This window comes from Actinomadura sp. 1N219 (assembly GCF_044326405.1).
Taxonomy (GTDB): domain Bacteria; phylum Actinomycetota; class Actinomycetes; order Streptosporangiales; family Streptosporangiaceae; genus Spirillospora.
Genome location: NZ_JBIRAY010000006.1, coordinates 285,875 through 398,633, shown reverse-complemented (window position 1 = coordinate 398,633; position 112,759 = coordinate 285,875). Strand labels below are relative to the sequence as shown.

Genomic DNA, 112,759 nt, shown 5'->3' with positions numbered 1-112,759 from the left:
CGCGGCAGGCCGATCTGATGATCGTCGCGGGCCGGGTGAGCCAGAAGATGGCGCCGGTGCTGCGGCAGATCTACGACCAGATGACCGAGCCGAAGTGGGTCATCGCGATGGGCGTGTGCGCGTCGTCCGGCGGGATGTTCAACAACTACGCGATCGTGCAGGGCGTGGACCACATCGTCCCGGTGGACATCTACCTGCCCGGCTGCCCGCCGCGGCCGGAGATGCTGCTGGACTCGATCCTGAAGCTGCACGACAAGATCCAGAACACCAAGCTCGGCCCGCAGCGCGCGAAGCAGATCACGGAGCTGGAAGTGGCGAAGCGCCGCCAGCTCCCGCTGCTGGGACAGGGGGCCTGAGATGAGTTCTGAGCACCCCGAGCAGCAGGCTGAGCAGGGGGCCGACAAGCTCCCGGCGCACACCGAGGAGGAGCGCCGGGAGCAGCCGGTCGTCCGCAAGGGCATGTTCGGCGCGGGGACGACGGGCGACACGTCCGGGTACGGCGGGCTGGTCGTCCGGCAGAGCCCGAAGGTGTCGGCCGCCCGCCCCTACGGCGGGCCCGGCGGCGCCGCCGAACCCGGCGAGTACGACGAGATCGCCGACGAGCTGGAGCGGGCCTACCCAGATTTCGGCGACGCGATCGAAAGGGTCGTCGTCGACCGCGGCGAGATGACGTTCTTCGTCAAGCGCGAGCACCTGCGCGAGGTCGCGAAGACGATGCGGGACGAGCCGTCCCTCCGCTTCGAGCTGTGCTCCGGCGTGTCCGGCGTGCACTACCCGAAGGACGAGGGCGCCGAGCTGCACTCCGTCACGCACCTGCTGTCGATCACGCACAACCGGCGCGTCCGGCTGGAGACGACCTGCCCGGACGCCGACCCGCACCTCCCGTCGCTGGTGCCCGTCTACCCGACGAGCGACTGGCACGAGCGGGAGACCTACGACTTCTTCGGGATCGTCTACGACGGCCATCCCGCGCTCACGCGCATCGAGATGCCCGACGACTGGGTCGGCCATCCGCAGCGCAAGGACTACCCTCTCGGCGGCATCCCCGTCGAGTACCGCGGAGCGGAGATCCCGCCGCCCGACGAGCGGAGGTCGTACACATGAGCTCGGCCAAGTACACCGAGTACGACGCCTACGCGGCCGACGAGGCCGCCGAAGGCAAGGTGTTCGACGTCGGCGGGCAGGACTGGGACAGGGTCGTCGCCGGCGCGGAGGACCTCGGCGACGAGCGGCTCGTCGTCAACATGGGGCCGCAGCACCCGTCCACGCACGGGGTGCTCCGGCTGATCCTCACGCTCGACGGCGAGACGGTGAACGAGGCCCGGGTGGGCATCGGGTACCTGCACACCGGCATCGAGAAGAACATGGAGTTCCGCACCTGGACGCAGGGCACCACGTTCTGCACCCGGATGGACTACCTCGCGCCGATCTTCAACGAGACGGCGTACTGCATGAGCGTGGAGAAGCTGCTCGGCATCACCGACCAGGTCCCCGAGCGCGCCCAGATCATCCGCGTGATGATGATGGAGCTGAACCGGATCTCCTCGCACCTGGTCGCGATCGCCACGTTCGGTCTCGAACTCGGCGCGACGACCGTGATGCTCAACGGGTTCATCGAGCGGGAGTACACCCTCGACCTGTTCGAGGAGATCACGGGCCTGCGGATGAACATGGCCTACGTCCGTCCGGGCGGGGTCGCGCAGGACCTGCCGAGCGGCGCGACCAGTAAGATCCGCGACTACCTGGACCGGATGCCGAAGCGGCTCCAGGCGCTCCGCAAGCTGATGGACGACAACCCCGTCTTCAAGGCGCGGACGCAGAACATCGCCTACCTCGACCTGACCGGCTGCATGGCGCTCGGCATCACCGGCCCCGTCCTGCGCTCGACCGGCCTGCCCTGGGACCTGCGCAAGTCGCAGCCCTACTGCGGCTACGAGACCTACGACTTCGAGGTCGCGACGCAGGACACCTGCGACGTGTACGGCCGCTACCTCGTCCGGATGGACGAGATGGAGGAGTCGCTGAAGATCGTCGAGCAGTGCCTGGACCGGCTGCAGACCGCCAAGGGCCCGGTGATGATCGAGGACAAGAAGATCGGCTGGCCGGCGCAGCTCGCGATCGGCGCGGACGGCATGGGCAACTCGCCCCGGCACATCGCGCACATCATGGGCACCTCGATGGAGGCGCTGATCCACCACTTCAAGCTGGTGACGGAGGGCTTCCGGGTGCCGGCGGGGCAGGCGTACGCGCCGATCGAGTCGCCGCGCGGCGAGCTCGGCGCGCATGTGGTCAGCGACGGCGGCACCCGCCCCTACCGCGTCCACTTCCGCGAGCCGTCCTTCGTCAACTTGCAGGCCACACCGGCGATGTCGGAGGGCGGCATGGTCGCCGACATCATCGCCGCCGTGGCCAGTTTGGACCCGGTCATGGGGGGAGTGGACCGATGACGTACGAACCCGACGTTCGCGAACGCCTGGAGCGGGACGCGAAGGAGATCATCGGCCGGTATCCGCGGCCGAGGTCGGCGCTGCTGCCGATGCTGCACCTGGTGCAGTCGGCGGAGGGGCACGTCACGCAGGACGGCATCGAGTTCTGCGCGGAGCAGCTCGGGATCACGCCGGCGCAGGTGGTCGGCGTGGTGACGTTCTACACGCAGTACAAGCAGAAGCCGGTCGGCGAGTACCACGTCGGCGTGTGCATCAACACGCTGTGCGCGGTGATGGGCGGCGACCAGATCTGGGACGAGCTGAGCGAGCACGCCGGCGTCGGCCACGACGAGGCCACCCCGGACGGCAAGGTCAGCCTGGAGCGGATCGAGTGCAACGCGGCCTGCGACTTCGCCCCGGTGATGATGGTCAACTGGGAGTTCTTCGACAACATGACTCCCGAGAAGGCGAAGCAGCTCGTCGACGACCTGCGCTCGGGCGAGCGCGTCCTTCCCACGCGCGGGGCCGAGGGCCTGGCCACGTGGCAGGAGGCGTCCCGAGTCCTCGCCGGGTTCCCGGACGGGCGCGCGGGCGAGGGCGTCCAGGCCGGTCCGGAGTCGCTCCGCGGCCTGAAGCTGGCGCAGGAGCGCGGCTGGGCCGCTCCGTCCACCGACGTCGACCGGGAGCGCCCGGACGAGCCGGTGCGGCCGGGAGAGATCAGCGAGCCGCCGCACGAGCCGGGCAAGCCCATCCCCGGCGACGCGAAGCCCGGCAGCCAGGAAGGCCGGAACAAGTGACCACGCTCACCCCGATCCTCACCAAGAACTGGGACCAGGCCGACTCGTTCACCCGCGCGGGCTACGAGCGCGACGGCGGCTACGAGGCGCTGCGCAAGGCGTTCCGGATGGAGCCGGACGAGATCGTCCAGGCGGTCAAGGACTCCGGGCTCCGCGGCCGCGGCGGCGCGGGCTTCCCCACCGGCATGAAGTGGGGGTTCCTGCCGCCGAGCAGCCCGAACCCGCGCTACCTCGTCGTCAACGCGGACGAGTCCGAGCCGGGCACGTGCAAGGACATCCCGCTGATGATGGCCAACCCGCACGTGCTCATCGAGGGCGTCGTCATCAGCTCGTACGCGATCAGGTCGAACGTCGCGTTCATCTACGTGCGCGGCGAGGTGCTGCACGTGATCCGGCGGCTGCACCAGGCGGTCGCGGAGGCGTACGAGGCCGGCTACCTCGGCAAGGACATCCTCGGCTCCGGCTACGACCTGGACGTCGTCGTCCACAGCGGCGCGGGCGCCTACATCTGCGGCGAGGAGACTGCGCTGCTGGACTCCCTTGAGGGGTTCCGCGGCCAGCCCCGGCTGAAGCCCCCCTTCCCCGCCGTGGCGGGCCTGTACGGCGGGCCCACTGTCATCAACAACGTCGAGTCGATCGCGTCGGTTCCCTCGATCGTCGGGAACGGGCCGGACTGGTTCGCCTCGATGGGCACGGAGAAGTCGCAGGGCTTCGGGATCTTCTCGCTGTCGGGGCACGTGACGCGTCCCGGCCAGTACGAGGCGCCGCTCGGCATCACGCTGCGGGAACTGCTCGACATGGCGGGCGGGATCCGGGAGGGGCACCGGCTGAAGTTCTGGACGCCCGGCGGCTCGTCCACGCCGATCTTCACCGAGGAGCACCTGGACGTCCCGCTGGACTTCGAGTCCGTCGGCGCCGCCGGGTCGATGCTCGGCACCCGGGCGCTGCAGATCTTCGACGAGACGACGTGCGTCGTCCGGGCGGTGCTGCGCTGGTCGGAGTTCTACGCGCACGAGTCGTGCGGAAAGTGCACGCCGTGCCGCGAGGGCACCTACTGGTACAAGCTCATGCTGAAGCGGCTGGAGTCCGGGCAGGGCACCGAGGAGGACCTGGAGACGCTCCTCGACATCTCCGACAACATCCTCGGCCGCGCGTTCTGCGCCCTCGGCGACGGCGCGACGAGCCCGGTCGTCTCGTCCATCAAGCTGTTCAGGGACGAGTACGTGCGGCACTTCGAGCAGGGCGCCTGCCCGTTCGACCCGGCCAAGTCCACCCTCTGGGGAGGTGCCAAGTGACCGTCACCGACGACAAGTCGGCGGTGGAGAAGACCGAGATGGTCTCGTGCACCATCGACGGCTTCGAGATCGAGGTGCCGAAGGGCACGCTGATCATCCGGGCCGCCGAGCTGCTCGGCATCCAGATCCCCCGGTTCTGCGACCATCCGCTGCTGGACCCGGTCGGGGCGTGCCGGCAGTGCCTGGTGGAGATCCCCGACGCCGGGAACGGCCGCGGGATGCCGAAGCCGCAGGCGTCGTGCACCACCGCCGTGATGCCGGGCATGGTCGTCAAGACCCAGCTCACCTCGCCGGTGGCCGACAAGGCCCAGCACGGCATCATGGAGTTCCTGCTCATCAACCACCCGCTGGACTGCCCGATCTGCGACAAGGGCGGCGAGTGCCCGCTGCAGAACCAGGCGATGTCCAACGGGCGCGGCGAGACCAGGTTCGTCGAGGTCAAGCGGACGTTCCCGAAGCCGATCCCGCTGTCGAGCCAGGTGCTGCTCGACCGCGAGCGCTGCATCCAGTGCGCCCGCTGCACCCGGTTCTCCGACCAGATCGCCGGGGACGCGTTCATCGACCTGTTCGAGCGCGGCGCGAAGGAGCAGGTCGGCGCGGCGGACGGCAAGCCGTTCCAGTCGTACTTCTCCGGCAACACCGTGCAGATCTGCCCGGTCGGCGCGCTGACCGGCACCGCGTACCGGTTCAGGTCGCGGCCGTTCGACCTGGTGTCGGCGCCGAGCGTGTGCGAGCACTGCGCGTCCGGCTGCGCGATGCGGACCGACCACCGGCGCGGGAAGATCACGCGGCGGCTGGCCGGGGACGACCCGCAGGTCAACGAGGAATGGAACTGCGACAAGGGCCGTTGGGCGTTCACCTACGGGACGCAGCCGGAGCGGCTGACGCACCCGCTCGTCCGCAACGAGGACGGCGTGCTGGAGCCGGCGTCGTGGCCGGAGGCGCTGACCATCGCGGCCGAGGGCCTCGCGGCGGCGCGCGGCTCCGCCGGGGTGCTGACCGGCGGCCGCGTCACGCTTGAGGACGCCTACGCCTATGCCAAGTTCGCCCGCATCGCGCTCGGCACCAACGACGTCGACTTCCGGGCCCGCCCGGCGTCGGACGAGGAGGCGCAGTTCCTGGCCTCGTCCGTCGCGGGACGCTCCATCGAGGTGTCGTACGCCGACCTGGAGAAGGCGCCCGCGGTGCTCCTCGCCGGCTTCGAGCCGGAGGAGGAGTCGCCGATCGTGTTCCTGCGGCTCCGCAAGGCCCACCGCAAGACCGCGCTGAAGGTGTTCGGCGTCGCGCCGTTCGCGACGCGCGGGCTGAGCAAGGTCGGCGGGACGCTGCTGGCGACCCCGCCCGGCGCGGAGGCCGAGACGCTCGGCGCCGTCATCGGGGACGCCGCCCGCTCGGACGTTCGGACGCTGTTGGAGACGCCCGGCGCGGTCATCCTCGTCGGCGAGCGGCTCGCGACCAGCCCCGGCGCGCTGACGGCGGCGGTGCGGCTGGCGCAGGTGACCGGCGCGAAGCTGGCGTGGGTGCCGCGCAGGGCCGGGGAGCGCGGCGCGATCGAGGCCGGGGCGCTGCCCGGGCTGCTGCCGATCGGCCGTCCGGTGACCGACCCGGAGGCGCGGGCCGAGGTCGCCCGCCGGTGGGGCGTCGCGGACCTGCCCGCCGCGCCCGGCCAGGCCGCCGACGGCATCATCGCCGCGGCGGCGGACGGACGGCGCGGCGCGCTGCTCGTCGGCGGCGTCGACCCCTACGACCTGCCCGACCCGGACGCGATGCTCCGCGCGCTGGACGCCACCGAGTTCGTGGTGAGCCTGGAGCAGCGGCCGAGCGCGGTCACCGACCGCGCCGATGTCGTGTTCCCGGTCGCGGCCGTCGCGGAGAAGTCCGGGACGTTCGTCGACTGGGAGGGCCGCGGCCGCCAGTTCGACATCGTGCTGAAGGCGGCCGGGCGGATGTCCGACCTGCGGGTCCTGGACGCGCTGGCCGACGAGATGGACGTCCACCTGGGCCTGCCAGGCCCGGACGTGGCGCGCCGCGAGCTGGCCGAACTCGGCGCCTACCGCGGCGAGCGCCCGGCCGCGCCGAACGTCGCGCAGTCGCTGCCGCCGCACCCGGACGCGGGCGAGGCGCTGCTGGCGACCTGGCGGCTGCTGCTCGACCGGGGCCGCCTCCAGGACGGCGAGCCGTTCCTCGCGGGCACCGCCAAGGCCGCGGTCGCCCGGCTGTCGCCCGCGACGGCCGCCGAGATCGGCGCGACCGAAGCGGTGAAGGTGACGGCGGCGCGCGGCGAGGTCGTGCTCCCGCTGGAGATCACCGCCGACCTGCCCGACCGGGTGGTGTGGCTGCCGACGAACTCGGCCGGCTGCGCGGTGCACCGGGATCTGGGCGCGGCCGCCGGCGGCGTCGTGAGGATCGCGAGCGGGACGCTCCCGGGCGCGACCGCCGCGACGGAGATCGCTGGAGGCGTGAAATGAACCCGTCGGCCCCCGCGCAGGCGCCGCTGGAGGGTTTCGGCAACGACCCGTGGTGGCTGATCGGCGGCAAGGCCGTCGTCGTCTTCGCGTTCCTGGTCGTGACCGTGCTGCTGACGATGTGGATCGAGCGGCGCGTCATCGGCCGGATGCAGCTGCGCGTCGGCCCGAACCGCGCCGGGCCCTTCGGCCTGCTGCAGGGCCTCGCGGACGGCGTGAAGCTCGCCCTGAAGGAGGACATCGTCCCCCGCCAGGTCGACAAGGTCGTGTTCGTGCTGGCGCCGGTCATGTCGGCGGTGCCGGCGTTCATCTCGTTCGCGATCATCCCGTTCGGCCCGAACGTGTCGATCTTCGGGCACGAGACCGCGCTGCAGCTCACCGACCTTCCGGTGGCGGTGCTGCTCGTCCTCGCGATGTCGTCGCTGGGGATCTACGGGGTCGTGCTGGCGGGCTGGTCGTCGATGTCGCCGTACTCGCTGCTCGGCGGGCTCCGCTCGTCCGCGCAGATGATCTCCTACGAGATCGCGATGGGGCTGTCGTTCGTCGCGGTGTTCATGTTCGCGGGCTCGATGTCCACGTCGGAGATCGTCGCGGCGCAGCACGACAAGTGGTTCGTGATCCTGCTGCTGCCGTCGTTCATCGTCTACGTGATCACGATGATGGGCGAGTCGAACCGCATCCCGTTCGACCTGCCCGAGGGCGAGGGCGAGCTGGTCGGCGGCTTCCACACCGAGTACTCGTCGCTGAAGTTCGCGATGTTCTTCCTCGCGGAGTACATCAACCTCGCGACGCTGTCCGCGCTCGCCACCACGCTGTTCCTCGGCGGCTGGCGCGCCCCCTTCCCGATCTCCACGGTGTGGGCGGGCGCCAACTCCGGCTGGTGGCCGATCCTGTGGTTCCTGGCCAAGGTCTTCCTGTTCATCTTCTTCTTCATCTGGCTGCGCGGCACGCTCCCGCGCGTCCGCTACGACCAGCTCATGAAGCTCGGCTGGAAGGTGCTGATGCCCTTCTCGCTCGGCTGGATCCTGCTGGTCGCCACCATCCGCGCGCTGCGCAACGACGGCTACGACATGCGGCAGATCGTGGTCTACGCCGCGGTCGCCGCGGCGGTGGTGCTGCTCGCGACGGTGGTCTGGGAGATGATCCGCGGCGGCGAGGACGAGAAGGAGATCGTGCCGGGCGCGGCGGAGCCGGGCGGCGGGCCCGATCCGTCCGCCGGCGGGTTCCCGGTGCCGCCCATGGACGCTCCCCACTACCACGGACGGGGCGCGAAGCCGGCCGGGGCATCCATCGCAACCCCTCCTGAGGAGGTCACCAGTGGGACTCACTGATTTCCTGAACCCGGTCAAGGGGTTCGGGGTCTCGTTCCACCAGATGTTCATGAAGAGCGAGACCGTTCAGTACCCCGAGGTGAAGAAGCCGACCGCCCCGCGCTTCCACGGGCGGCACCAGCTCAACCGGTGGCCGGACGGCCTGGAGAAGTGCATCGGCTGCGAGCTGTGCGCCTGGGCGTGCCCGGCCGACGCGATCTTCGTCGAGGGCGCCGACAACGACCCGGACGAGCGGTACTCGCCCGGCGAGCGCTACGGCCGCATCTACCAGATCAACTATCTGCGCTGCATCCTCTGCGGGCTGTGCATCGAGGCGTGCCCGACCCGGGCGCTGACGATGACGAACGAGTACGAGCTCGCCGACGACAGCCGCGAGAGCCTGATCTACACCAAGGAGATGCTGCTGGCGCCGCTGCGCGAGGGCATGGAGGCGCCGCCGCACGAGATGCGGCTCGGCGACACCGAGGAGGACTACTACCGCCTCGGCCTCCAGCCGGACGAGGGCGGTGAGGGCAAATGACCTCCGCGCACCTGCTGGCGGCCCCCGCGCTCGCCGCGGAGATCGCGGACAAGCAGTCGGGTGAGCCGTTCTTCTTCTGGCTGCTGGCCGTGGTCTCGGTGTGCGGCGCGCTCGGCATGATCCTCGTGCGGAAGGCCGTCCACTCGGCGCTGCTGCTGGCGACCGTGATGCTGTCGCTGGCCGCGCTGTACGCGATCCAGAACGCGCCGTTCCTGGCGTTCGTCCAGGTCATCGTGTACACCGGCGCGGTGCTGATGCTGTTCCTGTTCGTGCTGATGCTCGTCGGGGTCAGCTCCACCGACTCGCTGGTGGAGACGATCAGGGGGCAGCGCTTCTGGGCGGTGATCGCCGCGGTCGGGTTCATCGTCCTGCTGACGATCGGGCTCGGGAACGCGGCGCTGAGCAACGCGGCGGGCCTCGACCAGGCCAACGCGGAGGGCAACGTCGTCGGCCTGGCCCGGCTGCTGTTCTCCAAGTACGTGTTCGCGTTCGAGGTGACCAGCGCCCTGCTGATCACGGCGGCGCTGGGCGCGATGGTGCTGGCGCACCGGGAGCGCGTCGATCCGAAGCCGACGCAGAAAGACCTGTCCAAGGGACGGTTCCTGTCCGGCGACCACCCGGGGCCGCTGCCCGGCCCCGGCACCTACGCCCGGCACAACGCCGTCGACATGCCGGCGCTGCTGCCCGACGGGACGCCGTCCGAGCTGTCGGTCAACCCGGTCATCGCCGCCCGCACCGACACCGCGGAGCGGCACCCCGACCTGTACGGGGGGACCGAGGAAGAGGCCCTGGAGCGGGACGTCCGCGCGGTGCGGGCCGTCACGGAGGAGGCGAAGGACGCCGACGCCGAAGGCCGCGCCGTCAAGTCCGCGTCGCCCGCCGCGGGCGACGCCGGCGGCAGTGAGCGTCAAGGGGAGGCTGGTCAATGAGTCCGGGGCACTACCTGGCGCTCTCGGCGATCCTGTTCACCATCGGAGCGCTCGGCGTCCTCGTGCGCCGCAACGCGATCGTGGTGTTCATGTGCGTCGAGCTCATGCTGAACGCGACGAACCTGGCGTTCGTGTCGTTCTCCCGCATGCACGGCAACCTGGACGGCCAGATCATCGCCTTCTTCGTGATGGTGGTGGCCGCGGCGGAGGTCGTGGTCGGCCTGGCGATCATCATGACCGTCTTCCGGACCCGCAGGTCGTCGTCGGTGGACGACGTGAACCTGCTGAAGTACTGAGAGGCCGGTAATGAAAGCGGAAGGCATCCAGGCCGCGTCCTGGCTCCTCATCGCGCTCCCGCTCGCCGGCGCGGCGATCCTCCTGCTGGGAGGGCGGCGCACCGACAAGTGGGGGCATCTGCTCGGCGTCACCATGTCGGTGGCGTCGTTCGCGGTGGGCGCGGCGATGTTCGTCCAGATGCTCGGGTACGAGGCGGAGGAACGGCGCCGCACCCTGCACCTGTGGGACTTCGTCGACGTCGGCTCGTTCAAGGTCGGCATGGACCTGCTGGTGGACCCGCTGTCCATCAGCTTCGTCCTGCTGATCACCGGCGTCGGCTCCCTGATCCACATCTACTCCATCGGCTACATGGCCGAGGACCCCGAGCGGCGCAAGTTCTTCGCCTACCTGAACCTGTTCGTCGCGGCGATGCTGCTGCTGGTGCTCGGCGACAACTTCCTGATCATGTTCCTGGGCTGGGAGGGCGTCGGCCTCGCCTCGTACCTCCTGATCGGGTTCTGGCAGTACAAGCCGACCGCCGCGACCGCCGCGAAGAAGGCGTTCGTCGTCAACCGCGTCGGCGACATGGGGCTGATCATCGCGATCGCGCTGATGTTCGCCACGTTCGGGACGGTCGGCTACGGCCCGATCCTGGGTGAGGGCGCCGAGCACGCGGGCCTCGCGTCCCAGCTCGGCACCGGCACCGCCACCGCGATCGGGCTGCTGCTCCTGCTCGGCGCGTGCGGCAAGTCGGCGCAGCTCCCGCTGCAGTCCTGGCTGCTGGACGCGATGGAGGGCCCGACCCCCGTGTCGGCCCTCATCCACGCCGCGACGATGGTGACCGCGGGCGTGTACCTGATCGTCCGGGCCGGGCCGATCTTCGAGATGTCCGACACGGCGCAGCTCGTCGTGACGATCGTCGGCGCGGCCACGCTGCTGTTCGGTGCGATCATCGGGTGCGGCAAGGACGACATCAAGAAGGCCCTCGCCGGGTCGACGATGTCGCAGATCGGCTACATGCACCTCGCCGCCGGTCTCGGCAAGGCCGGCTACGTCTTCGCCATCGCGCACCTCATCGCGCACGGCTTCTTCAAGGCGGGGCTGTTCCTCGGCGCTGGATCCGTCATGCACGGCATGAAGGACGACGTGAACATGCGCCACTACGGCGCGCTCCGCTCGGTGATGATCCTCACCTACGCGACGTTCGGGCTCGGCTACCTCGCCATCATCGGCTTCCCTGGCCTGTCCGGCTGGTTCACCAAGGACGCCATCATCGAGGTCGCGTTCGACAAGGGCGGCACGTCCGGGATGATCCTCGGCTCCTGCGCGCTGATCGGCGCGGGGATCACCGCGTACTACATGTCGCGGGTCATGTTCATGACGTTCTTCGGCGAGAAGCGCTGGGCGGACGACGCGCACCCGCACGAGTCGCCGGCCGTCATGACGTGGCCGCTGATCCTGCTGGCGGTCGGCTCGATCGGCGCGGGCGGGTTCCTGGTCCTCGGCGGGTTCGCCGACTTCCTCGAACCGGTCGTCGGGGCGCCCGAGCACCACCACGAGTTCAAGCCGCTCGCCGCGCCCGGCATCGCGACCTTCGTGCTGATGATCGCCGGCGCGGCGATCGCGTGGCGGCAGTATGGCAGCCGGAAGGTGCCGCGCGAGGCGCCGAAGGGGTCGTTCGTCACCGTCGCGGCCCGCAAGGACCTGTACGGCGACGCGCTGAACGAGTCGCTGCTGATGCGTCCCGGCCAGTGGCTGACCCGGCTCGCGGTCTGGTTCGACGGCCGCGGCGTCGACGGCGCCGTCAACGGCACCGCCGCCGGGATCGGCGGGACGTCCGGCCGGTTCCGCCGCGTCCAGACCGGCTTCGCCCGCTCCTACGCCCTCTCAATGTTCTGCGGCGCCGCCCTCGTGGTCGCCGCCCTGCTGGCGGTGAATGTCTCGTGAACGACTTTCCCTGGCTGAGCGTCCTCATCGCGCTGCCACTCGTGGGCGCGGTGCTGCTCAGCGTCATCCCGCGCGAGCGGGAGACGCTGGTCAAGCAGTTCGCGCTCGGCGTCTCCATCGTCGTCGCGGTCCTCGCGGGCGTGATGGCGGCGGGCTTCGACGCGGACGGCGCCCGCTTCCAGTACGACGAGAAGTACTGGTGGATCAAGGAGTTCGGCGTCCACTGGGCGGTCGGCGTCGACGGCGTCGCGCTGGTGCTGATCCTGCTGTCGGTGATCCTCGTCCCGCTGGTCATGCTGGCGTCCTGGACGGAGGCCGACCGTTCGGGCGGCGTGGACGTCCCCGCCAAGCGCTCGGTGAAGACGTACTTCGCGCTGCTGCTGTCCCTCGAAGCGGCCATGATCGGCGTGTTCGCCGCGACCGACGTGTTCATGTTCTACGTCTTCTTCGAGGCGATGCTCATCCCGGTGTACTTCATCATCGGGTACTTCGGCGGCCCGCAGCGCTCCTACGCCGCGGTGAAGTTCCTGCTGTACTCGCTGCTCGGCGGGCTGCTGATGCTCGTCGCGGTGATCTGGCTGTACCCGCTGTCTGCCAAGCCGAAGTCCGAGGGCGGCCTCGGGCAGGGCACGTTCATGTTCGACGAGCTGTCGCAGATGAACGTCGACCCGACGACCGCGAAATGGCTGTTCCTCGGCTTCTTCGTCGCGTTCGCGATCAAGGCGCCGATGGTGCCGGTGCACACCTGGCTCCCGGACGCGGCGCAGCAGTCCCCGCCCGGCGCGCTGGTGCTGATCGTCGGCGTCCTCGACAAGGTCGGCACGTACGGGATGCTGCGGTTCTGCCTGGAGCTGTTCCCCGGCGCGTCCAAGTGGGCGACGCCGGTCGTGCTCGGGTTCGCGGTGCTCAGCATCATCTACGGCGCCGTCCTCGCCATCGGGCAGGTCGACCTGAAGCGGCTGATCGCCTACACGTCGGTGTCGCACTTCGGGTTCATCGTGCTCGGCATCTTCGCGATGACGTCGCAGGGCCAGTCCGGCGCGACGCTGTACATGGTGAACCACGGGTTCTCCACCGGCGCGCTGTTCCTGATCATCGGGTTCATGATCGTCCGGCGGCGGTCGGCGAAGATCTCCGACTACGGCGGGGTGCAGAAGGCGGCGCCCGTCCTCGCCGGGACGTTCCTCGTCGCGGGCCTGTCCGGGCTGTCGCTGCCCGGCCTGTCCACGTTCGTCTCGGAGTTCCTCGTCATCGTCGGGACGTTCGAGCGCTACAAGTGGGCCGGCGCGCTCGCGGTCAGCGGCGTCGTCCTGGCGGCGGTCTACATCCTCTGGATGTACCAGCGGACCATGGGCGGCCCGAAGGCCCCGGCCGTCGAGGGCATGAAGGATCTGAACGCCCGCGAGAAGTGGGCCGTCGCCCCGATCATCGCGATCATCGTCGCGATGGGCGTCTTCCCCCAGCCGGTGCTGAACGTGATCAACCCTTCGGTGAAGGAGACGCTGGTGCGGGTCGACAAGCACGACCCGGCGCCGGACATCACCGGTAACGTCGCCGAGAACGGAGCCCGTCCATGAACACCGGCGGTCACGCGAGCGCTCAGCTGAGCGCAGCCCTCGCGCCGGGGGGTGACATCCCCGCGCCGCACATCGAGTACGGGCAGCTCGCCCCGATGCTGCTGGTCTTCGGCGTCGCGGTGGCGGGCGTGCTGGTCGAGGCGTTCGTCGGCCGCACGTGGCGCTACTACCTCCAGGTGCCGCTGGCGTTCCTCGGCCTCGCCGGAGGCTTCGCCTGGACGGTGGCGCTCGCATGGCGCGACGACCCGCACCACGTCGCCGCCGAAGGCGCCCTCGGCGTGGACGGACCCACCCTGTTCCTGCAGGGCACCATCCTGGTGCTGGCGCTCGTCAGCCTCCTGCTGATCGCCGAGCGCGGCGACGGCCGGGCCGGGGCGGTCGGCGGGCACTTCGCCGCGCAGGCGTCCGCGCTGCCGGGCAGCGAGGCCGAGCAGCGCACCACCCAGGCGGGCGTCATCCAGACCGAGGTCTTCCCGCTGATGATGTTCGCCGTCGGCGGCATGCTGATGTTCCCGGCGTCGAACGACCTGCTCACGATGTTCGTCGCGCTGGAGGTCCTGTCGCTGCCGCTGTACCTGCTGTGCGGGCTCGCCCGCCGCAGGCGCCTTCTCTCCCAGGAAGCGGCGGTCAAGTACTTCCTCCTCGGCGCGTTCTCGTCGGCGTTCTTCCTGTACGGCGCCGCGCTCCTCTACGGCTACGCCGGGTCGGTGCGGCTGTCGGACATCTCCGCGCAGATCGGCAAGGACGCAGGCAACGAGACGCTGCTCCTCGCGGGTGTCGCCCTGCTGTCGGTCGGGCTGCTGTTCAAGCTCGGCGGCGTCCCGTTCCACATGTGGAAGCCGGACGTGTACCAGGGCGCCCCGACGCCGATCACCGCGCTGATGGCGTCCTGCACGGTCGTGTCCGCGTTCGGCGCGATCCTGCGCGTCTACTACGTCGTGTTCGAGACCCTCGAATGGGACTGGCGGCCGTTCATGTGGGGTGTGGCCATTCTCACGATGGCCATCGGGTCGATCATCGCGATCACGCAGACCGACATCAAGCGGATGCTGGCGTACTCGTCCATCGCGCACGCGGGCTTCCTGCTCATGGGCGTCATCGCTTCGTCCCCGGACGGCCTGTCCAGCACCCTGTTCTACCTGCTCGCCTACGGGTTCACGTCCGTCGGCGCGTTCGCCGTCGTCACGATGGTGCGGGACGCGGGCGGCGAGGCCGGCCACCTGTCGCGGTGGGCGGGGCTCGGCAAGCGGTCCCCGGTCGTCGCGGGCGTGTTCGCCTTCTTCCTGCTGGCGTTCGCGGGCATCCCGCTGACCAGCGGCTTCACCGGGAAGTTCGCGGTGTTCAAGGCGGCCGTCGAGGAGGGCGCGACGCCGCTGGTCGTCGTCGCGGTCATCTCGTCCGCCGTCGCCGCGTTCTTCTACGTCCGGGTGATCGTCGTCATGTTCTTCAGTGAGCCGGACGCGGACGGGCCGGTCGTGGTCGCCGGCCCGGCGACCGCGGTCGCGGTCGCGCTCGGCGCGACGGCTACTGTGGTACTCGGCGTGCTCCCACAGCCCATTCTGGACCTTGCGGGACAAGCCACGACCCACATGTTCGTCCGGTAGGGAGTCCTGGGTGAGCAACCCTTCCACTGAGAAGCCCGGCGGGCCGGCCACCGAGACCGGCCCGTTCGGGCTTTCCGTTGACGCGGCTCTCGCGGCCGACGCCAAGGAGCGCCTCGCCGCCGTCGAGGCCCTCCTCCTCGACCGCGTCCGCGGCGAGGACCCGCTGCTCTCCGACGCCTCCAAGCACCTCGTCGAGGCGGGCGGCAAGCGGTTCCGGCCGATGCTGGTGCTGCTCGCCTCCCACTTCGGCGACCCGGACGCGCCGGGCGTCGTCCCCGCCGCGGTCGTCGTCGAGCTGACGCACCTCGGCACCCTCTACCACGACGACGTGATGGACGAGGCGACCGTCCGCCGCGGCCAGCAGTCCGCCAACTCCCGCTGGACGAACACCGTCGCGATCCTCACCGGCGACTACCTGTTCGCCCGCGCGTCCGACCTGCTCGCCGACCTCGGCCCGGACGCCGTCCGGATCCAGGCCCGCGCGTTCGGACGGCTCGTCCGCGGCCAGATCCAGGAGACGGTCGGGCCGCGTCCCGGCGCCGACCAGCTAGAGCACTACCTGCAGGTCGTGGCCGACAAGACCGGTTCCCTCATCGCCGTCTCCGGCCATTTCGGCGCCCTGCTCTCGGGCGCACCCGACAAGGTCGTGCGGACGGTCACGTCCGCGTGCGAGAAGATCGGCGTGGCGTTCCAGCTGTCCGACGACATTCTCGACATCGCGTCCGAGACGGAGGAGTCGGGCAAGACCCCCGGCACCGACCTCCGCGAGGGCATCCGCACCCTGCCGATGCACCACGTCCTCGCCGGGATCGGCTCGGGCGCGGACGACGCCCGCCTCCGCGAGCTCCTCGTCCAGGACCTCACCGACGACGCGCTCCACGCCGAGGCCCTCGCACTGCTGCGCGCGCACCCCGCGATGGACCGGGCCCGCGCCGACCTCCGCCGCCGGGCCGAGGACGCCCGCGCCGAACTCCTCACCCTCCCCGCCATCCCGGCCCGCGACGCCCTCACCCACCTCTGCGACTACGTCGTCTCAAGGACGGGCTGACGCCGCAGAACGGGCTGACGCCGTCACACGTTCTGCGGCTGGGCTTCCTCGGACAGGCCGCGGTACTTCATCGCATGCACGACGAGGTCGACGAGGACCTCCTTGCAGGAGTCGAGCCGGCGGGCGTCGCAGAGCATCACCGGAACCTTCGGGCCCAGGTTGAGGGCCATCTGGATCTCCGCGAGGTCGTACCGCTTGGCGCCCTCGAAGCAGTTGACGGCGACGACGAACGGCGTCTTGCGGCGCTCGAAGTAGTCGACCGACGGGAAGCAGTCGGACAGGCGCCGCGTGTCGGCGAGGACGACCGCGCCGAGCGCGCCGAGCGCGACCTCGTCCCACATGAACCAGAAGCGCTTCTGGCCGGGGGTGCCGAACAGGTAGACGACGTACTCGTCCCGCATCGTGATGCGGCCGAAGTCCATCGCGACCGTGGTGGTGTCCTTGCGTTCGACGCCGGCGACGTCGTCCACGCCGACGCCGCGGTCGGTGAGGAGTTCCTCGGTGCGCAGCGGCCGGGTCTCGGAGACCGTGCCCACCATGGTGGTCTTGCCGACCCCGAAGCCGCCCGCGATCACGATCTTGACCGCGGTGGGGAGCCGGCGGGCGCGCACACCCCCTGCCGGGGCGTCGCGTCTAGAGGGCCCGGAGACCATCGATCACCGCCTTGTAGATCCTGATGTCGTGCATGTCCGCCTCCGGTTCGGGTTCCTGCAGGGAGACGAACCCCTTGTCGAGCAGATCGCCGAGCATCACCCGCACCGTCGCGACGGGAAGGTCGAGGTGGCCGGTGATCTCGGCGACCGACAGCACGTCCTGGCAGAGCCGGACGATGGCCAGATGCTCGGGCCCGAGCCCGATCGTGGTGTCGGGTTCCACGCCGACCGCGACCACCATCGTGATCAGGTCGAACGTGCCGCGGGACGGCTCGATGCGGCCGCTCGTCAGCACGTAGGGGCGCACCATCGGGCCGGCGCTCTCGTCGAGCCAGCGGTCCGGGGCGTCCGCTTCCGGGTCCGGTTCCGGCGGCGCCGGCGGATCCTCCGCCCAGAAATCGGGCGAGGGGTCGTCGGGGGGGATCATGCGGTCTGCCCCTCCGCGCTCTCCGCGCGGGACGGCGACGTGAGATGGTGCCCCATCGCCGTGACCAGCATGGCCATCTCGTAGGCGGTGAGGCCGACGTCGGCGTCCTCCTCGGCCAGGACCGCGAGGCAGGCGCCCTTGCCGGCCACCGTCACCAGCAGGTACGCCGACTGCATCTCGACGATCGTCTGCCGGACGGGCCCGCCGCCGAACCGGGTGCCGGCCCCCTTGGCGAGGCTCTGGATCCCGGCGGCGACGGCGGCGAGATGCTCGCCGTCGTCCTGCGGCAGGCCCTCGGAGGCGGCCATGAGCAGGCCGTCCGCCGACAGGACGACCGCGCTCCTGGCGTGCGGCAGCCGGTGGACCAGGTCGTCCAGCAACCAGCCCAGATCGGATGAGGAACCGGTCTTCTGCGTCACTGATCTTCCTCGCCTTCCGCTGCGTTGGTGCCGAGGATCTTGTCGCTCTGTTCGGTCCGTGCGGCTTCTTCGGTGCGTGCGGCTTCTTCGGTTCGGGCGGCGTCCGTGCGGCCCTTCTCGGTGCCGCGCTGGTAGGAGCCCATGATCCGCTGGATCTCCTCAGGGGAGCGGCCGGGGTCCTCGTGCTCGTCCGGCTCGTCCGCGGCGACCGGTTCGCCGGTGCGGAGGGGCTCGGCGAGGTTCGCCTGCGGAACCCGGACGGGCAGGCCGGACGGTGTGATGGAGACGTCGGGCACTGGCGGCTGGTCCTCCGGCCGGGGATGGGAGACCTCCGCCTCGGGCGGCGGCACCGCCACCAGCGCGGGCTGCGGGCCCGTGCCCCCGCCGCCGGACGCGGCGCCGACCGCGGCGGGCCGGCGCACCTCCAGGCCGTTCTCGGTGGTGGCGGGCGCCGGGCTCTGCTCGACGACGAGGTCCCGGGGGATGACGACGACGGCGGTGGTGCCCCCGTAGGCGGAGCGCTTCAGCGAGACCTGCACGTTGTACCGCTCGGCCAGCCTGCTGACCACGAACAGGCCGAGCTGGACGGAGCTCTGCAGGTTGAAGTCGGGCGGGTCGGCGATCCGCGCGTTGACCTCGGCGAGCCTCTCGTCGGACATGCCGAGCCCGCGGTCCTCGATGTCGATGGCGTAGCCGCTGGCCACGAGATGCCCGCCGACCTGCACGACGGTCTCGGGCGGGGAGAACGACACGGCGTTCTCGATCAGCTCGGCGAGCAGGTGGGTGAGGTCGCCGACGGCGCGTCCGGCCAGCTCGACCGGCCCGAACGGCAGCACGGTCACGCGGGTGTAGTCCTCGACCTCGCCGACCGCGGCGCGGACGACGTCCACCATCGGGACGGAGTTGCGCCACCCGCGGGCGGGCAGCGCGCCGGACAGCACGATGAGGTTCTCGGCGTTGCGCCGCATCCGGGTCGCGAGGTGGTCGAGCCGGAACAGCTCCTCCAGCTCCTTCACCTCGATGTCGCGGCGGCGCTCCATCGTGTCGAGCATGGTCAGCTGCCGGTGCACGAGCGTCTGGGTGCGGCGGGCCAGGCTGAGCAGGACGTCCCGGACGCCGCGCCGCAGCTCGGCCTGCTCGACGGCGGTCCGGATCGCGGTCTCCTGCACGGCGTTGAACGCGTGCCCGACCTGCCCGATCTCGTCGCCGCCGAACTCCAGCGGCGGCGCCTCGACCGCGACGTCCACCTTCTCCCCGTGCCCGAGCCGCTCCACGACCCCGGGCAGCCGCTGCTCCGCCAGCTCCCACGCCGCGCTCCGCAGCCGTTCGAGCTGCCGCACCAGCGCACGCGCGGTGGTGATCGACACGACGACGGACGCGACGACCGCCAGCAACCCGAGCCCCCCGGCCAGCAGCAACCGCACGATCACGCCGGTCGCGACCGGCTTGGCGCGTTCGACGACGTGGTCGCCGCCCGCCTGGACCAGCTCGTCGTGCTTCGTCAGGACGGGCTGCACGGCGGCTTTCCACTCGGCCGCGCTGATCGGAACTCTCGTGGTGTTCTGCGACCTGTTCAGCACCCGCTCTTCGAGCAGCTGGAGGCGCCGGTGCTCGGTTCCGGCCCGGAAGCGCTCGTAGGCCTCCCGGTCGGCGTCGGGCAGCTCGGCGACCGCCTCGTCGAAGAAGAAGTGCTGGGCGCCGACGAGCCTGCCGAACTCGATCGACTCGGGGCCTGTGAGGTGGCCGGTGGCCAGGGCGCCGGCGAGGAGGGCGTCCTCGCGGGAGAGCACCTCGCGGGCCCTGGTCAGGTCGATGAGGGTGCGGCTGTCACGGGCGATGGTCTCGTCGTCCAGGCTCGCGCTGGAGCGGAAGATCCGGAACGTGGAGTCGATGATGGCGTTGAAGGTCTGCGAGGCCTGGGCGCGGTTCGCGCCGGCGTCGATCGTGCGCCGCGCGGCCGGAAGGGCGTCCAGGCGGTTCAGGGTGTCCGTGATCCGCTTCCAGCCGAGGTCGCTCGCCGCGGACTTCACGTCGTCGCCGCTCGCGAGGCGGCGAAAACGCGTCACCACCTGGTTGGTGCGCACGCGTTGCCCGTCCAGCGCGGCCCGCTGCTGCCCGCTCGGACGCCCCAGGAACACCAGGGTGGCGCGGCGCTCGTCCTGCAGCGCGGTGATCAGGTCGGAGCCGGGGCGGCCCGTGTTCTTGTCGAGCGTGTTGAGGGTGAGCAGGTTGAGTCCGTCGCGCAGGGTGACCCATGCGGCGAAGCCCCAGAGCGCCGCGAGCGACAGCAGCAGCGCCGTGATCTTGATTCGCACACGTGAATTGCGCAAGCGCATATGACCTGCCCAGGAGAATAGAAAGCCTCCCAGACTTTCCAGGGGGCTGGAGTCCAGGGCGCCCGACTTGTGAGGGGCATGACGGAAACGGGCTATGTTCCCGGCCAGGGTAGAACTTTAGCAACGCTTTCATATCCACTCAAGGCGAATCCCGACGAACGGGCGTGCCAGGTGTCCGATTTGTGGGCTTCACGCCGTTCCAGGTCGGACGGAATCGCCGGTTCCGGTGGAGAGCCGGCGATCGGCCAGGTAGAGGGCCGCGAGGATTCCGGCCTCGACCACCGCCGTTGGCAGATAGAGATCCTTGTCATGCCACAGCGCCGGGTGCCGTGCCGCCTCCGCGGAGGAGATCAGGCTGCGGCGGCCATTCGTCAACGCGCGTTCCGTGGCGTCATCGGACGGTGCCCCGGCGAGTGACAGTGTCTGGATCGCGTAGGCAGTCTCTTCGGCGGTGCCGCTCCACGCGCCCCACGAGCCGTCCGGGCGCTGCGTGGCCAGCACCCAGCGGACCGCGCGTGCCACCGCCTCCCGCGCGCCGCCGCCGCCGAAGTCGGAAAGCGCCAGCGCGCAGCATGCCGTCGCGTAGTAAGGCGAGGCGTGCCATCTGTCGCGCCAACTGCCGTCCATGTGTTGCCGATCACAAAGCCAGGATGAGATTTTTCGCACGGACGTGGCCGCGCGGTGAACAGTCCGGGGATTGGCGGTGGACGCCTCCCGCGAAACGTCCCGCAGATATTGCCCGAAAGCGTCGAGGATGTGCGCGTTCACGCTGGTCGAATGACCGTCTTCTCCGGGCCAAGTACAAAAATGCGTCTCGGTCTCGTATCGCCATAGCGCGTCCGGCGTTCGCTTGACGCCGAGCAGAGAAAGCGTGTAGAGAGCCACAGCCGTGGTGTCGGCGTCGGCGGGCAGCCCGGCGGCCGCCGGGCTGCCGTGCGGGCCCACGGCGGCGGCCAACTCGGCCGCCAGCCCGGCGGGCACCGCCGGGGAGAGCCCCGCGCGCAGCAGGCTGCTGATCACCCAGGAGCGTTCGAAGACCGTGATGGGGATGCCGCACGGAACCGGACCGCGGTGGCGTTGTCCCACCGCCTCCAGGAAGCGGCGGGCAGGGTGGCCGGGGTCGGCCGGCCCCCGTTCGCCGAGCCATGCGGCGGTGGCGGCCGGCGCCGCGCCGATCGCGCCGGTCGGGGCGGGCGCGGCGCCGGCCGCGCCGGACGCCGCCGGACCCGCCACCTCCAGCGCGTGGAAGAGCTTCATCTGCAGGGGCAGGCCCGCGTCCAGTGCGGCCAGCATGGCGTCCAGGCGCCTGCGGTCGATTCCGGCGGGCAGGGGAGGCGGCGTCCAGTCGGCCACCCGTCCGACGTCCGTGGACGGCGCGTCCCGCAGAACACGCAGGCGCGCCCCGATCGAGCCGACGAGCGAGGCCGTGATCATGTCCACCGCGGGCGTGTCGGGGACGTCGTTCGCGTCGAGACCGGGAATCAGCCGGGCGAGCATGCCCAGCGCACGGTCGGCCGAACGCGCCAGGACCGCGGGGGCGACGCCGTCCGGCCGGCGCACCAGCGCGCTCAGGACGGCGTCGGCCGCGCTCAACGTGGGGACGAGCGCGTACCCTCCGGGCCCGCCCCAACCGCCGTCCGTCCGCTGGTTGGCGAGGAGGTAGGCGACGCGGCTCGCATGCCCGGTGAGCCAGGGCGCGACGGCCACCAGACGCGCGGTCTCGTAGGCCGACGGCGAGACCCGCCCCCAGGGCTCGCGGACGAGTCCGTTGATCAGTTCGTTGGCTTCGGTCTCGTAGCGGCAGGGCTGGACGTCCGAGGACGGAACGTGCACGGTCACAGCGCACCCCAGTAGTCGGTGATCCCGTAGAAGCCGGTGCTGTATCCGATCTGCCGCTCCAGATAGTCGACCTGGGTGGGGCACGCCTCTCGCAGCGGCCGGAGCGACTCGCGGCAGTCCTCGACGATCGAGGTGATGCGCGCGGCCACCGTGGACCGGTCCACACCGAGCATCAGGGAGTTGAGGTCGCCCCAGGTGACGTCTCGCTCGTAGGTGGCCAGATCGTTGAGGAGCCGCAGGACGCACTGGACCTTCTCGCTGACCTTCCTCAGGGAGCCGAGGCGGGCGAGCGTGGGATCGTCGCCGGTGAAGATCCAATGCGCGATGTTGACCAGCGAGGACCCGAAATTGTCGGCATTGGCCAGGTACTGCTCGAACGTGAGCTGATCGGCGCGGCGGTGCCGGCGGTGCGCGCCGTCCGCCTTCCAGTCCCACTCGACGGCCATCGCGGTCAGATAGCGCCGCAGCTGGTCCCGCCACATCCACCGGTGGGCGTCGAACGCCGGCACGGACGTGAGGTCGGCCTGGATGTCGGCCAGGCAGCGCGCGAGTTCGGCGCCCGGCGTTCCGGATTCGGCCGCCTTCTGGCCGGCGACGTCGACGTCGGGCACCGCGAGGCACTCGCGCGTCACGGCGTCGATCTCGTCGCGCGTCTTCGCGACGTAGTCCACGATCCAGTCGGCGGCGAACACCCAGAGCGAGGTGCGGACGGCGATCCGGAGCCGGTCCGCCGACTCCCAGGGCGCGCCGAACGCGTTGGCGAGCGCCACCGTCCCGTACAGCCGGGCGTCGAAAGGGCGGGCGGAGAAGAGGACGGGATAGGACGCCGCCCACTCCTGCAGGTCGCGTTGGCACTCCGCCGCGAGCGCGGCCGTCCTCCCGGCCTCCAGCGCGCGCTGGATCTCGTCCTCGCCGGAAGGGTCCTCCGGTCCGGTCACCGCCGGTCCGCCGGATCCAGGACGATCTCGACCCGTTCTCGCGGGCTCAGCGTCAGCCCCACCTGCGGGCGGACCGGGCTCTCGTTCCGCACGACCGGACGGAATCTCCGCAGCATCGTCGCGGCGATCAACTGGGCCTCGACGGTGAAGAGGAGTGTCCCCAGGCACTGGTGGGGTCCGGCGCCGAACACCATGTAGGCGAACCGATGACGCCCCTTCGACCGGGCGGGGGAGAACCGTTCGGGGTCGAAGACGTCCGGGTCCGGCCACACGTCCGCCAGCCGGTGGGTGAGGTAGGGGCTGATGACGATCGTGCTGCCGCCCTTGATCCTGATCCCGTCGATGACGTCGTCGTCGACGGACGTGCGGGGGAGGATGCAGGCGACGGTGTACACCCGGAGCAGTTCCTGGACGACCATCTTGGTGTAGCGCAGGTGCGGCAGGTGCGTGCGGTCCGGCATGTCCGGCCCCAGCACGGCGTCGATTTCGGCGTAGACCTTGTCCGCGATCGCCGGATGCTCCTTCAGCGCCACCCAGAGCCAGGTGAGGGCCGTGGCGGTGGTCTCCGTCCCCGCCATGAACATCGCCAGGACGCCGTCGCGCACCTGCTGGTCGTTCAGACCCCGGCCCTGCTCGTCCCGGGTCTCGATCAGCATGGAGACGATGTCGCGCTCGGCTGTCTCGCCCCGGCGCGCCCCCTCCACCATCGGGAAGATGACCTCGTCGACCGCCCGGCGCGCCTCGTGGAACGCCCGGTCTCCCGGCAGGCGGACGGAGAGCGGGGCGAACGGCGTCAGCAGCCGGGGGCGCATCGCCTTCATCGCCGTCCTGATCGCGTCGGCCAGGTGGTCCGCCCCGTCGAGGGAGATCCGGTTGCCGAAGAACACGCGGATGATGGCGCGTTGCACGATGCGGGTCATCTCGGCATGGGAGTCCACCGGCCGTCCCGTCGCCCGCCGGGCCAGATCGTCGACGGCCTCCGCGATCGTCCGGGCCATCTCGCCGGTGACCGAGGCGATGTTGGGACCGGTCATCAGGCGCTGGAAGACCCCCCGGTTGAGCGCCCACTTCGGGCCCTCGCCCGCCATGTCGCCGACGAGGCGAGTGAGCGGTTTCCACATCATGCCGCCGCGCGGATAGTTCTCCACGTTGTCGCGCAAGATCCATTGGACATGCTCGGGGCGGGTCACGAGATAGGGCCGGGAAACGCCGAGGTTCACCCTGACGATCTCGCCGCTCGGCTCATTTCCCAGCCCGTCGAATGTCTTCAGCGGCTCTCGCATCAGGGCTGGCAGTTGGCGGAGCGGCAGCGTCCGGGCCCTGCGGGCGGGCCCGGTGTCGACCTCGGCAGTCATTCTCGACCCCTTGTGCCGGTTGACGAGCTCTCGTCGTTTGCGGGGAAGCGGAGGGGCATGAAGGATCGAATGCGCGGTTTGTTGGTGGATGGGCTATCTGGGCGTTTTATGGGGAGTATCACATGATCAATTAACGGATTCAAGTGTCATTGAGGTAGGAAAACACCCATTCGTGAGTGACCTGACTCACTTTGCAAGTAAAATGACACCAAGGTCAACTAAATCTGACACCGACCGCGGTCGGCCGGGGCCGTCGAAACGGTTCTCGCGCCACCTCGTCAGCGGACGTGCTCCGCGGCCGGAAGCAGGCCGGGCCAGGGCCGTCGTTTGGCCACCGTGAACCGGCCTTTCACCGTGTCGTCTCCGCAGCGCGCGACGACCGTGTAGGTGCCGGGCTCAGCCGCCCGCTCGATGGTCGCCGTCCCGTCCTTGGCCGGTTGGTTGAACGCCTCGGACGTCACCTGCTGCCCGCGGTCCACGCAGTGCGGCACCGAGACGTCGACCCGCTGCCCAGGATGGGCGACGTCCGGGTCGATCAGGACGGCGTCGTCGTCCGCCGTCCCGCCCGGCGGCGGTACGAGCATCCCGGCGGCGACGAGTGCCGTTCCCAGGACGATGACGCTGACCAGCCGCAACGAGAGCTCCCTCGGATCCGGGCGCGTGTGACGTCCGGCACTTTAGCCTCCCTAGGCGGTCTCGGGGAGCGCTTCGCGGCGGGCGGCGCGCAGACCGTCCCAGGTGAGCATCACCAGCGCGAGCCACACCAGCAGGAAGCCCGTCCAGCGGCTCGCCGGCATCTCCTCGTGCTGGACGAACACCCCGATGGCGAACTGCAGAACAGGGGCCAGGTACTGCAACATGCCGATCACCGTCAGCGGCAGCCTGATCGCCGCCGCGTTGAAGAACATCATCGGCACAGCCGTGACCACACCCGCCGCGGCCAGCAGAACGGCCTGCCCGACACCGTGGTGGCCGAACGTCCCCTCGCCCTGCCCCTCCAGCATGAGCACGAACCCCATGGCGGGCAGGAACAGCACGGCCGTCTCGACCGCCAGGCCCTCCGCCGACGGCATGTCGACGAACTTCTTGATCAGCCCGTACGTCCCGAAGGCGAACGCCAGCACCAGCGCGATCCAGGGCGGACGCCCGTAATCGACGGTCAGCACGACCACCGCCAGCGTGCCCATCCCGACCGCGCACCACTGCCACGTCCGCAGCCGCTCGCGGAAAACAACGACCCCGAACAGAACACTGATCAGCGGGTTGATGAAGTACCCCAGCGCGGCCTCGATCGTCTGCCCGCTGTTGACGGCGTAGATATAGGTGCCCCAGTTCACCGTGACCACCACCGCCGCCAGCGCCAGCAGCGCGACCTGCCGGACGGTCAGCGTCCTGACCCACCGCAGGCTCCGCCGCGCCGCGAGCACCGCCGCCACCGCGACCAGCGACCACATGATCCGGTGCGCGAGGATCTCGACCGCGCCCGCGGGCTTCAGCAACGGCCAGTACAGCGGGAACAACCCCCACAGTGCGTACGCCGCGACCCCGAACGCGATCCCCCGTCTCGCCACGAAAGCAACCTACCAGGACGTAATCAGCCAAAAGGAGAAACACTCATGACTCCGGCGGCGAGCTAACCTGAAGGCATGTTCGGCTTCGCGAAGACCCAGATGGTCACCCCGGAGAAGGCGCTCCCCGGCAGGGACGAGCCCATCCCGGTCCCACTGCGCCACGAGGTCCTCAACGCCCCGCTCGCCCCGCCCTTCCCGGACGGCGCCGAGATCGCCGAGTTCGCCCTCGGCTGCTTCTGGGGCGCCGAACGAAAGTTCTGGCAGACCCCCGGCGTCATCTCCACCGCCGCCGGCTACGAGGGCGGCTACACCCCGAACCCCACCTACGAAGAGGTCTGCAGCGGCCACACCGGCCACGCGGAGGCCGTCCGCGTCGTCTACGACCCGGCCAAGGTCACCTACGACGACCTGCTCCGCGTCTTCTGGGAGTCCCACGACCCCACCCAGGGCATGCGCCAGGGCAACGACGTGGGCACCCAATACCGCTCGGCCGTCTTCTACCGCAACGCCGACCAGCAAAAGGCCGCCGAAGCCTCCCGAGACGCCTACCAGCCCGTCCTGACAAAGTCCGGCTACGGCGAAATCACCACCGAAATAACCGCCGCCACCGACTTCTACTACGCCGAGGACTACCACCAGCAGTATCTTTCAAGCAATAAAAACCCCAACGGCTACTGCGGCCTAGGCGGCACGGGTCTGAGCTGCCCTGTGGGTGTCGCTCCGGCGGAATGAGCGCCTCGGCTTTCAATGAGATCGCGGTGTTGTGGGCTGAGCACGTCGAGGCGCCGTGGCCTGATGATCTCTACTCGGCAGGCGGCCCTGGCAAAGACGTGGCCGAGATCGATGGCGCCATGGCGGGCTGCATCTCCACCTACCTACAGATACATGGGGTGCTCGACACGGACCGCTCTCGCATCCTCCGCTCCTCTTCCAGTGACTTGGAAGAGATCCTTCCCCGCCTGCAAGGCGAAGCGGCGGCGTACGTACGTCGCCTTATCCGCATGGCCGATCTGATCGCCTTCTGAGTCGATCACTCGGTCACATGGCATGGCGGGCTGGCGGGACGGGCGTGAGCCGCACTGTCGGCGTCGCCGGGGCTGAATAGAGATCGACCTGTTGGAACGGCCGTCATGCGGGTGTGTCGAGCACTTCGCGTACTTCGGGGATGTCGCGGAACGGCTCTAGCTTTGTGAGGACGATGCGGGCTCGCTGGGCCGTGCGGTCGCTCGCGAAGTCGGCCGAGAGGTCGAGCATCTGGCGAGCCGCGCGAGCGGCTTCCTCTGGCTCGTTGGCGTCCACGAGTACGACGGCTAGCCACGAGAGGTAGAGAGCCAGTTCGCGAGTGTGGGTCGAGTCGTAGCGGCTGAGCACCTCTTGCAGGAGTGGGACGGTGCGCAACGGTTTCCGGAGTTCGGTGTAGACGCGGGCGTCCATCACGTCGAGTTCCTCGGGGGGAGACCCAGTAAGCCCAGTCGGGGGACTCCTGCGAGTCCTCGTCGGCCACGGCTTCGTGGGCCTCGGCGAGCGCGCGCATTGCTGGCTGGGCCTGGCCAACTTTGGTGTGCGCCCATGCGACTCGGTCAAGGTAGAGCGCACGGGCCTTGGCCGGGGCGTCCGGCCCTGCCTCTTCCAGCGTTGCCAGGGCAAGGCCCAACCCGTCGTCCTCCCAGCCGGTGTTGGAGAGCTGATAGGCGAGGCTCCCAGCAAGATTGCCGACCAGGGCGAAGTCTCCGGCCTCCCTGGCGGCCGAAACTCCAAGCCGGTAGGCGCGCGTCGCCTGGTTGTGCTCGCCCGCGTCGCTGGCGATCCATCCCGTGATCTGCGCTATCTCTCCGATGCTGCTGAGAAGGGAGCGGCCGGTCTCCTCGGAATGCGTCGTCTCCCGGTAGAGCCGGACGGCTCCGTCCAGTTCTCTGAGCGCGGGGGCGACTAGGTCGCCACCGGCGATGACGTCGTCGGCCAGTCGCAGGCTGTGCGCCCGGTCGGCAAGGGCGGCGGCTGCGGAGGTTCCGACTCGGCGGCCCGTTTCGCTTGCCAGCGGACCAAGTTCCACGTCGTGATCGGGCAGGAAGTAGGCGAGTGCCTCGGCCGGACTGCGCGGCCCGGCGCTGAAGTCCACGCCTCGCGCATGGGCGGCTCCGCGTTCAAGGGTGTCGAGTGGAACGCCCAGAGCCGTCGCAAGAGCGGACAGCCAGACTTCCGGAACGCGCTCGCCTCGTTCCCATCGGCTGACCTCGTGCCGCGTCACAGAGGCGGTCCCGGATATCCGGCACAACGTCTCCGCCAGTTGCCTCTGGCTCTTGTATGCGTCCCTGCGCATCTGTGCGAGGTACGCCCCGAATCGCTTCCGCCTTGTGTCGCCCACGCTGGCCCCTCCCTCACTCAAGTTTGGCCTCCCTGGCTGGTGCCTCCGGGAACCCGGTGAGAAAGACAGGCTCAGAGCCCTGGAACGGCGGCACGTCCCGTCGGTCAACTCCGGTCGGCGGCGGTCGAGCGCGGTGGCGCTGGTGCTCAGGTGCGCACGCTGGTCGAGTTGCGGCTTGCGTCCTGAGGGCTGGGCAGGCTGCGCGACGACGTGGCGCTGATCGCCAGTGAGTTGGTAACCAACGCCGTGAAGTGGGGGACGAGCGGGAGATCCGGGTGAGGCTCACGCGGGAGCCTCGCGGGGTGCTGCTGGCGGTGTGGGACTCCTCGGCTGGCAAGCCAGTACGTAAGCGGGCGTGGGCGTAATGACCGGCGACACGGCTGCGGACGCTGAGGCGCTGAACCCGGGATACGACTCCGGGACAGGCGGCGGGGGCCTGCAGATCGTGGAGGCGCTGACGTCGGAGTACGGAGTGACTCAAACTGCCCCGGCCGGGAAGTGGGTGTGGGCTCGCATGGCCGTTTGACCTGCTCGGACAGCCCAAGGAACGAACAGATCAGCCGAGCGGGGCCGGAGATGGTTGACGGTGTCCGCCGCAGAGTCGGCCGGTGGCAAATGGTGCTGCGCTGGCGGACGCTGCTGGGAGACGACACGGCTGGACCGGCTGTTGAAGTATCGGATGTTCCCCAACGTCGAATGGGCGTGAGGGCCGCGGCTTCCCTTTCGCGCTGGCATGGTCGGGCCGGTCGACGGCCGCCCGAGGTGGACGGCTGTGGAAGATTGACGGCTGCTGGCCACCGACCTTCCGGCGATGATCTTAGTGCGTCGACCGCCGGCTACTGTTCCGAGCCCTCTTCGGTGTCGTCCTCCGAACCGCCCTCTTTAGGGTCGTGCTCCGAACCGCGCCGGGTCCGGGTCGCCTCCTTGCGGCCGACGAACGACAGAATCAGCAAGACCAGGGCGATCAGCGGCCCGAAATAGACGAGAAAGGCCGTGACGGGTTCGTGGTAGAAATCCACTGGCCGTGATCCCGCTTCCTGGGAGGCGCCGAACCAGAGCACAAAGCAGATCACGAGCCCGATGCGTGCCCGTTTGCGGGTCATGGCGATCTCCGTTTCCAATTATGGCCCCGCCCGACGGGGCTAGTCTCCTGGTCAACACCCTCCGAGGACAGGCAGAGGCCGACGTCTACCCCGAAACCTGGTGCCAGACCTTGCGCATCGCGCACCTGACCATGCCTGATCGTGCTCGGGACCCGTCCCGCTGGAGCCGGTCGGCCCGGGGCGGGTCGGCCCGGAGAGGCCGCATGCCCGGCCCCGGAACCGACCCGGCGGCCGCGTAGCGGGCACCCTTGATCTTGATCTATTGGTTGGGTAGTTGTTGGTCGGTGACGCGGCGGTTCGAGCTGCCTGATGCGGAGTGGGAGCGGCTTGCGCCGCTCCTGCCCTGTTCTGGGGGGCGTGGTGGCCGGGGGGCCGATCACCGGCGGGTGGTGTCGGGGATCTTGTAGCGGGTCCGGACAGGGGTGCCGTGGTGGGACTTGCCGGAGCGCGGCATCGGCGCCCGCGTCGGCCACCTGGCCGTCGACCGGCGGTGCCGGCCGATCGCCCGGCTGACCTCACCGGGCCAGCGATTCGACGGCGCGATGCTGCTGCCAGTGCTCGGCCAGGTCCGCATCAAACGCTGCGGCGTCGGTCGCGACCGAGTCCGGCCTGGCCGATAAGGCCTACTCCAGCCAGGCCATCCGCGCCCATCTGCGCCGCCGGGGGATCAAGGCGGTCATCCCGGAGAAGACCGACCGGCAGAAATGGTGTAAGCGCCGTGGCGCGGCGGGCGGTCGCAACCCGCTACGACGAGAGGGCCTTCGTCTACGACGGCACCATCGACGTCGCCTCCATCAAGATCTGGCTCCGCGACCTCACCCAAGATCTACCGGACACGGCCTAGTTGATCAACCGGTGTTGCGACCACCCCTAGGGCTGTTGACCGTACTGCTGCTGCGCGAACGGTTGCTGCACCGGCTGCCTGCCGCCGAGCCCGCGGTCCCGGGTGAGGTGGTGGCCGGCGAGCGCGCCGAGGCCCGCGGTCCAGCCGTAGAGGAGGCCGAAGGAGGTGCCGTCGGCGACATACCCTCCGATCTTGTGGAACTCGGCGCTATCGATCACCAACTCCACGAACAGCCCGGTGATGAAGCCCCCGACGCCCGCGGCGACGACGCAGGCCCACCAGCCGGTGATGACCGCACCCAGAGCTCCGCGGTTCGGGTCGACGGCGCGTATGCCCACCGCGACGAGAGCCGCGAGCAGTGCCAGGGAAAGAATCACGCCGAAGTCCACGGCGATGACCACGCCCCAGCTCATCCCGTTGTCCGCGTAGAGGAACCATCGGAGGGTCTGGAGCCAGTAGACCGGCTGCCAGATGCCCCCGTAGGCCGGCCCGGCCTCGTTCCTGAGCGCCTCGGCCACCCACTGGTTGCCGAAGACCACGGATATGACCGCGACCGGGAGCACCGCGCCTCCCGCTGCCATCACCATTCGCCGCATCGTCATGGCGCGCAGTGTAGTGCCGCCGACTCCGCGCCTGAATGCCCTGCATTACGCGGGGGTGCACGGTTGGCCCCGATTCTGTCAGGCGGGGCAGAATGCGAAAATTCGGGTCCACCTGCTTCTCCAGATCCCTCGCCGACGGCCCAGCCCGCCCAAATGGCGCGGCAACGCCACCCGGTTCGACAAGCTCGCGCGCAACTACCGTGCAGGAATCGTCCTGGTCACAGCCCTGCTCTGGATCAATGCATGATCCACCGGACAGGGCCTAGTTCGCCTTCGGCTGTTCGTCACGCTCTGTGTGCTGGCTGCGGATGGCTTTCGCTTGCTGGATGCGGGCTTGTTCGGCCCAGAAGTGTTCGCCGTGCGTGAGGCCGCTGCCGAGGTACTTCCATGGCGGGTGGTCACGGTGGTGTGGTCGGCTTCGGGCTCCGACCCCCTGGGTGACCGCTCGATGAGCGGATGGTGGTGGGCCGGGATCGCGTCGGCAGAGTGAACCAGCCGCCTGGCACTGAGGTGCTCGAAAATGATTGGCCGATCGGAAACGGTTGGCCTCACCATCGACGCCATGGAAGAACCACGACACAGGATCCGCGCTCTCCATACGACGTCCACGATCACCGTCTACCAGGCGTACGCCCCCCATATCGGGGTGCCGGCTGTGCGCCAGGGTGGTTTCCCGGCAGCATTTAAGCGGGACCGGATGACGTGGATCAAGCCATCGTTCCTGTGGATGATGTACCGCTGCGGTTGGGCCACGAAGGCGGGGCAGGAGACCGTCCTCGCCGTCGAGATCACCCGCGATGGCTTCGAGTGGGCGCTGCGCCACTCGTGCCTCTCGCACTACGTGCCCAGACTGCACTCAGATCGCAAGACCTGGGAGCGTCAGGTCAAGCGCGCGCCGGCCCGCGTCCAGTGGGACCCTGAGCGCGATCTGGATCTAAGGCCCCTGCCGCACCGCTCCCTGCAACTTGGGCTTTCCGGTGAGGCCACACGGTGCTACGCGGACGAGTGGATCGTCTCGATTAGCGACGTGACACTGCTCGCCCATGAAATCCACGCGCTCGTCAAGGCTCGTGACCTGGATTCCGCGACCCGGCTGCTACCGCACGAGCGCCCGTATCCCTCCGAGGACGATCTGCTGGTACACCTAAAGGGATGACCGAGCAACCTCACCCAACTACTCACATGGGAGTGCGGCCTAAGCGGCACTGACCTCTCGTGCGCGGTGGGGGTTGCGCCGACTGATAGGTGAGCCAGGACGCGGAAGTCACTTTGCCTGTCCTGCGGATGTGGTGCTCGTTGATCCAGCGCATGGAGCGGGCTGGCGGCGTTCGGCCACGTAGTCCGATCACTCGGTGGAGGTTGCCGAGGTGGGGACGTCGATCGTTTGTGGTGGGTCAGGCTGCTGTGGTTATCGAGATGAGGATCGCTGCGATGGTTACGGCTAGTACGGCGCTGGCGATTGCGAAGGCGATTCGGTGGGGATGTCGTTCGGCCCACGAGACTAGGCCTGGGTATGTCTTGGTGAATTCCTTGGCGCTGCCGTAGTAGTCGGGTCCGGTGCACGGTACGCCGAGCGTCTGGATCAGGCGGTCGACGTCCTCGCGCTTGTAGTAGTTGACGCCGACTCTGATGAGCAGTTTGCCGTGTGCGTCGAGTAGGAACAGGCTTTCGTTAGCCCCTCTCGGCACCTGGATGGTTGCGCGCACCGCCTTTGTGACGCGCGAGCGTGAGCGGTGCTGCCGAATGAACAGCCCGCGTACGACGATCTCGTGCGAGGTCAGGGTGATGCGGGACGTGAGGAGGGCTGCTGTCCCCAGGGCGATCAGAACGGTCCAGAAGGCGGCCACGATTGGGGCGAACACGGTCGGGGCGTCGCCGATCAGGATCGCGGCGACCGTGGCCGCGCCGCCCAACGCCAGAGCGGCCAGCACGATCAGTCCTGTTCTGGAACCTGGCCGCAATTCTAGGGTCGCCTGAACATCACGCACGCTGACTCGCCCCTTCCGTTCGAGAGCGTGTCACATCGCTGGCAGGCTTCAACACGCGGGGCACGGTCGTTTGTGAGTCAGGCGAAATCGGCCTCTGTCATGCCGGGTGGGTGGCCGGGGGGCCACTGTACGAGTTCGATTCGGTAGCCGTCTGGGTCGGTTAGCCAGGACGTTCTGAATCCCGGGGCCGGTTCCGCCGGTGGTTCGGCCGTGACGCCCTTGTCCGCGAGGTCGGCGATCGTGGCGTCGAGATCGTCCACCTGGACGACGAGGTGGTTGACGGCGCCGGTGTCCTTGACCGGGCGCGCGGGGTCGTGGACGAGTTCGAGGCTGACGAACGGATCGTCGGGCAGTTTGAGCATGGTCAGACTGCCGAAATCCGTCTCGGGGACATGGCCGAGTTCGGCGTAGCCCAACGCGGTGTAGAAGGCGAGCGAGCGTGCCAGGTCGGTGACCCGCAGCCCGAGGTGCAGCATGCGCATGAGTGGCAGGCTAGTGCGGCACGGGCCGCCAGGAGTCAGGTGGGGAATCGGTGGGTGGTGTGGGTGAAGTCGCCTTTGCCGAAGGCTAGGGCCTTTGCCGGACGGACCGTGAAGACCTGCACGTCGTCTGCGCTGTTGTGGGAGAAGCCGGTTTCGGTGACCTGGTATTGCCATTGGCCGTCCCATTTGGCTGCCCAGGCGGTGGCGAGACGTTCGAGGGTGGCGCGGTCGGTGACGCGTTGGGCCGTGCCTTCGACCATCACGTCTAGCCCTTCGTCCCATCGGTTGCAGCCGGTGGTCAGGACGACCTGGGGATTGCCGGCGAGGTTCCGCGTCTTCTGCTCGCCCGGGCCGGTGCAGAAGTGCAGGGCGTCGTCGAGCCAGACGGCCACCAGAGGCGTGACATGGGGGCGTCCGTCCGGGCGGACGGTGGTGATCCAGAACAGTTGTGCGTTTTCCAGGGCTTCGCGTGTGGTCGTCCAGGACGTCGCTTGGGCGCCGGGATCGCTGAACCGTTCGTCCAGACGGGTCACCGGGTCGGTCATGGCCACTCCCGAGGAAGAGAGGTGGTGCGGTCGGATCATGCCGGGGGAGGAGATCCCCGCTGCGAGCCGTGCTGAACCTCGCGGGCGACGCGGTCGGGGGCCCGCGCGCCACTGAGATGTGAATGTACGGTCGGGGCATGACATTCGACGGGGTGCGTCTGGTCCGGTCAGCCGGTATTGGGGCGTGGCCGTGGCTTGGACGGGAGTTGTGACGCGTGGAGCCGGGGCTGCGGGCGGAGACGTCCATTGTGGTCGGGGACGAGGACACCGCGTCCGCGGTGGGGAGCGGCGACGTCCCCGTATTGGCGACGCCGAGGCTGCTCGCGGTGATGGAGGCGGCGACGGTCGAGGCCGTCCGGCCGTCTCTGGACGGGGGCCAGACCTCGGTGGGGACGCGTGTGGAGTTGGAGCATCGGGCGGCCAGTCCCGTGGGCATGCGCGTGACGGTCGAAGCCGAACTGCTGGAGGTCGAGGGGGCGCGGCTCGTCTTCGGCTGTACGGCCACTGACGAGCGCGGCACGGTGGTCGGTGGCGGGCGTATTGAGCGTGTCGTCGTCGACCGGGAACGGTTTCTCTCGCGCCTTTCCCGGTGATCTGAACCTGTCTGTCAGTGGGCGTGGGTAGGGTCGGGGGATGGGGTTTGAGGTCGTTTGTGAAGTCGAGCCGCCGACTCGGCCGGATTTGACGCGGGTGCGGCATCAGATCGGGGTGCTGAGCCCTGTCGCGGATTCGTTTCTGATTCCGGACAACCATATTGGACGGGCCACCGTGTCGAGTGTGGCCGTCGCGCACGAGGTTCAGGCCATGGGGGCGCGGGGGATCGCCTGCTTGAACTCGCGCGACCGTAATCTGCTGGGCTTTCGACGCGATTTGCTGACGGCGGCGGCGTATGGGGTGGAGCGGTTCCTGTTCGTCTACGGGGACAAGCCCTCGGCGGGCGGACGGACGAGCGAGTTGACCGTCCGGGCGATGATGGACGAGACGCGCGCGTCCGGCGAGGATGCGGTGTTCGCGGGCTGCGGGCCGTTCCAGGTCGGGGTGACGTCCGGTCTGCGCAAGGTGCCGGAGTGGAAGAGGGCCGCGGACTTCATGTTCGTCCAGGTGAGTTACTCGATTGAGAATCTGCTGCGGTGGCGGGAGAGCGTCGAGGTGGACGGTCCCGTCTACGCCGGTGTGATGGTCTTGGCGAGTGCGGGAATGGCCCGGAATCTGGCGTCGTCCATTCCGGATATCGACATTCCGGCGGAGCTTGTCGAGGCTGTCGAGCGGGATCGTTCGGCGGGGGTCGCGGCGGCTTGCGAGCAGGTGCTGGCCGTCCGGGAAAGCGGCGCGTTCGACGGGGTGCATCTGGTGCCGGTCAGCCGGTATCGGGAGGTCGCGGCTGTTCTGGAGCGTGAATTGGGTTAGATGAGGTTCTGGTCGCGGGCGTAGAGGGCGGCTTGGGTGCGGTCGCGGAGGCCCAGGCGTTGCAGGATGCGGGAGATGTGGTTCTTGACCGTGCCCTCGCTGAGGTAGAGGCGCTTGGCGATCTCCTTGTTGGTGGCGCCGGCGGCGATCAGGCGCAGCACCTCCGTCTCGCGCGGGGTGAGGAGGCCCGGGTCGGGGAGGGCGGCGGCGAGGCGGCGGGTGATCGTGGCGTCGAGCTGGGCGACGCCGGAGCGGGCCAGCCGGACGGCGGCGGCGAGTTCGGCCGCCGGGAGGTTCTTGAGGAGGTAGCCGGACGCTCCCGCGCGCATGGCCTGGACGACGTACTCGTCGTCGTCGAACGTGGTGAGCATCACGACCTTGCAGGACGGGTGGCGGGCGAGGACCTCGGCGGTGGCGGCGACGCCGTCCATGCCGGGCATGCGGACGTCCATCAGGACGACGTCGGCGGACGCGGCGGCCTCGACGGCGGCGGCCCCGTCTGCGGCGGTGCCGATCACCTCGATGCCGGGCTGGATTCCGAGGAGCGACGCGATCCCCTCGCGGACCAGTTCCTGGTCGTCGACGACGAGGACGCGGACCGGGTTCACCACGGCACCCGGATCGAGATCGCGGTGCCCGCGGGGCTGCTCGCCAGGTCGAGGCTGCCGTCGAGGAGCGCGATGCGGTCGCGCATGCCGCGCAGCCCGAATCCCTCGGCGTCCTCGTGGGCGGGGAAGCCCTGGCCGTCGTCGTCGATGGTGAGGGTCGCGCCTGTGTCCTCGTAGGCGAGGGTCAGGCGGACGTTGGTGGCTCCGGAGTGGCGGCAGGCGTTGGTCAGGGCCTCCTGGGCGGCGCGGTAGAGGGCGGTGAGGGACGTCAGCGGGCGGCCTTCCTCGTCGCCGGTCACGTCGAGGGTGATGGTCGGGCCGTCGAGGTGGTCGATCAGGTCGGTCAGGGCGTCGGTGAGGAGGAAAGGGCGTTGTCCTAGGGCGCGCACCGACTGGCGGACCTCGGTCAGCGCGCGGTCCGCCGACCAGCGGGCGTTGCCTACGGCCTCCCGGGCGCCGGACGGGTCGAGGTCGGCGAACGCGTCGGCCTTCTCCAGCTGGACGGCGATCGCGGTGAGGTGGTGGCCGAGGCTGTCGTGGATCTCGCGGGCGAGGCGGTTGCGCTCCTGGGCGGCGGACAGCGCCTCGACCTCGTGCATGATCCCTTCCAGCCGGACGCGGGCCTCCCGCTCGCGGACGGCGACGGCCGCCATGGTGATCGCGAGGACGATGCCGAGCGCGAACATCACGACGTCGGAGACGTGCTCCGCGCGGGTCTGCCAGCCCGGGACCCGGAGCGTGAACAGCACCGGGAGCGCCGCGACGCAGGCCGTGCCGAGGACGATCGCCGCACGGCGTCCGAGCGTGAAGTACGCGGTGAACGGGACGAGGACGAACAGGGCCCGCGAGATGCCGGAGTCGTCGAGCGCGTTGACGGCGACGTAGAGGCCGGTCTGGGTCAGGAGGAGCACGGCCGCTGGAAGACGGCGTTCTGCGGCGTCGATTCCGATCAGGAGGAGCAGGAGTGCGGAGAAGGCGGCGATCTGGAGGGATGGGCCCGTGTCGACAAGTGCGTAGTACGCGCCTCCGGCCAGTACCGCGAGGCAGAGGAGGGGCGACACCCAGGGCACTGGGCGCGTCGAGGCCATGGACGGAGGCTACGTGGGCGCGGACGCCCCGGCCACCGGCCGGACGGATTCCGGCCAAAGGTCATGTGCCGTTCGGGCCAAGCGGGTCCGGCTGGTTCGCACTTATCCGTGAATGGCGGCGCTCATTACGGTGCGTGATGTCCCTCACGGAAGGTGTTCGACATGATGCGTGCCATAGCGCTCGTTTCCGTCCTGCTGGCTGCGATGGCCGCGCCGGCAGCGGCCGATGCGGCAGCGGCCGGAGCGGCGGCGGTCGGTGCGGCCGCGGCGGCGGATACGGGGTGCGGTGAACGGGAACTGCGGGTTCCGGGCGCCGTGCGGTCTGTCGCGGTGTGCCTGCCCGATCTGACGACGGCGGGGACGGTGCCGGGCGGGCATACCGATCCGGCCGACTGGGCCGGGTTGGAGGCTCCCGGGACGGTGAATCCGTCGGGCGTTCCCGGAATCCAGATCGACGGCCATTTCCCTGACTCGTCCAAGACCAATCCCACGCACGGGTGGAACCAGGATTCGCAGTTCGTCATCCGGCTGCCGCAGCGTTGGAACGGCGGGCTGGTCGTCAGCGGCCCGCCCGGCGTCCGGGAGCAGTACGCGAACGACCGCATCATCGGCGACCACGTCCTGGCCAGGGGGTATGCGTTCGCGGCGACGGACAAGGGCAACACCGGGCCGGCCATCTACACGGACGGTCGCCGCCCGGGTGACGCCATTCAGGAATGGCACCTGCGGATGGCCCAGCTGACGCAGGCGGCCAAGCGCGTCGCATCGCAGAAGTACGGCCGTGAGCCGCGGTACACGTACGTGGCGGGGTTGTCGGCCGGTGGTTACCTCGTCCGCGGGCAGCTCGAACGATTTCCTTGGCTGTACAGCGGCGGGGTCGACTGGAACGCGCTGTTCTTCGCGTCGAAAGGGCCGAGCCTGCTCACGACGTTGCCTCCGGCGCTGCGCGCCTTTCCGCGCTATGCGGCGGGGAAGGCGGGAGCGCATGAGGAGATGCTCGCGGCCGGATATCCGGCCGGTTCGGAGCCGCTCTGGGGCTATCACCACAAGAACCTGTGGGATTTCCTGCAGCGGATCGTCCGGGAGGAACTCGACCCGTCCTATGACGGCGCGCGGGAGGCGGGGACGCCGTTCTGCGCGGAGGGGACGGGCGCGGGATGCGACACCGACTACGAATATGGCTCCCGCCCGCGCGAGGTGCAGGAGGCCGTCCGGCGGGTGTCGTTGACGGGACGGATCCATCGTCCGCTCATCAGCGTTCAGGGGACGCTCGACGTCCTGACGCCGATCAGCAAGTACGGCGACGTGTACGCGCAGATGGTCAAGAAGGCCGGGCGGGGAGGGCTGCACCGCTACTACCGCGTGCCCGGCGGCACCCACACGGATGGGCTGAGCGGCGCGTTTCCCACGCTCGTCCGGCCGATGCAGGCTGATTTCCTGACCGCCTTCGACAGGCTGGTCGACTGGACGCAGCGCGGCGTCCGCCCGGAGTGAACACGTCCGAAAATGCCGCAGGGCCTTCCCGACGTGCGGGAAGGCCCTGCGGAGGAAGCGGTCAGTACGGCAGGAGGCGGCCCGAAGGGGTCCGCAGGTCGGGCTGGCTCGGTTGACGTGGGGGCCTGGGGCGTTTGATGAGCTGCTGCCGTGCCATGTTGATCATCTCCCCCCGCCGGGCTGGATCTAACCCGGCGATCGAGCCGATGTCGCGCTGCACTAAGTAGGACGCCTTCACCCTGCGCGAGGTTCGCCGAGCTTATGCGACAACCTCTGCCCGTTCGACCGATTTTCAGCCGCGCGGACGTCGCGGAATGTGTCCGGACCGTCGGCCACCCCTGGTCAGGACACCCGTCGCGGGGTCAGGACACGATGTCGCGGCTGCGGAAGCGGCGGAACGCGAACGCGAACAGGACGGCGGCGTAGGCGACCGAGACGGCCGCGCCCTTGGCCATGCCCGTCCAGGCGATCTCGGGCTGGAGGGCGTCCATCCACGCGTACATCCAGTGGGTCGGGAGGAAGTCGCGCCAAGCGCCGAGCGCGGTGACGGCGTCCAGGATGTTGCTGACGATGACGAGCCCGACCGCGCCGCCGACCGCGCCGAGCGGCGAGTCGGTGGTGACGGAGAGCAGGAACGCCAGCGCCGCGACGACGAGCTGCGAGACGAGGGCGTACCCGACGATGATCGCCATCCGGTCGAGCGCGGTGCTCACCGGGACGGTGCCGCCGGTCGGGAGCTCGACGTCGCCCCAGCCGAACGCGACCGTCCCGGCGAGCAGCGACATCAGCGGCAGGCTGACGACCGCGATCACCGCGTACGACAGCGCGACGATCAGTTTCTGGCGGAGCAGGCGGCCGCGCGGCACGGGCGCGGCGAGGAGGTAGCGCAGCGACGACCAGCCCGCCTCGCTCGCGACGGTGTCGCCGCAGAACAGCGCCACCGCGACGACGAGCAGGAAGCCGGTCGAGACGAACAACGCGAACAGGGCGAAGTTCAGGGCGCTGGACGTGGCGACGTCGACCAGGCTGGGCACGCCGTCCGTGCCGGGGTCGCCGCCGACCTTGAACGCGACCACCAGCACCCACGGCAGGACGAGCAGGATCCCGAACGCGACCAGCGTGCGGCGGCGGCGGAACTGGCGCACCGCCTCCACCCGCAGCGGAAGCGTCCGCCGCACGTCGTACGCGGTCCCGGGCCTGGCCGTCGTCCCGGTTTCGGGCGGGCTCGTGTGAGCGGTCACGAGGTCTCTCCGATGATCTCCAGGAAGGCGTCCTCCAGGCGGCGGCCGGAGCCGGTGATCTCCGTGACCGGGCCCGCGGCGACGCGCCGGCCGCCCGCCATGACGACCGCGTGCGTGCAGGTCTGCTCGACCTCGGCCAGCAGGTGGCTGGAGACGATGACCGTCCGTCCGGCCGCGGCGTACCGGACGAGCACGCCCCGCATCTCGCGGATCTGCGGCGGGTCGAGGCCGTTGGTCGGCTCGTCCAGGACGAGGAGGTCCGGCAGCCCGAGCATGGCCTGCGCGATGGCGAGGCGCTGGCGCATGCCCTGCGAGTACGTCCGGACGGGACGGTCCAGCGCGGAACCCAGGTCGGCTATCTGCAGCGCCTCGTCCAGGTGGGCTTCGTCCAGGGGGCGACCGGTGGCGCGCCAGTAGAGGTCAAGGTTGTCGCGCCCGGAGAGATGTGGAAGAAAACCAGGCCCTTCAACGAACGAACCCAGTCGCGACAGGACGGGAGCACCGGGATAGACGCGGTGACCGAAGATGCGCATCTCGCCTGAGTCGGGATGGATGAGGCCCATCAACATGCGCAGGGTCGTCGTCTTCCCTGCGCCGTTCGGGCCGAGCAGCCCTAGCACCTGACCCTTCTCCACCCGGAACGACAGGTCGGCGACGGCCAGATGGCCGTTCTTGTACGCCTTCGTCAGGCCCGTTATCTCCAGCGGGACGTCGCTGTCCTGCTCGGGGGCGGGACGGCGCCGTCCGGTCAAGACGATGAGCAGGGCGAGAGCGACGCCCGCGAGCGGGAGGGCCCAGACCCACGCGGGGACGGGCGTCGGCTCGGTCGCCAGCGACGGGACGGTCGGGACCGTCAGCGGCGACACCGCCCGCACCTTGTAGGACGAGGGCTCCGCCGGAGTCGCGAACCCCAGGTCGGTGGTCGCGATGACGAGCCGGAGCCGGTGGCCGCGGTCGAAGCGGTGGTCCATCGCCGGAAGCGTGACGGTGACGTCGCGTCCCCCGGACACCCGGAACGGCGCGGCCAGCCGCCGCGCCAGCGTCGCCGTCCCGCCGCTGGGTGCGACGTCGTACAGCTTGGCGAACAGCGGGCCGTCCCCGTCCACCCGGAGCCGGACGCTCGCGGCCCCCGTCAGTTGAAGCGGTTCCTCCAGCGGACGCGTGTCGAACACGGCGAACTGCCCTGGCCGCTCAGCCGGGAACCCGCCGCCCACCGAACCGAGTGCGCCTAGCGAGCCGGCGGCGCCGCCGGAGCCGAGCGACCCCAGGCCCGGCACCGCGGAGATCGATGCGGGTGACCCGCCCGGCGGGTTGTAGATCGTCTGCTCCCGGCCGCTCAGCGGCAGAGGCACGGGACCGCTCGAAAGGCCCGGATACGTCGGCGTCGTCGCCTCGTCCACGACGACCCTCCGCGTGGACGAGTCGATCCCGCCCGACCGCGTCACCGTGAACCCGCCGTCGGCGGAAGCCCCCTTCAGCCGCGCGTCGAAGAAGTCGACCACCAGGCCCTCGACCCGCTCGGTCTCGGGATCGCCGCCGTCGTGGCCGCCCTGGAACCAGACCACCGACACGGGCGCGCCGTTGCGGGCGATCGCGCGGGCGTTCGCGTCGGCGTGGTCGAGCGGGAACAGCGAGTCGGATTGTCCCTGGACGAGCAGCGTCGGCACCCTGATCCGGTCCGCGACGGAGGACGGGCTCGACCGGCGCAGCCTCTCGATGGCCGTGGCGGTGGGACGGCCCTTCTCCGCGACCTCCTGGTACATCTCGCACAGGGACGGCAGGAAGCGTCCGCATGCCGTCCGGCCCGCGCTGCCGGTGAAGAACAGGCCCGCCCACAGCTTCTTGAAGACGCCGTCCGAAGGGCCCGCGCCCGTGAAGTTCGGGAACAGCGCGTCCGCGAGGCTGTGCCAGGTGATCATCGGCGCGATGGCGTCCACCCGCCGGTCGTACGCGGCGGTCAGCAGCGCGATCGCGCCGCCGTACGACCCGCCCGCCATGCCGAGCCGCGGGTCGCCGGGGCGGTCGAGCCGGACGCCGGGACGCCGCGCCAGCCAGTCGATGAGCTGCCGGGCGTCCTTGACCTCGTAGTCGGGGGAGTTGAGCGCGATCTCGCCGGTGGAGCGCCCGAACCCGCGCGCGGACCAGGTCAGCACCGCGTAACCGGCGCGGGCGAGGCGGCGCGCCTCGGCCGCGACGTCCCGCTTGCTGCCGCCGAAGCCGTGGCCCAGCATGATCGCCGGCACGTCGGCGCGTCCGGCCGGGCGGTAAAGCGTGGTGTCGAGCGTGACGCGCTGGTCGTCGCGCGGGCCGTCGACCACGGCGATGCGCTGGTCGGAGACCTGGACGCGGGACGCACGGTCCGCCGTGACGCCCGCGACGCCCGCGACGCCCGTGAAGCCGACGCCCCAGGCGGCGCACCCGGCGGCGAGCGTGATCGCCGCCCCGGCCGCGGCCCAGCGTGCGGCGCGCCCCGTCCTGCCCCACCACGCGCGGAACGCGCCCCCGACCCTCATGTTCAGCACCCTATGCGCGGGCGGGCCGCCCCTCCTCGTCCGACGTGCGGAGCCTGCCCGGCGCGGCCCGGCCCGTCAGCGTGCGGGGCGAGGCGAGCGCGTCAGCGTGCGGGCGTGTGCGGGGCCAGGGCGGCGGTGAACATGGCGGTGAGGCGGTCGGTGAGCTCGGCCGGGTCGGCGGCGCGCAGGTCGTTGAGGCCGAGGAGGCGCCGGACGGGGCCGCCGCCCATGATGATCGTGGACGCGAGGAGCGCACGGGCGCGGGCGTCCGGGCCGTCCAACTGCGCGACCAGCGGCTCGACGATCACGTCCTCCAGGTGGTGCAGCAGGATCTCCTTGACCTCGGGCTGCCCGGCCGACCGGTCGAGCATCCGCGACATCGGGGTGCCCCCGGGCCGGTCGGTCTGCCGGACGAAGTGCTCGGCGAGGCGGCGCGGCAGGCCCGCGGGCTCCCCGGCGATGACCTCGCGCAGCAGGGACTCGCCGGCCAGGACCTCGCCGAACAGCGCCGCCTTGGACCCGAAGTACCGGTTGACCAGCGCCATGTTCGCCTCGGACCGCGCCGCGATCATGCGGACGGTGACGCCGTCGTAGCCGTGCTCGCCGAACAGGTCGCGGGCGGCGTCCAGGATGCGCCGCCGGGTCGCCTCCCGGTCGCGCTTCGGCCGCCGCGCCGCCCCGTCGCCGGTGCCCGCGCCGCCCGTCGACGCCGCGCGTTCGGTCTCGTCCCTGAGCCGCATCACCACATCCTGTCGATCGGTCACGGCCGGTGTCCAGTGTCCTTCGAGTTGCAAGTAAACAAGCGCCTACATAAGATACATGCAAAGCACAGGTAATTCATCGGCTACGCGCAGCATGGGGGCAGGGGTGGCTCAGGCGAGCGTGGCGTCGCACGGCCCGGCGGCGTCAGAGCAAGCGCGACCGCAGTACACGCACCGCCAGATCCTGGAGATCCTCTCCGGCCTCATGCTGGCGATGCTGACCGCGATGATCTCCAACTCGGTCATCGCGACGGCGCTGCCGACGATCGTCGGCGACCTCGGCGGCCAGGACCAGCTGTCCTGGGTGGCGAGCGCGTCGCTGCTCACCATGACCGCCTCGACCCCGCTGTGGGGCAAGCTGTCGGACATCGCGGGCCGCAAGCTGATGTTCCAGACCGCGCTGGTGATCTTCGTCGTCGCGTCGGTCTGCGCCGGGCTGTCGCAGGGCATCGGCCAGCTCATCGCCGCCCGCGCGGGCCAGGGCCTCGGCGCGGGCGGGCTGTCCGCGCTGGCCCAGGTGATCCTCGGGGACGTCGTCGAGGCGCGGCAGCGCGGCCGCTACGCCGGGTTCATGGGCGCGGTGTTCGGCGTCGCGACCGTCGCCGGGCCGCTGGTCGGCGGGTTCATCGTGGACGCCGACGCGCTCGGCTGGCGCTGGTGCTTCTTCGTGTGCGTCCCGCTCGCGCTGGTCGCGTTCTTCGTCATCCAGCGGGTGCTGAAGCTGCCGAAGGCGCACCGCCACACCAGCATCGACGTCTTCGGCGCGTTCACGATCACCGGCGGCGCGGCCACGCTGATGCTGCTGCTGTCCATGGGCGGCAAGCAGTTCGCGTGGAACTCCGCCTGGACCTACGTCCTGCTCGGCGCCACCGTGGCCCTGATCCTGCTCGCGGTCGTCGCCGAGCGCACCGCCCGCGACCCGATCCTGCCGCCCCGGCTGTTCCGCAACCGGACGTTCGTGCTCTCCTCGATCGTCTCGGTCTGCGTCGGCATGGCGATGTTCGGCGTGATGATCTACATGCCGCAGTACCTGCAGATCGCCAAGGGCATGAGCCCGGCGTCGTCGGGGCTGATGACGCTGCCGCTGGTCATCGGGATGCTGATCACGTCCACCGGCTCCGGCCAGATCGTCACCCGGACCGGACGCTACAAGATCTTCCCGGCCGCCGGGATGCTCTGCGTCACCGCCGCGATGATCCTGCTGTCCCGCCTGCACACCGACTCGCCGAAGCTGGTCATCGGGGCGGACCTCGCCGTCCTCGGCATCGGCATGGGCCTGACCCTGCAGATCCTGATCCTCGCCGCGCAGAACGCCGCCGCGTCCTCCGACCTGGCCTCGACGACGTCCGGCGTCTCGTTCTTCCGCAACCTCGGCGGCGCGATGGGCGTGGCCGCGTTCGGCGCGATCCTCACCAACCGGGTGGCGAGCGAGATCGCGTCCGGGTTCCGCGCGGCGGGCATCCAGCGGTCGCCCGGCGGCGAACTCGGCTCGCCGGACGCCATCCAGATGCTGCCCCCGCCGGTCAGGAGCATCGTGCGGGACGCGTTCACGACCTCGCTCGAAACCGTCTTCCTGGTCGGCATCCCGGTCGCGGTCATCGGCTTCCTGGCCGTCCTCGCGCTGAAGGAGCTGCCGCTGCGCGGATCGAGCGGCCGCGCCAAGGCCCTGAAGGAAGCCACAGACCCCGGCCTCAGCCCCCCTTGAGCCCGTAGCCCCATGCGAACGGCCCCGCCGGGGGCGAGGCCGCACGCCTTCACCGCAGTGACGAGCCGCGGCGGGCCCACTCGGTGAAGGGGCGGGGCGCGCGGCCGAGGACCCGCTCGACGTCCGGACCAGCCGCAGCTCGCCGGCGTGGGAGCGAGGGGAGTAGCGAGTGCCGGCCGCAGGTTGGACGCGATCGGGGGCGGGGGCGGTTAAGCGGGTAGCCGTCCGAGCAGGTTGTTGGCGCGGGCGTTGGGGTTGTCGCTGTAGAAGAATTCGGTGAAGGCCCGGTGGAACTGTTCGCGGGACACGGTGCCCCGCCCTTCCAGGTCCAGGTAGTCGAAGATCTCGGCGCCGTCCTCGGCTCTGTTGTGGGTGGCGGCCTGGTACACCCGGGCGTAGTCGTCTGGGCCGATCGCTCCGTCGCGGTCGGTGTCGACCAGGTCGAAGTAGGCGTCGATGATGGGCTGGAGTTGCTGGGAATAGGAGTCGCGGGTGGTCAGCGTCTGGCGCAGCGTTGCGACCATTTCCTCTTCTTCGACCCGGGAGTCGAAGTTGTGGTCGAACCGTCCGATGACCCGGTCCCAGGCATTGGCGGCGGCCTCGGAGAGTCGCTGCGCTTGCGATGGGCGGCGGGGGTTGGTGAGCCCGGTCAGCCGTTCGGCCAGGAGGTGGGCGTCCTGCCGGGTGATGGCTCCGTCGTTGTCGATGTCGAGGGCGTGGAACCAGCGGCGGTACTTGAGTTCTCGTACTCCTTCCATAAGCAGAAAGTAACAACATCATCGCTGACTGTCATCGGCAGTTAGGCGTTCATATCGACAGGGTGAATGGCATTACACCTGGCCAGACAGCCTTGCAACGCCCGAACTCCCACCACGCCGCTCCCTCCGCCGCCGTCTCAACTCCGCAAGTGATCACCCGCCAGAAACACAAGAACGGCCCCGCCCGAAGGGCGAGGCCGCTACAGGGGTCGTTGGATCAGAAGTTCAGCTTGCCCGCCTTCACAGCGGTGAGGAACTGGGCGAGGCCCTTGGCAGAGAGCGTCAGGTGCCCGGCGTCGGGGGACTTGCTGTCGCGTACGCCAATCACGCCAGCGAGAGCGGCGAGTTCTACGCAGTCCTCGCCGCCCTGGCCACCTGAACCGCTTCGGCTGGACTTCCGCCATACGGGGGGATTCACTTCATGGCCTCCATCAGCTCGCGCAGGAGACTCCTAGTGGAATCTCGGGACAGGGCGTCGTCGCCTATCCGGTCATACCGTAGCCGCTGCTCCCTGAGCTTCGCGGGGTCGGATACGAGCCGACCGCCCCCGACCGCTGAGGACCAGGCGTACTCCGCCTGGCCTATGCGCAGGATGGTGAACGAGCCGTCAACGCCCGCGTGTGTCGCCTTGGCCTTTGCTAGCGCACGGATAACGACCCCGCGGTGCTGACTCATGTCCAACAAGTGCGCCAGTTGGGCACGCATGACCTCCGGTCCCCCCACAGGGTCCTCCAGCACCGTCTGCCGCACGTACAGGCGCACCTCGTCGGGCGGTTCTGGGCGGTTGAAGACCCCTTGTCGGGCCATGCGAGTCGCGACGGCAGCCTCGATGTCATCGACGATCTGAGCGCCCGCGATCAGCGCCCGCGCATAGTCCTCGGTCTGGAAGAGGGCGTGAACCACGAGCGCGGAGTAGGCGCTGATGGTGTCGGAGCGCTCCTCGTACTGCGTGTACTGGTCGAACCAGTTGGGGTCATGGCTGCTCTCCGCGAGCGTGCGAAGTCGGGTGAAATGCCCGCGAGTCTTCCAAACCCGGTCAAGAGTTTCGGCCCGACGCTGCGGCAGCTTAGCGGTGCCCGATTCCCAGTTTGAAACCGTGGAATTATCCACCTCGCAGATCCGGGCCACGTCCGCCTGAGACAGGTTCCGCTCCAAGCGCCAAACCCGCAGGTCAACGGCAAGCCAGTGCCACACGTTGTGGTCAGGGTCTAGCCTGTCCAGCCGCGACATTTCATGATCCTTAATTTAGGGATCGGTGAACGAAACGAGAAAAGTCTAAACGGCAGCGCCAGTCTGTGTCATGAGAAACAGATCCCGAAAGGCCCATCTCATGGACGCCGTCACGCACAAAACGGACCAAATTCATCAATTTGCGGTCAGGGTTACCGCATGTCGCGAAACGGTCTATTTGACCCGCGATCTCGTGCAGAGCAGCCTCATCACCTGGGGGCTCAACGCCTACAGCAGCGACGCGTGCCAGATCATGTCCGAGCTGGCGTCCAATGCGGCCCGGTTCTGCCTGAGCGCGAAGATGCGCGCGTGGATCAGCCGGATCGACGTCGGCATCGAGCTATGCGTCTGGGACGACCACCCCGGCCGCCCGGTGCTGCAGTCGCCCGGACAATTCAGCCAGCACGGCCGGGGTCTGATCCTCGTCCAGGCATTCGCGACGGGCGGTTGCGGGTGGGCCGAACTGGCGGCGGGGAAGATCGTCTGGGCTCGCATCGCCATCGACGAGCGGTCCATGCGGGCCGCCGCCTCGTCCGCGGGATGCCCCATAGTCGGCGACCTCCCGCGCGTGGACAGGCCGCACCGCCTCGCCACGTCCTCCTAGACAGGCTCCGGCCTCTGCGGCCGCACATCCCCCCGCACGTCCTTACGCCCCCCGGACGTGCTACGCCGCCGCAGGGCCGGGGCCGCCGTGTTCGACCGCCGGGCCGTCACTTGCCCTTGAGCTGGCCGACCAGCTTGTTCGCGGCCGTCCGGTCCGGCGGGCCGGTCACCACGACCTTCCCGTCCGTGATCGCCATGTCGACGCGGGGCAGCGTGACCAGCCGGTTCCGCACGACGAACGCGAGGTCGCGTCCGACGGTGGCGCGGGTCAGGCTCGCGAACGCCTCCCGGTCGATCGGACGCAGCGTCACCGCCACGTCGTAGCCGCCCGGCCGCGCCGGCGACTTCTGGACGCGCAGGTCGGCGACCTTGTGGATCGCGATCCCCTGCGCCAGCCGGTAGCACGTCGGCCCCATGCCGGACTGCCCGGTGATGCCCTGCGTCCCGGCCGGGCACTGCCCCGGGTTCACCTGCGTGACCGGATAGATGTGCAGCGGCGCGGCCAGCGTCACCGGCCGCGTCCGCATCGAGGACGCGATCATCCCGCCGGTCACCGCGACGGCCGCGATCAGCAGCCCCAGCGTCAGCACCATGACCAGCAGCGCCGACCGGTGCTGGTCGGCGGCCTTGGCCGGCGCCACCGGCTCCCGGTACGGCCGCGGCTCCCGCCGCGCCGCCCGGCTCCGCTTAGCCTCCGCCGCCGCCCGCCTCCGCTCAGCCGCCCGCGCCCGCCGCCGAGCCGCCGGATCCACAACCCCCGCCCCCGCGGGCATCACGGCCGTAGCCGCCTCCCCACTCGCGCCCACGGCCCCCCGCGACCCTTCCGACCCACGCGCGGCCTCGGCCCCCTGCGGCGTCGCAGCCCCACGCCCGGCCTCCGACCCACGCGCGCTCTCCGACCCACGCGCGCTCTCTGGCCCGCGCGCGCTCTCTGGCCCGCGCGACGCCTGCGGCCCGCGCGCTGGCTGAGCACCCCGTGGTGCTTCGGTACCGCGCGGTGTTCCAGGCCCGCGGGCGACGTCCTGCCCGTGTGCGGTCTCAGAGCCAGGTGATGCCTGCCGCCCATGCGCTGTCTCAGTGCCGCGCAATGCTTCAGTGCCGCGTTGCGTCTCAGGCCCGCGTCCCGCCTCCGGCCCGCGCGCGTTCTCTGGCACGCGTGGCGGCTGCGTCCCGCGCTCTGCCTCCGCGCCGCGTGGTGCTTCGGTACCGCGCGGTGTTTCAGGGCCGCGTGGCGGCTGCGGTCCGCGTGGTGTCTCGGGGGCGCGCGGTGGGGCGGACTCGCGGGTTGGTGGGACGTGTGGTGCCGCAGGGCCGTGGGGTGTGTTGTCGCGGACGGGCTTCTCGGGGAGCGGCCGTGCCGGGTCAACGGGCTGGGCGGGCTGCGGGTAGTAAGGCTGGGCCGCTTCGACCGCCTGGGTGGCGTCCTCGGGGAGCGGGGTCTGGGACGGCGGGGGCGCGGGGTCTCCGCCGCGGGGGGTGGTGGACGGGTCGGGGGGTGCGGAGGTGCGGGCGGGAGCAGTGTCCCGCCGACGACCCTTGCTGCGGCGCGGAATGACCCGCATCGTCACCTCCCCGGCTTCATGATCTCCTCAGTCTTGCAGGACCGGGCACCGTCGCGCATCGGGTCCTGTCCGGAAGACCGTCGCGGGGCGTCCGTTGCTCACCCGCGTGATGAACCGTGCCCCGTTCTCGTGGATTCAATGCGCGAAAAGGCCCGGCCCCGGACGAACCGGGACCGGGCCTGCGAAGATTCCGCGGCTCAGTCGATGCGCCAGGTGTCGCCGCTGCCCAGCAGCGAGGCGAGGTCGCCCTTGCCCTGGTTCTCGACGGCCTCGTCGAGCTGGGCCCGCATCAGCTCGTCGTAGGACGGACGGTCGACGTCGCGGAAGATGCCGATCGGGGTGTGCTCGAACGCCGGTTGGTCGAGCCGCGACAGCGCGAACGCCATCGACGGGTCCGGATTGTGGGCGTCGTGCACGGCGATTTCGGACGGGTCGACGTCCGCGACCTTCACGACCTCGAAGGAACCGGACGGCGAGCGGCGCAGCGCCTTGGAGCGGTCGGCGCCGAAGATGATCGGCTCGCCGTGCTCCAGCCGGACCGTCACATCGTCGCGGACCGAGGCGTCCTTCAAAGGCTCGAACGCGTTGTCGTTGAAGATGTTGCAGTTCTGGTAGATCTCGACCAGCGCGGTGCCGCGGTGCTGCGCCGCGGCCCGCAGCACCGACTGAAGGTGCTTGCGGTCGGAGTCGATGGTGCGGGCGACGAACGTGCCCTCCGCGCCGATCGCCAGCGACAGCGGGTTGAACGGCGCGTCCAGCGACCCCATCGGCGTCGACTTGGTGATCTTGCCGATCTCGGACGTCGGCGAGTACTGGCCCTTCGTCAGCCCGTAGATCCGGTTGTTGAACAGCAGGATCTTGAGGTTGACGTTGCGGCGCAGCGCGTGGATCAGGTGGTTGCCGCCGATGGAGAGGGCGTCGCCGTCGCCCGTCACGACCCAGACGGAGAGGTCGGGACGCGATGTGGCCAGGCCCGTCGCGATCGCGGGCGCGCGGCCGTGGATCGAGTGGAACCCGTAGGTGTTCATGTAGTACGGGAACCGCGACGAGCAGCCGATGCCGGAGATGAACGCGATGTTCTCGCGGCGCAGCCCGAGCTCGGGCAGGAAGGACTGGACGGCCGCGAGGATCGCGTAGTCACCGCACCCGGGGCACCAGCGCACCTCCTGGTCGGTCTTGAAGTCCTTCATGGACTGCTTCACGTCGGTCTTCGGGACCAGCGAGAGCAGAGTCTTCCCGTTCCCGTTGACGGCGCCGTTCCCGCTGGACCCGTTTCCGTTGTCTCCGTTGTCACTCACTGTCGATCACATCCTGGATGACGCCCTGCAGCTCTTCGGCCTTGAAGGGCAGCCCGCGGACCTGGTTGTAGCCGATCACGTCGACGAGGAACCGGCCGCGCAGCAGCAGCGCGAGCTGGCCGAGGTTGATCTCCGGGACGACGACCTTGTCGTAGGAGCGCAGCACTTCGGGCAGGTTGGCGGGGAAGGGGTTGAGGTGGCGGAGGTGGGCCTGCGCGATGTGCTGGCCCTTCCCGCGGACGCGGCGGACGGCGGCGGAGATCGCGCCGTACGTCCCGCCCCAGCCGAGCACGAGGACGCGGGCCGCGCCGGACGGGTCGTCCACCGCGAGCGGGGCGATGTCGCCGGCGATGCCGTCCACCTTGGCCTGCCGGATCCTGGTCATCCGGTCGTGGTTGGCGGGGTCGTAGGAGATGTTGCCGGACCCGTCGGCCTTCTCCAGGCCGCCGATCCGGTGCTCCAGACCCTCGGTGCCGGGGACGGCCCAGGGCCGCGCGAGCGTGTCGGGGTCGCGCCGGAACGGCTGGAACTCCTCGTCCTCCGGCGACGGCGGGGCCGCGAAGTTCGGCTCGATCTTCGGGAGGGACGCGACGTCCGGCAGCCGCCACGGCTCGGAGCCGTTGGCGAGGTAGCCGTCCGACAGCAGGATGACCGGGGTGCGGTACTTCACCGCGATCCGGGCCGCCTCAATCGCGGCGTCGAAGCAGTCGGACGGGGACTGGGGCGCGACCACCGGGACGGGCGCCTCGCCGTTGCGGCCGAACATGGCCTGCAACAGGTCGGCCTGCTCGGTCTTGGTCGGCATCCCGGTCGAAGGACCAGCCCGCTGCACGTCGATGACCAGCAGCGGAAGCTCCGTCGAGACGCCGAGGGCGATCGTCTCGCTCTTCAGCGCGATGCCGGGCCCGGACGTCGTGGTGACGCCGAGGGACCCGCCGAACGAGGCGCCGAGCGCGGAGCCGACCGCGGCGATCTCGTCCTCGGCCTGGAACGTCCGCACGCCGAACTTCTTGTGCTTGGACATCTCGTGCAGGATGTCGGACGCCGGCGTGATCGGGTACGAGCCGAGGAAGATCGGCAGGCCGCTCTGCACGCCCGCGGCGACCAGCCCGTACGCCAGCGCGAGGTTCCCCGTGATGTTGCGGTAGAGGCCCGGCTCGTGCTCGGCCGGCTTGATCTCGTATTGCACCGAGAAAGCCTCGGTGGTCTCGCCGTAGGACCAGCCCGCCTGGAACGCCGCGATGTTCGCCTTCATGATCTCGGGCTTGCTGGCGAACTTCTTCTCCAGGAAGGAGATCGTCCCCTCGGTGGGACGGTGATACAGCCAGGACAGAAGGCCCAGCGCGAACATGTTCTTGGCGCGCTCGGCGTCCTTCTTCGAGATGTCGAAGTCGGTGAGCGCGGTGACGGTCATCGAGGTCAGCGGCAGCGCGTGCACCCGGTACTCGGCGAGCGAGTCGTCCTCGACGGGGCTCGTCTCGTAGCCGACCTTGGCGAGGTTGCGCTTGCTGAACTCGTCGGTGTTGACGATCAGGTCCGCCCCGCGGGGGAGGTCCCCGAGGTTGGCCTTGAGGGCGGCGGGATTCATCGCGACCAGGACGTTGGGCGCGTCGCCCGGGGTGAGGATGTCGTGGTCGGCGAAGTGGAGTTGGAAGCTGGACACGCCGGGGAGGGTCCCGGCGGGGGCGCGGATCTCGGCCGGGAAGTTCGGCAACGTCGACAGGTCGTTGCCGAATGCCGCGGTCTCCTGGGTGAAGCGGTCGCCGGTCAGCTGCATGCCGTCGCCGGAGTCGCCGGCGAAGCGGATGATGACGCGGTCGAGCTGCTGGACCTGTTTGGTCACAGAGGAAGACCTCCTCGACGCGCAGCATCCGTCCAGGGGGAGGCGCCCAGGATCGTGATGCTACTTAGGATTACCTTCATGGTACGTCCGGGATCGGATGGTGTTATCGGGAACGTGCTGCCTACCGGGACGGCGGCGGCTCGATCGGGCCCGCGTCGTCCGGTTCTCGGCGGCCGCCGGTCAGGGGTGGCATCGACCGCGGTCGTCACGCCGCCCGTCATGTGACGCCCCGCTCCCTGGGAGGTCGTGGCCCCGTTATAGAAGACGTATCACTTCGGTGCGGGGTTCACGAGGGACTCCCGGATTCGGGCAGGTCCTATCGGGTGGTACGACCTGGACGGGGCCCCGAGTTCACCCGGAACACAGGCTGCTGCGCTGCCGGCACAGGTCGACGTGGAGCCGTCTGACCAGCCGCCGCGCGGAGTACGTCGAGGAGCCGCGGCTCCCCACGGGCGTGGAGTTCACGACCCGAAGTCTAGACAGCCGCGATGGAGCCCGCCCGAAGCGCCCCCGCCCCGGACGACGTGCGCCTTCGCCTACGGCGTCGCACTCGGCTTCGGCGCCGGTTTCGCGATGGCGCGGCGCTCGCGGTCGACGACGTCGAGCAGCTTCTGGACGCCGTCCGCGCCCACCGCCTCCCCGATCACGTGCGCCGTCGCCGCGTACGGGTACGAGCCGGGGTTGTCGAGCGCGGCGCGCACCCACCTGCGCCACAGCCTGCTCGTCACGGTGCAGCGCAGCTCCAGCGCCCGGTCGGCCGGAACCGGCCCCGACGCCCAGCAGGAGCCGAGCGGCGCGCCCCGGGACGTGATCGACGCCCGCAGCGCCGCCCGCGCGCCGGCCGGCGCCGCACCCTCCGGCGACGTCAGCGTGGCCGGGACGATGACGGTGCAGCCGTTGGTGTTCTGGTCGCAGTTGCTGAACGTCAGCGTCCCCGGACGGAACCGCAGGGACGGGTCGGCGGCGCCGCCGAGCGCGGCGACGCGCGGCCTGAGCTCGGCGAACAGCGTCGCGGGCGCGACGACGGGCGCGGCCGCGAACCACGGCGCGTTCGGGCCGACCGCCCGCACAGAGACGAGCTGGTGCGGCGCCGCCTTCGCCACCAGGTACTCCGCGCCCGGCGTCCTGACCTTGTACGCGGGGACGCCGTTCACGTTCTCCGTCGGCGTCTTCGCCGGTGTCGTGGTGAGCGTCCGGGCGATGGACGCCGGGCCGAGCACGTCCGGCACGTCGAAGCCCGGCACGGACGCGGGCGCCTTGGACCAGCGTCCCGCGTAGTAGTCCGGGTGGCGGGTTTCACCTGCGTAGTCGCGCCAGAACGCCGTCCCGGCCTTGATGTAGGTGACGCCGTCGACTGCGACGACGTCCGCCTTCAGCGCGCCCGCCGTCAGCGTCCCGGAAGCCGAGCCCGCCGGAGTGACCCGCAGGCGCGCCTGGACGGGCTTGCCACCGACCGTCATGGCCCCCTCGTAGCGCAAGCCCTTCCCGGACGTGAGCCACTGCCCCGCCTTCAGCGACCACGCCGGCGGCCCGGCGGGCGCGGTCGGCTTGCCCGGCTTCCCCGGCTCGTCCTCGCCGGCCAGCACGACGGCCAGCACCGTCCCGACGACGATCACGAGCGCCGCCGCGCCCGCCGCGGTGATCAGCCGCCGCTGCTGCCGCAGCCGTGCGGGGTCGGGCGGAAGGGGAGGGGCAGGCGGCGGCATGGTGTTCTGCCCGAACGGCGTGTTCGGTGCGTACGGGGCGTTCGGCGGGAACTGGGTGCCCGGCGGAGGTTGGGAGGCGGTCGTCGATGACGCCTCGTCCTGTTCAGGGCTCACGTGGGGGCTCACTCTGCTCACTTCCGGGGCCCGGTTTCCGGGCCCGACAGTCAGGCCAAAGCAAGGGTCTGGAGGCGTCCTCCGGGGGATGCCGACGTGCGTGCTGCGAGGGAGGGGGCGCGCCGTCGGCCCTGGAGCGGCGTCCTCATGAGCATAAGGGTGCCCGGCGGCGCTTTCCCCGCGATGGGGAGAGCGCCGCCGGGCACCCGTGGCGTCGGATCAGCGCGCGAGGCGCCGCACCTGCCGTCTCACCTGCGGCTCGCCGGTGGCCTCACTCGCTGTCGAGCCCGCTCTGCATCGACTGGACCTCTTCCGCCGTGGCGCCGATCACCTTGTACGACGCGTGCTTGTAGAAGGTCCCGCCGCTGGCCTTGGCCCAGCTCGTCCACGCGCTGCTCGTGACGCGGCAGCTCGCCCACTGCGGGGTGGAGCTGGTGAGCGTGATGCGGGCCGTGCAGTTGCCGAGGTCGCGGCCGGTCAGCGAGCCGGCGGTGATCCGGAACCGGACGTCGACGGTGACGGGCGTCTCCACGTCGTACGGCGGACGGATCTTGGCCTCGACCGTGCAGCCGGAGTCGCCGTTGCAGCCGCCCCGCTTCCACTCGGAGACCCGCGGCTGCGCCGAGGCGTTGAAGGAGTCCTTCAGCTCGCCGATGTTCGTCCGCATCTCCGAGATGATCGACGACGCGTCGCCGGCGCTCTTCGGGGTCACGTCCACGCGGACGCGCGGGGTGGTGGACTCGAAGCGCAGCAGCTCGGCGTCGTCCTCGTCGCTGATGTAGATGGTGGACGAGAACGAGCTGAACTTCAGCGCCTTCTCACCCTGCCAGGTCGTCTCCAGCGGCTTGATCGTCGACGACTTCGCGGAGCGGATCTTGCTCGCCAGCGCCGCCGGCGTCAGTTGCTCCTTGAAGTCGAGGTTGATCTCGTCGGGGTCCAGCCGGCCCCACTGCTCGCCCGAGGTCAGGAAGAACGGGTCGTCGGAGCCGGAGATCTCCCGCTTCCAGTAGGACTGGTCGGCCTTCACGAACAGCTTGCCGTCGGCGGACAGCACGGTGACGCGGCTGCCGTTCCACGTGACCGGCCCCGTCGCGCGGCCGCCCTTGGTGACGCTCAGCTCACCGTCCAGCGTCCCGCCGCTGCCGAAGGTGCCCTTGAGCCCGACGGCGCCGGCCGAGGACATGTTGGCCGCGGCGGCGGTCAGCTTCTCCTCGGGCGTCTTGCCGCCGCTCGCCACCACCACGAACACCACGACGCCGATCAGGACCAGGATGACGAGGCCGCCGCCGAGCAGCGCCGCGATCAGCGCGCCGCCGCCGCTGCGCCGCGGCGGCGGCATGCCGGGGCCCATCGGGCTGCCGGGCGGCGGCGGAAAGAACGGCGGCGGTGTGCCCGGACCGCCGAAGCCGCCGGGCGGCGGCGGTGCTCCCGGGCCGCCCATTCCACCGGGTCCCCCGGGCCCACCTGGGCTTCCGGGTCCGCCCGGACCGGGGCCGCCCGGCCCTGCGGGCGGCGGCGGAGGCGGCCAGGAGCCACCACCCGGGGACTCCCACCCCGGGGGCGGCGGAGGGTTGCTCATCTGGTCACGTCCTTCCAGGTCAACTGACCCCAATGCAAAGCCTAGTCTGCAGTAAAACCATGGCACCGCGCGCCTCGGATGTGGAGGCGCCCGGTCACATTCCCCCGGACCCCGTTGCGAGGGATACTTGCTTCGACGCCGGCGAGGAGGATCTGGTGCATAACTATTTCGACACATATGTCGTCGTGGTCGTACTGCTCGTCGTCGGCGCCGGGATCGTCGTCGGCGGCCTCGCCGCGAACCGGATGCTGCGTCCGAACCGTCCCACGGTCGAGAAGCTGACCACGTACGAATGCGGTGTCGACCCCGTCGGCGAGGGCTGGGCGCACTCCTACGTCCGGTACTACGTGTTCGCGTACCTGTACGTGGTGTTCGCAGTGGACGCCGTGTTCCTCTTCCCCTGGGCGACGGTCTTCTCCGCACCCGGCTACGGCGCGACGACGCTCGGCGAGATGTTCGTCTTCCTGGGCTTCCTCGCCGCCGGGCTCGCGTACGCGGGCAAGAAGGGCGTGCTGTCCTGGGTCTAGGGCGTGCTGTCCTGGGGTTAGGGGCGGGCCGTCCTCGGTCTGGGGCCTGCTCTCCTGGTCTGACGGCCGGGGCGGATTGATCCGCTTGGGCCTCTGGCCAGACGGCGGCGGGCTGTAACAATGCTCCCGTGGGCACTATCGATCTACCTCCGCCGAGCGTCGGACCGCTGTCGCGGCTGGCGCCGAAGCCGGTCAAGTTCGTGCTCAACTGGGGACGCCGCTACTCGCTGTGGGTCTTCAACTTCGGCCTGGCCTGCTGCGCCATCGAGTTCATCGCGACCTCGATGAGCCGGCACGACTTCATCCGGCTCGGCGTGATCCCGTTCGCGCCCGGCCCCCGCCAGGCCGACCTCATGGTCGTGTCCGGCACCGTCAGCGACAAGATGGCGCCCGCCGTCCGCCGCCTGTACGAGCAGATGCCCGAGCCGAAGTACGTCATCTCGTTCGGCGCCTGCTCCAACTGCGGCGGGCCGTACTGGGACTCCTACTGCGTGACGAAGGGCGTCGACCAGATCATCCCGGTGGACGTGTACGTGCCCGGCTGCCCGCCCCGTCCGGAGGCGCTGCTGCACGGGATCGTCCGGCTGCAGGAGAAGATCGCGGGCGAGTCGCTCGGCGACCGCTACGCCGCCAACGGGCTGGGCGGCGAGCCGGTGTCGCCGCCGCCCGCGCCGCGCCCGCTGACGGCGACCGTCCTGCGCCGTCCGATCCAGCCGCCGCCCCCGCCCCCGGCCGGGGACGCGGGCGACACGACGGAGCTGCCGGGAGGCGGCGCTGAGGCGGGCCCGAACGACGAGACCGTGCCCGTCTGGCACCTCGGCGAACCCGAACCCGAATCCGAGGAGACGCCGGCCGATGGCCCCCAGGCACAGACCGCCGAGGTGCCGGTCGTCGAGTCCACCCCGGGCGTGCATCCGGCCGATGACATCACGATGCCCGTCCCGCCCGTGGCCGATGACGGGGACGCCGAGAACGATCACGATCCGTCGATCATCCCGGGGCTGACCGACGACGGGCACGACGACGAGATCGGACGCGACCGGTGAGCGCCGAGGCGCTTGCGGACGCCTGGACGGCCCGCTTCGGCGACGAGATCACCACCGAGGAGACGTTCGGCGGCCTGGCCGTCGGGGTGTCGCCCGAACTCTGGCTGGACGCGCTGATCTTCGCCCGCGACGACCTGTCCTGCGGCTTCTTCGACTGGCTGACCGGAGTGGACGAGCTGGACGAGGGCTTCGCCGTCGTCGTCCACCTGTACTCGCTGGAACGCCGCCACCATCTGCTGGTCAGGACGCGCGTTCCGAAGCGGGCGCCCGTCCTGCCGACGGCGACGGGCGTCTTCCGCGGGGCGGAGTGGCACGAGCGGGAGACGTCGGAGATGTTCGGCGTGCTGTTCGAGGGCCATCCGAACCTCGTCCCGCTGCTGCTGCCGGACGGGTTCGAGGGCCATCCGCTCCGCAAGGACTTCGTGCTCGCCGCCCGCGTCGCCAAGCCGTGGCCGGGCGCCAAGGAACCGGGCGAATCGGGCCACGGCGCGCCGAGCCGCCGCCGCGTCCGTCCACCCGGTGTGCCCGACGAGGGCGCCTGGGGCGAGGCGGCGGAACGCGCAGGACGCGCGGGCCGCCGCGCCGAACCTTCCGCGGGCGCCGAACCTTCCCCGGGCCCGGGAGCCGCGGGCCCGGGAGCTGCGGGCCCGGAAGGGGAGGCGCCCGATGCTTGAGGTCGTCGTCAAGCTGGCGCTGGTCGCCGCCGCGTTCGCGCTGCTGCCGCTGCTCGTCGGGCAGGCCGAGCACAAGGTCATGGCGCACATGCAGGGCCGTCTCGGACCCATGTACGCGGGCGCCTTCCACGGCTGGGCGCAGCTCGTCGCCGACGGCGTGAAGTTCGCGCAGAAGGAGGACGTGGTCCCGCGCGACGCCGACCGGTGGGTGTTCAAGTTGGCCCCTGGCGTGGCGCTCGTCCCGTACCTGCTGGTCCTGCTCGTGATCCCGGTCGGGCCCGGCGGCCAGGTCGCGCTCGACCTCGGCCCCGGGATCTTCTTCGCGCTCGCCGTGATGGGCGTCGGCGTGATCGGCGCGATCATGGCGGGCTGGGCGAGCGCGAACAAGTACTCGCTGCTCGGCGGGATGCGGGTCGCCGCGCAGCTGATGTCCTACGAGCTGCCGATGGTGTTCGCGGCGTCGTCGGTGGCGATGGCCGCCGGGACCCTGTCGCTCCAAGGCGTGGTGGACGAGTGGCGCTGGTACTGGCTGCCCTGGCAGGCGGTCGGGGCCGTCGTGTTCTTCGTCGCCGGGCTCGCCGAGCTGCGCCGCCCGCCGTTCGACATGCCGGTCGCCGACTCCGAGATCATCTTCGGCCCGTACACGGAGTACGGCGGGCTGCGGTTCGCGCTGTTCCTGCTGGCCGAGTACGCCGGGATCGTGGTGCTGTGCGGGCTGACGACGGTGCTGTTCCTCGGCGGCTGGAAGGGCCCGTTCCTGGACACCGAGCTCGGCTGGCTCTGGACGCTGCTCAAGGGCGGCGCGCTGGCGTTCTGCGTGATCTGGCTGCGGGTCAGCTACCCGCGCATGCGCGAGGACCAGCTGCAGAAGCTCGCCTGGGCCTGGCTGGTGCCGCTCTCGCTGGCGCAGCTCGCGCTCACCGGCGTCCTGAAGGTCGCGCTCTGAGCCTGCCTGGCCGGGTTATCTGAGGAAGATGGTGAAGTCGGCCATCTCCGGGAGGACGTCCGGCGGGATGTCGGCGTCCACCGCCATCTCCTCGGCGGACACGAACCCGCCGTGCTCCTCGCGGCGGCGGACGACCCGCTCCGCCAGCTCGGGCGTCATGCCGGGCAGCGCGGTGAGGATCTCCTGCGGCGCGTGGTTGACGTCCACGAGCCCGCCGTCGTCGTAGGTGCGGGGCACGTCCGGGCGGCCGATCCGCAGCTCGCGGGCGAGCGCCGGGTCCTCGGCGGCGAGCGCGCGGGCCTCCTCGCGCAGCGACCTGCGGTACTTGGCGACCTCGATCGCGTGCTCGTTGAGGCGGTTGCGCGGCACCTCGCGGGGGAACACGGACGACCGCACGGCGAACGCGTGGGCGGTGCCCGAGATCCACAGCAGGACGGCCACGAACGTCCCGAGCACGATCAGGATCGGGTTCTCCATCTGCAGGAGCGTGATGACGCCGGCCGTCCCGACGCCGTATCCGGCCGCCGTCGCGCCGAGGTTCCACGACCCCCGCCGGATGGCCGCGTACAGGAACGAGATCGGCGTCCCGTAGCCGAGCGTGATGAACGGCACGAACGCCCACAGGATGCCGCGTGCCGTCTCGCTCGGCGCGATCGGGGCGGGCGGCATCGGCGGAACCGGCGGGACGGGCGGCCCCGGATACGGGGGACGCCAGCCGGGCGGGCCGTACGGCCGCTGTGCGGGCCGGCGCCCAGGGTGGTCTGCGTGATGACTCACATGCCCTCCCTGCCCGCGAACCCCCCGACGACCATGGGGCCTACGCCTGGTTGGACGAACGCGAACCCGAGCGCGTTCCCCCGGAGGCGATCGTGCGCAATCATGGGGCGCGTGGGACGGCTACCAGGAGGCGGGCTGGCCAAGGGGCTGGCGGTCACGTTGCGAACGATGACGCGGCGTTCCATAACGCGTCAATACCCGGAAGTGCAGCCTGATCTGCCTCCGCGCAGCAGGGGCGTCATCGCGCTTTTCGAGGAGAACTGCACCGTCTGCATGCTCTGCGCTCGTGAATGTCCCGACTGGTGCATCTACATCGACTCGCACAAGGAGACGCTCCCGGCCGAGGGCGGCGGACGTCCCCGGACCCGCAACGTCCTCGACCGGTTCGCGATCGACTTCGCGCTGTGCATGTACTGCGGCATCTGCATCGAGGCGTGCCCGTTCGACGCGCTGTTCTGGTCGCCGGAGTTCGAGTACGCCGAGTACGACATCGCCGAGCTGACGCACGAGAAGGACCGGCTGCGGGAATGGATGTGGACGGTCCCGCCGCCGCAGGCGCACGACCCGTCCGCCGAGCCGCCGAAGGAAGTGGCCGCCGCGGAGAAGGCCGCCGCGCGCGGCGCCCGCCCTCCGCGCGAGGAGCGAACATGAGCGAAGCGAACCGGGGGGCGTGGGGGGTCGCCCCCCGCAGGAGGCGGGCATGAGCGGCCAGGAGGTCGTGTTCACGCTGCTCGGCGTCGTCGCCGTCGGGTCCGGGATCCTGGTGGTGACGACGCGGAACCTCGTCCACGCGGCGCTGTGGCTGGTGGTGTCGTTCGGCGCGCTCGCGGGCGGCTACCTGGTCCTGACCGCGGAGTTCGTCGCGTGGGTGCAGGTGCTGATCTACGTCGGCGCGATCGTCGTGCTGCTGCTGTTCGGGATCATGCTGACGCGGGCGCCGATCGGCGAGTCCGCCGACCTCGACTCCGGCAACCGGTGGGCCGCCGCGGCCGTCGCCGTCGCCACCGCCGCCGTCCTGGTGACCGTGATGGTCATGGGGTTCAGGGACGAGCGGATGCCGCTCCGCGAGGGCGCCGGGTCGGCCGAGGCGCTGGGCGCCGCCGTGTTCCGGACGTGGGTGCTGCCGTTCGAGGTGCTGTCGGTGCTGCTGCTCGCGTCGCTGGTCGGCGCCATCGTCCTGTCCCGCTCCGACATCCGCGCCCGTCCCGAAGCCGGCGCCGCGCGTCCTGAATCGGGCGACCGAGCCGACGAGGAAGGCGACGGCTGATGCATCTCGCCTACCCGACCATCGTCGCCGCGCTGCTGTTCTCCGTCGGCGTGTACGGGGTGCTGGCGCGGCGCAACGCGATCCTCGTCCTGATGTCGGTCGAGCTGATGCTGAACGCGGTGAACCTCAACCTCGTCACGTTCGACGTCTGGTACCAGGACCGGCTGCACGGCGGGCAGGTCCTCACGCTGTTCACCATCGTGATCGCGGCGGCGGAGGTCGGGCTGGGGCTGGCGATCGTCCTGCTGGTGTACCGGAACCGGCAGATGGTGGACGTCGACCGCCTGCGCGCCCTGGCGGAGGACTCGACCCGTCCCGCCGAACCTGAACCCGAACCAGCCGAAGCCGCCGAAAATGAACCCGAGGCCGAAGCGGTCGAGGAGGCCGCCCCGTGATCTGGCTCGCCTCGCTGGTGGCGCTGCTGCCGTTCGTCGCCGCGTTCGCCGGGATGCTGCTCGGCCCGTCCCTGACCCGGCTCCTCGGCGGCCGCCCCGGCGGCTCCACGCCCCTTCGCAACGGACCTGCCCCGCTTCGCAACGGACCGGCGCTGATCGCGTGCCTGCCGATCGCGGTGTCGGTCGTCCTCGCCGCGATCGCCGCGTTCGCCGTGTGGCGCGACCCCGGCGAGCGGACGGGCACGCTCACCCTCATCGAGACCGGTTCGGTGCCGATCCGGGTCGGGCTGCAGGTGGACGGCCTTTCCGCCGTCGTCGGCCTCATGGTCTGCTGCGTCGCGCTCGCCGTGCAGGTGTACTCGATCGCGTACATGAGGGACGACGAGCGCTACTCGTCCTACGCCGCGTTCATCTCGCTGTTCACGGCGGCGATGCTGCTGGTCGTCTACGCCGGAGATCTCCTCGTCCTGTACGCGGGCTGGGAGGTCATGGGCATCTGCTCGTACTTCCTGATCGGCCACCACTGGGAGGACCGGGCGAACTCGCGGGCGGCGGTCAAGGCGTTCCTCGTCACCCGGCTCGGCGACGTCGGCTTCCTGATCGGGATCCTGGTCCTCGGCATCGGCGCGGGCACGTTCGAGATCGACGAGGTCCTGCGGAAGGCCGGAACCCTCCCCGACGCGACCGTGACGGCGGCGGCGCTGCTGCTCCTCGCGGGCGTCGCGGGCAAGAGCGCGCAGTTCCCGCTGCACACCTGGCTCCCGGACGCGATGGCGGGCCCGACCCCGATCAGCGCCCTCATCCACGCGGCGACGATGGTCGCGGCGGGCGTCTACGTCGTCGCGCGGCTGTACGAGGTGTTCGTCGCGGCCCCGGCGTCGCTCGCGGTGCTCGGCGTCGTCGCGGTGATCTCCATGGTCGGCTCGGCCCTCGCGGCGCTGGCTCAGGACGATCTGAAACGCGTCCTGGCGTACTCGACGATCAGCCAGCTCGCCGTGATGGCCGCCGGGCTCGCGGTCGGCGCCGACACCGCCGCGATCTTCCACCTGCTGACGCACGGCGCGTTCAAGGCTTTGCTGTTCCTCGCCGCCGGATGCGTGATCGTCGTGGCGGGCTCCAACATGCTGGCGCACTACGGCGGGCTCCGGCGCGGCATGCCCGTCACGTTCTGGTCGATGACGGTCGGCCTGGCGGCGCTCGCGGGCGTCCCGCCGTTCAGCGGCTGGTTCAGCAAGGACTCCGTCATCGAGGCCGCCCAGCACTCCGCCCTCCACGGCGGCGAATCGACCTCCGCCTCCGCGCTCAGCGACTGGCTGGCGCCGCGTGGCGTGGAATGCGTGGGCGATCCGTCATTCCCCTGTGCTGAGCTGAAGGCGCCAGGTACGTATGTCGACTTCGTAGTTGCCTCCGGTCCCCCCATCGTGGACGTGCCGGGCGGGGTGGCGTGGCTGGTGTATCTGGGGTTGTTGCTGACGGTCGCGCTGACGGCGGCGTACGCGATGCGCGCCTGGCTGATGACGTTCTTCGGGGAGCCGCGCGGGACGTACGAGATCCGCGAACCGTCCAGGTTCATGTCGTGGACGGTCGCCGTCCTGGCCGTCCCCGCCGCGATCCTCGGTTTCTTCGGGCTGGGCGCTGAAGAACTGCGTCCGCATGTGGGAGCCGCGCTGCTGAGCCTGCTTCTGGTCGTGCTCGGCGGCGGCGCTGCGTTCCTCGTCTGGAACCGTGACCCCGCACTGGATCCTGCGCGCGCGCTTGGCCGGGCCCGTCCCGTCTTCGCACGGGCCTTCTACGTGGACGAGCTGTACGCGATGGCCATCGTCCGGCCCGTCCAGGCACTGGCGCGCCAGGTCGTGATCTTCGACGGCCGCCGCGTGGACGGCGCCGTCGTCGGGGCCGGGCGCGGCGCGAGACGGCTCGGCGGGATCCTCCGCGTCCCGCAGAACGGCAACGTGCAGAACTACCTGACCGGCCTGCTCGCCGGTGTCGTCGTCATCGTGGCCGGGGTGGTGATCTTCCTGTGATCTTCGTGTTGATGATGGCGATCCCCCTGGTCGGGGCGCTGGCGATGCTCGTCCCGGCGAACCGGTTCCTGCGCACCGACGTCGCGGTCCGGGTGTTCGGGACGGCGGTGTCCGGCGCCACGCTGCTCGTCGCGATCTCGGCCGCGACGGCGTTCGACTTCGGCGCCACGTCCCGCATGCAGCTTGAAGTCGACCGGGAATGGGCGCCCGCGATCGGCCTGCGCTTCCACCTCGGCGTGGACGGGATCTCGCTGCCGCTCGTCGTCCTGACCGCGCTGCTGACGTTCCTCTGCTTCCTCTACACGCTGAAGCACCCGCCGGAGGGCGGCCGGATCCGGCTGCTCACGGCGCTCCTGCTCGTCCTGGAGATCGGGCTGGTCGGCACGTTCGTCGCGCTCGACCTCGTGCTGTTCTTCGTGTTCTTCGAGACCGTCCTGATCCCCATGTACGTGGTGATCATGCTGTGGGGCGGGGGCGGGCGCCGTGCCGCCGCCACCAAGTTCATCCTCTACACGCTCCTCGGCTCCGGGCTGCTCCTCGCCGGGATGCTGCTCGTCGGCGCGAAGGCGGGCACGCTCGACATGACGGAGCTGGCCGCCCGGCACGGGTCGGGCCTGTCGCACGGCCTCCAGGTGACGGCGTTCGCGCTGATGGGCATCGGGTTCGCGGTCAAGGCGCCGATGTGGCCGCTGCACACCTGGCTGCCGGACGCGCACACCGAGGCCCCGACCGTCGGGTCCGTGCTGCTCGCCGGGGTGCTGCTGAAGATGGGGACGTACGGGCTCGTCCGCGTCGCGCTGCCCCTCGCACCCGACGGGGCGGAGTTCTGGGCGCCCTGGCTCGGCCTGCTCGCCGTCATCGGGATCATCTACGGCGCGCTCGCCTGCCTGGCCCAGTCCGACCTGAAACGGATGATCGCCTACTCCTCGGTCGGGCACATGGGCTTCGTCCTGCTCGGCATCGCGACGCTCACCCCGGTCGGCGTCAACGCCGCGCTGTTCGGCAACATCGCGCACGGCCTGATCACCAGCCTGCTGTTCTTCCTCGCCGGGTCGGTGAAGGAGCGCTGGGGCACCGCCGACATGAACGCGCTCGGCGGCGGGATGCTCGGCACGTCCCCGCGCCTCGCGTCGATCCTGACGTTCGCGTCCGTCGCGTCGCTCGGGCTGCCGGGCCTCGCCGGGTTCTGGGGCGAGCTGCTGGCGCTGATCGGCGCGTACCGTCCGCACGCCGACCTGCCGCGCGAGACGTTCGTGACGTTCATGGCGGTCGCGGCGGTCGGCGCGGTGCTCACCGCCGCGTACTTCCTGCGCATGCTCGCCAGGCTCACGCACGGCCCGTCCGACGGCACCGCCCAGGCCCGAACCGGCCCGGCTCCGAGCGGTTCGGCGCTGACCGGCCCGGCGGCCGTCTCCGTGCCGGAGTACGCGGCCTGGGGCCCGCTGATCGCGCTCACGCTGCTCGTCGGCCTGTGGCCGAAGACCCTGCTGGACGTGACCACCGAGCCCGTCCGCGCCCTGTTCGGAGGCGGCTGATGATCCAGAGCATCGACTACGCGGCGATCGCGCCGCCGCTGATCCTCGCCGTCGCCGCGATCGGGCTGCTCCTCGCCGACGCCTTCGAGGCGCCCCGCCGCGTCCTGTCCCTGCTCAGCGGCGGTTCCCTGGCCGTCGCGCTGATCGCCGTCGCCGCCCTGGCCTTCGGCGACCGCCGCGACACCCTCTGCCTCCCGGACGGCCTGCGCGGCAACGGCCCCCGCTCCTGCTCCTACGTCGCGGACGACTTCACGCTCCTCTTCCAGGGCATCGTCCTCGGCGCCGCCGTCGTCGTCGTGCTCCTCTCCCTGCAAGAGATCACCGACTCGAAGATGCCGGTGGGGGAGTACCACTTCCTCCTCCTCGCCGCCGTCATCGGCGCGCTCACCCTCGTCGCCGCCCGCGACCTCGTCCTCCTCCTCGTCGCGCTGGAGACCCTCTCCCTCCCCGTGTTCGCGCTGGTGGCGCTGCGCCGCTACGACGGGACGGCGTCCGAGGCGGCGCTGAAACTCTTCCTCGTCTCCGTTGCGTCCACCGCCGTCATGCTGTTCGGGATCAGCCTCGTGTACGGCGCGACCGGCGCCATGCACCTAGACCGCATCGCCCCGGCGCTTTCCCGGCTCCCCTCGGACCTCGACCCCGTCGCCACCGCCGGGGCCGTGCTCGTCCTGGCCGGGTTCGCGTTCAAGGTCGCCGCCGTCCCGTTCCACTTCTGGGCGCCGGACGTCTACCAGGGCTCCCCGCTGCCCGTAGCGGCGTTCCTGTCCGTCGTGTCGAAGGCCGCCGGCTTCGCGGGCCTGGCGATCGTCCTGGCACTCGGCCTTCCCGCGTACGCGCACGTATGGGGCCCGGTGATCGCGATCCTCGCCGCCCTCACCATGACCATCGGCAACCTCGTCGCGCTCCGCCAGCGGACGGCGATCCGCCTCCTCGCCTGGTCGTCCGTCGCCCAGTCCGGCTACATGCTGGCGCCGCTGTCCGTCGGCGACGACCGGCTGCCGGAGGCCGTCGCCGCCACCACCGCCTACGTCGCGCTGTACGCCGTCATGAACCTCGGCGCGTTCGCCGTGGTGATCGGCTTCCGCCGCCGCACCGCCGAAGGGCTCAGCCCGTCCTGGGACACCCTCGACGACTACCGCGGCCTAGCCCGCCGCAGCCCCGCCGTAGCCACCGCCCTCGCGTTCTTCCTCATCTGCCTCGCCGGACTTCCGCCCGGCGTCATGGGCCTGTTCGCCAAGGTCGTCGTGTTCCGCGCCACCGTCGCGGGCGGCGTCACCTGGCTGGCCGTCGTGATGGCGATCAACACGGCCATCGGCCTGTACTACTACCTCGTCTGGGCCGTCCGCCTGTTCACGCCCGCGCCCGGGGCGGCCGAGCCGTACGACCCGGCGCCCGGAATGCCCGTCCGCGCCGCCATCACCGCAACCGCGACGGCCGCGCTTGTACTCTCAGCCGCCCCTCAAATCGTCCTACAAACGGTGACTCAAGCCACCTAGTGGGAACGTTGACCCAGGTCACACCGTTATTACCCATGCGGGGACCTAGGGGGAGGCAGGCGGAAGTGCAGTTCAACGGCGTCAAGACGGCGGCGCTGATCGGCACGCTGTCGGCATTGATGCTGGCGGCCGGATGGCTGATCGGCGGCGGCGCCGGGCTGACGATCGCGCTGGTCATCGCGCTCGTCACCAACGGCGTCGCGTACGTGTTCAGCGACCGGATCGCCCTCCGCTCCATGCGCGCCCACCAGGTCGGCGAGGTCGAGGCGCCGATGCTGTACCGGCTCGTCCGGGAACTGGCGACGTCCGCGCACCAGCCGATGCCGCGCCTGTTCGTCTCCGAGACCCGGCAGCCCAACGCGTTCGCCACCGGCCGCAACCCGCGCAACGCCGCCGTCTGCTGCACCCGCGGCATCCTGCAGATGCTGGACGAACGCGAACTGCGCGCCGTCCTCGGACACGAGCTGTCCCACGTCTACAACCGCGACATCCTCATCTCGTCCGTCGCCGCCGCCATCGCCACCGTGATCACCTACCTGTCCCACCTGGCGATCTTCATCCCGATCGGCCGCTCCGACGACGATGACGGCCCCGGCATCTTCGGCGCCCTGCTGATGCTCGTCCTGGGCCCGGTCGCCGCCGCCGTCGTCCAGATGGCGATCAGCCGCACCCGCGAGTACTCCGCCGACGCCGCCGGCGCCCGCCTCACCGGCGACCCGCTCGCCCTCGCCTCCGCCCTCCGCAAGATCGAGGCGGGCACCCGCGCGATGCCGCTGCCGCAGGACCCCGAACTCGCCACCACCAGCTCCCTGATGATCGCCAACCCGTTCGCGGGCGCCGGCATCGGAAAACTCTTCTCCACCCACCCCCCGACGGCCGACCGCATAGCCCGCCTGGAACGCATGGCCGGCCACCGCCGCTAGGACCGCCACCGGCCCGCAGCCGCTAGGGGCGGCCACCGGCCCGCGGCCGCTAGGGCGCCGTAAGGATCATCGGCCCATCCGCGGTGATCGCCACCGAATGCTCGAAATGCGCCGCCCGGCCACCATCGACGGTCGCCACCGCCCAGCCGTCCTCCAGAGTCCGCGTCGCGTCCCGCCCGCTCTCGGTGACCAGCGGCTCTATCGCGATCGTCAACCCTTCCCTGATCTTCATCCCGCGCCCCGGCCGCCCCTTGTTGGGCACGGACGGATCCTCGTGCATCTCCGTCCCGATCCCATGCCCGCCGGACCCGTCCGCGATCCCGTACCCGGCCGCCCGCGCCGTGCCCTCGATCGCCGCCGCGACGTCCCCGATCCGGTTCCCGGGCACCGCCGCCGCGATGCCCCTCTCCAGCGCGGCCCGCGTCGTCTCGATGAGCCGCAGACCACCTTCGTCCGCCGCCCCCACCATGAACGAGATCGCCGCGTCCCCGCAGTACCCGCCGAGCCTCGCGCCACCATCGACCGTGACGAGATCCCCGTCCCTCAGCACGGCCCCGTCCGGGATGCCGTGCACCACCACATCGTTCACCGACACACAGATGTTCGCGGGATACGGCATCGGCGCCCAACCAGGCTTGTAGTGCAGAAACGGTGACGTGGCACCATGCTCCTTGAGCACCCTCCCCGCCACTGCGTCCAACTCGGCCAGCGCCACACCGGGCTCCGCCACGTCCCGCGCACTCGCCAGAATCCGGGCGACGACACGCCCCGCGTCCCGCATGCGCTCCCACTCGCGTGGGCTTCGATAGGTCACCATGCAGAATATTTTAATACCAGTATTACAATGCTCGCATGGTCCGTACCCCGCTCACCGACGAACAGCGCGACCGCGGCAAGGCCCTAGGCCAGATCCTCCGCGCCGCCCGAGGCCCCCGCCCCGCCGCGGCCGTCGCCGCCGAGGCCGGCATCTCCCTCGACACCCTCCGCAAGATCGAACGCGGCGCCATCGCCGTCCCCGCGTTCTACACGGTCGCGTCCCTGGCCCGCGTCCTGGACCTCGACCTCACCGACCTCGCCAAGAAACTGGACGAATTCGACCGAACCATCCCGGAGTCAGCGGCGTCATAACACACGAGAGCGCGCCGGCCACTTCTGCGGGGGATGGGGCCGGCGCGCTCCCTACGTCTACCGGTAGTTCACGAACTGCAGGGCCACGCTGAGGTCCTTGCCCTTCAGCAGCGCGATGATCTCCTGCAGGTCGTCCTTCTTCTTCGAACTGACCCGCAGCTCGTCCCCCTGGATCTGCGCCTTGACGCCCTTGGGCCCCTCGTCCCGGATGATCTTGCCGATCTTCTTGGCGTCCTCCTGGGCGATCCCCTCCTTCAGGGTCACGCCCAGCTTGTGCACCTTCCCCGACAGCTTCGGCTCGCCCGCCTCGATCGCCTTCAGCGAGATCCCCCGCTTCACGAGCTTGTCCTTGAGCACGTCCAGCACGGCGCTCGCCCGCTCCTCCGTGTTCGCCTGGATCTCGATCGACTCCCCCGACCACTTGATCCCCGCGTCCACGTTCCTGAAGTCGAACCGGTTCGCCACCTCCTTGGCGGCCTGGTTCACCGCGTTGTCGACCTCCTGCCGGTCGAGCTTGCTGACGATGTCAAAAGAGCTGTCGGCCATCTCGCACACATCCCCTAAGCAGCAACTTTCGCGATCCAGAGAGCCTAGCGCCCGACGATCAAGCCCACGCCCGGCTCGATGTCACACCCGCTCCCACCGTCCGCTATCCTTTCCAGTGCCGTCGCGACAGCGACGCCACGGCGGGTTGCCCGAGTGGCCAATGGGAGCGGACTGTAAATCCGTCGGCTTAGCCTACCCAGGTTCGAATCCTGGACCCGCCACCCTTCGTAAAACAGCCCCTGACCAGGCACGACCCGGTCCGGGGCTGTTCTCATTCTGTCCGGCTGTCTCTGATCGTTAACGGCTCTGTACGGCCGTCCGTGCCGAATACGTGCCGAAGTTCTAAGGCGTCTTTGGCCTGGTCGCTTCGCTGATTCGGCGCTTGGCGTCCTCCTCTTGACCGGCGACGCACTTGGCGTAGACGCGCAGCAGAACGGCCACGCTGTGCCCCGCCCATTCGGCCACCTGCGCCGGAGGCACCCCAGCGCCCAGCCACGTCGACACGGCCGCATGCCGAAGGTCGTACGGCGTCTTGGCCAGCGGCGAGGCAGCTTCCCGTTCGCTCAACGCCTGCTCTCTGGCCTTGTGCCAGGCCCCGAGGTACGTCCGGTCAGTCATGATGCCGCCACGCGGCCCGACGAACAGCCGCCCACCGGCCGGAATGTTGAACTCCTTTACGTGGTGGCGCAGGAGCGTGACGAGCTCCGGATGGATCGGCACGGGCCGGGTCTCCCCGGGCGCCGATGCTTGAGAGGTTGCCGATCCCGAGGCTTGCCGCTGTCCGTCCACCGGGAGCCGCTACGGGGTTCGGCGTGCGTCAGTCGCATCTCGCCCCAGCCGTCATCCGGCAGGCTCACGAGGTGGTCACGGCGCAGGTCTACCGCTTCTTCCGGACGCAGCGCGGCGTAGTACATGACGGCGAAGAACGCGACCATGCGCTCACCGCGCTTGCCCTGACTCCGGACGGCGTCGAGGAGCCGCCGCGCCTGGTCCGGGTTGGCGACGACCCGGAGGTCGAGCGTTTGCGCTACGCGTGGCCGTGTCCACTTGACCAAGGTCAGCGGGTTGATCGGCAGGATGCGCCGCTCGCACGCGTACTCCATGGCGTTGTTGAAGGTCGCCCGCTTGCGGGTCGCCGTACTGCCCGCCGCGGGAGTCCCGTCCTGCCGACGACTCAGCCGGTCAAGGACTTGCCGCGCGAGCTGGGGCCCCTGGCGGTCGGGCGCGAAGTTGGTCATGTCGACCGTGTTCCGCTCCAGCCAGCGAACAGTCGAGGCCAGGTGTTCCGGCGGATCGGTCTCGCCGTTCTGCAAGCGCCCGCTGTACGCCCAGGCGCGCAGAGCCTCCCGCAGCAGAGCGTTCGCAGGAGCGCCCTTGCCCGTGGTCAGCAGAGCCTCTGTCGCGTCCGTGAGCGCTTCAGCTATACCCCGCCGATGGTTGGGAGAGGCGTACGGCCACTTGGCCGCGCAGTAGTCGAGGGAGAACGCGAACCAGGTGATTGCGTTCTCCTCCCGCTCCCAGGAGAGCGGACGCCCGGTCTTCACGGCGAACGCCTCACCCTTGCGGGCCGCCGTGAGAAGGGACGATCGGAAGCTATCGGCCTGCGCCCTGTTGCGGAACGGCTCTTTCCAGGGCTTCCGGGCGACCTTCCACCGCACGGTGTAGGTCGTGACCCTCTTGCCCTTGTAGACCTCGGTCTTGTAGACGCGGACGTCGTAAGTGATGTCGTCCATCAGGCGGCGTCCTCGCAGGCCGAGAGCCAGCGGTCGAGGTCCCGTCGGCGAATGCGGAGACTGCCGTTCGGCAGGACGATGCAGAGCGGCGCGCGTCCCTTCTGACGCCAGTCGTAGAAGGTCGATCGGGAGATCTGAAGTTCGGCGCAGACCTCGGGAACGGTGAGCGTGTCACGAGCGGACGTCGTCACGTGATGCCTCTCCAGGGTTGTCACGATCCGGACGGGTCGATGGGTGGAAGCGGTTTGCCGGTGAGTGCGGCGGTGAGGAGTGCCTCACCGGGCGTCATGCCTTGGCCGAGGTAGCGCCAGTGAGCGATCACGAGGACTTGGTCGTCGTCGAAGGGGAGGCGACCGGTCGAGATGTCGTGTTCGCGGCGGTTGTGTTCGATGCGGTCGGCGCGGAGGCGGCCGAGGGTGACTGAGTAGCGGCGGGATTTGGTGGAGAAGTGGCCGCGGAAGCCGAGCATGTGTGCCCATTCGGCCAGCCGCAGGCCCGCGTATTCGTCGAGCGCGCTCAAGCGGAGGCATTCGGTGATGAGCCGCCGGGCGTGCCCGGACACGGGCAGGTCGGCCGGGTCGTCGGTGGGGCGTATGCGGCGGTCGAGGGTGCCGACGCATTCGGCCGCTTTGGTGGCGTATTTGGCGATGTAGCCCGCCACCGCGGTATCGGTGAGGTCTCCGGTGGTGGTGATCGGCCGGATGTCGATCTGGGAGCCCCACACGTGGTCTTTGGCCGGGACGTCGCCTGCCGCCGGAGTCGACACCGTCACCGCCCCGGCCGCGTGATCCACGGCCGCGTTGAGCAGGTCGAGGGTGGCCCAGGAGGGTGGGGATGCGGTGGGGCCGCCGGGGCCGTCGAAGCGGATGACGGCGTGGAAGTGCACCAGGCCGCGCCGCTGGTATTCGGCGACCTTGGCGAAGGAGACCGTGAGGACCTCGCGCAGGTCGGCGACGCGCAGTCCGGCCGAGCGTGCGAGGTGGCGGCGGAAGGCCAGGGTGAAGCGGCGCCATAGTTCGGGGGCGTGTGCGTTCCACAGCACCGCGCCGGTGTAGTCGAAGCAGTCCGGGCAGATCGGCTGCCCGAGCCGCGTGTCGGCGGCCGAGTGCCGGACGGTGCACGACACCGGCCGCCCGTGCGGGCACGTCCCGCCGCCTCGCCGGGGACGGCATGCCACGATGGCGCCGCTGTTTCCGGTGCGGCGGGTGTGCACTGGGCCGAACGAGGGCGCGGTGAGGGTGACGAACGCGGCCGGGTGTGCGGTGACGGTTTCCGGGACGCCTTTGCCGCCGACCAGTCCGGCGCGGATGAGTTGGTAGGTGTCGGCGCGGTAGGTCTCGGCGCAGGCGGGGCAGCGGGACGCGCGGCGGGTCTTGCACGCCACGCGCAGCGCCCCGCCCGGTTCCTGCGCGGTGGAGTAGTGGTGCAGGATTTCGCCGGTGGCGGGGTCGAGGTGGGTGATGCGGCCGCGCAGGTGGACGGGTTGGGCGCAGCCGCCGGTGGTGTGCGCGCGGCGCGCCCAGGCGCGGAAGTCGGCCCGGTTGTACCGGGCCGCCATGTCACGGGCCGCGATGTCGGTGACGTGCGGTGCGGTGACGGGTGGGGCAGGGTGAGGCACGATGAACGGGTCTCCGTAATCCGTGGATGCGGGTTGCGGGGATGGGCCTGGCGTGGCCGCGTGTGCTTGCCGGCGACTGCGGCCACGCCGGGCGGTCAGAACGCGGTGGTGAATCGGGCGAGCGCGTCAGCGACCAGCGCCAGCCCGCCGAAGAGGGCGCGGGTGGCGTGTGCGGCGCGTTCGGGCTGGCGGACCAGAAACAGGCCCAGGACGATCCAGAGGCAGGCGAAGGCGCAGCGGCGCAGGAACATCAGGTCCATCCCTCGGTCAATAGGTGTGGCCGTGGCCGTTGCAGTCGGGGCAGGTGGAGCCGTCGGAGGCGATACCGCCCCCGCCGCAGGTGGCGCACACCCAACCCACGAGCCCGAGGAGCCGGACTAGCGCGCGTGGCGGGCACAGGTGCTGGCTGGTGGTCATCAGGCCGCCCGCCCGGCGTCGTCGCTGCTGTTCTGCTCGGTGTCGAGGACGATGTTGTGGCGGTAGCTGTCACGGGCGAGGGATTCGCGCTTCTGCCGCTCGGGGATGTGGACGATGGCGTAGGTGATGCGACCGAAGGTCTTCTCGGCCAGGTAGTGGCCGCCGCGCGAGCGGCGGTCGGTGACCTCGGCACCTAGGAGGGCGGCGGTCTGGTCGACCAGCGCCACGGCGGAGGCGTCGTCTTCGGTGCGGGTGAACACGTGGTAGTGCTCGCCGTACTCATCGACGGGAACGGCCGGGTTGGCCTCCAGGAAGTCGGCGAGGGCGCGCAGGCCGGTGATGGTCTGGTGTCGGGCGAACAGGTCACCGGGCACAACCGGGGATGTCTGGCCGGTGGGGTTGTCGTGGGTGGTCATGGCGGTTTCCTTCAGGCGGTCAGGCAGCGGGCGCGGTTGTTTCGGTGCGGATCTGGCGGAGCAGGTCGGAGGCGAGCTGGTTGGACACCCCCAGCCGGGCGCGGAGCGCGTCGCGGGTGATCGGCCGTCCGTGCTCGGTCTGGTGTTCGGTGGCGACACGGCGCGCGAAGTCGACCAGCGGCCCGCCCGCAGCCGACGAAGACGACGCGGGGGGTGGGGAGGGTGCGGCCGGTGTCTGCTGGACGGGGACGGGGATGGAGGTCTGTCCGTCCCGCTCGTCCTCGCCCCGGTCCTGGTCGGTGTCACGCTGCCCGGCTGGAACGGCAGCGGCGACCGTGGGGCGGTCGTCCTCCCACACCACCCAAGGGGACGAGGACGAACCCGACGAAGGCGCAGACGGGGACGGGGACGGTGTCGAGGACGGACGGCCGAAGGAGTCCGGGACCAGCGCGGGATGCGTCGTCGCGGGGGTGACGGTCTTTCGGCGTTCCAGCATGGAGACGGCGACCAGGAACGCGCCCGCCGGGGTTCCGGCCGTGATCCAGCCCCACACCGACGGGTCGGCTTGTGCGAGGTTGGCGGCCAGCGAGAGCAGGATGCCGCCGACCAGGACCAGGGTCGGCCAGGTCAGCCGCCCCGTCTGGCGCCCGGTCTGCTTGTCGCGCTGGCGCTCCCCCGCCGCCATGACGCAGGTCAGGTCGATGCACACGGCGATGGCCCAGGCCATCCAGCCGTGTTGGCCGTGTTCGGTGGCGGTGTCGCGGATGTGGGTGAACGACCCGGCGGCCGCGATCCCGGCGAGGACGACGACCGGCCCGGAGTCGGCCACGGTGGCCAGGATGCGGCGGGTCATGCCGCCCGCCGGTCGGTGACGAGGGCGAGCAGCGCGGCCAGTTCGGCGTCACACCGGTGGGTGTCGGCCCACTCGTCCACCTCGGCGGCGCGGGACGAGGTGAAGGAGTCGGCGCAGCGCTGGCACCGGGCTAGGTGCAGGGACCGGAACTCGTCCCACTCGACGCCGACCGGCCACACGTCCCAGGACGAGACAGGGGACGGCCGGGACGAGCGTGAGGACGGGCCGGACGAGGGGGACGGGACGGCGACGAATCGAGGACGGGGACGAAGAACGTGGACGCGAGTGGCCATCGGGAAGCCTCCAGTGCCGGTTTCGGGTATGGGTCGGGTAGGGACGTGGCGCGATCAGGCTCACGCCGAGCCGGAGATGAGGAAGGTGAGGGAGGAGAGGGGACCCGGTTAGGCGGCCGGGCGAGCGGTCGGGACCGAGCCGATCAGCGCGTCCCAGTCCGGGGTCAGATGGGCGTAGTCGTGGGCGGCTTGCTCGGCGGTGGATTCGGGGACGTAGACCGACCGGGCCCGGTGCCAGGAGCCGTCTTGATCGGCGACCACGCACACCCCCGGAGTCTCGGCCGGGATCGCGCGGGCGGCGTCCTCGGCGGCCGGGTCGAGGTCGCCGAGCGTCATGTTCGCCGTCTCCGGGTCGTTGACCCGGTGGCACACCCGCCCTGACAACTGCGCCCGCAGCGCCGTCACACCGGGGCCCAGGTCGGAGCCAATGCGCTGGCCGCAGACCACCAGGTAGACCGCGAACGCACGGCCGAGCTGGGCGAGCCGCAACAACGCGGTGGCCGTCCGCGCGATTTGGTCTTTCTCGGATTTGTCGGCCATCAGGAACAGTTCGGCGACCTCGTCCACCAGCACCACGACCGGCACCGGCCGCCGAGACTCAGGCAGCGTCCACACGTTGCGGGCACCGTGCGCGCGGCACAGCGCCATGCGGGTCTCGACCTCGCCGACCAGATCGGCCAGCAGGTCAACCGACTCTTGGCGGGTGGTGGCCAGCGCCGACAACCGGGGCGCATAGGGCGTGAACTCCACCCCGCCCTTGAGGTCGAACCCGACGAGCGCGACCGGTTGCGGAGCCAGCCCCTTGATCAGGGCGTTGGCCAGGTTGGACTTGCCCGATTGCGTCGCGCCCGCGTTGATCCAGTGCGGCACCGTGCGGAAGTCGATCACCCAGTCGCGGCCGTTCTCCAGCTTGCCGGGCCGCACCCGCAGCAGCTCCCCGGTCTCGGGCTCGGCGACCACGTCCACCAGCGGGTCACGCAGGGTGGCCCACAGGGTGACGAACCCCGGCCGGACGTCGACCACGCGCACCGAGTGCACCCGCCAGGCGTGCGCGATCCCTTCGGCCGCTTTCTCATAATCGGCCGGGACCTGCCCGTCGTGCAGCCGCAGCCGCATCCGCCAACCGAGGCGGGTCGGCCGCAGCACCCCCAGCCGCGGAGCGCGCTCGACGTCGACCCGCCGCACCCGCCGTTTCTGCTCGACGACGGTCGCGGCCGACCGGGACGCGGACCCGACCACCGGGACGGCGTCCAGGGTGAACCGCAACCGCCGCCGGTTGCGCGTCAGGCGGCAGCCCGAGGCGACATGATGCCAGGTCAGATACACCAGCACCGCCCGAGCCGGGAAGCCCACGCCGTACCAGAACGAGACCGGGCGCCACCGGCGCCAGGCCCAGAGCCCGACCGCCGAAGCGGCCAGGACTCCGAGCACCAGGACGAGATCAGTCATGACCAGGCCGCCGCTCAGGCCACGTCCGCAGACGCGGGACCGGTCGCCGAGACCGGGCCGATCCGGTCGGCGCGGTAGGCCACGCCCCACCGCTTCTCGCCGCCCAAGACGGCCTCCCAGGGGAACGCGACCAGACCGCCCGGGGTCACGACCTCGCCGATCGTCACCGACTGGTCGCCGACCACCGCGACGTTGAGCAGCTCCACCCGCCCCGTGGCGTCGGCCGCCGACAGCCCGACCGTGAACACGGTCTGCCCGTTGCGGTCCACCTTCACCTCCCCCGTGTCCTGGTTGATGACCTTGGGACGCGGCGCGGACACGCACACGAACGTCAACGCCGACACGTCCACCGGGATGTTGCGCATGAACCCCTCCAGGGCTCGAAGTGACTTACCTAGATACAAAGATACCTAGGGAAGTTACTAGGTCAAGCGCCGGACCGATATTTTTCGCAGGTACCTAGAAACCTAGGCGGAGGCGTACACTGCCTGACATGGCGAAAGGCCCGGTAGACCGACGCAAGCCGTACGTGCGCATTGCTGACGACCTGCGCCGTGACATCGGGTCCGGTGTCTACGCGGTGGGGGATACTTTGCCGCCGGGCGCCAAACTGGCGGATCAGTACGGAGTGTCGGGCATGACGGTCAGCAACGCCATCGCCGTGTTGCGCGAGGAGGGCTTGGTCACCACCCGGCAGGGAGCCAGGGGTGCAACCGTCATCGCGACCCCGGACACGCAGGACGCCGGCGAGGCGCCGCCAGAGCGCAGTGAGGAATTCCGACTCCTGTTCGGCCAGCTCCAGGACATCCGAGGACAGCTCCGTCGTCTGGGTGCCAGGCTCGACGATCTAGACGAGCGAACGAAGGATCTTTAACCAGGGCAGCGCGCCAACCAGCTCATTCCCCCGGACACCCCGTCCGTTGTCCAGGCCAGCCCCCCCGCGTACTCCGCGAGGGGCTCAACTCCTTATGGACGATGACCGCGTGGCAGGGGCGGCAGGGGATGCCCACAACCCACCGACTTCCCTGCCACGCGGTCATCAAGGCCATGGCCACCCGTCGGGGGGCGTGATGACCATGGCCAGCTCTCGAACCGACGCCGCCTCCACAAGGCGCCACCCACCGCCGCAGGGCACCAGCACCAAGTGGGGCCGGGTGCACTGCCGGAATCAGCATGAAGCCCCGAAACGCGCGGCTAGCTCATGCAGGACGGCGCCGTCGTCCATCAGCCCGTTCCGTCCGCCCGGACGAACCAGCGGCCAACACCCACGGCAGCAGCCCAGCCGCCACCTTCGACGCAGCCAGATTCACCCGCGAACACGGCGCAAGCAGCTCCCCGGTACTCGACCGGTACCACCACCCACCATCACAACGGACAACAGTGATGCTGTCCCCGATGCAAGGCGTGTCCGGCCGGTAAACCCGCAGCATCAGCGGCGTGTCGCCGTATCGCGGTTCCGCCGTCCATCCGGCGCGCCGTACCGCCCGACCGAGCCGGTTCAGCAGGCGCCGAGCGGTGAACGGTCGAGGCGGCGCGGCGGGTGCATCCAGGGGGCTAGGCACCCACCGCGCCGTCTCAACCTCCCCCGGGGCCGTTCCCTCCCAAGAGACGGCCCCATTCGGTGATGGCGCGGAATTCACGCCACCATCACCAGGCCCTTTTCATGACCGGACGCCCGGCACGCTGCCGCTCCAGGACAAGCGCCTCACGCAACTCCGCCGAGTCCGACCGGATCACCGTTGGCTCAACGCCAGCGGCCGGGTCATGCAACGTCGCAACCCAGTCGCCGGGACGACCGTCCCCGCGCCGAGCCCGCCAGATCCGGTGACCGGTGAACTCGTCCCGGAGCCGACAGAGCACCGGGTCATCAGTCCGCGCACGCATTTCCATCGCAGGGTTCCCCATTCGAGGTCACTCGCCTTATGCCGCGTCTGTCTCGCGAGGCGAAGGGATTGATTTGGTCCCGTGAACCCGAGCCGCGATCTGCTGTGTCCGCGCGTTGAGATCATCGAGTTCCGCCGTGATCTCGGCGAGTTCCGCGAGAAGGATCTGACGCTCTTCCTCAGTCAGCCCGACCGCCTTCTTCCTGGTCATCGAATTCCGCGCCCGAGAAATGCGAGCGATTGAGGCCCGGTGATCACTGGTCATCGCACGTCTCCCCGAGATGTGAACCGGTAGAGCCGCCGACGCAACTCGGCCGCGCTCTGGCCGTACAGGACGCCCCAGCCCGGACGGTCGGCCACCCACCGGCCGGACTCTTCACGCGAGATCAGCCAGCCGGGAAAGTCGGCCTTGAGCCCGTCCCCGAGCCGCTGAATCAGCATCGACGCGGCTACCCCGTTGTGCTCGTTCACGGCGTCACCACCCCGTCCCCACCCGGACGGACCTGTTCGGCGAGCCTCCGTGCCGCGCCGGAGATGTCGTTGACCGGGTGCTGACACTCGGCCCGATCCCAGGAGAAGTACCGCCCCGAGTAGGCGACGAAGACCCAGACGAAGACACCGCGCACGTTGGTGAACACGGCCAGCCCGGCGACGTCCTCACGGACCTCGGACCGAACCTCGTATTCGGTCAGCTCTGCGCGCAGTCCCGCCAGCAACTCGACTTCGGGAGTGGTGTCGGTGTTCACACTCCAAAGGTGGCCGGGAGACACGTCACGTCGCATTACCGCCTGGATCGCATCCAGGACGCATCCCTCTCGTCCTGTCTCGTCTGGTGCTCGTCTGTGTTACGTTCCTGCCGTCGGAAGGTTGGTGATGGCGAATCCCCCCGTGCGCCTCAAGGTGCTACTACGCGAGAAGCACTGGCAGACACACCAGACCTTTTGCGTCGAATACGACAAAGCGGCAAAAGGCATTGACCGGGACCTCGTCGGCACGTGGCCGAGCCGGGCCCAGTTCCATCGGTGGTTGAGCGGCGAACTCAAAGGCCTCCCATACCCGCATCACTGCCGCGTCCTGGAGAAGATGCTTCCCGGCTGGACGGCGGAACAGCTCTTCGAGCCCTGCCCGCCCAACGAGTCCAACCAGCCGCAGAGCAACCCGGACGAGCCCGTGTCCGCAGACGTGGCCGAACTACTGGCGACGATCGAGCTCCAGGTCGACTCTCCCGAGACCGGCGAGATCAACTGGGGAGCCACCACCCGCGCCATGCCCGCAGCCAGGGCCAGACTTTCCGCACCGAGAAGGGCCCCGAGCGACCGCACCCAGGACATCGGCCGCAGGCTCCTGCAGCTCCAACGCGAACGCCGACTCAATGACGCCGAGATCACCGAGCTTGCCGGCCTCTCCGGTCACGTCGTCGAGCTGGCCAAGACCGTCACCTTGGAGATAGCGGAGGACGGAGCCGCACTCCTCGAATACCGCTTCGACATGCTGAACCTGGGCGACAAGCCGCAGGCCCGCATGTCCCGCGAAGTGTGGTTCGAGCACACCACCGGCCCCCTGATCATCAAACCCATCCCCGACATCGACCGACGCATCGCCATCCAACGCATCCACGACACCACCAACCTCGCCAAGTTCGCGTTTCAGATCTCGCCTCCACTCCGGCCGGGGGAGTGGGCACGTGTCGGCTACGTCTGCGAGGGCGGGAAATTCGACCTGAATCACTACTGGCGCGAATCGATGCCCCGCTACTGCCGCCGCTACGAGATCAACGTTCGGCAGCGGCACGTCGACCTGGGCGGTTGCACGGCCAGCGAGGAACACCCGGACGGTTCGGAGAACTCCGCCACAGATAGCCTCGTTTGGGACATCGACGGCCGCGACGCCGTCATGTCTCTGACCCGTGACCATCTGCGCCCGAACCAAGCCGTGACGCTGCGCTGGGAGCCGATCCGTGAACCTGCGTGACGAGATCGAAACGACCCTACGAGCCTGGCACGCCTACGAAACGGCCCGCGGCACACCCGCCGTCATCGACTTCGATTGCGCCCCCACGACCGCGCACACCGAGCCCGCCACCAGCCGCCTGGACGTTCACCAGCGCCTCACCGACCTTCGGACCCGCGCCGCAGAAGCCGGAGCCGACCATCTCACCACCCGCCTCACCGCAGATCTGGCCTACCTCGGCGCCTTGCTGGGCGAACACCGCCCCCTGAACGACTACGTCCAGGCAACCCAGGGATGCACCGCCGCCGGATGGCAGGACGGCTACATCACCCACCGCGGCGACCAAGCCCGCCAAGCACTGGCCGCCCTGGGCATCCAGTGGGGCCCCGACACCGCCCGAGACCTGCACGGCACCGAAGGCCCGATCGAGACCGACGAGGCACCCGACGCCATCCGCCAGGCCGCCACCGACTACGAGGACGCCGTACGCCAGGCCACCGGCAGCAGCGCCCCATTCACCCTCACCATCGAGACAGCCGATGTAGACGCCTACTGGGCGTACTGGCTAGACGGCGCCGGCGACAAGGTCCGCCTACGCCTCAACCTCCGCCACGCCAGCTTCACCAAGGTCGCCGCCCGCCAGTTCGCCCTGCACGAGGTACTTGGCCACGGCCTCCAGGGCGCGAGCTGGTCAGCGAGAGCCGCCGCCGAAGACGTCCCCTGGGTCCGCCTCTCCTCCGTGCACGCCCCCCAACAGGTCCTCCTAGAAGGACTCGCCCAAGCGCTCCCTCTCTTCCTCACCCCGGACGACGAGCTACTCATCACCCGCGTCCGCTTCGATCACTACAACCAACTCGTCCGCGCCGAGTTGCACAAAGCCCTCAACCAGGGCGCGAGCATCGCCGAACTAGCCGACCACGCCCGCTACCGCATGCCCTGGGCCTCAGACGCCGGTATCTCCGACGTCCTCACCGACCGCGGAGCCAACCCCCAACTCCGCTCCTACCTATGGGCCTACCCCGCCGGAATCGACTGGTTCGCCAACCTCGCCGACACCGACCAGGCCACCAGAGCGACCGTCCTACAGGCCGCCTACCAAGACCCGCTAACCCCAACCGACCTCACGGCCCTCTGGCCGGAAGGCCCGATCATCGGCGGCCAAGACCCATAAAACCTAGGGTCAGCGGACCGCCTGCCCACCGGATGAGAACTTTCTCTACGTCTTCAAGGGCGCCCGCTACGCGGCCGCCGCCGGTCGGTCCGGGCCGGGCATGCGGCCTCTCCGGGCCGACCCGCCCCGGGCCGACCGGCCTGCGCGGAGGTTGATGACGACGAACTAGCACAATCCGCCTAGGCCTCCCTGCTGGGATGAATGGGAGGCAGGTAGGCCATGCCATGACAAGGCGGCGGAGACATCGCCCCTCAGAGGGCCAGAACGACAACAAAACACACCGCCACGGTGATCGCGACGGTAGCCGAGGTGAATTATCAGCCAGTAAAGCCTTGCACCAGTCCACGGGGGCGCGACGCAATTACTTCCGCGGCCGAGTCACCCTGTATTGGGCAGGTTCAATAGTCCATGGCGACGTTGCGAGGACTACAGTTGGGTCAATTACGCGAATGGGGTAGCCAGCGGCTCTAAGACGCTCGTAGTCATCCCGAGGATCCCGACGTAGATCGATCTCTCCCCAGAAGTGAATTTCGTAGCTGGAGCCGTGGCGCAGAGCCACCCGATACTCGTTGGCCGAAAGGAAGAACTGGATGTCGCGACCGGCAGAACCCTTGACTTCGATGCGTCGCGTCGTGGCCGCTGAAACTTCGATGTCGTATCCAAAGGAGTCGTCATCCCGACTCACCCAGGTAATCTGGCCAATGGCTCCGACATGCGCAGAGCGTTCGAGTTGAACGGAATACTGCTCGGCGCGATCTCCGATTGCTTTCCGACGCTTCTCGATGTGCTCCCAGGCGGATCGGCTATCGGGCGGCAACTCGTTCCAAACGGAATCGAGCTCAAGCCCTGTTTCGGGTCCAATAAGAAGCTGGCCGGCGACTGTTACATCCGGCATGCGTGAAAGCAGACCAACTAACTGGGGGGCCGCTGACTGGGCGACAGCGCGACCACAGCGATAGCCGTCGGAATCTCGACGGAGAGTAGCCCGCAACGTACGAATCTGGTCCGCCATAAAGCCAGACTGCATGATCACAGGTACGACGGCATGATGTCCGTAGTTCCGAAGATTCCGACGCAGGCGATCTCCGCGGGGTGATCGCCCTATCATCCCCTCAATATCAGTAACAAGGTTCAATCGGAGAAGGCATGTGAGGAGATTTTGGTTGGGCCGTCGGGCAACTCCAACCCGAGCTTGGAGTAGCGTTAGCGCACTATTGGCCTCAACGCCGCCAGCCTGGTGGCTGGGAATCACCGACATGCAGGTGATGAGGTGCTCAACAAATACTTCAGTGAAGTGATGGGAAGACAGGATGATCTCGCTGTTGTCGCTCATTCATCGCGACCCAGAAGATAGGCGATGAGCGCTCGCAGGTCGTCGATCGTCCCCTCTGCGGCGTCGGGTCCGTCCTCGATTGGCGCGAGCGTGGCCCCTTGAAGAAGTTGGAGCATAGTGGATTCCTTGGCGATGAGGGACCGATGTACCAACTCGTCTGCAGTGGGCTGTCCGTCGACGGTGGCGTGGAGGACATGCACCCGAACCTCGGCATCGGGTGGTAGACCGAGGCGGTGGATGCGGTCAATCGACTGGAGCCACTGCGCACAATCGTAAGTACGGTCGAGGTAAATAGCGTTTCGGCAAGACCGGTGAAGGCTGATCGACTCGGAACAAGAGGCTGGATTCGTCACTAAGATCGCCTTTCCTTGATGTCCAAGGAAGCGTGCGATGACAGCCTCCCGGGATTCATCATCATCGGAAAGTTCGTTCACTGATGAGATGTCCTGTGACTGTGCCGCCACACGACCGTCGACCTGAAACACAGGGATGTCTAGCACATCTCGAGCAAAGCTTGCGAACTGGTCGAGATTTCGAATGAAATTGCTCCAGACGACACACTTCTCGTCCGCCTTGAGATCACGAATAATCTGGCCCGCGGCTAGAAACTTTGCCGGGGGGGTCGCGATTGGACTGAAGTCAGCTATACGTGCCAGAAGAGTTGGTGTTGCGCCTTCGGAAGCCCGCGAGTAGTGACCCTCGTTTAGTACCGCAACATTGGAGGCAGCTTGCAAAAGCCGCATATGGCGTCCCCTGCGGAGGATGGCCAGCCGATCCGCCTCTGACGGATTCGCGGTCTGGAGTGCGCGCCGAAGGTGGTTTCGGAGTAGGTCATAGACCTCGGCCTCCTCAGACGACAGTTCAACGTCAGAGTGTACAATCTCGGGCGGCTGCAACCCGAGTTCCGCCTTTGAGGTACGGGTAACGAACGGTAGTACAGATGCAATTACCTGCGGGAACTGGCGCTCGACGCGCGGCTTGAACTGTGCCTTTGGGCCGGTGAGCTCCTTGCCTGGCCACATAATGCTGAGTTGCGAGAATAGGTCCAGTCCAGATTGAGGCATTGGCGTGCCCGACAACACCATCCGAACGCTGGCAAGTGATGCGATGTCAATGACGGCCGGTGCCCATTGACCGCCGTTGAAGCGCTTGATGCGGTGGGACTCATCAGCGACCAACATGACACGCGATCTTCTGCACAATTCTTTCAAGGCTGCATTGTCGGACACAGCGCCTGGGTAGCTTGTCAACAGAACGGTGCGAGGTCCAACTGTGCGGATCACTCTACGACGCTCAGTTGCCGTGGCGGCGAGTCTTTGCGTGCGCCAACTAGGGAGGCAGATGGAGGTCTCGGTCTCCCAGGGTTGAAAGCTAGAAAGTGGTCCAACGACGACTACTACGTCGATCATGGAAGCCGCGTTATGCGCGGCAGCTACTGCGAGAGTGGTGGCTGTCTTGCCGGCACCCGGCACGCTGAAGTTCGCGGCATTCGCGGCGGTGAGCGCATGAATAGCCGCATGTATCTGATGCTCACGCAGCTCTCGACTGGCCCGATTCCAGCCTGCTTGCTCCAGCAACAGCTCGAACTGATCGCGTGAGATCTCGGATGATCCATCCCTGTAGCGCTGAGCTGCTTCCCGTGCCCGGCTGAAGCTTTTTTGTCTCTCCAGATCACGCTCAACCGAAACGTCCACGGCTCCAATTAGCTCAGGACTGTAGCCGTGCGAAACCAGCCACCGGTTGACTTGGATGCAGAGCTCTTCGAGTGTTCGTGCCTTCGGTTTCAAACGCCATGTATCGCCTATTCGCTGACCGCCGAGTATGCCCTCGAGGAACAATCGGAGCGGGCGTGTCGACTTGAGTCCCTCGACGAAGAGGGCCTCTCCGTCAACGCGGAGGCGTCCGACAGGACTGTCGTCGCTCATCCGAGTGCTTCGAGCGCTTGACCTGCCCAGGTCTGGATGTCGCGCACTACGTTCCTCGCAGCGTCACGTGCGTCATCCTGCAACTGGATGAGGGCCGACAAATCGACTGCATCAAGGCGTGCGTGAGCCTGATCGAGTTGTCGCTTCACGTCGAGACTCGAAGCGGCAAATCGGTCGAGCGTTCCCGCGATGACTTCTCCGACCTCACGCTTGGGATAGTCCTCAGGACCGATAACGCCACTGAGGTCATCTTCCTCAGATTCATCCGAATCGGGTGCGGTCGCGTCGCTCAATTCGGGGTAGTCCACTTCCGGCTGAGCGACTTCAGGATCCCATCCCGATTCTTCCTCGACCTTCAGGATTCGCTGCATCATGGCATCGAACTGAGTGCGATCTGAACCGAACAGCTTCCGAAGTTGACGAATCTCGCGATACCTGCACCCCGCTTGCACTGAGGCATATGCGGCCTGGAGCAGTTCGAACTGCTGGTCAGGCTCGTCTTCGTAAGCCGACAGACATAGGCCGACCTCACGAAACACCTCTACTTGCCTGGCAGCGAGCGAGTACCGCCCCGGGGCGTTGATGTAACTTAGGTAGTTGTCGAGAGCTCGGATGGCGTAGAGCTGCTTTGAGGCGTAGCTGGCATCGTCCCGACCTGCATAGTGCTTGAGACGGCTCGCGACGGCGGCGATGGAGTCAGCATCGTCCCAGTCGATGTTCTCCAGATTGGCGGCGTCTTTGAGAGCCAACAGGGCGTTTACGTCCTGGTACCGCTTCTTGAAGTTCTCAGTTAGCTGCTCCCGCTGCTCCATCCGGAACAGTTCGCTTTCATCGACGTCATCCGTCGAGAGAATGATGGCGTCTACCCAGTTGAGGTCGGCTCCATCACTCCGCTGTCGCTTGAGCATCGCGAGCCGTCGATTTCCGTTGCGGACGGTTCCGTCTGGACGGATCCAGAGCGGTTCCGCCTGCCCTCGCGCCTGCCAGTCCTGGCGCAGTGCCAGGAAATCCTTGGACGGAGTTCCGACCGCGATCCCCTTCTCGAAGTCGACGTCAAGCGACGAGTCGCAAAGAATCGCGATGATACTCGACTCGTCGTCTTGATTATTCGCTGGATCAAGCGGGCGTCCGAGTTTATGCTCAACGAGCTCGCGCTCTGAGCTAAAGCGCTTGTTGTCAACGTTGAGGACCAGCCGTTCAATCGGCACCTCCCAAACGTCGTAGTACGCCCAGGCGTCGCGTACCCAGATCTTGTGCTGAGCTTGCTTCCCGGCCCCTGTCGCCTGCCGCTTCCGTGCGGCGATATCGCTCTTTCGTTCCTGAGGGGTCACAGCTAACTCTCCGAAAGGTCGGTGGGTCAGTAGCTTGTGATTCGCGTGTTACTGGGGTTTTCGGGCTGAGGTGTGACGTCCCGAAACCAGCGCAATCCGGGGCTTAGCCATCGCCCAAGCATGTTTGAAAGAAGCAAGGTCACCCTTGCCTACGCGGAACTCGGACTTGGAGATGTGGCCGAGCCAGTTAGCAGGCCAGTCGCCCAACTCGTCAGCTGAAACAGCCGTCACTTCATCCTTGTGTCGTGCAACGACGACAACATCCCACTCGCAGTTGCCCTCGGCCGCATGATGACCCATGTGGGGGTCGGCTAGCACCGGCCAAAGCGCCACCACCGAAAGGTCCGCAATGTCAAACGCCTCACCGAGGGCTTGCCAGGCTTCTGCCTTCGCAGAGTGATATGTGAACACCAGAGGGGTGTTCGGACGCAATCGTGTCAAGGTCGACTTCAGAGCTCCGCCCAACCCTGTGGCGAACGTATCGACCGGGGATGATGACTCGGGCAGCAGTGGGGTGCCCGCGAGCTCCGGAGCGCGCAACCATACTCTGAAGAACTCCGAAAGTTCTGAATATGCGATGTAGTCAAAATATGGCGGGTCTGTGACGCACACAGTGGCATCGCAGCCCTCCTGGCCGGCCGGGTCATCGGCTGATCTGCACATCACGTCGACCGAGGACGCCTGTACTGGCAGGTCAAGCCAATGCCTTTTAATTCTGCCATTGACCGTGGCGGCGCGTCTCACCCTCGTGTCGACGCGTTCAGAGATCCGATTCAACGCACTCTTGAAAGTCCCTCGGCCTGAGGTGGGATGGAACGGGTTGAGTTCGACAGTAAGGGCGGGGACTGAAAATCCTCGAACGCTGAACAGCGGTGCCAAACGGCCCCAGTCGCGCGCATAGCCACACAGGAGATTGTTGGATGACAGAGCGCCTGTCAGCATTAGTGTGAGGTCACGTTCAAGTTCAACAGAGTGATCTGCATTGCGTACGTCTGAAAATGCATACACGAATACTGCCCACTGGCGCGAAGTGAACAAGGATCGGGTCGTCGAGAAGCCGACGCTCACTGGCCGCCGATCGCGGCGCTTCGTTTCGAGAGCGACGTCGAAGTCTGCCCCCGCGGGTGCCGTTTTCGCTGCATCGATCACGAGTTGCTGGTCGAAAGGTTGCGCACTTCTTATTCTTCGATGGTGGCCGGTGCGCGTCTCCTCTACGGCGACCAGGACACGCTCCGCCTGCGCGATGGCAAGGTCCTCGTAACTGGATGACTCGCCACATCCCGGGCAGAAATACTTCCCGCGCTTATAGGTCCCCGTGTGGATTCGATGACGCCGCCCGCAGCACCGTACTTCTTTTCGGTTGAGCTTCATTGCGTGCACCGTGAGGCACTCAGGGCAGAACGTATGCATTTCATCATCGCGAGTAACCGAGCCGGGCTTTCCGGAACTGGTTGCGATAATGAGGTCTTTGTACAGGAGGCCCGCTTCGCCGCATCGGCCACACTCCGGTCGAGTGAGCCAGAACCAGTGGAGGGGAGTCCAGTCTTTGTCTGGGCCAGCGAACGCGCCGCCCAACGTTCCATTTAGTCGCTCGATGAGAGCCTCGGCCTCTGACTTGAACTGAGCGACCGGACCATGTAGTTCAGAGCCGACGATCGCTACGGCGAGGGGATCGACGTCGCGCCCTGCAACTGAGGCTCCCATTCGAGCCGACTCGACCAGGCTTGTGCCGCCGCCCATAAATGGGTCGTAGACGACTGCATCGTTCAGCCAATGCCCAGGGCTCCTATGTCCTTCCCAGAAGGTTTGTTGCCCGACATCGCGCCCAAAATGTGAAGCGAGCAGGAGTGCCCGCACGAGCGTAGGTGGCCGCCGGGCGAACCACTTGTGAACGCCATAGACAGGATCCCTGCCTCGCCGGTCAGCGGCCACGAACCGACTCACCTCGATATACGGAAACCACGCCTCGATCAGGCGCGCGTGCGCCCCCTGACTCGCGTGACTCGCGCGGGATTCCATCTGCCTCAGTCTAGTGGTAAACCCCATCGAAACCGTGCAGAAACGCTCAGGGCAGCCGCAACTGAGGGGCCTGTTCGAGTGCCGCGACGTGTTCGCAGCAGCTCGTACGCCATGGCGGACGATGACACCGGCGCGAGCCAGGCGTTATGGCGCGTGTTGCTGACAGCAGAGTCGATGGTTCGGCTAGAGGTGCCGCAGTGTCTTGACGGAGTTGGCTCAGCGAGCGTGAAGCGGGGGCCTCGCGGCCCCCAGCCCCCCGCGGGCCGGCGGACACACCCGCGCGAAGCTGTCTGTCACACCTTGGGCGCCGTTCGCGCGGGTGAGCCCTCCGGAGCGGTGAGCGCGATCCTGGAGCGGCTGTGCCCAATACGGGCCGAAGTTTCGGTCGCCGGACGGCGTTGGTGCAGGTCATGGGAGTCCCGCGGTCGGACTGTAAATCCGTCGGCTTAGCCTACCCAGGTTCGAATCCTGGACCCGCCACCCCTCAAGAAACAGCCTCTGACCTGTGCCAACGGTCGGAGGCTGTTCACGTTCCAAGATCCGACGCATGCAGCCAGATGCCACCGAACGCCGCCGGATGTCACCGGTCCCGGAATATGCGCGGAATGGGTCCGAGCGTGTTCCCGCAGGTTGCGCCAGGAACGGCGAAGGGGCTCCGGCGCAAACCGAAGCCCCTAGAGCGTAGGTCGGATCAGTCATCGAGCGCATCGTCGATCCGCTGGTTCGCCCGGTCGTGCTGGCCCAGGATGCACTTCGCGTAGACGCGCAGCAGAACGGCCGCACTGTGCCCCGCCCATTCAGCCACCTAAAGCCGGAGACACCCCGCGCTGCCCCCATCCCGACCGGCCGCCACGGGGTATGCGCCGCCGCCTCAGTCGTCCTCTGCGTCCGCCAGACCCATGTGGACGGCGAACGTTTCCACGAACTCTCGGTCCGTCGGATCTGTCTCACTCGCGGCCAGGGCCGCCAGCTCGTCGGTGAGCCGCAGCTTGTCCGCGTCGGAGAGCTGGTTGAGAAGGTAAGCGGCGTACTCCAGCTGTTGGAGCGCCGTGTCGTCGTCCAAGACCGTCTCGTCGCAGGCTTCGAAGAACCTCGTGTACGCGACCACCGTCTTGAGCAGCTGCGTGACCAGCTGAGGAGACTCGCTCATCCCCGCATTCGACCAGTCTCCACCGACAAAGCATCACCTGCTGGGGCTAGGGGCTGCGCGGGGGATTTGACCCCGGCACTACCACCATCTGGGGTTGTTGCCTGAGCCCGAGCGGCTGGCGAACGGGTACCGGGAGTACCGGCTGCGGGACGGCGTGGTGCTTGCTCGGGTGCGGAGGCTGGCGGAGCTGGGGCTCGCGCTGGACGAGATCTGGGGACGTCCTCGCCGACGAGCGAGGACGGGAGTTGCGCGAGGTGCTGGCCGAGCGGGACGCGGATCTGGCCAGGCAGCAGGAGGCCATCGGGGCGCGCAGGGCGCGGCTCGCGGCGTTGCTGGCGGACGTGGGGTTGGGTGCCGATTCGGTCGTGTCGCCGGAATGGCGGACGTTCTGCGCGGCCTGCCGAGCGACTCGCGGTTCGCGGAAGCTGACCGGGGGATGCTGGCGTCGTCGAGACTGCGGCCGGGCCCGGGTCCGCAGCGATGCTGCGTCCGCTTACTGAGCCGGGAGCCGCGGCGCGGGCGGAACGGATCTAGGGGTGGTTGGACGAGATCGCTGAGGCGCCGACCGACGACCGACGACCGACGACCCCAGAATTCCCGGGATTGCCGAAGAGGTTGTGACTCTTCTGCCGGAAGCGCTGGCGGACCTCGTGGTCGCGGAAGGCGCGGACGGTGAATGGCTGGACGAGATGTCCGCTGCGCAAGGCGAAGTCTTCTGGCTGGTCCTGAAAATGCTGCGGGACAGGGCGTGCTGACGGTCGTGCGGGCCGTCCTGGGCGGGGTGGTGCCGGCCGAGGTTGTCATCGTGGTGTTGCTCGTTTCGGGTGTGCCGCTGCCTCGTCTCGTGATGCTGGGCGGGGAGGTCCTCGTGGCGGGGGGATCGTGCTGGAGGTCGTCGCCGCTTGCTGGCTGGTGGGGAGCGGCGGCGGGACGGTGCCGGGTGGTGGGCCGCCTTTCGGAGCGGGTCCGCCGGATCATGGCGTTCGACCTGAAGGGCCTGGTCGGCGTCGCGTTGCTGGTGGTAGGTCGCCGGCACGGAGTGCCGCCTGGCGCGGTGAGCGTGTCGTATTCGGGCGGGCAGCTCACTTTCCAATTGGCGTTTCTGTTCGCGATGGTCGTGGAGACCGCCGTGGCCGAATTGCTGTTGCGGGGGACCGGCGCAAGCGCGGGGTTGCGTTCGGTGGTTCTGGTGGTCGACGTGTATTCGATCCTGGTTGTCGTGGCGATCATCGCGGCGTCCGTGACCCGACCGCATGTGGTGTCGGACGACGAACTGCGCGTCCGGTACGGGCCTTCTTCGACCTTCATGTCCCACGCCGTCAGATCTCGTCCGTGTGGTCGTTGAACTGAGCGAGCCGATCGTGGTCGTCCGTCCTCTGGGTGGGCGATTCCACCTGGAAACGGTGAAGAAACGTGGCGGTGTGTTGCATGGGGTGTTGTTGCTTCCATCCCTGAAAGGGAAGAGGTGTGCGCATGGCTCGGCACTGGCCGTCATCCGATTCGCAGCCTTCACGGCGTTTCGCACTTGGACTCCTGGGCGCCTTGCCTCTCGCCACGGGTGGGGTGCTGGCGTCCTCGGAAATCGCGGAGGCGACCGCGGGGACTTCGCGTGGTGGGCCGGGGGTGGGTGCTTACGATCGGTTCCTGAAGCGGCTCGCTGAGCAGGACGAGTTTTCCGGGACGGTTCTGCTCGCCCATCGTGGCCGTCCTGTACTCGCCAGGGCTTATGGCATGGCCGACAAGGAGCGGTCGATCCCTAACCGGGTCGACACCATCTACAACCTCGCCTCGACCGCCAAGACGTTCACCGGACTGGCGGTCGTCCAGCTCGCGCGGAAGGGCAGGGTCAGCTTCCACGAGCCAGTGGGCACCTACCTGGACGGATACCCGGACGAGGTCGCCAAGCACGTCACCGTCCACCAACTCCTCACCCACACCTCGGGCCTGGTGAACCACATTCTTCCCGGTGAGGGCGACAATCGCGTTACCAACAGCGTCGAAGAGGAGATGCGGCTTCGCAGCGAAGGGCACCGCAAAGCCAAGCCGATGTTCACTCCGGGAACCCAACATTCCTACAGCAGTGTCGGTTTCTCCATCCTTGGGGAACTAGTCGCGACAGTGTCGAAGGAGAAGTCGTTCCACAAGTACGTCGCCGACAATATCTTCGCTCCCGCGGAGATGACCAGCACCGCGTACTACACGCGTCCGGACTGGCTGACCAATAAGCGGATCGCCCACCCGTACATCTACCAAAACGACGGATCGCGCGTTGACGGCGTCCGGAATCTGGACGCGGGTGCGGTCCTGAACGGCGGAAATGGCAGCAACGCGGCCCGCGCCTTCATCGGCTCGGGTGGCGGCGGCGCCTTCTCGACGGCGTCCGACCTGGTCAGGTTCTCATTTGCCCTGGAAAGCGGCAAGCTGGCCGGACGCGCCTACTCCGAACTGTTCATGGGCATGAAATTCCCGAGAAAGCCACGGGACGATTCCGACGCCGCGACGGCCGGATTCGCGGCATACGGCCCGGTCGCCAGCATTTCCGGCGACCAGCGGCTCGTCGGGCACGGCGGCGGGATCGCCGGCGGCAACACCAACTGGACGATCTATCGCGACAGCGGCTGGATCGGCGTCATTCTCTGCAACTACGACCTCGATGTCGGCTCCATCATCGCCGAGGAGAGGAAGGCCGTCCTCGAGACGCCCCGCTCCCCGTGACCCCGGCCCCGCCCCCCGCAGGTGTGCGAGGGCCAGGTCAATACCGGAGCGGGGCAGGTCGGCGGGACGCGGGGTGAGGGTTTGGTCTACCTGTCCCCGTTGGCCCGGTTCACGGGGTAGACCTGCATCTGTGCAGGTGAGTTATGTGAGTGAGGCGACTCCGGGACGGGAGAACGAGGACTTCGTCGCGGCGGGCCCGGGGTGGGTCGTGCTGCTGGACGGGGCGACGGCGCCCGCGGGGGTGGACAGCGGATGCGAGCACGACCCGGCGTGGCTGGTGCGCAGGCTGGGCGGACGGATCGCGGCCCTGCTGGCCCTGGAGGACGGCAAGCCGCTGCCGGACCTGGTGGCCGAGGCGATCAAGGTGACGGGCGAGGCGCACACGAGGACGTGCGATCTGCAGAATCCGGACAGCCCGTCCGCGACGGTGTCGCTGCTGCGGCGCAGCGGCGACGCGGTGGAGTGGTTCGTCCTGGCCGATTCGCCGATCGTGATGGACGTCGGCGAGATCCGGGTCTTCCGGGACGACCGCGTCGATCATCTGCCCAGCTACACGCTCGAAGGCGTCCGGAGGTCCCGCAACAGCCCGGGCGGGTTCTGGGTGGCCAGCACGAAGCCGGAGGCCGCGTACGAGGGTCTGACCGGCGAGGTGCCGATGGAGGGGCTGCGGCGGGCGGCGGTGCTGAGCGACGGCGCGTCCAGGCTGGTGGAGCGTTTCGGGCAGATGGGGTGGGACGACCTGCTCCGGCTCCTGGACGAGGAAGGCCCGCGCGAGCTGGTCAGGAGGACCAGGGAGGCGGAGGCGTCGGCGGACGGCCCCCGAGGCAAGCGATACGACGACGCCACCGCCGTCCTGGTCCGTTTCTGACCGTCAGCTGACCGTCAGCGTTTCGCGGGTTGGATGTGGGGCCACCAGTTGCCGAGGTCTTCGGGCTGGTGCGCGGCTTCTACGCGGATGGTGGCGGGCATCATCGGGAAGCGGCGTCCGGCCGGGAACGTCCGTTCGTAGGACGGCGGGTCGATCACCACCACGCGAGTGCCGTTCACGACCGGGATGTCGGCCGGCACGCCCTCGTTCCAGACCCATTCGCCATGCGCGTCGACAAGGTTCCACGGGCTGGAGACGACGGGCGGCCCTGGCGGGACGTCGGCGTTCAGGAAGCAGGCGAGGATCTCGGGGGCGGGACGGTTCCCGGTCAGGCCGTCCGGGCGTCCGATGAGGGCGCCGGCGAGCAGGACGTGCAGCTGGAAGTTGTCCCCGATGCCGCCGATGGCGACCGTCCAGCCCTTGCGGCTGGCACGGTCCAGGATGAGCAGCCGCTCGCCGTCCAGGACGCGCAGCAGCGCGTGGTAGTGGTCCATCTGCCCGAGGTACTGGACGGCCTGCCCTGCCGTGAGCGCGCGGAAGTCGCGGTCGGTCAGCCCCGCGCGGACGGACGACGAGTTCTGCAGCACCGTGCACCCCGCCATCGTGAACTGCGGCAGCGCGAACCACGCCATCATCGCGGCGACCGCGCCCTCCCCGAGCTTCGGCGCGACCGTGTCGACGGCCTGCTGGGACGGCTGTTCGTCCTGCATGTCGGGCGGTTTGCCGCCGGTGGCCTCCTCCCAGGCGTTGGCGAACGCCAGCGCTCCGGCGGTGACCTCGGTGATCCGCTCGACGACGGCCCGCCCGGCGGGCGATCCGGCGTCGGCGCCGTTCTCGATCCAGGCGCCGGTGACGATGGCGAGCCAGCCGCCGAGGTTCGGCGGGGCCTGCGCGATGCCGTCGGCCATGCGCGGCATCGCGGCGGTCATCTCGGCGGGGGAGGCGGTCTGGGTCGCCTCCATGAGCTGGGGCAGCAGGTCGCCGAAGGACCTGTCCTCGGCGACCGCCGCCCGGACGATCTGGTCTGCGAGCTGATGGAGAGCCATGCTTGATCACCCTGGCATAGCGGACGAGTGGGCGGTAAATCGGGGGGCCGGGCCCTCGGCATCCTGGAATCTGATTCTAGAATGGGGCCCATGCAGCCACAGGAGTTCGCCCAGGTGCTCGGAGTCGTCCGCGAGTTCGTCCGCGAGCAGGTGATCCCGCGCGAGGACGAGATCGAGGAGACCGACGCGATCCCGGAGCCGCTGCGCGCCGCGTCAAGGGACATGGGCCTGTTCGGCTACGCGCTTCCGGAACGGTACGGCGGGCTCGGGCTCTCGGTCGGCGAAGAGGTCCGGCTCGTTTTCGAGCTCGGCTACGCCAGCCCCGCGTTCCGCTCCATGTTCGGCACCAGCAACGGCATCGCCGGGCAGGTCCTCGTCAACGCCGGCACCGACGCGCAGAAGGACGAATGGCTGCCCAAACTCGCGTCCGGCCAAGTCATCGGGTCCTTCGCGCTCACCGAGGCCGAGGCGGGCTCCGACCCCAGCACGCTCACCACCACGGCGACCCGCGACGGCGACGACTACGTCGTCAACGGCGCCAAGCGGTTCATCACCAACGCCCCCGAAGCCGACGTTTTCATGGTCTTCGCCAGGACGGGCGGCACCGGTTCCCGAGGCATCTCCACGTTCCTCATAGAGAAGGGCACGGACGGACTGACCGTCGGCCCGTCCGACCAGAAGATGGGGCAGCGCGGCGCACACACGGCTGAGGTCTTCTTCGACGGCGTACGCGTCCCGGCCCGCAACATGGTCGGGACGGAAGGGACAGGGTTCCGCACTGCCATGGCGTCCCTCGCCCACGGACGACTCAGCATCGCCGCCGTCTGCGTGGGGCTCGCCCAGAGAATCCTGGACGAGACGGTCGCCTACGCCAAGGAACGCACCCAAGGCGGACGGACGATCGGCGAATACCAGCTCGTCCAAGGGCTCATCGCCGACTCGCAGACCGAGCTGTACGCCGGACGCTCCATGGTGCTCGAAGCCGCCCGCGCCTACGACGCCGGAGAGGACGCCAAGCTCGGACCGTCCTGCGCCAAGTACTTCTGCTCCGAGATGGCCGGACGCGTCGCCGACCGCGCCGTCCAGGTCTACGGCGGCATGGGGTACATGCGGGGCGTCGCCGTCGAACGCCTCTACCGCGACGTCCGGCTCTTCCGCATCTACGAGGGGACGAGCCAGATCCAGCAGCTCGTCATCGCCCGCGACCTGCTGCGCTGATCAGCGCGGACAACGCGGTCTGGACGAGGCGCAAACCGGTTCGCACCATCAGCTCAGTCCGTGTATGGTTTCACTGCGCGAACGGCGCAGGCCCCTTTAGCTCAGTCGGCAGAGCGTCTCCATGGTAAGGAGAAGGTCTACGGTTCGATTCCGTAAAGGGGCTCACGACATTCCGGCCGCCATCCGACCAGGACGGCGGCCTTCGTCGTTCCAGGACTTTCCCGACCTTCCCCGGCCCGGCGCTTCGCCGTCCAAGCGTCCGGTCGTTCCGACGGCCCGACTGGCCCGGATTCGCTCCATACAGGGGCCTGTGGTACCGTCCCACCGGTTCCAGTCCGACGTTTCGCAGGTCATCGGCACACCCGGTAACCTGGGACACGGTCCGGGGGAGCCCTCGAAACCGATTCCCGATCATCGACCGGGTTTTCGTGTTTCCGGGGTTCGGTGGGCATCCGGTATCCTTGCATTCCGGTCCACACCGACCATCGCGGCGGGGTAGCTCAGTCAGGCAGAGCAAGCGGCTCATAATCGCTGTGTCGCCGGTTCAAGTCCGGCCCTCGCTACTACCCATGTCTCTCATCTCCGGCACCGGAGGTGGGCGGGCCTGGGTCCAACCGCCGGTCGCCCGTCCGGGCGACCGACGTCCGAACGTTCCTTGTCCCCAGCTCAGAAAGGCACTCCATCGTGGCTGCCACCGACGTCCGGCCGAAGATCACGCTGGCCTGCCAGGAGTGCAAGCACCGCAACTACATCACGCGGAAGAACCGGCGCAACGACCCGGACCGCCTCGAGATCAAGAAGTACTGCCCCAACTGCCGGACCCACCGTCCGCACCGGGAAACCCGCTAGCCGACCCCCGGACGGAGAAGTACTGCCCGCTGCGCTCTCGCACGGGGCCAGGACCCACCGTCCGCACCGGGAAACCCGCTAGCCGAGCCCCGGACGGAGCCGCGCCCGCCCACCGAGGCGCACGCCGGCCCACCGTCCGCCGCCCGCACCGGCGAACCCGCCCGTGGCCCGGACGAGAGACACGGCGCCCACTAGACGCCGTCCGCCGTCCGTACTGGGAATTCCGACGCCGAGCGGGTTTCGACGCCCGTGAAGCGGCAGCTTCTTCGCACGCTTGCCCCGACCTTGATCAGCCCGTCCTCGCCGGCGAGACCCGCGAGGGCGGGCTGAACGTCGTTCTGTTAACGTCCGTCCGAAGCCCCGGTCGACCTGGAGGGACGGCACTGCATGGCACTGAACCGTGATTTCATCGGGCGGACCTTCCCGCCCAGCGAACCGTACGAGGTGAGCCGGGTGAAGATCCGCGAGTTCGCGGACGCCATCGGCGACCCCAACCCGGTCTACCGCGACCAGGAGGCCGCCAAGGCGGCCGGACACCCCGACGTCATCGCGCCGCCCACCTTCCCGATCGTCGTCTCCTTCGGCGGCACCGCCCTCGCCGACCCCGGCCTCGGGCTCAACTTCGCGATGGTCGTCCATGGCGAGCAGCGGTTCGAGTACGTCCGCCCGCTCCGCGCCGGCGACGTCGTCACCTGCACCACCACGATCACCGAGATCAGGTCCATCGGCAGCAACGAGAAGATCGCCGTCGAGACCGACGTCAAGACCGTCGAGGGCGAGATGATCTGCAAGTCCTACAACTCGATCGTGGAGCGAGGGGCCTGATGACCGCCACCGTGAAGTACGCCGACGTCGAGGTCGGCACCGAGATCCCCGCACGCACGTACCCCATCGACCGCGCCGATCTGGTCATGTACGCGGGCGCGTCCGGCGACTTCAACCCGATCCACTGGCGCGAGTCCGTCGCGAAGGCCGTCGGGCTCCCGGACGTGATCGCGCACGGCATGTACACGATGGCGCAGGGCGGCCGGTTCGTCACCGACTGGACCGGCGACCCGGGCTGCGTCGTCGACTACGGGGTACGGTTCTCCTCTCCGGTCGTCGTCCCCGACGAGGGCGGCGCGACGCTGGAGATCAGCGGCAAGGTGGAGGAGAAGCTCGACGACAACAAGGTCGTCGTGGCGCTCACCGCCAGGTCGGACGGCCAGAAGGTCCTCACGCGCGCGAAGGCGGTCGTCAAGCTCGCCTGACCGCCGAGGCCGGACGGCCGCACGCCAGGCCAAGCCGGCCGGGCGAGGCCGGGCGCCGCCGCGCGAGGACGGGCGACGCAGGTACGGGGAAGGGAAAGTCGACGTGGCGGTGTTCGCTGAAGAGGTGAACCTGGCCGGGTACACCACGCTGCGGCTGGGCGGTCCCGCCCGGCGCTTCGTCGAGGCGACGACCGAGGCGGAGCTCGTCGCCGCGATCCGCACGGCCGACGACGCGGGCGAACCCGTCCTCGTGCTCGGCGGCGGCAGCAACCTGGTCGTGTCCGACGCGGGCTTCCCCGGCACCGTCGTGCACGTCGGAACCCGCGGCGCCGAACGCGTCGCCGCCGACGGAGACCGGGTCCTCGTCCGCGTCCAGGCGGGCGAGGACTGGGACCCGTTCGTCGCCCGCTGCGTCGCCGACGGCCTCGCCGGCGTCGAATGCCTGTCCGGCATCCCCGGACGCGTCGGCGCGACTCCGATCCAGAACGTCGGCGCCTACGGCCAGGACGTCAGCGAGACGGTCGTCGAAGTCCGCGCCTACGACCGGCACGCCCGCGCCCACGTCACCCTCGACCGCGACGACTGCCGGTTCACCTACCGGCACAGCGCGTTCAAGGGCCACGACCGGTACGTCATCCTGGACGTGACGTACGCGCTGCACGAGTCCGAGGAGTCGCAGCCGATCGCCTACGCGGAACTGGCGAAAAGGCTCGGCGTCCAGCCCGGGGACAGGGTGACGCTGAAAGAGGCGCGCGACGCCGTCCTCGAACTGCGCCGCGGCAAGGGCATGGTCCTGGACGCCGCCGACCCCGACACGCGCAGCGCCGGATCGTTCTTCACCAACCCGATCCTGGAGCCCGGCCAGCTCGCCGACCTGGAACGCCGCGTCGCCGAACGCCTCGGACCGGACGCGGCCTTCCCCCGCTACCCGGAGACGGGCGGCCGGATCAAGACGTCCGCCGCCTGGCTCATCGACCGCGCCGGCTTCGCCAAGGGCCACGCCCGCGGACCGGCGCGGATCTCCACCAAGCACACCCTGGCCCTCACCAACCCGGGCGGCGCCGATGCCGCCGACCTGCTGGCCCTCGCCCGCGAGGTCCGCGACGGCGTCCGCGACGCGTTCGGCGTCGAGCTGGTGAACGAGCCCGTCCTGATCGGCGTGACCCTCTGACCCGCCGCCCCTCCCACGGGTGTGACATGACCGACATTGGGCCCCTGACCAGGGCTTGATACTGTCGAAACGTCGAGGGGGAGTAGTCCCAATCGCGTGATCGACATACTGGCGCCGCCTGTGGCGCCCGGTCACGCGGGCCCGGTCCCGATCCGGGCGGACGAGACCCTCGGCCTGGCAGTTATGCCGGGCCGAGGCCCGCTGCTCCCGAAGCTCCCGCCCTCCGCTCGGCATCCGAGCGAGAGGGAACCGGTGTCCGCCTTCCTCATCAGCCTGGCCGTGATCTTCGTCGCCGAACTGGGCGACAAGAGCCAGCTCATGGCCATGACCTTCGCCACCCGCTTCCGGGCGCTCCCGGTGCTGATCGGCATCACGGCCGCGACCGCGATCGTCCACCTGGCGAGCGTCGCGCTCGGCGCCGCGCTGGGGGCCGCGCTCCCGACCGGCCCGATCTCGATCCTCGCCGGCCTCGCGTTCCTCGGCTTCGCGGCGTGGACGCTGCGCGGCGACGAACTCGACGACACCGAACGCGACAAGGCCAGGCGCGCCACCGGCTCGGCGATCCTGGCCGTCGGCGGGGCGTTCTTCCTCGCCGAACTGGGCGACAAGACGATGCTCGCCACCGTCACCCTCGCCGCCGACAACGGCGGATTCCTGGCGCTGACCGGCGTGTGGGCCGGTTCGACGATCGGGATGGTCACCGCCGACGGGCTCGCCATCGTGATCGGTCAGATCCTCGGCAGGAGGCTCCCCGAGCGGGTCATCAAGTACGGCGCCGCCGCCGGGTTCGCGGTCTTCGGCGTCCTCCTGCTCATCGAAGGCGCCACCGCGTAAAGCGCGCCACCGCGTAAAGCGCGCCACCGCGTAAAGGCGCGCCGGATCAGCCGGTGAGCCAGGCGTCGACTCCGGCCAGCAGCCGGCGCCGGACGTCGTCGGGCGCCGCCGAGGCCCTGATCGACTGGCGGGCCAGGTCCGCCAGCTCGGCGTCGGAGAAACCGTGCTCCGCGCGGACGAGGTCGTACTGGCGGGCCAGCCGCGACCCGAACAGCAGCGGGTCGTCCGCGCCCAGCGCGATCGGCGCGCCCGCCTCGTACAGCGCCCGGACGGGGACGTCCGTCGCCGTCGCCGCCACCCCGAGGCCCACGTTCGACGCCGGGCAGACCTCCAGCGTCACGCCCCGCTCGGCGATCGACGCCACCAGCCGCGGGTCGGCGACCGCGCGCACGCCGTGGCCGATCCGGTCGGCCCGCAGCGTCTCCAGGCATTCCCGGACGCTCGCCGGCCCGAGCAGCTCGCCGCCGTGCGGCACGGCCAGCAGCCCGCCCCGCTTCGCGATCCGGAACGCGCCCTCGAAGTCGTAAGCCCGTCCCCGCCGCTCGTCGTTGGACAGCCCGAACCCGACCACGCCCTCGCCCGCGTACCGGACGGCCAGCCGCGCGAGCGTCTTCGCGTCCAGCGGGTGCCGCGTCCGGTTCGCCGCGATCACCACGCCGATGCCGACGCCCGACGCGTCCGACGCCGCCCGCGCCGCGTCCAGCACCAGCTCGACGGTCGGGGTCAGCCCGCCGAACATCGCCGCGTAGCCGCTCGGATCGACCTGGATCTCCAGCCAGCCCGAGCCTTCGGCCGCCTCGTCCTCCGCGGTCTCGCGGAGCAGGCGGCGCAGGTCGTCGGGCGTCCGCAGCACCGAGCGCGCGATGTCGTACAGGCGCTGGAACCTGAACCATCCGCGCTCGTCGGTCGCGTGCAGGCGGGGCGGCCAGTCCTCGACGAGCGCGTCCGGCAGGTGGACGCCGTGGACGTCGGCGAGCTCCACCAGCGTGGAATGCCGCATCGAACCCGTGAAGTGCAGGTGCAGGTGCGCCTTCGGGAGCAGGGCCACGTCCGGACGGGTGGAGCCGCACGCGACGCGTGGGTGCTCCGAGCGGGATGAAACGGTACGGGCCTCCATGAGCCAATGTTGCCGGATCTTCAGCCCCGCGGAACCCCCGGCCCGACAGGATCATCACACCGGACTACCTCGCATGACACCGCGCGGCCATCCAGCCCATGGGCATCGCCGAAAAAACTTTGGAATCACGTGCAACCCCGTCCCGGCACCGTGCGTATACGAGGGGCGCCAGAGAGAGACAGGCACACCCCCGCATGGAAGACGGGCAGAAGGGATACACGATGATCACGCTGAAGGCCGCTCTGATCGCGGCGACCGCCGTCGGCACCGTCGCCGTGGGCGGCGGCGCGACGTGGGCGATGACCGGCGCCTCCGACCCCGCGACCCCGCAGCCCCCCGCGGCGAAGGCGCCCGCCGCGGAGCGCCAGGTCCAGGACAAGCTGCCCGCCACGCCCCCGACCTGCCTGCCGGCCAAGCCCGGCCTGCCCGGCGCGAAGCTCCCGGACGGCAAGCTCCCCGACGCCGCCGCCAAGAAGGAGATCGAGAAGCACCTGAAGCAGAACCCGGTCGGCAAGGACCTGCCGCAGGGCCAGCTGCCGAAGCCCGAGGTCCCGGCCGTCCCCGGGGCGCCGAACCCGGGCGTCCCCGGCAACGTGCCGAACCCGGGCGTCCCCAGCACCCTGCCGAAGGCGGACGTGCCGAAGAGCGACGTCCCCGGCGTCAAGGCCCCGGACGCCAAGACGCTCCCGAAGAACCTGCCCACCTGCGCGCCGTCCACCGACGACCTCGGCAAGAACCTCCCGGCGCCGCCGGCCGGCCGCGTCCCCGGCAAGCCCGGCCTACCCTCCGCGCCCAAGCTCGACTGCAGCAAGCTGCCGCCCGCGGTGAAGGTCGGCAGCCCGGTCGAGAAGGCCGTCATGCTGACCAAGGGCCTGCGCTACGCCTCGACCGTCCCGGGCGCCGCTGAGCTGCGCAAGCACAACATCTGCGCCGTCACGCAGAAGTGGACCGGCACCGCCGGCCAGTGGATCACCGTGGAAACGCTGAAGACGCCCGCCGGAATGTCGCAGAATCAGCTCCGGCAGGCGCTGAACCTGCCGCAGGGCGGCACCCCGATCACCGTGTACGGGGCGGCCGGCTGGGTGGGCCCGGGCGGCAGCGGCGTGCTGCTGTTCGACCCGAACGGCTACTCGATGTTCGTCAACGGCAGCCCGGTTCTCGCGGGTGGTCTCAAGGACGTGACCACCGCCCTGCGCCAGGCCCAGTAGAGGAAAGGACGCGGGCGGTCTGAGGGACGCAGACCGCCCGCGTCGGGCCCGCGAGCGCACCGGCCGCACGATCGCGCGGGGAGCCGGTGCGCGGGCGCGAAAAAAGAAAGACGCGGGCGGGCGGCCCGGCGCGGAGGCCGCCCGCTCTCGGTAGGTACGCCGGATTTGCTCTAGCCGGGACGGAGCACAGGTGGGGCGTCGAGACGACAGGTCGTTCGTGGAGTTCGTGACGGAACGCGGCGATGCCCTGCTGCGCACCGCGGCACTGATGTGCGGGGCCCGGCAGGACGCCGAGGACATCCTGCAGACCGCGCTGGAAAAGGCCTACCGGCACTGGGGCCGGCTGGAGGCTGGCAGCGATCCGGAACCCTACGTCCGCCGGATCCTGGTCAACCTCGTGATCAGCCGGTCCCGCCGCTGGAAGGTGCTACGGGAGATCCACATGGCGAGGCTTCCGGAGACGCCGGCCGTCTCGCCCAACCACGCCGTCGAGCTGAGGGGGACGCTCATGGACGAGCTGCGCAAGCTCGGTCCGCGGCAGCGGGCCGTACTGGTCCTGCGCTTCTGGGAGGACCTGTCGGAGGCGGAGACGGCGCAGGCGCTCGGCTGTTCGGTCGGAACGGTCAAGAGCCAGGCGTCCCGGGGGCTGGCCAGGCTCCGGGAACGCCTCGACAAGAACCTGGCGCCACTGGGGAGATGAGCGATGGATCTGGAGAGTGAACTGCGGAAGGCCATGGCCGAGCAGGTGTCCGGCGCGTCCGCGGCGCCGTCGCTCGTCGCGGACGTCAAGCGCCGCCACCGGCGCAGGAGGACGCGGATCCACGCGGCCGCCGGAGCGGTCGCCGCCTCGGTCGCCGCGCTCGCCCTGGTGCCCACCTATCAGTCGTTCCGGGCCACACCTGCCGGGAACTCCGAGACGACACGTCCGACGAGCACTGTCTCGGCGTTCCAGCAGCCGGAACGGCCGCCCGCCCCGGGCCTCTCCCGGCCCCCGTCAGCAAAGGGACGGTCCGGGGCGGGAGCGACCAGCCATCCCGAGCACCCGCCCGGCGGACCGGGCGGCGGGACGCGCAAGCCCGGCACCGGGCTGCACGATCTGCCGAGCTGGATCACCTACCTTCCCGACGGCCTCACCGCCGCCGCGCCGTGCGCGGTGACGGGCGGCGCCGAACGCAAGACGACGACCTGCAAGTGGCGGGGGGACGTCGGCTGGGTGGAGATCGTCCTGGTGAAGGGCGGGCTCGCCGGGCCGCAGGAGCTGATGAAGTCGACGGGCATCCCGGGCCGCACGTCCGTCCGCGGGACGCCCGCGCTCACCGGCGACCTTCCCGGCTCCGGACGCCAGATCTCCTGGCTGGCCGGGCCGAACGTCGGCGTGACCGTGTCCGCGGGCGGATCGGTCACCGGCCACCTCATGCGCATCGCCGAAGGCGTCCGCCCATGAAGCAGAGAACACGATGACCCCGTTCCGGCGGGACGTTCCATAGCGGAGAGGGGCCGCGCGGAACGTCCCGCCGGACATTCCGGGACGGGATCAGGAGGCGGGCCCGTTCCACACGGGACCGGCCCCGGGCAAATTGTGTGCGCCCGGGGCCGGCTCGTGACGTCGAGAGATTCGGTGGTCGGCGGGTCAGCCCGCCTCGGCGAGCAGCTTCGCGACACGCGAGACGCCCTCGACGAGGTCGTCGTCGCCGAGCGCGTACGACAGGCGGAAGTACCCCGGCGTGCCGAACGCCTCGCCCGGCACCAGCGCGACCTCCGCCTCCTCCAGGATCAGCGACGCCAGCTCCACCGACGTCTCCGGACGCTTCCCGCGGATCTCCCTGCCCAGCAGCTCCTTCACCGACGGGTAGACGTAGAACGCGCCCTCCGGCTCGGGGCACACCATGCCCGGGATCTCGTTCAGCATCTTCACGATCGTCTTGCGGCGCCGGTCGAACGCCTTGCGCATCTCCGCCGCCGCCGACAGGTCGCCGGTCACCGCGGCGAGCGCCGCCGCCTGTGACACGTTCGCCACGTTGGACGTCGCGTGCGACTGGAGGTTCTGCGCGGCCTTCACCACGTCCGCGGGGCCGACCATCCAGCCGACCCGCCAGCCCGTCATCGCGTACGTCTTCGCGACGCCGTTCAGGACGAGCGTCCGGTCGGCCAGCTCCGGCACCACCACGGGGATCGAGTGGAATTCGGCGTCCCCGTAGACGAGGTGCTCGTAGATCTCGTCGGTGATGACCCACAGGCCGTGCCCGTCCGCCCAGCGGCCGATCGCCTCGACCTCGTCGCGCGTGTACACCGCGCCGGTCGGGTTGGACGGCGACACGAACAGCAGCACCTTCGTCCGGTCGGTGCGGGCCGCCTCAAGCTGCTCGACGCTCACCTTGTAACCGGTGGTCTCGTCGGCGACGACGTCGACGGGCACCCCGCCCGCCAGCTTGATCGACTCGGGATAGGTCGTCCAGTACGGCGTCGGGACGAGCACCTCGTCGCCCGGGTCGAGCAGCGCCGCGAACGCCTCGTACACCGCCTGCTTGCCGCCGTTGGTGATCAGGACCTGCGCGGCCTCGACCCGGTACCCGGAGTCGCGCTCGGTCTTCTCGGCGACGGCGGCGCGCAGCTCGGGCAGCCCGCCCGCCGGCGTGTACTTGTGGAAGCGCGGCACCCTGCACGCGGTGACCGCCGCCTCGACGATGTAGTCGGGAGTCGGGAAGTCGGGCTCGCCCGCGCCGAACCCGATGACCGGGCGTCCCGCCGCCTTCAGCGCCTTGGCCTTGGCGTCGACGGCCAGCGTGGCGGACTCGGATATCGCGGCGATGCGCTTGGAGATACGAGGACGGTCGATGCTCATGCCCCTATCGTTACAGACGCCGTCCCGGTGCCCGAGCCATATATCGCGGCCGGTCGGACGGCACGCCCCCGCACCGCCCCGGCGGCGCGCCGCGCCCGCCCGAGGATCTACGGCCCATCTGGTTCGACGCGGCGGCCTTGTGGCCGTAGACTCACCGTCCTAGTGACGCGTCCCCGCCATACGAGCCTGTCCGCACACCGATGCCGGACGAGGTCGTAAGCTGGTACGCGACACGTCCCGATCCCATGGTCGGGGTTCTCCTTAGCCGGAGAAATCGAAGGGCAGTGGCTCAATTGGTAGAGCTCCGGTCTCCAAAACCGGCGGTTGGGGGTTCGAGTCCCTCCTGCCCTGCGAGGTGCGGTGCGCGCACCCGTGCCCGCCACGCCGTGGCGACCGCGGCGCGGGACCGCGCGGCAACCACATGGTGGTTGGATCACGACCGATGAGGTGAACGGCGGCTATGGCGACCGAGACTGACGAGCGCGACGAGCCCGAGGCCAAGGACGAAGGCAAGGGTAAAAAGGAGAGGTCTTCCTCCAGGCGGACGTCCCCGGCGCTGTTCGTGCGCCAGATCGCCGCCGAACTGCGGAAGGTCATCTGGCCGACGCGGCGGGAGCTCATCACCTACACGACCGTGTCCCTCGTCTTCGTGCTGATCATGGTCGCGATCGTTTCCGCCGTGGACTACGGGCTGCAGGAGGGCGTCTACGCCGTCTTCGGCTAGCCGCCGCGGCCCGGTCCGTCCGGGACGACCGCCCCGCGCCATCGCAAGTTCATCACCGAAGACCGACAGAAAGAGTCACCGTGTCCGAGCCCTCACAGCCCTACGACGAGGCCGTTGACGAGGCCCAGTCCGCTGCGGCTGCTGCGGCGGACCAGGCGGCGCAGCCCGTCGACGAGGCGGCCGAGGCGGCCGTCTCCGCCGGCGACGCCGAACCCGCGGACACGAAGCTCGAGGACGAGGGTCCCGAGCCGGGCCCCGCCGACGACGCCGACGATCTCGCCGCCGCCGTCACGGGCGAGCAGGACGGCGCCGCCGAAGAGGCGGACGAGGCAGCCGAGGCGGACGAATCAGGCGAGGACGAGGAGATCGAGGCGCCCGCCGAGCCGCCCGTCGACCCGTACGCCGAGTTCAAGATGCAGCTCCGCCTCCAGCCGGGCGACTGGTACGTCGTGCACTCCTACGCGGGGTACGAGAACCGGGTCAAGACCAACATCGAGACCCGCACCCAGACCCTCAACATGGAGGACTACATCTTCCAGATCGAGGTCCCGCAGCACGAGGTGACCGAGATCAAGGGCGGCAAGCGCCAGAAGGTCAACGAGAAGGTCCTGCCGGGCTACATCCTGGTCCGCATGGAGCTGACCGACGAGTCGTGGGCCGCGGTCCGCAACACGCCGGGCGTGACGGGGTTCGTCGGCCTGCTGAACAAGCCGTCCCCGCTGAGCCTGGACGAGGTCGCCAACCTGCTGGCCCCCGAGCCGGAGGAGGGCACCGCGCCCGCCAAGGAGGCCGCGAAGGCCGCCGCCGCGACCGTCGATTACGAGGTCGGCGAGTCCGTCACCGTCATGGACGGCCCGTTCGCCACCCTCCCCGCCACCGTCAACGAGATCAACGCCGAACAGCAGAAGCTCAAGGTCCTGGTCTCGATCTTCGGCCGCGAGACCCCGGTCGAGCTCAGCTTCAACCAGGTCTCCAAGATCTGAGGGCCGATCAGGCCACGTCCGGGCCGTCCCCCGCCAACGCGGAGGCGGCCCGTACGCTTGTCCGGGCGGGGCCACGGCGCCTCACGTCCAGGCGGCCGGGCTGAACCGACTCACTCCGCCAAGGCCGTATGCTGGACGGGTTGCCTCTTGAGCAGTCCGCCAGGAAACCGGCCGGTGAAGCGGTCGCCTTCGTACCTGCGGAGATGCCGAGGTTCATAGCGGTTCCTACACGGTGGACGCGTCCCAGCCGCCGTGTTGCCCGGACTGGCCGGGAGTCGGAACCACCGATAAATGGGACAAAGGGGTTCGCATGCCTCCCAAGAAAAAAGTCGCCGCCCTGGTGAAGGTCCAGTTGCAGGCTGGGCAGGCGACTCCGGCGCCGCCCGTCGGTACCGCGCTCGGTCCGCACGGCGTCAACATCATGGACTTCTGCAAGCAGTACAACGCCGCCACGGACTCCCAGCGCGGCAACGTCATCCCCGTAGAGATCACCATCTACGAGGACCGCTCGTTCACCTTCGTCACGAAGACCCCGCCGGCCGCGCAGCTCATCCTGAAGGCCGCGGGCGTGGAGAAGGGCAGCGGCGAGCCGCACAAGACCAAGGTCGGCTCGGTCACCCGCGACCAGGTCCGCGAGATCGCCACGACGAAGATGCCCGACCTGAACGCCAAGGACCTCGACGCCGCCGAGAAGATCGTCGCCGGCACCGCGCGGTCGATGGGCATCGACGTCAAGTAAGTCACCCCAGTGGAAGGGCCGGCGCTGGCCCGTACCACGAGTTCCAGTGGAGGAACGCACATGAAGCGCAGCAAGGGCTATCGCTCGGCCGCTGACAAGATCGACCGGGAGCGGCTGTACAGCCCGGTGGAGGCCGTGAAGCTGGCCAAGGAGACGTCGGTCGTCAAGTTCGACCCGACGGTCGAGGTCGCCATGCGGCTCGGCGTCGACCCGCGCAAGGCCGACCAGATGGTGCGCGGCACCGTGAACCTGCCGCACGGCACCGGTAAGACCGCCCGCGTGCTGGTGTTCGCCGTCGGCGCGAAGGCGCAGGAGGCGGAGTCCGCGGGCGCCGACCTGGTGGGCTCGGACGACCTGATCGAGCGGATCCAGGGCGGTTTCCTGGACTTCGACGCGGTCGTGGCGACGCCCGACCAGATGGGCAAGGTCGGACGGCTGGGCCGGGTGCTCGGCCCGCGCGGCCTGATGCCGAACCCGAAGACGGGCACGGTCACCATGGACGTGGCGAAGGCCGTCACCGACATCAAGGGCGGCAAGATCGAGTTCCGGGTCGACCGGCACGCGAACCTGCACTTCATCATCGGCAAGGCGTCCTTCGACGAGCGCCAGCTGGTGGAGAACTACGCCGCGGCCGTCGACGAGATCCAGCGGCTCAAGCCGTCCGCCGCCAAGGGCCGGTACGTCAAGAAGGCGATCCTGACGACGTCGATGGGCCCGAGCATCCCGGTGGACCCGAACGCGATCCGCAACCTGACCGCGGAGCTCGACGAGGTCTGACCGAGCGTCATCGGACAGGGCGTCCCCGCCACGGCGGGGGCGCCCTGCCGCGTTCTGCGGCCCCCCGTCCGGCTCAGTGGACCGAGCGCCGCCAGCCCACCAGTCGATTGGTAGATTAATCGGCGCGGAGAGCGAGGGGGAGCGATGGACGGAACGCGGCTCTACGACGTACTCGACACCGCCGCACGGGACGCCCCCGACGCGCCCGCACTGTCGGTGGACGGCGCCACATGGACGTTCCGCGAGCTCAGAAGCCGCACGGACGCGCTCAGCTCCCACCTCGCCGCCCGCTGCTCGCCCGGGGCACGGGTCGCGCTGCTGGCGCACAACTGTCCGGAGTACGTCGCGGCCTACTACGGGGTTCCGCGGGACGGCCGGATCCTTGTGCCGCTCAACCAGCGGCTGCATCCTCGCGAATGGGCCGACCAGATCGTCCGCAGCGGCGCCGAGCTCGTCATCGGCGAACCCGACCTGCTCGACCGGCTGGCCGCCGAGGCAGAGTTCCCCGCCGACAGTCCTCCGCTGGTCGCCGTCGAAGACCTGCCCTGGGATGCCTCGCCCTCCCACCGTCCAACCGCCGCGGCCTCTGACACCGAGGTCGCCTGGCTGATGTTCACCAGCGGCACGACTGGCCGTCCGAAAGGTGTGCGGCTCACGCACAAGAGCCTGCTCGCGGGGATCGAGGTGTCGGCGTCGGGCAGGCCCGTGCGGCCGGACGACGTGTTCCTCACGCCGTTCCCGCTCTGCCATGTCGCCGGATACCAGGTCATGCTGCACCACTTGTTCCGGCGGCATGCCGTCGTCTTGCGCCGGTTCAGCGCGGCAGCCCTCGTGGAGGCGACGCCCCGGCACGGCGTGACGAGCCTGTCCCTGGCCCCGACGATGCTCGAAGACCTGCTCGCGCACGTCGAAGCCGACCCAGCGGCACGCGACGCCCTCCGTGCCGGCCTCCGGGTGATCTCCTACGGCTCCGCGCCGATGCCGGTCGCGCTGCTGCGCCGTGCCTACGACGTGCTGGGCTGCGACTTCAACCAGGGGTTCGGCATGACCGAGCTGTCCGGCAACGCGACGTTCCTGTCCCCGGACGACCACCGCGCTGCCATCGCTTCCAGGCCGGAGCTGGCGGCGTCTGCGGGCCGTCCGGGCGAGGGTGTCGAGATCGCCGTGATCGGCGAGGACGGGACGCCCCTCCCTCCCGACGCGCTGGGCGAGGTCGTCGTCAGGGGCGCGCAGGTGACGACGGGCTACTGGGACGATCCGGACGCGACCGCAGCGGCCTTCACCGGAGACTGGTTCCGCACCGGCGACGTCGGCCGCGTCGACGTCGACGGCTACCTCTACCTCGTCGACCGCCTCAAGGACGTGATCATCACCGGGGGCGAGAACGTCTCGTCCCGCGAGGTCGAGGACGTGCTGCGCACCGTCCCCGGAGTCGGCCAGGTCGCCGTGATCGGGCTGCCCGATCCGCGCTGGGGGCAGACGGTGTGCGCGGTGATCGTCCCCGACGGCGTCCCGCCGGACGGCGACGCGCTGATCGGCGCGTGCCGGGCCAGGCTCGCCGGGTTCAAGACGCCCCGCCGCATCGAGTTCGTGGACGCCCTGCCGCGCACCGCCACCGGCAAGATCCGCAAGTCCGCCCTCCGCGCCACCCTGACCGAACGCCCCTAGCGCCGTTCCCGGCCCCGGTCATTCGGCTCCCCCTCGGCTACGCCGCGGGTCGTACCGCCGCGGCGGGCATTCGTACCACCGGGGGATGTAGCGCCGTTAACGCGTCGGGAGACTGGGAACACCAGCAGGGCGATCAAGGGAGGCTCTACCCTCATGAACCGACGACTCATGGTGGCCGCCGGAGGCACCGCCGTGGGTGCCGCGCTCCTCCTGTCCGGATGCGGCGGGGACGGGACGACGAGCACCGAGAACATGAAGCTCAGCGCCGACCAGGCGTTGCTGAAGACGTCCCAGAAGACGGGCCAGACCGACACGTTCAAGGCCGACCTCACGGTGACGGGCACCGGCGAGCACGGCGGCAAGGTCCACGCCGACGGCCAGTTCCAGCTGCGTCCGGCGCTGAAGTTCAGCGCGAAGCTGGACGAGTTCAGCACCAACGGCCGGACCGTCCCCGGCGCCAAGGGCCAGGCGCTGTTCACCGACAACGTCCTGTACGCGAAGGTCCCGCAGCTCGCCAAGTTCGTCAGCGGCGGCAAGCCGTGGCTGAAGATCGACGTGAACCAGATGGCGCAGCGGACCGGTTTCGACGTCCAGAGCCTGCTCCAGCAGGTCCAGCAGGTCGACCCGGCCGAGCAGACGAAGATGTTCACCGGTTCCAAGGACGCCCGCCGCGTCGGCGCCGAGACGGTCGACGGCGTCAAGACGACGCACTACGCCGGGACGGTGACCGTCCAGGACGCGCTGAACAAGCTCGACGCGCAGTCCCGCGACAAGGTGGCCAAGTGGCTGCCGAAGGACCGCGCCAACAGCAAGATCAACTTTGATCTCTGGACGGACGGCGACAACCTGCCCCGCAAGCTCGTGTCCAAGGCGACGGGCCCGCAGGGCGAGACCGGCACGGTGACCGTCCTGTACAGCGACTACGGCGAGTCGTTCAGCGTGAACGCGCCGCCGTCCGACCAGGTGGGGCAGCTGTCGCTCGGCGGGATGCTCGGCGGGAACTGAGAAACCCGTCATCCCCGGCATCTTCGGACTTGTGTGAACCTGCGGGGTCTCCTCGGCGTCTGATCTACCATTCGGCTCTGACAGCCAGGACCAGACCAAGGAGACCCCCCACATGATCCGTCGTTTCGCCGTGGGCACGGCGCTGGCGACCGGCCTCGCCCTCTCGCTGACCGGCTGTCTCGGGGACGCCGGCAACAAGGTGGACGAGGCCGGCAAGAACCTGAAGCTGTCGGCCGCGCAGGTGCTGGGCAAGGCCGCCGAGAAGACCGGCAGCGTCGACTCGTTCAAGGCCGACCTGTCGATGCAGATGAACGGGACGAACGAGGGCGACGTCTCGGCGACCGGCCAGATGCAGTACCGGACCAAGCCCGACCTCGCCTACAGCATGCGCTTCGACCAGATGTCGGTGGGCGGCAAGTCCATGGGCGGCATGGAGTACGTCCTGGTCAGCCGGACCATGTACATGAAGATCCCGATGCTGTCGCAGCTCGGCGGCGGGTCCGCGGCCAAGCCGTGGCTGAAGATCTCGCTGGACGAGCTGGGCAAGAAGTCCGGGATGAACATCGAGGAACTGCTCCAGCAGTCGCAGCAGATGGACCCCGTCCAGAACACCAAGATGCTGACGGCGTCCAAGGACGTGCGCGAGGTCGGCAAGGAGACGGTGAACGGCGTCGAGACGACGCACTACACCGGCACCTACCGGATGGAGGACGCGCTCTCCAAGCTGCCGGCCGAGAGCCGGGAGGCCCTCCGCAAGAGCTACGCGGACAGCGGCATGCAGAACATGACCTTCGACCTGTGGGTGGACGGCGAGCAGCTCCCCCGCAAGCTGGCGATGAAGTCGCAGCAGACGGCCGACGGCGTCATGAACATGACGATGACGTACCGCGACTACGGCAAGCCGGTGGAGATCGCCGCGCCGCCCGCGAGCCAGACCACCGACTTCAGCCAGCTGCTGAACGGCCTGGGCGGCGGTGGCGGCATCCCGGGCAGCTGACCCGCACGCCGGAAACAGAACGGAAACCACACGACCAAGGGCCGCGCCGGAACCGGCGCGGCCCTTCGCCGTCCCCGGATTTGGCCTAATCGGGAGACGCACGTATTCTGTTCCCTGCCGAAGACCGCCGGTCGTCACCTCGCGAGAGGTGGCCGAAGGACCCGAACTCGTTCGGGCGGCCTGCGCAGGTGAGACGAGAGCTTCCGCATGGCCTCCGTGCCGTGCCTGGACGCCCCGCGCGCCTGCGCCGGGGCGTTTTTTGGTCGATCGGAACCCGTCCCGGACGTCCGGGACGGACGAGGGTCGTGACCACCCAGGTAATCGGAAGGAGGCCGCATGGCCAAGGCCGATAAGGACGCGGCGATCGCCGAGCTCAAGAACGAGTTCGAGAGCTCAAACGGCGCCGTGCTGACCGAGTACCGCGGGCTTACCGTCGCGCAGGTGCAGGAACTGCGCGGCAATCTCGGCGAGACCGCACGGTTTCGCGTGGTGAAGAACACGCTGACCAAGCGCGCGGCGAACGAGGCCGGTGTCGACGAGCAGTTCGGCGAACTGCTGGAGGGCCCGTCGGCCATCGCGTTCGTCCGCGGCGACGTGGTCGAGGCGGCCAAGGGACTGCGCGACTTCGCCAAGGCCAACCCGATGCTGGTGATCAAGGGCGGCTTCATCGACGGTCAGTCGATGGACGCCAAGCAGATCACCCAGCTGGCGGACCTGGAGTCTCGCGAGGTGCTCCTCGCGAAGCTCGCCGACGCGATGAAGGGCTCCATGGCGAACGCGGCCGCGCTCTTCAACGCCCTGCCGACGCAGGCGGCCCAGCTCGCCGAGGCGCTGCGCGCCAAGCGCGAGGAGAGCGGCGAGACCGCCGAGGCGCCGGCTGCCGACGCTCCGGCCGTCGACGCGTCCGACGCGGACGACGCGTCCGCCGCCGAAGCCCCCGCCGCCGAGGCGTCAGCCGAGTAAGGCACCCGCGGTTCACCATCCCCAGTTCTCAAGCCATAGCGGAGGAAAGATCATGGCGAAGCTCAGCACCGACGAACTGATCGGCGCGTTCAAGGAGATGACCCTTCTCGAGCTCTCCGGGTTCGTGAAGGAGTTCGAGGAGGTCTTCGACGTCAAGGCCACCGCCCCGGCCGCCGCCGTCGCGGTCGCCCCCGGCGCCGCGGCCCCGGCCGAGGAGGCCGCGGTCCAGGACGAGTTCGACGTCATCCTCGAGGGTGCCGGCGACAAGAAGATCCAGGTCATCAAGGAGGTCCGCGCGCTGACGAGCCTCGGCCTCAAGGAGGCCAAGGACCTGGTCGACGGCGCGCCGAAGCCGCTCCTGGAGAAGGTCAACAAGGAGGCCGCCGACAAGGCCAAGGAGGCCCTGGAGAAGGCCGGCGCGACGGTCACCGTCAAGTAAGGCGCTCCGAGCCACTGCTTCCTGGGAGGCGGTCGTCCCACCATCGGGTGGGTGCGGCCGCCTCCTTCGCATGCCGGGGACATGGCCGCACCTGGCCGTCCTGGTCTTGGACCGCTAGTCTCATAGGGCTCTAAGTAACGATTGTCTTACGACGTCGCATTTAGCCGCTGATCTGGGCGGGAACCCCTTCCATTTGGCCGGGGTGCCGCTACGGTAGGGGAACCCTCCCGGCTACCGAACGGTAGTAAGACGGTGGCCACACGGTGTGACGACAGGACGTGCGACGGACAGACAGCGCGTGACAGACAGAGCCTGAGTACAGAAAAAGCCTGAGTGCAGACAGAGCCTGAGTGCTACTCGCTCATTGGTTCGGGATTTCCCCCCGGCCTGGACGAAAGGTGACGAGTGGGCGTCGAGATCAGAGTCGAGGGCCTGACCAAGTCCTTCGGTCGCCAGGTGATCTGGCAGGACGTGTCGCTGAGCATCCCCGCCGGTGAGATCTCCGTGCTGCTGGGCCCGTCCGGCACCGGCAAGTCGGTCTTCCTCAAGTCGCTCGTCGGGCTCCTCAAGCCCGACCGCGGGCACATCTGGATCGGTGACCGGGACCTGCCCCGCCTGCCCGAGTCGAAGCTCTACGAGACGCGGAAGCTGTTCGGCGTCCTGTTCCAGGACGGCGCCCTGTTCGGCTCCATGAACCTCTTCGACAACATCGCCTTCCCGCTGCGCGAGCACACCAGGAAGCGCGAGTCCGAGATCAAGAACATCGTGCTCGAGAAGATGGAGATGGTCGGCCTGCTCGGCGCCGAGCACAAGCTGCCCGGCGAGATCTCCGGCGGGATGAAGAAGCGCGCCGGGCTGGCCCGCGCGCTGGTGCTGGACCCCGAGATCCTGCTGGTGGACGAGCCCGACTCCGGCCTCGACCCCGTCCGCACCGCGTTCCTGAACCAGGTGTTCATCGACCTCAACGCGCAGATCGGCGCGACGTTCCTCATCGTCACCCACGACATCAACACGGCCCGGACGCTGCCCGACAACATCGGCCTGCTGTACCAGCGCCACCTCGCCATGTTCGGGCCGCGGGAGATGCTGCTGACCAGCGAGGAGCCGGTCGTCCGGCAGTTCCTCAACGCCAGCAAGGTCGGCCCGATCGGCATGTCCGAGGAGAAGGACGAGTCGGAGCTGGAGGCCGAGGCGAAGCTGGGCCACGACCCCGGCAAGCTGCCGCCGATCCCGCCGCAGCAGATGCCGAGCAACGGCATGCTCCGCGCCGGGATGCACGCGCCCGGCGCCTGGTGCGCGGCGCACGGCGTCACCCCGCCGCCCGGATCG

Annotated in this window: 112 protein-coding genes, 5 tRNA genes and 4 pseudogenes (2 of these 121 cut by a window edge); 69 read left to right on the top strand and 52 right to left on the bottom strand. The window is 69.4% G+C overall.

Annotated elements, in window-relative coordinates; translation table 11 throughout:
- The 14 genes in view from ACH35V_RS21605 to ACH35V_RS21540 are tightly spaced (at most 43 nt apart) and all read left to right on the top strand, a layout consistent with a single transcriptional unit that may run on beyond the window.
- Positions 1–356: the 3' portion of an NADH-quinone oxidoreductase subunit B family protein gene (locus tag ACH35V_RS21605; RefSeq protein WP_132168353.1), read on the top strand. The gene continues 190 nt to the left of window position 1, outside the view; only the last 356 of its 546 coding nucleotides appear in the window; the start codon falls outside the window, past its left edge; it ends in the stop codon at positions 354–356.
- A 1-nt stretch (position 357) separates the two neighbouring features.
- Positions 358–1,104 carry an NADH-quinone oxidoreductase subunit C gene (locus tag ACH35V_RS21600; RefSeq protein WP_395974672.1) on the top strand — a complete coding sequence of 249 codons (747 nt, stop codon included), beginning with the start codon at positions 358–360 and terminating at the stop codon, positions 1,102–1,104.
- The gene (locus tag ACH35V_RS21595) at positions 1,101–2,447 is read left to right on the top strand and encodes an NADH-quinone oxidoreductase subunit D (protein WP_395974670.1); all 1,347 of its coding nucleotides are present in this window, start codon (positions 1,101–1,103) and stop codon (positions 2,445–2,447) included. Before ACH35V_RS21600 ends, ACH35V_RS21595 begins: the two co-directional genes overlap by 4 nt.
- On the top strand, positions 2,444–3,223 hold the full coding sequence (gene nuoE, locus ACH35V_RS21590; RefSeq protein WP_395974669.1) for an NADH-quinone oxidoreductase subunit NuoE: 780 nt from the start codon (positions 2,444–2,446) through the stop codon (positions 3,221–3,223). The genes ACH35V_RS21595 and nuoE overlap by 4 nt, the downstream gene beginning before the upstream one ends.
- Positions 3,220–4,518 (top strand): NADH-quinone oxidoreductase subunit NuoF, encoded by a 1,299-nt coding sequence (gene nuoF / locus ACH35V_RS21585; RefSeq protein WP_395974667.1) that lies wholly within the window; start codon positions 3,220–3,222, stop codon positions 4,516–4,518. The genes nuoE and nuoF overlap by 4 nt, the downstream gene beginning before the upstream one ends.
- Positions 4,515–6,986, top strand: a complete 2,472-nt coding sequence (locus ACH35V_RS21580) for an NADH-quinone oxidoreductase subunit G (protein ID WP_395974665.1) — start codon at positions 4,515–4,517, stop codon at positions 6,984–6,986. The genes nuoF and ACH35V_RS21580 overlap by 4 nt, the downstream gene beginning before the upstream one ends.
- Positions 6,983–8,314, top strand: coding sequence for an NADH-quinone oxidoreductase subunit NuoH (gene nuoH / locus ACH35V_RS21575; RefSeq protein WP_395974663.1), 1,332 nt, complete (start codon positions 6,983–6,985; stop codon positions 8,312–8,314). The genes ACH35V_RS21580 and nuoH overlap by 4 nt, the downstream gene beginning before the upstream one ends.
- A 43-nt stretch (positions 8,315–8,357) precedes the next feature.
- On the top strand, positions 8,358–8,834 hold the full coding sequence (gene nuoI, locus ACH35V_RS21570; RefSeq protein ID WP_395974754.1) for an NADH-quinone oxidoreductase subunit NuoI: 477 nt from the start codon (positions 8,358–8,360) through the stop codon (positions 8,832–8,834).
- Complete coding sequence (locus tag ACH35V_RS21565) at positions 8,831–9,763, top strand: NADH-quinone oxidoreductase subunit J (protein ID WP_395974661.1); 933 nt, start codon at positions 8,831–8,833, stop codon at positions 9,761–9,763. Before nuoI ends, ACH35V_RS21565 begins: the two co-directional genes overlap by 4 nt.
- Entirely contained in the window at positions 9,760–10,059 is a 300-nt protein-coding gene (gene nuoK, locus ACH35V_RS21560; protein WP_117401203.1) for an NADH-quinone oxidoreductase subunit NuoK, read from the top strand. Before ACH35V_RS21565 ends, nuoK (ACH35V_RS21560) begins: the two co-directional genes overlap by 4 nt.
- A 10-nt stretch (positions 10,060–10,069) precedes the next feature.
- Complete coding sequence (gene nuoL, locus ACH35V_RS21555; RefSeq protein ID WP_395974659.1) at positions 10,070–11,986, top strand: NADH-quinone oxidoreductase subunit L; 1,917 nt, start codon at positions 10,070–10,072, stop codon at positions 11,984–11,986.
- Entirely contained in the window at positions 11,983–13,563 is a 1,581-nt protein-coding gene (locus ACH35V_RS21550; protein WP_395974657.1) for an NADH-quinone oxidoreductase subunit M, read from the top strand. The genes nuoL and ACH35V_RS21550 overlap by 4 nt, the downstream gene beginning before the upstream one ends.
- Complete coding sequence (gene nuoN / locus ACH35V_RS21545; RefSeq protein WP_395974655.1) at positions 13,560–15,167, top strand: NADH-quinone oxidoreductase subunit NuoN; 1,608 nt, start codon at positions 13,560–13,562, stop codon at positions 15,165–15,167. The genes ACH35V_RS21550 and nuoN overlap by 4 nt, the downstream gene beginning before the upstream one ends.
- Before the next feature lie 10 nt (positions 15,168–15,177).
- Positions 15,178–16,215: a polyprenyl synthetase family protein gene (locus ACH35V_RS21540; RefSeq protein ID WP_395974653.1), complete on the top strand. Its 1,038-nt coding sequence runs from the start codon at positions 15,178–15,180 to the stop codon at positions 16,213–16,215.
- Positions 16,216–16,238: 23 nt separating this feature from the next.
- Here the strand turns inward: ACH35V_RS21540 and ACH35V_RS21535 are convergent, their stop codons facing one another.
- From ACH35V_RS21535 to rarD, 9 genes are all read right to left on the bottom strand, one after another.
- The gene (locus ACH35V_RS21535) at positions 16,239–16,868 is read right to left on the bottom strand and encodes a GTP-binding protein (RefSeq protein ID WP_395974652.1); all 630 of its coding nucleotides are present in this window, start codon (positions 16,866–16,868) and stop codon (positions 16,239–16,241) included.
- Positions 16,849–17,295, bottom strand: coding sequence for a DUF742 domain-containing protein (locus tag ACH35V_RS21530; RefSeq protein ID WP_395974650.1), 447 nt, complete (start codon positions 17,293–17,295; stop codon positions 16,849–16,851). Before ACH35V_RS21530 ends, ACH35V_RS21535 begins: the two co-directional genes overlap by 20 nt.
- Complete coding sequence (locus ACH35V_RS21525) at positions 17,292–17,714, bottom strand: roadblock/LC7 domain-containing protein (protein ID WP_395974649.1); 423 nt, start codon at positions 17,712–17,714, stop codon at positions 17,292–17,294. Before ACH35V_RS21525 ends, ACH35V_RS21530 begins: the two co-directional genes overlap by 4 nt.
- Positions 17,711–20,029, bottom strand: coding sequence for a nitrate- and nitrite sensing domain-containing protein (locus tag ACH35V_RS21520; RefSeq protein ID WP_395974647.1), 2,319 nt, complete (start codon positions 20,027–20,029; stop codon positions 17,711–17,713). The genes ACH35V_RS21525 and ACH35V_RS21520 overlap by 4 nt, the downstream gene beginning before the upstream one ends.
- A gap of 210 nt (positions 20,030–20,239) precedes the next feature.
- Complete coding sequence (locus tag ACH35V_RS21515; RefSeq protein WP_395974646.1) at positions 20,240–21,889, bottom strand: prenyltransferase/squalene oxidase repeat-containing protein; 1,650 nt, start codon at positions 21,887–21,889, stop codon at positions 20,240–20,242.
- The gene (locus tag ACH35V_RS21510; RefSeq protein ID WP_395974645.1) at positions 21,886–22,827 is read right to left on the bottom strand and encodes a terpene synthase family protein; all 942 of its coding nucleotides are present in this window, start codon (positions 22,825–22,827) and stop codon (positions 21,886–21,888) included. The genes ACH35V_RS21515 and ACH35V_RS21510 overlap by 4 nt, the downstream gene beginning before the upstream one ends.
- A complete protein-coding gene (locus ACH35V_RS21505) occupies positions 22,824–24,182 on the bottom strand; it encodes a cytochrome P450 (protein WP_395974644.1) in 1,359 nt (452 codons plus the stop codon). The genes ACH35V_RS21510 and ACH35V_RS21505 overlap by 4 nt, the downstream gene beginning before the upstream one ends.
- 278 nt (positions 24,183–24,460) lie before the next feature.
- A complete protein-coding gene (locus ACH35V_RS21500) occupies positions 24,461–24,817 on the bottom strand; it encodes a hypothetical protein (protein ID WP_395974643.1) in 357 nt (118 codons plus the stop codon).
- 51 nt (positions 24,818–24,868) lie between these two features.
- Positions 24,869–25,753, bottom strand: coding sequence for an EamA family transporter RarD (rarD, locus tag ACH35V_RS21495; protein ID WP_395974642.1), 885 nt, complete (start codon positions 25,751–25,753; stop codon positions 24,869–24,871).
- A 75-nt stretch (positions 25,754–25,828) separates the two neighbouring features.
- Between rarD and msrA the strand changes: the two genes are divergently transcribed.
- Positions 25,829–26,485, top strand: a complete 657-nt coding sequence (gene msrA / locus ACH35V_RS21490) for a peptide-methionine (S)-S-oxide reductase MsrA (RefSeq protein WP_395974640.1) — start codon at positions 25,829–25,831, stop codon at positions 26,483–26,485.
- The gene (locus ACH35V_RS21485; protein ID WP_395974639.1) at positions 26,482–26,778 is read left to right on the top strand and encodes a hypothetical protein; all 297 of its coding nucleotides are present in this window, start codon (positions 26,482–26,484) and stop codon (positions 26,776–26,778) included. The genes msrA and ACH35V_RS21485 overlap by 4 nt, the downstream gene beginning before the upstream one ends.
- Before the next feature lie 103 nt (positions 26,779–26,881).
- On the opposite strand, the gene ACH35V_RS21480 is transcribed toward ACH35V_RS21485, so the two are convergent.
- From ACH35V_RS21480 to ACH35V_RS21470, 3 genes and pseudogenes are all read right to left on the bottom strand, one after another.
- Positions 26,882–27,190, bottom strand: coding sequence for a hypothetical protein (locus ACH35V_RS21480; RefSeq protein ID WP_395974758.1), 309 nt, complete (start codon positions 27,188–27,190; stop codon positions 26,882–26,884).
- 766 nt (positions 27,191–27,956) lie between these two features.
- Positions 27,957–28,073, bottom strand: a pseudogene (locus ACH35V_RS21475) (hypothetical protein); the annotation flags it as partial.
- Between the two features lie 881 nt (positions 28,074–28,954).
- Positions 28,955–29,221, bottom strand: coding sequence for a hypothetical protein (locus ACH35V_RS21470; RefSeq protein WP_395974637.1), 267 nt, complete (start codon positions 29,219–29,221; stop codon positions 28,955–28,957).
- A 284-nt stretch (positions 29,222–29,505) separates the two neighbouring features.
- On the opposite strand from ACH35V_RS21470, the pseudogene ACH35V_RS21465 reads away from it, so the two are divergent.
- A pseudogene (locus tag ACH35V_RS21465) lies at positions 29,506–30,065 on the top strand (transposase).
- A gap of 26 nt (positions 30,066–30,091) precedes the next feature.
- Here ACH35V_RS21465 and ACH35V_RS21460 read toward each other — a convergent pair.
- Complete coding sequence (locus ACH35V_RS21460) at positions 30,092–30,667, bottom strand: hypothetical protein (protein ID WP_395974636.1); 576 nt, start codon at positions 30,665–30,667, stop codon at positions 30,092–30,094.
- A gap of 562 nt (positions 30,668–31,229) precedes the next feature.
- Here ACH35V_RS21460 and ACH35V_RS21455 point away from each other — a divergent pair.
- Positions 31,230–31,823, top strand: a complete 594-nt coding sequence (locus tag ACH35V_RS21455) for a DUF4291 domain-containing protein (protein WP_395974753.1) — start codon at positions 31,230–31,232, stop codon at positions 31,821–31,823.
- A 238-nt stretch (positions 31,824–32,061) separates the two neighbouring features.
- On the opposite strand, the gene ACH35V_RS21450 is transcribed toward ACH35V_RS21455, so the two are convergent.
- The 3 genes from ACH35V_RS21450 to ACH35V_RS21440 form a co-directional block, all read right to left on the bottom strand.
- On the bottom strand, positions 32,062–32,598 hold the full coding sequence (locus tag ACH35V_RS21450) for a hypothetical protein (protein ID WP_395974634.1): 537 nt from the start codon (positions 32,596–32,598) through the stop codon (positions 32,062–32,064).
- A 134-nt stretch (positions 32,599–32,732) separates the two neighbouring features.
- Positions 32,733–33,137 (bottom strand): VOC family protein, encoded by a 405-nt coding sequence (locus ACH35V_RS21445; protein WP_395974632.1) that lies wholly within the window; start codon positions 33,135–33,137, stop codon positions 32,733–32,735.
- A 35-nt stretch (positions 33,138–33,172) separates the two neighbouring features.
- On the bottom strand, positions 33,173–33,682 hold the full coding sequence (locus tag ACH35V_RS21440; RefSeq protein WP_395974630.1) for a pyridoxamine 5'-phosphate oxidase family protein: 510 nt from the start codon (positions 33,680–33,682) through the stop codon (positions 33,173–33,175).
- A gap of 215 nt (positions 33,683–33,897) precedes the next feature.
- On the opposite strand from ACH35V_RS21440, the gene ACH35V_RS21435 reads away from it, so the two are divergent.
- Positions 33,898–34,275, top strand: coding sequence for a thioesterase family protein (locus ACH35V_RS21435; protein WP_395974628.1), 378 nt, complete (start codon positions 33,898–33,900; stop codon positions 34,273–34,275).
- A 40-nt stretch (positions 34,276–34,315) separates the two neighbouring features.
- On the top strand, positions 34,316–35,089 hold the full coding sequence (locus tag ACH35V_RS21430; RefSeq protein WP_395974627.1) for a methylenetetrahydrofolate reductase: 774 nt from the start codon (positions 34,316–34,318) through the stop codon (positions 35,087–35,089).
- Here ACH35V_RS21430 and ACH35V_RS21425 read toward each other — a convergent pair.
- Together ACH35V_RS21425 and ACH35V_RS21420 are read right to left on the bottom strand one after the other, a co-directional pair.
- On the bottom strand, positions 35,086–35,697 hold the full coding sequence (locus ACH35V_RS21425; protein ID WP_395974625.1) for a response regulator: 612 nt from the start codon (positions 35,695–35,697) through the stop codon (positions 35,086–35,088). The genes ACH35V_RS21430 and ACH35V_RS21425 overlap by 4 nt on opposite strands.
- Positions 35,694–36,785 (bottom strand): sensor histidine kinase, encoded by a 1,092-nt coding sequence (locus ACH35V_RS21420; RefSeq protein ID WP_395974623.1) that lies wholly within the window; start codon positions 36,783–36,785, stop codon positions 35,694–35,696. Before ACH35V_RS21420 ends, ACH35V_RS21425 begins: the two co-directional genes overlap by 4 nt.
- Positions 36,786–36,947: 162 nt before the next feature.
- On the opposite strand from ACH35V_RS21420, the gene ACH35V_RS21415 reads away from it, so the two are divergent.
- The gene (locus ACH35V_RS21415; RefSeq protein ID WP_395974621.1) at positions 36,948–38,279 is read left to right on the top strand and encodes a tannase/feruloyl esterase family alpha/beta hydrolase; all 1,332 of its coding nucleotides are present in this window, start codon (positions 36,948–36,950) and stop codon (positions 38,277–38,279) included.
- 362 nt (positions 38,280–38,641) lie between these two features.
- Here ACH35V_RS21415 and ACH35V_RS21410 read toward each other — a convergent pair whose 3' ends face one another.
- The 3 genes from ACH35V_RS21410 to ACH35V_RS21400 all read right to left on the bottom strand — a co-directional run bounded on the left by ACH35V_RS21410 (position 38,642) and on the right by ACH35V_RS21400 (position 42,797).
- On the bottom strand, positions 38,642–39,520 hold the full coding sequence (locus tag ACH35V_RS21410; protein WP_395974620.1) for an ABC transporter permease: 879 nt from the start codon (positions 39,518–39,520) through the stop codon (positions 38,642–38,644).
- Entirely contained in the window at positions 39,517–42,033 is a 2,517-nt protein-coding gene (locus ACH35V_RS21405) for an alpha/beta fold hydrolase (RefSeq protein WP_395974618.1), read from the bottom strand. Before ACH35V_RS21405 ends, ACH35V_RS21410 begins: the two co-directional genes overlap by 4 nt.
- Positions 42,034–42,134: 101 nt before the next feature.
- A complete protein-coding gene (locus tag ACH35V_RS21400) occupies positions 42,135–42,797 on the bottom strand; it encodes a TetR/AcrR family transcriptional regulator (RefSeq protein ID WP_395974617.1) in 663 nt (220 codons plus the stop codon).
- A gap of 91 nt (positions 42,798–42,888) precedes the next feature.
- Between ACH35V_RS21400 and ACH35V_RS21395 the strand changes: the two genes are divergently transcribed.
- Complete coding sequence (locus tag ACH35V_RS21395; RefSeq protein WP_395974616.1) at positions 42,889–44,499, top strand: MDR family MFS transporter; 1,611 nt, start codon at positions 42,889–42,891, stop codon at positions 44,497–44,499.
- A 209-nt stretch (positions 44,500–44,708) separates the two neighbouring features.
- Here ACH35V_RS21395 and ACH35V_RS21390 read toward each other — a convergent pair whose 3' ends face one another.
- The 3 genes from ACH35V_RS21390 to ACH35V_RS21380 form a co-directional block, all read right to left on the bottom strand.
- Positions 44,709–45,257, bottom strand: coding sequence for an EF-hand domain-containing protein (locus tag ACH35V_RS21390; protein ID WP_395974614.1), 549 nt, complete (start codon positions 45,255–45,257; stop codon positions 44,709–44,711).
- A gap of 217 nt (positions 45,258–45,474) precedes the next feature.
- The gene (locus ACH35V_RS21385) at positions 45,475–45,675 is read right to left on the bottom strand and encodes a DUF397 domain-containing protein (protein WP_395974612.1); all 201 of its coding nucleotides are present in this window, start codon (positions 45,673–45,675) and stop codon (positions 45,475–45,477) included.
- The gene (locus ACH35V_RS21380) at positions 45,672–46,487 is read right to left on the bottom strand and encodes a helix-turn-helix transcriptional regulator (protein ID WP_395974611.1); all 816 of its coding nucleotides are present in this window, start codon (positions 46,485–46,487) and stop codon (positions 45,672–45,674) included. The genes ACH35V_RS21385 and ACH35V_RS21380 overlap by 4 nt, the downstream gene beginning before the upstream one ends.
- A 178-nt stretch (positions 46,488–46,665) precedes the next feature.
- Between ACH35V_RS21380 and ACH35V_RS21375 the strand changes: the two genes are divergently transcribed.
- Positions 46,666–47,091, top strand: coding sequence for an ATP-binding protein (locus tag ACH35V_RS21375; RefSeq protein ID WP_395974610.1), 426 nt, complete (start codon positions 46,666–46,668; stop codon positions 47,089–47,091).
- A 106-nt stretch (positions 47,092–47,197) separates the two neighbouring features.
- Here ACH35V_RS21375 and ACH35V_RS21370 read toward each other — a convergent pair whose 3' ends face one another.
- The 5 genes from ACH35V_RS21370 to ACH35V_RS21350 all read right to left on the bottom strand — a co-directional run bounded on the left by ACH35V_RS21370 (position 47,198) and on the right by ACH35V_RS21350 (position 55,054).
- A complete protein-coding gene (locus ACH35V_RS21370) occupies positions 47,198–47,731 on the bottom strand; it encodes a SecDF P1 head subdomain-containing protein (protein WP_395974609.1) in 534 nt (177 codons plus the stop codon).
- A 1,118-nt stretch (positions 47,732–48,849) separates the two neighbouring features.
- Positions 48,850–49,950, bottom strand: a complete 1,101-nt coding sequence (locus tag ACH35V_RS21365; RefSeq protein ID WP_395974608.1) for a 2-oxoacid:ferredoxin oxidoreductase subunit beta — start codon at positions 49,948–49,950, stop codon at positions 48,850–48,852.
- Positions 49,943–51,793 (bottom strand): 2-oxoacid:acceptor oxidoreductase subunit alpha, encoded by a 1,851-nt coding sequence (locus tag ACH35V_RS21360; RefSeq protein ID WP_395974606.1) that lies wholly within the window; start codon positions 51,791–51,793, stop codon positions 49,943–49,945. Before ACH35V_RS21360 ends, ACH35V_RS21365 begins: the two co-directional genes overlap by 8 nt.
- Positions 51,794–52,329: 536 nt before the next feature.
- Positions 52,330–53,613, bottom strand: a complete 1,284-nt coding sequence (locus tag ACH35V_RS21355; protein WP_395974605.1) for a hypothetical protein — start codon at positions 53,611–53,613, stop codon at positions 52,330–52,332.
- A 271-nt stretch (positions 53,614–53,884) separates the two neighbouring features.
- Positions 53,885–55,054, bottom strand: a complete 1,170-nt coding sequence (locus ACH35V_RS21350) for a hypothetical protein (RefSeq protein ID WP_395974604.1) — start codon at positions 55,052–55,054, stop codon at positions 53,885–53,887.
- A 293-nt stretch (positions 55,055–55,347) separates the two neighbouring features.
- Here ACH35V_RS21350 and ACH35V_RS21345 point away from each other — a divergent pair, with 293 nt between their 5' ends.
- The 4 genes and pseudogenes from ACH35V_RS21345 (at position 55,348) to ACH35V_RS21330 (ending at position 58,385) form a co-directional block, all read left to right on the top strand.
- Positions 55,348–55,719, top strand: coding sequence for an NADH-quinone oxidoreductase subunit A (locus tag ACH35V_RS21345; protein ID WP_395974602.1), 372 nt, complete (start codon positions 55,348–55,350; stop codon positions 55,717–55,719).
- A 167-nt stretch (positions 55,720–55,886) separates the two neighbouring features.
- Positions 55,887–56,318, top strand: a pseudogene (locus ACH35V_RS21340) (NADH-quinone oxidoreductase subunit B); the annotation flags it as partial.
- 443 nt (positions 56,319–56,761) lie between these two features.
- Positions 56,762–57,439, top strand: a complete 678-nt coding sequence (locus ACH35V_RS21335) for an NADH-quinone oxidoreductase subunit C (protein WP_395974601.1) — start codon at positions 56,762–56,764, stop codon at positions 57,437–57,439.
- Positions 57,432–58,385: an NADH-quinone oxidoreductase subunit H gene (locus ACH35V_RS21330; RefSeq protein ID WP_395974600.1), complete on the top strand. Its 954-nt coding sequence runs from the start codon at positions 57,432–57,434 to the stop codon at positions 58,383–58,385. The genes ACH35V_RS21335 and ACH35V_RS21330 overlap by 8 nt, the downstream gene beginning before the upstream one ends.
- 15 nt (positions 58,386–58,400) lie before the next feature.
- Here ACH35V_RS21330 and ACH35V_RS21325 read toward each other — a convergent pair whose 3' ends face one another.
- The gene (locus ACH35V_RS21325) at positions 58,401–59,162 is read right to left on the bottom strand and encodes a ComEA family DNA-binding protein (protein WP_395974599.1); all 762 of its coding nucleotides are present in this window, start codon (positions 59,160–59,162) and stop codon (positions 58,401–58,403) included.
- Positions 59,163–59,366: 204 nt separating this feature from the next.
- Between ACH35V_RS21325 and ACH35V_RS21320 the strand changes: the two genes are divergently transcribed.
- The 7 genes from ACH35V_RS21320 (at position 59,367) to htpX (ending at position 66,802) form a co-directional block, all read left to right on the top strand.
- A complete protein-coding gene (locus tag ACH35V_RS21320; protein ID WP_395974598.1) occupies positions 59,367–59,813 on the top strand; it encodes a 4Fe-4S binding protein in 447 nt (148 codons plus the stop codon).
- Between the two features lie 49 nt (positions 59,814–59,862).
- A complete protein-coding gene (locus ACH35V_RS21315) occupies positions 59,863–60,429 on the top strand; it encodes an NADH-quinone oxidoreductase subunit J (protein WP_395974597.1) in 567 nt (188 codons plus the stop codon).
- Positions 60,429–60,824, top strand: coding sequence for an NADH-quinone oxidoreductase subunit NuoK (gene nuoK, locus ACH35V_RS21310; protein ID WP_395974596.1), 396 nt, complete (start codon positions 60,429–60,431; stop codon positions 60,822–60,824). The genes ACH35V_RS21315 and nuoK (ACH35V_RS21310) overlap by 1 nt, the downstream gene beginning before the upstream one ends.
- Positions 60,821–62,848 carry an NADH-quinone oxidoreductase subunit L gene (locus ACH35V_RS21305; RefSeq protein WP_395974594.1) on the top strand — a complete coding sequence of 676 codons (2,028 nt, stop codon included), beginning with the start codon at positions 60,821–60,823 and terminating at the stop codon, positions 62,846–62,848. Before nuoK (ACH35V_RS21310) ends, ACH35V_RS21305 begins: the two co-directional genes overlap by 4 nt.
- Before the next feature lie 11 nt (positions 62,849–62,859).
- Positions 62,860–64,383, top strand: a complete 1,524-nt coding sequence (locus ACH35V_RS21300; protein WP_395974592.1) for a NuoM family protein — start codon at positions 62,860–62,862, stop codon at positions 64,381–64,383.
- Entirely contained in the window at positions 64,383–65,879 is a 1,497-nt protein-coding gene (locus ACH35V_RS21295) for an NADH-quinone oxidoreductase subunit N (protein ID WP_395974590.1), read from the top strand. The genes ACH35V_RS21300 and ACH35V_RS21295 overlap by 1 nt, the downstream gene beginning before the upstream one ends.
- Before the next feature lie 65 nt (positions 65,880–65,944).
- Positions 65,945–66,802 (top strand): zinc metalloprotease HtpX, encoded by an 858-nt coding sequence (gene htpX, locus ACH35V_RS21290; protein ID WP_395974589.1) that lies wholly within the window; start codon positions 65,945–65,947, stop codon positions 66,800–66,802.
- Positions 66,803–66,851: 49 nt separating this feature from the next.
- On the opposite strand, the gene map is transcribed toward htpX, so the two are convergent.
- Entirely contained in the window at positions 66,852–67,619 is a 768-nt protein-coding gene (map, locus tag ACH35V_RS21285; RefSeq protein ID WP_395974588.1) for a type I methionyl aminopeptidase, read from the bottom strand.
- Positions 67,620–67,654: 35 nt separating this feature from the next.
- Between map and ACH35V_RS21280 the strand changes: the two genes are divergently transcribed.
- Positions 67,655–67,930, top strand: a complete 276-nt coding sequence (locus ACH35V_RS21280; RefSeq protein WP_132181232.1) for a helix-turn-helix domain-containing protein — start codon at positions 67,655–67,657, stop codon at positions 67,928–67,930.
- A gap of 57 nt (positions 67,931–67,987) precedes the next feature.
- On the opposite strand, the gene ACH35V_RS21275 is transcribed toward ACH35V_RS21280, so the two are convergent.
- Positions 67,988–68,476, bottom strand: a complete 489-nt coding sequence (locus tag ACH35V_RS21275) for a YajQ family cyclic di-GMP-binding protein (RefSeq protein ID WP_395974587.1) — start codon at positions 68,474–68,476, stop codon at positions 67,988–67,990.
- A 139-nt stretch (positions 68,477–68,615) separates the two neighbouring features.
- Here ACH35V_RS21275 and ACH35V_RS21270 point away from each other — a divergent pair.
- Positions 68,616–68,697, top strand: a tRNA-Tyr gene (locus tag ACH35V_RS21270).
- A 121-nt stretch (positions 68,698–68,818) separates the two neighbouring features.
- On the opposite strand, the gene ACH35V_RS21265 is transcribed toward ACH35V_RS21270, so the two are convergent.
- From ACH35V_RS21265 to ACH35V_RS21220, 10 genes are all read right to left on the bottom strand, one after another.
- The gene (locus tag ACH35V_RS21265) at positions 68,819–69,196 is read right to left on the bottom strand and encodes a hypothetical protein (RefSeq protein ID WP_395974585.1); all 378 of its coding nucleotides are present in this window, start codon (positions 69,194–69,196) and stop codon (positions 68,819–68,821) included.
- The gene (locus ACH35V_RS21260; protein WP_395974583.1) at positions 69,151–70,209 is read right to left on the bottom strand and encodes a hypothetical protein; all 1,059 of its coding nucleotides are present in this window, start codon (positions 70,207–70,209) and stop codon (positions 69,151–69,153) included. Before ACH35V_RS21260 ends, ACH35V_RS21265 begins: the two co-directional genes overlap by 46 nt.
- Positions 70,209–70,400, bottom strand: coding sequence for a helix-turn-helix transcriptional regulator (locus ACH35V_RS21255; protein WP_395974582.1), 192 nt, complete (start codon positions 70,398–70,400; stop codon positions 70,209–70,211). Before ACH35V_RS21255 ends, ACH35V_RS21260 begins: the two co-directional genes overlap by 1 nt.
- A 20-nt stretch (positions 70,401–70,420) precedes the next feature.
- Positions 70,421–71,767 (bottom strand): replication initiator, encoded by a 1,347-nt coding sequence (locus ACH35V_RS21250; RefSeq protein ID WP_395974752.1) that lies wholly within the window; start codon positions 71,765–71,767, stop codon positions 70,421–70,423.
- A gap of 155 nt (positions 71,768–71,922) precedes the next feature.
- On the bottom strand, positions 71,923–72,087 hold the full coding sequence (locus ACH35V_RS21245) for a hypothetical protein (protein WP_395974580.1): 165 nt from the start codon (positions 72,085–72,087) through the stop codon (positions 71,923–71,925).
- Between the two features lie 156 nt (positions 72,088–72,243).
- Positions 72,244–72,660, bottom strand: a complete 417-nt coding sequence (locus ACH35V_RS21240; protein WP_395974578.1) for a hypothetical protein — start codon at positions 72,658–72,660, stop codon at positions 72,244–72,246.
- Between the two features lie 19 nt (positions 72,661–72,679).
- Entirely contained in the window at positions 72,680–73,513 is an 834-nt protein-coding gene (locus ACH35V_RS21235; RefSeq protein WP_395974577.1) for a DUF2637 domain-containing protein, read from the bottom strand.
- Positions 73,510–73,806, bottom strand: coding sequence for a hypothetical protein (locus ACH35V_RS21230; protein ID WP_395974576.1), 297 nt, complete (start codon positions 73,804–73,806; stop codon positions 73,510–73,512). Before ACH35V_RS21230 ends, ACH35V_RS21235 begins: the two co-directional genes overlap by 4 nt.
- 108 nt (positions 73,807–73,914) lie before the next feature.
- Positions 73,915–75,255 (bottom strand): FtsK/SpoIIIE domain-containing protein, encoded by a 1,341-nt coding sequence (locus ACH35V_RS21225; RefSeq protein WP_395974574.1) that lies wholly within the window; start codon positions 75,253–75,255, stop codon positions 73,915–73,917.
- Positions 75,256–75,269: 14 nt separating this feature from the next.
- On the bottom strand, positions 75,270–75,620 hold the full coding sequence (locus ACH35V_RS21220; protein ID WP_395974573.1) for a hypothetical protein: 351 nt from the start codon (positions 75,618–75,620) through the stop codon (positions 75,270–75,272).
- 128 nt (positions 75,621–75,748) lie between these two features.
- Between ACH35V_RS21220 and ACH35V_RS21215 the strand changes: the two genes are divergently transcribed.
- A complete protein-coding gene (locus ACH35V_RS21215) occupies positions 75,749–76,129 on the top strand; it encodes a GntR family transcriptional regulator (RefSeq protein WP_395974572.1) in 381 nt (126 codons plus the stop codon).
- A 1,091-nt stretch (positions 76,130–77,220) separates the two neighbouring features.
- Positions 77,221–77,382 (top strand): hypothetical protein, encoded by a 162-nt coding sequence (locus ACH35V_RS21210; protein WP_395974571.1) that lies wholly within the window; start codon positions 77,221–77,223, stop codon positions 77,380–77,382.
- A gap of 17 nt (positions 77,383–77,399) precedes the next feature.
- Here ACH35V_RS21210 and ACH35V_RS21205 read toward each other — a convergent pair whose 3' ends face one another.
- Positions 77,400–77,609: a hypothetical protein gene (locus ACH35V_RS21205; protein WP_395974570.1), complete on the bottom strand. Its 210-nt coding sequence runs from the start codon at positions 77,607–77,609 to the stop codon at positions 77,400–77,402.
- Positions 77,606–77,884 carry a hypothetical protein gene (locus ACH35V_RS21200; RefSeq protein ID WP_395974568.1) on the bottom strand — a complete coding sequence of 93 codons (279 nt, stop codon included), beginning with the start codon at positions 77,882–77,884 and terminating at the stop codon, positions 77,606–77,608. The genes ACH35V_RS21205 and ACH35V_RS21200 overlap by 4 nt, the downstream gene beginning before the upstream one ends.
- A gap of 142 nt (positions 77,885–78,026) precedes the next feature.
- On the opposite strand from ACH35V_RS21200, the gene ACH35V_RS21195 reads away from it, so the two are divergent.
- Both ACH35V_RS21195 and ACH35V_RS21190 read left to right on the top strand, forming a co-directional pair.
- Positions 78,027–79,109: a hypothetical protein gene (locus tag ACH35V_RS21195; RefSeq protein ID WP_395974566.1), complete on the top strand. Its 1,083-nt coding sequence runs from the start codon at positions 78,027–78,029 to the stop codon at positions 79,107–79,109.
- Positions 79,096–80,259: a hypothetical protein gene (locus tag ACH35V_RS21190; protein ID WP_395974565.1), complete on the top strand. Its 1,164-nt coding sequence runs from the start codon at positions 79,096–79,098 to the stop codon at positions 80,257–80,259. Before ACH35V_RS21195 ends, ACH35V_RS21190 begins: the two co-directional genes overlap by 14 nt.
- 361 nt (positions 80,260–80,620) lie before the next feature.
- Here the strand turns inward: ACH35V_RS21190 and ACH35V_RS21185 are convergent, their stop codons facing one another.
- The 4 genes from ACH35V_RS21185 to ACH35V_RS21170 are packed head-to-tail and all read right to left on the bottom strand — an operon-like array spanning position 80,621 to position 86,867.
- A complete protein-coding gene (locus ACH35V_RS21185; protein ID WP_395974564.1) occupies positions 80,621–81,592 on the bottom strand; it encodes a DUF3883 domain-containing protein in 972 nt (323 codons plus the stop codon).
- Positions 81,589–83,517, bottom strand: a complete 1,929-nt coding sequence (locus ACH35V_RS21180; protein ID WP_395974562.1) for an SNF2-related protein — start codon at positions 83,515–83,517, stop codon at positions 81,589–81,591. Before ACH35V_RS21180 ends, ACH35V_RS21185 begins: the two co-directional genes overlap by 4 nt.
- Positions 83,514–84,848: a hypothetical protein gene (locus tag ACH35V_RS21175; RefSeq protein ID WP_395974561.1), complete on the bottom strand. Its 1,335-nt coding sequence runs from the start codon at positions 84,846–84,848 to the stop codon at positions 83,514–83,516. The genes ACH35V_RS21180 and ACH35V_RS21175 overlap by 4 nt, the downstream gene beginning before the upstream one ends.
- Before the next feature lie 48 nt (positions 84,849–84,896).
- Positions 84,897–86,867 (bottom strand): hypothetical protein, encoded by a 1,971-nt coding sequence (locus ACH35V_RS21170; RefSeq protein ID WP_395974560.1) that lies wholly within the window; start codon positions 86,865–86,867, stop codon positions 84,897–84,899.
- A gap of 391 nt (positions 86,868–87,258) precedes the next feature.
- Here ACH35V_RS21170 and ACH35V_RS21165 point away from each other — a divergent pair.
- Positions 87,259–87,347: transfer RNA gene (locus ACH35V_RS21165), tRNA-OTHER, on the top strand.
- A 391-nt stretch (positions 87,348–87,738) separates the two neighbouring features.
- Here the strand turns inward: ACH35V_RS21165 and ACH35V_RS21160 are convergent.
- Positions 87,739–88,017 carry a hypothetical protein gene (locus ACH35V_RS21160; protein ID WP_395974559.1) on the bottom strand — a complete coding sequence of 93 codons (279 nt, stop codon included), beginning with the start codon at positions 88,015–88,017 and terminating at the stop codon, positions 87,739–87,741.
- A 94-nt stretch (positions 88,018–88,111) separates the two neighbouring features.
- On the opposite strand from ACH35V_RS21160, the pseudogene ACH35V_RS21155 reads away from it, so the two are divergent.
- From ACH35V_RS21155 to ACH35V_RS21130, 6 genes and pseudogenes are all read left to right on the top strand, one after another.
- Positions 88,112–88,168: pseudogene (locus tag ACH35V_RS21155) on the top strand (hypothetical protein); the annotation flags it as partial.
- 94 nt (positions 88,169–88,262) lie between these two features.
- Positions 88,263–88,517, top strand: coding sequence for a hypothetical protein (locus ACH35V_RS21150; protein ID WP_395974757.1), 255 nt, complete (start codon positions 88,263–88,265; stop codon positions 88,515–88,517).
- Positions 88,518–88,634: 117 nt separating this feature from the next.
- The gene (locus ACH35V_RS21145; RefSeq protein WP_395974756.1) at positions 88,635–88,772 is read left to right on the top strand and encodes a hypothetical protein; all 138 of its coding nucleotides are present in this window, start codon (positions 88,635–88,637) and stop codon (positions 88,770–88,772) included.
- Positions 88,766–89,362 carry a hypothetical protein gene (locus tag ACH35V_RS21140; RefSeq protein ID WP_395974558.1) on the top strand — a complete coding sequence of 199 codons (597 nt, stop codon included), beginning with the start codon at positions 88,766–88,768 and terminating at the stop codon, positions 89,360–89,362. The genes ACH35V_RS21145 and ACH35V_RS21140 overlap by 7 nt, the downstream gene beginning before the upstream one ends.
- Positions 89,363–89,490: 128 nt before the next feature.
- Entirely contained in the window at positions 89,491–90,732 is a 1,242-nt protein-coding gene (locus tag ACH35V_RS21135; protein ID WP_395974557.1) for a serine hydrolase domain-containing protein, read from the top strand.
- 145 nt (positions 90,733–90,877) lie between these two features.
- Positions 90,878–91,600 carry a hypothetical protein gene (locus ACH35V_RS21130; protein ID WP_395974556.1) on the top strand — a complete coding sequence of 241 codons (723 nt, stop codon included), beginning with the start codon at positions 90,878–90,880 and terminating at the stop codon, positions 91,598–91,600.
- A 14-nt stretch (positions 91,601–91,614) separates the two neighbouring features.
- On the opposite strand, the gene ACH35V_RS21125 is transcribed toward ACH35V_RS21130, so the two are convergent.
- Positions 91,615–92,646 carry a hypothetical protein gene (locus ACH35V_RS21125; RefSeq protein WP_395974555.1) on the bottom strand — a complete coding sequence of 344 codons (1,032 nt, stop codon included), beginning with the start codon at positions 92,644–92,646 and terminating at the stop codon, positions 91,615–91,617.
- Positions 92,647–92,736: 90 nt separating this feature from the next.
- Between ACH35V_RS21125 and ACH35V_RS21120 the strand changes: the two genes are divergently transcribed.
- From ACH35V_RS21120 to ACH35V_RS21085, 8 genes are all read left to right on the top strand, one after another.
- Positions 92,737–93,864, top strand: coding sequence for an acyl-CoA dehydrogenase family protein (locus tag ACH35V_RS21120; RefSeq protein WP_395974553.1), 1,128 nt, complete (start codon positions 92,737–92,739; stop codon positions 93,862–93,864).
- A 90-nt stretch (positions 93,865–93,954) separates the two neighbouring features.
- Positions 93,955–94,027: transfer RNA gene (locus ACH35V_RS21115), tRNA-Thr, on the top strand.
- Between the two features lie 326 nt (positions 94,028–94,353).
- Positions 94,354–94,427, top strand: a tRNA-Met gene (locus tag ACH35V_RS21110).
- A gap of 121 nt (positions 94,428–94,548) precedes the next feature.
- Positions 94,549–94,713, top strand: coding sequence for a 50S ribosomal protein L33 (rpmG, locus tag ACH35V_RS21105; RefSeq protein ID WP_026404241.1), 165 nt, complete (start codon positions 94,549–94,551; stop codon positions 94,711–94,713).
- Positions 94,714–95,100: 387 nt separating this feature from the next.
- Positions 95,101–95,538, top strand: a complete 438-nt coding sequence (locus tag ACH35V_RS21100; protein ID WP_395974552.1) for a MaoC family dehydratase N-terminal domain-containing protein — start codon at positions 95,101–95,103, stop codon at positions 95,536–95,538.
- Positions 95,538–95,963 (top strand): MaoC/PaaZ C-terminal domain-containing protein, encoded by a 426-nt coding sequence (locus ACH35V_RS21095; RefSeq protein WP_395974551.1) that lies wholly within the window; start codon positions 95,538–95,540, stop codon positions 95,961–95,963. Before ACH35V_RS21100 ends, ACH35V_RS21095 begins: the two co-directional genes overlap by 1 nt.
- Positions 95,964–96,066: 103 nt before the next feature.
- Positions 96,067–97,134 carry a UDP-N-acetylmuramate dehydrogenase gene (locus ACH35V_RS21090; RefSeq protein WP_395974550.1) on the top strand — a complete coding sequence of 356 codons (1,068 nt, stop codon included), beginning with the start codon at positions 96,067–96,069 and terminating at the stop codon, positions 97,132–97,134.
- A 252-nt stretch (positions 97,135–97,386) separates the two neighbouring features.
- Positions 97,387–97,968: a TMEM165/GDT1 family protein gene (locus ACH35V_RS21085; RefSeq protein ID WP_395974751.1), complete on the top strand. Its 582-nt coding sequence runs from the start codon at positions 97,387–97,389 to the stop codon at positions 97,966–97,968.
- Positions 97,969–98,014: 46 nt separating this feature from the next.
- Here the strand turns inward: ACH35V_RS21085 and ACH35V_RS21080 are convergent, their stop codons facing one another.
- A complete protein-coding gene (locus ACH35V_RS21080) occupies positions 98,015–99,085 on the bottom strand; it encodes an adenosine deaminase (RefSeq protein WP_395974549.1) in 1,071 nt (356 codons plus the stop codon).
- Between the two features lie 221 nt (positions 99,086–99,306).
- Between ACH35V_RS21080 and ACH35V_RS21075 the strand changes: the two genes are divergently transcribed.
- From ACH35V_RS21075 to ACH35V_RS21065, 3 genes are all read left to right on the top strand, one after another.
- On the top strand, positions 99,307–100,293 hold the full coding sequence (locus ACH35V_RS21075; protein WP_395974547.1) for a hypothetical protein: 987 nt from the start codon (positions 99,307–99,309) through the stop codon (positions 100,291–100,293).
- Between the two features lie 190 nt (positions 100,294–100,483).
- Complete coding sequence (locus ACH35V_RS21070; RefSeq protein ID WP_138644182.1) at positions 100,484–100,993, top strand: SigE family RNA polymerase sigma factor; 510 nt, start codon at positions 100,484–100,486, stop codon at positions 100,991–100,993.
- A 3-nt stretch (positions 100,994–100,996) separates the two neighbouring features.
- The gene (locus tag ACH35V_RS21065) at positions 100,997–101,737 is read left to right on the top strand and encodes a hypothetical protein (protein WP_395974545.1); all 741 of its coding nucleotides are present in this window, start codon (positions 100,997–100,999) and stop codon (positions 101,735–101,737) included.
- A 186-nt stretch (positions 101,738–101,923) separates the two neighbouring features.
- Here ACH35V_RS21065 and ACH35V_RS21060 read toward each other — a convergent pair whose 3' ends face one another.
- Complete coding sequence (locus tag ACH35V_RS21060) at positions 101,924–103,135, bottom strand: pyridoxal phosphate-dependent aminotransferase (RefSeq protein ID WP_395974543.1); 1,212 nt, start codon at positions 103,133–103,135, stop codon at positions 101,924–101,926.
- Between the two features lie 278 nt (positions 103,136–103,413).
- Between ACH35V_RS21060 and ACH35V_RS21055 the strand changes: the two genes are divergently transcribed.
- The 11 genes from ACH35V_RS21055 to ACH35V_RS21005 all read left to right on the top strand — a co-directional run.
- A tRNA-Trp gene (locus ACH35V_RS21055) sits at positions 103,414–103,486 on the top strand.
- 109 nt (positions 103,487–103,595) lie between these two features.
- A complete protein-coding gene (secE, locus tag ACH35V_RS21050; RefSeq protein WP_131963217.1) occupies positions 103,596–103,859 on the top strand; it encodes a preprotein translocase subunit SecE in 264 nt (87 codons plus the stop codon).
- A gap of 80 nt (positions 103,860–103,939) precedes the next feature.
- Entirely contained in the window at positions 103,940–104,842 is a 903-nt protein-coding gene (gene nusG / locus ACH35V_RS21045; protein ID WP_395974541.1) for a transcription termination/antitermination protein NusG, read from the top strand.
- A gap of 310 nt (positions 104,843–105,152) precedes the next feature.
- Positions 105,153–105,581, top strand: a complete 429-nt coding sequence (gene rplK, locus ACH35V_RS21040; protein ID WP_395974540.1) for a 50S ribosomal protein L11 — start codon at positions 105,153–105,155, stop codon at positions 105,579–105,581.
- A gap of 60 nt (positions 105,582–105,641) precedes the next feature.
- The gene (gene rplA / locus ACH35V_RS21035) at positions 105,642–106,358 is read left to right on the top strand and encodes a 50S ribosomal protein L1 (RefSeq protein WP_395974539.1); all 717 of its coding nucleotides are present in this window, start codon (positions 105,642–105,644) and stop codon (positions 106,356–106,358) included.
- A 144-nt stretch (positions 106,359–106,502) separates the two neighbouring features.
- Entirely contained in the window at positions 106,503–108,026 is a 1,524-nt protein-coding gene (locus ACH35V_RS21030; protein ID WP_395974538.1) for a class I adenylate-forming enzyme family protein, read from the top strand.
- A gap of 153 nt (positions 108,027–108,179) precedes the next feature.
- Entirely contained in the window at positions 108,180–109,031 is an 852-nt protein-coding gene (locus ACH35V_RS21025) for a hypothetical protein (RefSeq protein ID WP_395974537.1), read from the top strand.
- A 112-nt stretch (positions 109,032–109,143) separates the two neighbouring features.
- Positions 109,144–110,028: a hypothetical protein gene (locus ACH35V_RS21020; protein WP_395974536.1), complete on the top strand. Its 885-nt coding sequence runs from the start codon at positions 109,144–109,146 to the stop codon at positions 110,026–110,028.
- 336 nt (positions 110,029–110,364) lie between these two features.
- Positions 110,365–110,991, top strand: coding sequence for a 50S ribosomal protein L10 (gene rplJ, locus ACH35V_RS21015; protein ID WP_395974534.1), 627 nt, complete (start codon positions 110,365–110,367; stop codon positions 110,989–110,991).
- Between the two features lie 52 nt (positions 110,992–111,043).
- Positions 111,044–111,430: a 50S ribosomal protein L7/L12 gene (gene rplL, locus ACH35V_RS21010; RefSeq protein ID WP_395974532.1), complete on the top strand. Its 387-nt coding sequence runs from the start codon at positions 111,044–111,046 to the stop codon at positions 111,428–111,430.
- 405 nt (positions 111,431–111,835) lie between these two features.
- Positions 111,836–112,759, top strand: the 5' portion of a protein-coding gene (locus ACH35V_RS21005; protein WP_395974531.1) for an ABC transporter ATP-binding protein. 192 nt of this gene lie beyond the right edge of the window; 924 of the gene's 1,116 nt are visible here — the first part of the coding sequence; its start codon is at positions 111,836–111,838; the stop codon falls past the right edge of the window.

Coding starts and splice junctions, on each gene's coding strand:
- ACH35V_RS21600 (WP_395974672.1), top strand. CDS start 358: ATGAGTTCTGAGCACCCCGAGCAGCAGGCTGAGCAGGGGGCCGACAAG.
- ACH35V_RS21595 (WP_395974670.1), top strand. CDS start 1,101: ATGAGCTCGGCCAAGTACACCGAGTACGACGCCTACGCGGCCGACGAG.
- nuoE (WP_395974669.1), top strand. CDS start 2,444: ATGACGTACGAACCCGACGTTCGCGAACGCCTGGAGCGGGACGCGAAG.
- nuoH (WP_395974663.1), top strand. CDS start 6,983: ATGAACCCGTCGGCCCCCGCGCAGGCGCCGCTGGAGGGTTTCGGCAAC.
- nuoI (WP_395974754.1), top strand. CDS start 8,358: ATGTTCATGAAGAGCGAGACCGTTCAGTACCCCGAGGTGAAGAAGCCG.
- ACH35V_RS21565 (WP_395974661.1), top strand. CDS start 8,831: ATGACCTCCGCGCACCTGCTGGCGGCCCCCGCGCTCGCCGCGGAGATC.
- nuoK (WP_117401203.1), top strand. CDS start 9,760: ATGAGTCCGGGGCACTACCTGGCGCTCTCGGCGATCCTGTTCACCATC.
- nuoL (WP_395974659.1), top strand. CDS start 10,070: ATGAAAGCGGAAGGCATCCAGGCCGCGTCCTGGCTCCTCATCGCGCTC.
- nuoN (WP_395974655.1), top strand. CDS start 13,560: ATGAACACCGGCGGTCACGCGAGCGCTCAGCTGAGCGCAGCCCTCGCG.
- ACH35V_RS21535 (WP_395974652.1), bottom strand. CDS start 16,868: ATGGTCTCCGGGCCCTCTAGACGCGACGCCCCGGCAGGGGGTGTGCGC.
- ACH35V_RS21530 (WP_395974650.1), bottom strand. CDS start 17,295: ATGATCCCCCCCGACGACCCCTCGCCCGATTTCTGGGCGGAGGATCCG.
- ACH35V_RS21505 (WP_395974644.1), bottom strand. CDS start 24,182: ATGACTGCCGAGGTCGACACCGGGCCCGCCCGCAGGGCCCGGACGCTG.
- msrA (WP_395974640.1), top strand. CDS start 25,829: ATGTTCGGCTTCGCGAAGACCCAGATGGTCACCCCGGAGAAGGCGCTC.
- ACH35V_RS21485 (WP_395974639.1), top strand. CDS start 26,482: ATGAGCGCCTCGGCTTTCAATGAGATCGCGGTGTTGTGGGCTGAGCAC.
- ACH35V_RS21470 (WP_395974637.1), bottom strand. CDS start 29,221: ATGACCCGCAAACGGGCACGCATCGGGCTCGTGATCTGCTTTGTGCTC.
- ACH35V_RS21460 (WP_395974636.1), bottom strand. CDS start 30,667: ATGACGATGCGGCGAATGGTGATGGCAGCGGGAGGCGCGGTGCTCCCG.
- ACH35V_RS21455 (WP_395974753.1), top strand. CDS start 31,230: ATGGAAGAACCACGACACAGGATCCGCGCTCTCCATACGACGTCCACG.
- ACH35V_RS21445 (WP_395974632.1), bottom strand. CDS start 33,137: ATGCGCATGCTGCACCTCGGGCTGCGGGTCACCGACCTGGCACGCTCG.
- ACH35V_RS21440 (WP_395974630.1), bottom strand. CDS start 33,682: ATGACCGACCCGGTGACCCGTCTGGACGAACGGTTCAGCGATCCCGGC.
- ACH35V_RS21430 (WP_395974627.1), top strand. CDS start 34,316: ATGGGGTTTGAGGTCGTTTGTGAAGTCGAGCCGCCGACTCGGCCGGAT.
- ACH35V_RS21420 (WP_395974623.1), bottom strand. CDS start 36,785: ATGGCCTCGACGCGCCCAGTGCCCTGGGTGTCGCCCCTCCTCTGCCTC.
- ACH35V_RS21415 (WP_395974621.1), top strand. CDS start 36,948: ATGATGCGTGCCATAGCGCTCGTTTCCGTCCTGCTGGCTGCGATGGCC.
- ACH35V_RS21405 (WP_395974618.1), bottom strand. CDS start 42,033: ATGAGGGTCGGGGGCGCGTTCCGCGCGTGGTGGGGCAGGACGGGGCGC.
- ACH35V_RS21395 (WP_395974616.1), top strand. CDS start 42,889: ATGGGGGCAGGGGTGGCTCAGGCGAGCGTGGCGTCGCACGGCCCGGCG.
- ACH35V_RS21390 (WP_395974614.1), bottom strand. CDS start 45,257: ATGGAAGGAGTACGAGAACTCAAGTACCGCCGCTGGTTCCACGCCCTC.
- ACH35V_RS21380 (WP_395974611.1), bottom strand. CDS start 46,487: ATGTCGCGGCTGGACAGGCTAGACCCTGACCACAACGTGTGGCACTGG.
- ACH35V_RS21350 (WP_395974604.1), bottom strand. CDS start 55,054: ATGGGCGGCCCGGGAGCACCGCCGCCGCCCGGCGGCTTCGGCGGTCCG.
- ACH35V_RS21330 (WP_395974600.1), top strand. CDS start 57,432: ATGCTTGAGGTCGTCGTCAAGCTGGCGCTGGTCGCCGCCGCGTTCGCG.
- ACH35V_RS21315 (WP_395974597.1), top strand. CDS start 59,863: ATGAGCGGCCAGGAGGTCGTGTTCACGCTGCTCGGCGTCGTCGCCGTC.
- nuoK (WP_395974596.1), top strand. CDS start 60,429: ATGCATCTCGCCTACCCGACCATCGTCGCCGCGCTGCTGTTCTCCGTC.
- ACH35V_RS21300 (WP_395974592.1), top strand. CDS start 62,860: ATGATGGCGATCCCCCTGGTCGGGGCGCTGGCGATGCTCGTCCCGGCG.
- ACH35V_RS21295 (WP_395974590.1), top strand. CDS start 64,383: ATGATCCAGAGCATCGACTACGCGGCGATCGCGCCGCCGCTGATCCTC.
- map (WP_395974588.1), bottom strand. CDS start 67,619: ATGGTGACCTATCGAAGCCCACGCGAGTGGGAGCGCATGCGGGACGCG.
- ACH35V_RS21280 (WP_132181232.1), top strand. CDS start 67,655: ATGGTCCGTACCCCGCTCACCGACGAACAGCGCGACCGCGGCAAGGCC.
- ACH35V_RS21275 (WP_395974587.1), bottom strand. CDS start 68,476: ATGGCCGACAGCTCTTTTGACATCGTCAGCAAGCTCGACCGGCAGGAG.
- ACH35V_RS21260 (WP_395974583.1), bottom strand. CDS start 70,209: ATGGACGACATCACTTACGACGTCCGCGTCTACAAGACCGAGGTCTAC.
- ACH35V_RS21250 (WP_395974752.1), bottom strand. CDS start 71,767: ATGGCGGCCCGGTACAACCGGGCCGACTTCCGCGCCTGGGCGCGCCGC.
- ACH35V_RS21245 (WP_395974580.1), bottom strand. CDS start 72,087: ATGGACCTGATGTTCCTGCGCCGCTGCGCCTTCGCCTGCCTCTGGATC.
- ACH35V_RS21240 (WP_395974578.1), bottom strand. CDS start 72,660: ATGACCACCCACGACAACCCCACCGGCCAGACATCCCCGGTTGTGCCC.
- ACH35V_RS21235 (WP_395974577.1), bottom strand. CDS start 73,513: ATGACCCGCCGCATCCTGGCCACCGTGGCCGACTCCGGGCCGGTCGTC.
- ACH35V_RS21230 (WP_395974576.1), bottom strand. CDS start 73,806: ATGGCCACTCGCGTCCACGTTCTTCGTCCCCGTCCTCGATTCGTCGCC.
- ACH35V_RS21225 (WP_395974574.1), bottom strand. CDS start 75,255: ATGACTGATCTCGTCCTGGTGCTCGGAGTCCTGGCCGCTTCGGCGGTC.
- ACH35V_RS21220 (WP_395974573.1), bottom strand. CDS start 75,620: ATGCGCAACATCCCGGTGGACGTGTCGGCGTTGACGTTCGTGTGCGTG.
- ACH35V_RS21215 (WP_395974572.1), top strand. CDS start 75,749: ATGGCGAAAGGCCCGGTAGACCGACGCAAGCCGTACGTGCGCATTGCT.
- ACH35V_RS21185 (WP_395974564.1), bottom strand. CDS start 81,592: ATGAGCGACAACAGCGAGATCATCCTGTCTTCCCATCACTTCACTGAA.
- ACH35V_RS21180 (WP_395974562.1), bottom strand. CDS start 83,517: ATGAGCGACGACAGTCCTGTCGGACGCCTCCGCGTTGACGGAGAGGCC.
- ACH35V_RS21170 (WP_395974560.1), bottom strand. CDS start 86,867: ATGGAATCCCGCGCGAGTCACGCGAGTCAGGGGGCGCACGCGCGCCTG.
- ACH35V_RS21160 (WP_395974559.1), bottom strand. CDS start 88,017: ATGAGCGAGTCTCCTCAGCTGGTCACGCAGCTGCTCAAGACGGTGGTC.
- ACH35V_RS21135 (WP_395974557.1), top strand. CDS start 89,491: ATGGCTCGGCACTGGCCGTCATCCGATTCGCAGCCTTCACGGCGTTTC.
- ACH35V_RS21125 (WP_395974555.1), bottom strand. CDS start 92,646: ATGGCTCTCCATCAGCTCGCAGACCAGATCGTCCGGGCGGCGGTCGCC.
- ACH35V_RS21120 (WP_395974553.1), top strand. CDS start 92,737: ATGCAGCCACAGGAGTTCGCCCAGGTGCTCGGAGTCGTCCGCGAGTTC.
- ACH35V_RS21100 (WP_395974552.1), top strand. CDS start 95,101: ATGGCACTGAACCGTGATTTCATCGGGCGGACCTTCCCGCCCAGCGAA.
- ACH35V_RS21095 (WP_395974551.1), top strand. CDS start 95,538: ATGACCGCCACCGTGAAGTACGCCGACGTCGAGGTCGGCACCGAGATC.
- ACH35V_RS21080 (WP_395974549.1), bottom strand. CDS start 99,085: ATGGAGGCCCGTACCGTTTCATCCCGCTCGGAGCACCCACGCGTCGCG.
- ACH35V_RS21075 (WP_395974547.1), top strand. CDS start 99,307: ATGATCACGCTGAAGGCCGCTCTGATCGCGGCGACCGCCGTCGGCACC.
- ACH35V_RS21065 (WP_395974545.1), top strand. CDS start 100,997: ATGGATCTGGAGAGTGAACTGCGGAAGGCCATGGCCGAGCAGGTGTCC.
- ACH35V_RS21060 (WP_395974543.1), bottom strand. CDS start 103,135: ATGAGCATCGACCGTCCTCGTATCTCCAAGCGCATCGCCGCGATATCC.
- secE (WP_131963217.1), top strand. CDS start 103,596: ATGGCGACCGAGACTGACGAGCGCGACGAGCCCGAGGCCAAGGACGAA.
- rplK (WP_395974540.1), top strand. CDS start 105,153: ATGCCTCCCAAGAAAAAAGTCGCCGCCCTGGTGAAGGTCCAGTTGCAG.
- rplA (WP_395974539.1), top strand. CDS start 105,642: ATGAAGCGCAGCAAGGGCTATCGCTCGGCCGCTGACAAGATCGACCGG.
- ACH35V_RS21030 (WP_395974538.1), top strand. CDS start 106,503: ATGGACGGAACGCGGCTCTACGACGTACTCGACACCGCCGCACGGGAC.
- ACH35V_RS21025 (WP_395974537.1), top strand. CDS start 108,180: ATGAACCGACGACTCATGGTGGCCGCCGGAGGCACCGCCGTGGGTGCC.
- ACH35V_RS21020 (WP_395974536.1), top strand. CDS start 109,144: ATGATCCGTCGTTTCGCCGTGGGCACGGCGCTGGCGACCGGCCTCGCC.
- rplJ (WP_395974534.1), top strand. CDS start 110,365: ATGGCCAAGGCCGATAAGGACGCGGCGATCGCCGAGCTCAAGAACGAG.
- rplL (WP_395974532.1), top strand. CDS start 111,044: ATGGCGAAGCTCAGCACCGACGAACTGATCGGCGCGTTCAAGGAGATG.